Below are 115343 nucleotides of genomic sequence, written 5' to 3' on the forward strand. Positions count from 1 at the left end.
CGTGATCGCCTCGACCAGCGCGCCGTCGGGCTTGACGAACTCCACGCCGGCCAGCGGCGACAGGTTGCCCACCGTGAGGCGGACGTTCAGGTCGTCGTCCCCCTCGTCCTCGTCGACGATCCGGATGTCGTCGCCCCCGGCGCCCTCCGCCGTGAGGCTCCCCTCCGCGCCGTCGGGTGGAAGGGTCAGCGCGACCACAGTGTCGAGCGTCACCGCGCGGAAGCTCGGCGAGGTCACCAACCCGTGGTTGGCCAGGTCCGCTTCGATCTGGCTCACCTGGTCGCCCCGGTCCTCGGCTCCCCAGTACGTCAGGAGTTCACGGACGGTGACGCGTTCCGGTTCGCGCGCCTCGGCGCGCTGACGGGCCTGTCGCAGGCGCTCGTGGACGCTCGGCCGCGCGGTGTCCCGGTGGGGTCGGTCGCCTTCGCTGATCGCCTGGTCGAGCAGCTCCTGGCGTACCGCGTCCAGCAGTCGGTCCTGGTCGACGACCAACCACACCCGCCAGCCGTCGACCGCTCGCATCCCCGCTGCCACCATGGCCGCCCTGGACGGCGACCGGAACTCCTCGCCGTCGCTGTCCAGGCGGATGCGGCCCTGCTCGGTGATCGTCGCCTGGTGGATCTCCCCGATCCGGTTCCGGGTGAACCGGAGTTTCGCACCGGCCTGGACCAGACCCGCCTCCACCAGGTCCGCGACCGTGACGCGGCGCCCGTCGATGAGGTACCTGGCCCGGCCGCCGGCGCCGCCACGTCCCACTTCCACCTGAGCGGTCACTGGAGCCTCACCACTTCCTCAGTCCGGCGAACTTGCGGCGGGCACCGATCGCCTGCTTGAGCACCCTTCGCCTGAGTTCGGTCCTGGACAGGCGGTCCATTCGGGTGAGCCGCAATTCGGCGGCGACAGCCAGCAGTCCCTCCCGGTCCAGTCCCTGGGCGTCGAGATAGGCGGCTCCGTCCTCCTCCGTCTCGGTCCGGCGAAGCCGCGTCGCGATGGCCGCCGCGTCGACCTCGACCACCGGGGCCCCTCCGGTCGACGACGGGGTCGACGACCGGGGTGCGGCGGGAGCGTGGTGCTGTCCGGTCCGGGTAGCGGTGGGTTCGTCGCCGGGGGGTGTGCCCGGGTGCGCCGTGTCCGTGTCGTCCCGCTCCGGGCCACCGCTGGCGAGGAGGGTGACGAGCGCGGCACGCGTGAGCCCGCTGTAGCGGGTCAGGCCGCGCAGTTTGGCCACCGCGCGGAGTTGCTTCACGGTGAGCCGCAGCGTGTCCAGGTAGGCCCGCCGATCGTTCTCCGAGGTCAAGGCGGAAAGGGTCGACGTCACCTGCCTCGGGTCGTCGGGTGACAGGACGTCGCCCTCCGGAGGGCTGGTAGTGGGAGCTCCTCCGCGCTGTGCCGCGTCATCGCGGATTCCCTCGACGTTGGTGGTGGTGAGCCGGATCGCGCCGTCGATGAGGGCGTCGAGCGTCGCCTCGTCCTGGTTCTCCAGGAATTCGTTCCACCGGGCGTTCAGGGCGATGAGTCTCCGCAGCTCGGTCACGACTCACCAGCCGGGGACAACGCGAGCGCGCCGAACACCTCGTCGGCCAGGGCGGCGAACTCCTTGACCACGTCGTCCTCGTCCCTCGCGCCCAGCATCGCTGGAATTCCGCTCTCCCCCGCTCCACTGAAGTGACGAGGACTGTTCCGGATCTTGCTCTTCAACACCGACACCTGGGAGTTGACTTCCACTTCCTCGACATAGGTCTGCTGGGCCCCGATTACCTGTTGCGAGTAGATCTGGACCATGGTGAACACCACTCCCAGGATCGCCGGGTCGATCGGGCGATGCGCGTCCAGCCCTCGGTGGTTGACGAATTCGTTGAACTGGTCCACGAGCATGGCGCAGTTGCCGACGAGGTAGTCGAGCCCCAATGTCGACAGGTAGTCCGCTTTCGCGGGCACGAGGATGTGCTGGCTCGCGACGATGGCTGTCTTGGTGACGAGGCCGAAGTTCGGTGCGCAGTCGATGAGGACGAGGTCGTACTGGTCGAAGTGGTCGTCCTCGAGCGCGCGCCGCAGGCAGCCGTGCAGGTCGAGGAACTTCCGCTGAGCCCCGCCCAGGGTGGTGTTCCCGCCGAGGAGGGCGGCGAGCTGGAGATCGATGTCGATGAGCCCGAGGTGCGACGAGATCACGTCGAGGCGGCCGGTACCGCGCAACGCCCTGTTGACCCGTTCCGGGGTGAGCGTGAGATCCGACAGGGAGATGTCCCGCCCCGGCATGTCACCCTCGTACCACTGCTTGATCGTGCACGAATCCTTGATCGCGTCCTGCCACTCGTCGATCGAGAAGAACGAGAAGGTCAGGTTGGTCTGCGGATCAAGGTCGATGAGCAGCACCCGCATTCCCCGCCTCGCGGCGATCGCACCAAGATTGGCGGTCAGGGTCGTCTTCCCCACGCCACCCTTGTAGTTCATCACAGCCACGGTCCGCATCAGTTCTGCATGCTCCTCACGCTCGTCGGTACGGGGAACACTGTTCGAGATCGCAAGGCGATCTGGCTCGGTGACTTTTCCAGAGCCCTACTCCGAGGACAACCAACCAATCAACCTGATCGACCGAAAGGACGCCAGCCGATCGTCCGTTCGGCCGTAGTCGGACTCTGGTCCGCGCACTGCGGACAACCCCTGCCCGCATCGTTGGCGGATTCTAGTCAATCCGATTCGGTTCGACGCGGCCGGCACCGAACCGGTCGCCGCGCTGACCAGGTCACGGGATATCTCACCGCGTTGTCGTCGTCCCGAGAACTCCTCGGCCCTGGCCCCGGGAACCGCGTCGCCGTCGTTCACCGCTCATTTCGCCAAGGTGGTTGTCCCGCCAACGAGGCGGGCGGGCACTGGCCCTTCCCTCAGAACCCGCCAGGGTCACTCGCCAGGACGCGGATCGGGTTCACCCGCCGTGCGGTGCTGGGTGAACCGGCCTCCGACCCTCGGCCCGGGGTCCCCACGTCCGGGCCGAGGGTGGGACGGGCGGCGGAACGACCCACACCCACCACGCGGGACGGTCCAGTCACGACTGTGCCTGTTCTGACGTGCACCCGGAGGATGTGGGTGTCCGGGCGCCGCGCGCCGGGGCCGTTCGCCACGTACGGCTCCCACCCGGTTTCCCGCTGAATGCCGTGGTGGGATCCCAGTTCCGGCCGGCCCTGGTCACCTCCCACCTGGCTCGCGACCCCACCGGGAACCAGGGGTGAGGGGTGCCCCTGGCCGTCCTCGCTCGTGTCGGGTCCGGCTCGAGGGGAGGTGCCCGAACCGCCTCCATACCCCGGACCCATCACACGACATGCTGGAGGGCGCCACGACCACGCGATCCGCCCACCTCCGATGGGGACGGGCGTCACGTCTCCGGCGACGTCGTGCGTTGCGGCCCGAGCACGGAGAGGAGCCGCAACTTCTCGTGGCTCTCGCTGCCGGGAGCGGCGGTGTAGACGAGGAGGCGGTGGGACTGGTCGGGGTCGAGCAGGATCTGGCAGGTCAGCTCCAGGGCCCCGACCTCCGGGTGCGCGTAACGTTTGACGCCGTTGTAGTGAATGCCGATCTCGTGTTCGTCCCACACCGCCCGGAACTCCGCACTCCGGGCGAGCAGGAGTTCCATGAGGTGAGCGGCTCGTGATCCGGGTCCTCGGAGGGTGACCATCGCGCGGAGGCCCGAGGCGAAGACGCGGGAGTGCAGCGCGTGGTCGTCGGGGTGGTACAGGGACCGGGTGGCCGGGTCCGTGAACCACCGGTAGCCGATGCTGCGCGCGGGGCCGACGTAGCGGGTGGTGTCACCGGTCAGTGCGACACCGAGCGGGGTCTGCCGGAGGGTCTCGCCGAGCTCGGTGACGATCTCGGCTGGGGTGTCGTCGAGCCGGTCGATGATGCGGAGCAGACCGGGACTGACGTGCTCACTGCCGGCGCCTCGCGGGGGTGGGTTGTGCCCGGCCAGGCGGAACAGGTGGTCCCTTTCGGGGAGGGACAGGTGCAGGCCCTGCGCGATCGAGGCGATCATCTGCTCGGACGGGTGCGGGCCGCGCTCCCGCTCCAGACGGCTGTAGTAGTCGGTGGAGATGTGGCAGATCATCGCGACCTCCTCCCGGCGGAGGCCGGCGGTCCTGCGCCGTTGACCACGTGGGAGGCCGACGTCCTCGGGTTGCAGCGACTCCCGGCGGCGGCGCAGGAACTCGGCGAGCCCAACTCGATCGATCACGCCCGTGGTCCCCTTCCTCGTCCCGGTGCCGTTCAGTGTGCCCTCGGCGCCGGGTGGCTCGCCTCGGATCGTTGATCCCCCTCTCCGCGCTGGGCTGCCTGGGCCTGACCCGCCTGGGATCGGGAGGCCGTGGATACCGCTCCGGGTCAGACTCACCCTGGGGCCACAGCACTGTCGAGGGAGACCAGGAGCAGCACATGGCACGAACCCAACCGGACATCACCGTTCCTGATCTCTCCGGGAGGCTCGCCGTCGTCACCGGCGCCAGCGACGGGGTCGGACTGGGGTTGGCCGCCCGCCTGGCCGGGGCGGGCGCCGAGGTCGTCATGCCCGTTCGTAACACCCGCAAGGGCGAAGCGGCGATCGAGAGGATCACGCGGCGGCACCCGGGCGCGGCGCTGTCCCTCCGGGAGCTCGACCTCTCGTCGCTGGAGTCCGTCGCCGCGCTGGGCGCGGCGCTGCGCGGCGAGGACCGCCCGATCCACATCCTCGTCAACAACGCCGGTGTGATGACCCCGCCGGACCGGCTGACCACCACTGACGGGTTCGAGCTGCAGTTCGGCAGCAACCACCTCGGGCACTTCGCCCTCGTCGCCCACCTGCTGCCGCTGCTCCGCGCGGGTCGGGCACGCGTGACCTCGCAGATCAGCATCGCCGCGAACCAGAACGCCATCAACTGGGACGACCTGAACTGGGAGCGGTCATACCACGGGCGTCGCGCGTACAGCCAGTCGAAGATCGCCTTCGGGCTGTTCGGCCTGGAGCTGGATCGGCGCAGCCAGGCCGGTGGCTGGGGAATCACCAGCAACCTCGCCCACCCCGGTATCGCCCCCACCAGCCTGCTGGCCGCGCGCTCCGAGATCGGTCGGGACCGGGACACGCTGGGAGTGCGCCTCATCCGCGCGTTGGCCCGCCGCGGCGTGCTCGCCGGAACGGTCGAGACCGCTCTGCTGCCGGCCCTGATGGCCGCGACGTCGCCGGCCGCACGCGGGGGACGCCTGTACGGACCGAGCGGTCTCGGGCACCTGTCCGGTGCGCCCGCCGAGCAGGTCCTCTACTCACGGCTTCGGAGCGAGGACGAGGCAGACCGGATGTGGCGGGTGTCCGAAAACCTGACCGGTGCCTCGTTCCCGACCGAGGGGCGTGCCTGACCGTAGGCGGTTCGGCGTTGGCGCTCATCGTCGGCCGCGGCGGGGAACGGCAGCTGGGGCACCACAACGCCCGGCGCCGTCAGGCCCGGGCGGTTGGCCGGCTCGTTCCGTCAGCCCGGCACCGGGTCGGTCGAGACCAGGAGCGGATCGGGGCCGGGATCGAACACGCCCCCACCTCGGTGGGCCACTGTCCCCAGCGCGCGTTCCCGCTTCCGCCGCGATCGTCCTCGACGTCGGTCGTGGTTGACATGCTCCGCCGGGCCGGGGGTGGATGAGGCTCGCGGTTGGTGTCGCCGGACGGGGTGGCTGGGCTCGCGTGCCGTGACGACCGGCGGTTGCTCGACGCTGACGGCGTCTCCGGCCGGCCGGCGAGCGAGCGGCCGGCTCCCCACCGCGGGGACGGCCCCTCGCCTGGGAGTACCGGCCCGCTGGTGCGCGGTGGTGGATCGGGTCGAACGCGGGGGATGATGACGGACCGGCCGCTGGCGAGGGCGGCCGTGGTCATGACGGGCCGGGTGCGATGGTGGCCCGGTACACCGGGACGAGCTGGACGCCGTCGAGGCGGAGGGTGACGTCATTCGGACGGAGGTCATCGCGGACGTGGATCGCCGCCGTGGGGTCGAACGGCAGCAGACGCAGGACGAGCCGCCCACCGTGGCGCAACGCCTCGCGGTGCCGGCCCAGGTCGATGTCCCAGGGCGCCCCGTTCCAGAACTGGTCGGCGACCAGCGTGCCGTCGAGTTCGGCCCGCGCCGCGTCACCCACCCAGTCGAGTCGCAGCAGCAGCCGGTGGGCGCCGGCGAAGGCGTTCTCGTCGAGGTCGACGCGGTAGGCGGCGGCCGTGGCGTAGTCGTCGTCCCGGGGGGCGGCGGCTCGTCGCAGTGGCCCGCCCCGGCGTTGGGGGGCCGGTCCGGTGGCCGCCGCCAGTTCGACCAGTCCCACCTCGGGGGCGGCGGGTGGGGCGTCGACCTCGACGCGGGCGAAGGTGCCGATGGTGCCGCCCGACCGCAGCGTCAACGGCGCGGCCGTGTCCTCCCCGTCAGCCACCACCGCCGGCTGGGCGGACGCGGCGGGCGCCGGGTGGATGAGGAGCGCCCCTCCGCCGGGCCCGCACTCGAGGTGGAGGTGTTCGCCGTCGGGTACGAGGTGGACCCCGTCCCCGACCACGAGGCGACGGGCACCCCACAGCTCACCGATCGCGGTGCGACGCGCGGTGTCCTCGTCGAGCACCAGCACCCGGAGCGCGCCGAGGTCGATCAGGGCCCCGGGCCCCGGTTTGGGCACCCGGATTCGGGTGCGGCCGGCCCCGAGGTCGTCGACGGAGGCGTGCGGGCTCTCGACCCGCGTCGCGTCGATGCCGGAGACGATGAGCTCGACCGCGATCCCGGCGGTGCGGGTCAGGACCACGAGGTCGTCCAGTGTGGTCACGAGTTGGGCGGTGGCGGATTCCAGTACCGCCTCGCCGGGCAACGGCCAGCGGAACGGCCACGCGAAGTAGGCGCCGGTGGGGATGGTGACGGGTTCACTGGGGAGGTCCAGGGGGCCGTCGGGGCCGAGCAGGCGGAACTGGACGTCGTCGTGCGCGGCGAGCGTCTCGCCACCGGGTTGGTGGCTGTTGACGAAGACCATCCCGGAGGTCCCGTCCGTGCGGACGGCCCACCGCAGGGTGTCCCGGTCGTCGAGGTCACGGGGCGTCTGGTCTGGTTCGACGAACCGCATCGGCGCGAGGCGGCGGCCGGCGGCCGCCAGGAGGTGGTGTTGCAGCCGGAGGGCTCCGTAGGTGGGGCGGACCTGCCCGTGCTCGCCCAGCGGCGCCTGGAAGTCGTAGCTGACCACGGGCAGGTCGTTGGGGTATCCGGTGTCCAGCGACTCCTGCATTCCGGTCGCGGCGTCGGTGACGTGGGTGCCGCCGTGGTACATGTAGTAGCCCTGCCAGGACGACCCGGATCCGATCTTGGTCAGCGCGAGGGCGGCGATGTCGTCCGGGTCGACCAGCGGTCGACGGTGGTAGGTGGGCTGGACGCCGCCGCCGAGCTCGCAGGTGGCGAACGGGTAGCGGTCGAGGGGAGGCCCGGTTCCGGCGGTGGGCTCGAGACGCAGGTCGGCCCCCACGGTGTTGTCGTCCCGCAATTCGGTGAAGAAGAAGTGCCGCCGTGCGTGGCGGGTCCAGCCGGGGTGCGCGTCGTCCCAGGGCGCCTCCGGGTATCCGGCGTAGAGCGGGAGGAACTCGTCCGAGGGCAGTTCCGCGGGGCCCCAGGCGGTGGCGGTCCACAGCGCGGGGGTGATCCCGGCGTCGCGCGCGAGGTGTTTGAGGGTCCGCAGGTGTTCCGGTTGGTCGTGGAGTTCGTTCTCGACCTGGACGGCCACGATGGGGCCGCCCTCGGCGTGGTAGAGGCCGGTCAGCTCCTGGCCGATCCGCGTGTAGTAGGGGCGGACGAGGTCGAGGTAGGCCGGGTCGTCGGTGCGGGTGCGGGTTCCCGAGCGCACGACCCAGTCCGGGAACCCGCCGTAGCGTGCCTCGCCGTGCGCCCAGGGGCCGATGCGCACCACGGCGTCCATGCCGCACTCGCCGACCAACCGCACGAAGGCGCGCAGGTCCCGGTCGCCGTCGAACCGGAATTCCCCACGGTGCTCCTCGTGGTGGTGCCAGAACAGGTAGGTGGCCACGACGGTCACACCACCGGCGCGCATGTTGAGCAGTCGTTCCCGCCAGGTCGAGCGCGGGCACCGGGTGAAGTGGATCTCGCCCATGACGGGGAACCAGGGACGTCCACCGCGCACGAGGTGGGTGCTGGTCGCGGTGATCCGGTCCGGGGTCCCGTCGGGCTCGCCCATCCGGAGATGGCCGGTCAACGGTGTCACGACCGGGCGTAGCGACAGTGTCCGCACCTTGGCCTCCTCGCCCTGGATCCGGGCCTGGTTCCCAGGTCCGGCAGCCTGCCCTCCGGCAGATGCGGCGCACGTTAAACCATAAATTCCTAAGAGTGAAGCGATGTAGGGACGCTGGCGGCAAGTCCGGCCGACGTCGGCCATCGGGGGAGTTCGCCACCGCGAGCCCGCGCCGTGCGCCAACGCCCCGTCTCCGCACCGGTGGGTCCTCGCCCCTTGCCGGGCCGAGTGAGGCGGGGCGAGGCCAGGATCGGCCCCTTGGTTCAGCTCCGCTGAACGGGCGCGCTCGCCTCGACGTTCCCCGGTGCGGGCCCGCCCCGTCACCCCCTGGCGAGAATTCCCGCGCGACACGGCGACGCCAACGGCCGTTGCCGTCCGGCTGGGGGCGGCGGGTCGGGCCGCGAGGTCACACTGGTCTGTCGGGGACCAGGCCGAGGCTGATGATGTGGCGGGCGCGGCCGTCACCGGGAGCGGTGCGGGTGCGACGTTCGACGGCGGCCTCGATCTCCTCGACGAGTTCGGCGAACTCCTCGTCGGTGACCCAGACGACGCCCTGGCGGTAGAGCAGGTTGTCCCGGGCGGGTTCGGTGTCGTCACGGGAGAGGTACCGGTCGAAGTCCGCCAGCATCGCTCCACTGAAGACGGTGAACGCTCGGCGGTGGTCGTCCTTGGTCATGGTGCCGCGGGCGTCGTCGTCGACGAGGGCCCGGTCCTGGCGGACCCGGTAGCTGCGTTCGACGGTGCCGCGCACGGGCCTCTCCCGCACCACCTCCAGTATCTCGGCCTGGGCCAGGGCCGCGACGTGCCGGTACATGGTCGCCGCCGGGATGTCGGGTAGCCGGTCACGGAGCTGTCCGGTGGTCAGCTCGCCGGCCCCCAACAGGGTCTGCAGGATGCGCAGCCGGACGGGGTGGAGGAGAAGATCCGCGGTTGCCATGAGCTGATGGTCTCACATCTGATAACGTTATCGCCACTGAGAACAATGTGAGATGGAGTGGAACGTTGCCCGACCTCGACATGACGGTCACCGCGGATGACGGGACTCCCCTGGCCGGCACGCTGACACTGCCCGCCTGGCCCGGGCCGCACCCCGCCGTCCTGCTGTTGCACGGTTCCGGTCCGCTGGACCGCGACGGCAACACCCCGAAGCTGCCGACGAACCTCGGCCCAGCCCTGGCCTCGGCACTCGCCGCCGAGGGGATGGGGACGCTCCGCTACGACCGGCGTGGCGCCGGCGCCACGCCCGGCGTCTGGCAGGCCGCTGGGTTCACCGGCAACCGCCGGGACGCCGAGGCTGCGGTGCGGGCGCTGGCCGCGCACCCCGCCGTCCGCGCCGACGCCGTCGGAGCCCTCGGGCACAGCGAGGGCGCCCTGCACGCCATGTCCCTCGCGGCCCACGGGGACGTGCGGGCCGTGGTGCTGCTGGCCGGTTACGCCCGCCTGGGAGAGGAGGCCATGCGTTGGCAGGCCGGCTCGATCTTCGGCGGTCTGCCCGCACCCCTCCGACTGCTGCGGCGCCCGCTCGCGGCGGTGGGCGACCGCGTCCTCGACCGTCTCCGGCGGACCGACACGGACGTGGCGCGCCTCGCGGGGATCCCGGTCAACGCCCGGTGGATGCGCGAGATGCTCGTCCACGACACGCGCGACGACCTCGCCGCCGCGAAGGCCCACGTCCTGGCCGTCACCGGTGACAAGGACATCCAGGTCGACCCAGCCGACCTGGCCACCATCGCTGGGCTGGTGCCGGGCGGAGCCGAGACCCACCGCGTGCCCGACCTCACGCACGTCCTGCGCCGCGACCCCGGCCGCCACACCCTGCGCTCCTACCGGCGGCTGCTGCGGCAACCGGTCGATCCCGAGCTGCTCGCGCTGGTCACCACCTGGCTCGGGCGCCAGCTCGACGCCGTCCCCGGCGCCTGACCGCCGCTTCCCACACCCCGCACTCGACACGAGGAGTACCTGGCATGTCCACGTCACCATCGACCAGCCCGTACCGCGGCGACCTCGTCCTGTTCATGGCGATCTCCTTCGTCGTCAGCTGGGCGTCCTGGGGCGTGGCGATCGCGATGGGCGGGCCCGCGGTGAACCCGCCCGCCGTCCTGCCCCACCTGTTCGGAGCGTTCGGGCCCTCGATCGCGGCGCTCGTGATCCGCATCCGCCGAGGACGGCGGCGGGAGGCCGTCCCGGAACACGCTGCGCGGTTCCGGATCCCCCTGCTGGTCTGGGTTCCCGTCCTCCTGGCATTGGCCTCGGCGACCGTGCTGGCTGGCGCGTTCCTGGCTGGCGCGGGTGACGGGCCGACGCCGAGCTTCGACTCCGGGTTGGAGATGATGAGCGCCCAGGGGCCCGTGCTGTTCCTCGTCATGATGGTGATCTCCGGACCGCTGGCCGAGGAGCCGGGCTGGCGCGGCACCGCGTACCCGAGGATGCGCGCGTCGATGAGCCGTTTCCAGGTGGGCCTGGTGTTGGGCGCCGTCTGGGCCGTGTGGCACCTGCCGCTGTTCTTCATCGCCGGGACTGTCCAACACCAGCTCGGTCTCACGACTCCCAGCGGCGTGCTCTTCGCCGTCAGCTCCATTCCGATGGCCATGCTCTGCTGCTGCGCCTACGAACGCGCCGGCGTCGTCGGCTCGGTGGCGGCGCACTTCGCGGTCAACGCGACGATGGTCCTGCTCAACGTCCAGCACCCCGTCACCCAGGCCATGATCATGGGCATCCAGGCGCTCACCGTCACCGCCCTGCTGCTCGCCCCGATCCGTGCGGTGGGACAACGGCGGCACACGGGTGACAGCGGCGCGCCGCGCGTCGTCGAGCGCGTCTGAGCCTCACCGCGGGGCCGGGCGGTCCGGGCGGTACGACTGGTCCCGCGCGGGACCGCGGGCCGGCTCCGGTCACGCGTCGCGGGCTGGCTTCGGAGCGACCACCACGGCACGTCGTCGACGACCAGGCGCGCACCGGGACGCCGCGGGTCTGGTCGCGAGGCGCTGCCCCGAACGCGTTCCCGCCAGCGCCTCCTGGCGGAGCCGGCCCGACGACGTCCGTCACGGGGCGGCACGCCGGTCACGCGTCGGCGCCGGGTTGTCGCTACGGGCGCCGGCCCCCGCTCCCCACCCGCCCGACACGTATGGCACGCCCCCGGTCGGTGACGACGATCCCCCTGGCTGACGCGAGGTCCCGAGCAGTTCCTCGCCGCTCTCGCGGAGGTGAGCCGTGCCTCCTCGGTGGAGATCGAACGTCCTCTGCACACCGCGGACGGCGGGGACGGGAGGGGCGACGTGTTCGTCGGGTCTGGATCCCGTACCGGGCTCGTGGCGGTACTGCTCGCCGCCGACCTGCTCAACCGGGACATCGAGACCGAACTCGTACTCGACCTGCCTAAGGTGTCCTCCCCGGCCCCGCGCCCGGCCTGGCCCACCCGGTCACCTCGAAGGTCCCCATCGCCTCGGAGGAGGTGGCATCCTCACCAACGAGCGGAGAGGAGTCGAGATGACCACCATGGTGTTGCGGCCCGCCAGGCCGGAGGAGGCCGGTGCGCTGAGCGACCTGGCGCTCGCCGCGAAAGGGCACTGGGGTTACGGCCAGGAATTCCTCGCGGCCTGCCGGGACGAACTGACCTTCCGTCCCGAGGACGTGGCACGAGGACGTTTCGTGGTCGCCGACCACGACGGCCTCGTGGTGGGCTTCGCCAGCATCGGCGGCGAAGCCCCGGGCGGCGAGCTGGAGAACCTGTGGGTCACGCCGAGCAGGATCGGCACCGGTCTTGGCCGGGTCCTCTGGCTGGACGCGTTGGCCAGGGCGGCGACGGCCGGGTTCGAGTACCTGACCATCGATGCCGACCCCAACGCCGAAGGCTTCTACCGGAGGATGGGGGCCGAGCGGGTCGGCGAGGTGCCGTCATCCTCGGTTGCGGGTCGGATGCTGCCACGGATGCGGGTCAGGGTCTCGCCGGCCCCCTCGGGCGGCAACCGCTCCACGTGTCGCCCATCGCATCACGCGGAGCGGTCGTGCGATCCCGTTCGCTGATCGCTCGCGCCTACCGCCCCCCTGACCCGGTAGGCCGCGGAGCGCGCCGCGGCTCGGCGGCCGGTGTCGCGATCCCTCGCCAACCCCACCTCACTCCCGGGCTTGCCAACGGAGTTCACATCGCGTCGAAGGTAGGCGGGTAGGTCCGTTCGTTTGGTGACCTTGAGCTTGCGGAAGATCTTCGTCAGATGCTGCTCGACGGTGCTGACCGTGATGTGCAGCTTGCCGGAGATCTCGCGGTTGGTGAATCCGAGTGCGGCGAGCGCCGCGACTCGGTGTTCGGAGGTGGTGAGGGCCCCAATCACGGCCTGTTCGGAGGCGCCAGGGGCCCCGGGTCTGGCCACCGTCGGGACCGACTGCCCGTGGGTGGTGCTCAGCGGCGGGTCACGTCGCTCGCTGGTGACTGGTCCCATCTCCAGCCGGCAGGCCCGCAAGAGGCGGCCCGCGCGGTGCGACACCATCCGCGCTTTGGCCGCCTGCCCAAGCGCCTGGTGCGCCTTGCTGAGATCGAGGAGCGCGTGGGCCAGCTCCAGACGGTCACCGCTGGCCTGCAACAGCTCCACGGCGTCCTTGAGCAGGCGCAACCTGCTGCTGGCATCGAAGGTGGCCGCGACGATGCGCGTCGCCGCACCGTGCGCTCGCGCACTGGCCCGGCGGCCGAGTTCGAGCTGTTCCTCGGCGAGCGCCCGGGCTTCGGCGACGTGACCCAGCCGCAGATGGGTCTCGGCGGCATCGGTACGCCACGGGGCCAGGCCCGGGGCCTCGAACCCCCAAGTCGCCATGAGCTCACCACAGCGTTGGAAGTCCTTCAGCGCCGCGGCGGACCAGCCGTTCGCCAGGTAGTACCGTCCCCTGGCACGCAGGTAGGTCACGCCGAACCCGGTTCCGAACATCTCGTCGGGAACCGGTTGGCGGAGATGGCGCTGCACGGCGTCGTGGTCACCCACGACGGTTCCCACGGACACCAGGACTCCCAGGGGCATGCCGACTCCGACTCCCCAACCCTCGATCCCGACAGCCCGGATCGCCCGGTTCGCGTAGCTCGCGGCCCGGGGCAGCTCGCCGTAGCGCAACGCGATCTCGGCACGACATGCCGAGAACATCGCCTCCCACCAGGTCGCGCCCCGCACCTTCGACTCGGCGAGCAGTGTGTCGCACCACCGCAGGGCCACGTCGAGCTGGTCGGAATAGATCATCGCCTGGAGCGCGTACCAGGCCGCCTCCACTGTGCGGTCACCAAGCACGGTGGCTCGCAGCACTCTCTCCGCAGGGGCTACGGAGGCAGCTTCGCTGTCACCGGAGAGGACCGTGCTCAACACGACGGAGGCCATGGCTGGCCAGCTGGCCGGAGACGAGTCCTGCTGGGTCTCCCCGGTCGCCTTCGCCCAGCGCGCGGCGAATTCGGGATGGGAGTGCGCGAGCCACAGTCCGAGGTGTTTCAGCGGTTCGCTGACGTCCCCGTCGTTGGCGCGGTACTCGTGACCGAGCCGGTTGAGCACGCCCGCCGCGTCCTGGCGCCGGCCGTTCCACAGCAGGTAGTACAGCAGGCGCGCCGTGTGGGTGACGTCCAGCTCGCCCGCGCGCTCGTGCTCCAGCAGTCGGGGTAGGTGACGGACGGCGTTCGCGGGGTTACCACGCCACTCGGCGTCCAGCAACGCGAAACGCAGTTTCGCGCTCGTGCTCCCCTTGCCGCAGCCGAGGAGCGCGCGTTCGAGGAAGTCGACGGCCGCAGCGGGCTGGTCCGCGCGCAACGCGTCCTCTGCGGCCTGCCGCAACCTTTGCACCGCCCACCTGTTGGGTACGTGGTCGGTGGCCAGCAGGTGCCGGGCGACGACAATGACCCCGGCCTGGTCCTCGTGCAGTACGCGGGCGGCTGAACGGTGCAGTCCGGACAGCTCCGCTGGCGCCACGCAGTCGAGCACGGCCTGGCGGAACAGCGCGTCCTTGAAGTCGTTGTCCTCAAGGCATCCGACGAGCCGCAGCGTCTGGAAGGCCCGTTCGACCTCGACGCGCGGCTGACGTAGCAGCGCGCACACCCGTCCCACGGTCGTGTCGGTGCCGAGGACGGCGACCGCCCGGGCGACACCGAGCGCGTCGGAGCCGCTGCGTCGCAGGCAGGTCAACACGGCCTGCCGGAAGGCATCGCCGATGACTGGGCGCGCGTCAGGGGCGGCCGGGACCGACTGGGGAGCGTCCAGTTGGTCCTCGATCAGCGCACGCACCAGTAGTGGGTTTCCGCCGGTGATGAGGTGGCAGGCAGGGGCGAGCCGGTCGGCGAGGTCGGAGGCGATGTGGCGGGCGAGGATTTCCGCCACGCCGTCCGAGGACAATGGAGCGAGTCGCACACGGCGGAAGTTCGCCTGGCGGATCAACTCGATGCGGTAGGCCGGATGGGTCGCGCTGTCGTACACCACCTCGGTAACCAACAGCATGATGCGGGCCGACCGGGTGTGGTTGGCGAGGTGGAGGATGCACTCCATCGACTGGGCGTCCACGTACTGTGCGTCGTCCACGGTGATGAGCACCGTGTCCTTCTGGGACAGCTCGAGGACGAGCTCGAGGAGATCCTGGGCGACGTCGAAGGTGGTGACCTCCGCTGGTTCGTCACTGAGGGCCGGCCGCTGACCGGCGGTCAGCCGCAGGAACGCGGCCGTCCGAGCCGTGGGCACGCGCATGCTCGCGACGAGCGAGCGAACACCGCCGAACGGTCGATCGCCCTGGCCGCGCGACCCCGTCACACTGAGTACCACTGCGCCGTGCGTGGCGCGGTGGTCGGCGAACGTCCGCAGCAGTTCCGTCTTGCCGCTCGCGGCCGCACCGTCGACCAGGGCTATCCGACCCTGCCCTCCGGCGGTCTCCGCGAACAGCCTTTCCAGCAGCTCGAACTCGAACCGCCGTTCGACCAGCACAACAAGCACCTCGCCTGATCCGCCCCAGTGAGAGAGACGTTCGACAGACGGCAGGATTCCGAAGGTCCCAGTGCGATGCCCATCGCCCGTAAGCCTGTCGCCTCGTCAAACCCCCAGTCGCGCATCCCTGCAGCACGCCGAGGAACACCTGTTACTCCCCTGCGGCGAACCATATAGCCCTGCCCTCGCAGCCGCAATTATTTCAGGAAACAACGCGCGACAAATGACTACCGGGTACTACCGAGCGTGATCCAACGATCACTAATTGCTCGCCGAGTTCGTTCGGAAACACGCCCGCCACCGGATCGTTATCAGCCCAGGTCGGACAGGTCCCCATCGGGCGAACTTCGCTATCCCGCGCCAAATACGGATAACTTCCGTCGTGGAACTCGCCAACCGGCGGAACAGCGATCACACGGTAGTCGAGCGACTGCGTTCCGAGACCAAGGGGCACCCGAAGGCGCGAAAGAACCATACACCTGTCACACGGAGACTCCGTTTGATCACCGACCGTCGCGACAACACGGAGGACAATTCTCGACGGCGATCACCGAAAGTCACGGACTCGGATTTCGAGGTCCCCGCTCATACGCGGAACTCGGCCCCTGGGCGCGCCGCCAGGAGCCCACGCCGCGCATAACCACGTTTCCGCGCATGGTCGGTGAACCGGCCTCCGGCCTCCCGTCCCACCCTAACGCCAACCAGGCATCTCGCAAGAAGTACTGATCGAGCCGAGCTCGAAACCATGCGAATCGATGGGGCCATTCGGAACGCGCCAGTACGTAGACTCACAGGATTCTGACACCCAGCTCGACGGGCAGATCTCTACCTCGTTTGACATTCAACTTCCTATATACGCGGGTGAGTGCTGTTCCAACCGTACTCACCGTGATGTGCGGTTCCCCGCGATCTTCCGGTTCGGACATCCGAGCACCGCGAGCGCGGCGAGCCGGTGCTCCGAGGCGGTAAGCGCCGTGGTGTCCACCGGCCGACGCGGACCGCTGGCGACACGGCGGGTTGTTCGTCAGCACGGAGCGGCTTCCGTGACAGCGGTGCCGCGCCGGTGACCTTGGCAAGGTGCCAGGCCCGGCCGAGCACCATGCGCGCCCGGCGGTTCTCGCCGAGGAGGTGGTGGCCGTGGCTGAGATCGGTGAGCACCTGTGCCTGCTCGTAACGGTCACCGCACCGTTCGAGGAGTTCCAGTGCCTCGGTGAGCAGCTCCGGCCGTCGGGCAGCCGGAGCGTTCCCGGCGAGCATGCGCAGTGATGACGCCCGCGTGCGGGCGTGGCCCGCGTCCGACCGGGAGCGCTGCTCATCCGCGAGTCGCTGGCCTGGTCATGGTTGCCGAGGTGCACCCAGGCCTCGGCGGCGCTGCTCCGCCGCGGCACCGTCGAGGACGAGTCCACCCCCCAGCCGCGCAGCAGTTCGCCGCAGGACAGGAAGTCAGCGAATGCGCGGTGGCCCTGGTTGAGGCCAGGTGGTGATGAGCTTCACATCAAGGCAGCGGGGCCCGTGGCGACTATCGAACAGGGCCGAGGGCACGGGTTGGTGGACGTACTCGGCCGCGACCGCGTACTCGCCCTTCCTGGTCGCCACCAGCACAACGCTGCTCAGCGGGCCCCCGACCGTGACGCCCCGTGCTGTCGGCGGAAGCAGGTGGAGCGCGGCACGACCGTGAGTGACGGCACCAACGAGGTCACCGGTGCGCAGCGCGATATCCGCGAGCACCGAGCTGATCATCGCCCGCCACGTCACGTCGTCGGCGCCCACCACGGCCAGCAGCCGATGGCACCAGCGCGCAGCGGTGTCGAGCCGGTCGACGCGGCAAGGGTTTCGCAGTGCGACCGAGGCTGCCTCCTCGGACCAACAGATCCGCTGCCCGGAAGCGCAGTCCGGATACGATTCGGTTCGAGATGTTCGCCGCGACTCAGGAACGCCCCGCCGCGACCAGCTTCGACGAGCAGCCGAGAAGGCTGACCAGCTCCGCTGGTCACGCGTTCGTGTCCTCGCGGATGGTCGCGATCCAGCCGCCCCCACGAGGGCCGCGGGCCGAGGTCCGTGCATCACACATCGCTGGCCGAGCGGAGGGATCGACGCCGGTCACTGTGAGCGCGTCTGATCAGCGACGCGAGGTGCGGGGGCCCGCAACCCCAGGTCCTCCTGCCCGTGGGGAGGCTGCCCGCCGCACTCACGGCGAGCGGCCAGGGCGGTCCGAGACGGCCCCGTGTGGGGGAGTCGATGGGCACGCGCGGCGAGCGCTCGATGAGCTTCTCGCGGTCGGCACCGTTACCAACGACCACTTGCACCACGACGTTCTGCGCCGCGTGACGGAAGCGCGCCCTCGGGGGCAGGCGTGGCACCGACGGTCGTGGTCAGGGCGCGATCGCCCCCGTCCAGCGGCAGTCCTCCCGGCACAGTGGTGGCCTCGTGGCCGCCGCTCCGGACCTCGTCGAGGACGAGCATGTCCGAACGGCTGGTATCCGCCTGGCTAGCTCCTGACGCGCCACGTCCGCAGGCGACGCCCTCCGTCCCCCGCGACGCTCTGCCGGGGCCGTGAACGAGAGAACCAGTTGCGTAAGTCATACCAATGCGTCAACGGGTGGCGATGACGTCGAGGGTCAGCTGGAGCGTGCGGCCGGTCATCCCGCGTCCCGTGGTCACGTCGAAGTCGAACCGGTCGATCGTCGTCGTGGCTCGGGCTGCGAGTTCATCGCCGCCGCCAGTGACGCTGGTGACCTCGAGCCTGACGGGACGCGTGACATCCCGGACCGTTAACCACCCCTCGATCACCCCCAGGGTGCCGGTCCACTCGAAGCGCTCGCTCGCGAACAAGATCCGCGGGTGGTTGGCGACGTCGAGGTAGTCGGACGAGCGGACGTGCTCGTCCCGCTGGGCAATGCCGCTGGAGAAGCTGGCTGCCGAGACGACGGCTTCGACCGTGGACCCCGTGGTGGGTTCTCCCACCTCGACCGTGCCGCTCTCGACGGAGAACGTTCCCCGCACACCGAGCAGCCCGAACAGCGCCCTCGTGCGGAACGAGATCTCCGACCTGGCGGCATCGATCGTGTAGACGCCGGCAGCGATTCCCTGCCCGTCGTCGACGTTGCTGTCGCCGGCAGCGCTCATCGCCGTCGCCCCCCGATTCACAGTGGATGCGCGGAGCCTAGCAACCCGGAGAAGCCCGGTCGGCCCCTCCACCTCAGCCCGGAGGTTCGATGACGCGGCAAGTGGTCCGCCGGCGGGATGCGACGATCGACCCGGACGTGAGGCGGGACGCGCGCACCCTCACCACCCTCTCCCCGCACGCGGGGTGATCACGGTGTGGGCACATAGAAGTGCAGGGGTGAGTTCGGCCGGAAACCGATGCGTCGGTAGACCGGCGCGCCGGCGGCGGTGGCGTGCAGGGTGGCGCGGGTGAGCCCGGTGGCGCGAGCACCCTCGTGGAGCGCCCTGCGCGTCACGGCCTCCCCGAAGCCCTGCCGCTGAGCCTCGGGCGCGGTGGCCACGAGGGCGACGAACAGCCGGCCCGCGCACTCCATCGTCGCCGCCGCGCTCACCGGAACCCCGTCCCGGAGGGCCAGGTAGGCGTGCACACCCGCCTTCCACAGCTCGGACCCGTTCAGCCCGTCCCGGCCGTCCTCGAGGGCGAACCCGTAGGCACGGGAGTTCAGGTCCGCGTACGCCTCGAGCTGCTCGTCGGTGGTCACCCGCTCGCAGGTCAGACGCGGGTGCTCGGGTGCCGCCCCGTCCGGGACGTCGGCGCTCATCCCCATCCCGGAGAACGCGCGGGTCAGCCCGGCGCGGTCGGCCGCCTCGGGCAGCGCCCGGCGCGCGGCGTCGTCCAGCAGGTCCTCGAACAGCCACAGGTGCCCCGGACGGGACTTCCCGCGCATGATCCGCGCGGCCTCCCCCAACCGCTGGTCGAGCAACGCCGGGTCCACACCGACCTCGGTGAGGGTGAGGCAGTTCCAGAACGGGAAGCGCGACTCGGCCCACCGGACGGCCACTCCGGGGAGGTCCCGGACGTCGGCCGTCGGACTGGCGTCGAGCACCAGGCCGCGCCAGGCGGTGGCCAACTGCTCCACCGACTCCACCGTGTCCTCCAGCGTCTCGGTCATCCACCCAGATTCCCACCACGCGGCGGGCTGGCGGGCTCGCTCGTCGATCATGACCGCAATGCCCGACACGGTCCACCTGATCGGGTGAGGCGCGGGTCCCGCCAGGACGGAGCTCCGGCGGCTGGTGACCGCCGAGTCCCTGCCGACGAGGCGGCTCCTCGTATGCCGGCGCCCTCGGCCTCGACCACTCCCGTCGGGAGAACGGGCCAGACCTGCGGGCACCGTGTGCTCCCGCGACACGTGCCGGGAGGACAGCGTCCGGCCCCTGCCTGGCCGCTGCCCGCCTGGTGCTCGTTCCCCCGGCGTCGGCCCACCCGCCGATCGGGCCCCGGGGGCCGGGCGGAGCACGGGCGTTCAGGCACCGGCGCTCCCGGCGTTCGCGGGTGTCGGGCGCTCGGGTTCGTGGCCCTCGGCCGCCCGCTGGCGGACGGTGCTGTTCGGGGTGTTCGCGGGCGGCGCACCGGGCGGCGCCGTCCTGCCCGTGCGCTCCCCCAGCGCACGGCCACGCCCGCCCTGGCCGGGGCACGGGGAGCTGGCGGGTGTCATCCGAACCAGGGGCCGGCAGCGGTGGGTGGCAGCGCGCACCCAGCCGTGGCGGAGAACGGGCTGATCCGCAGGGCCGCTGCGCAGAAGCGTGGGCAGCGGGTGACGTGGTGGTCAGGCCGGGAGCGCGACCGCCGCCAACGCGGCGCGCAGCCGTTGGAGGTCGGCGGGCGTTGAGGGGAGCAACGGACGGCGCACCGTGGCGTGCGGGATCACCCCGAGCTCGACGAGCGCGGCCTTGGCCATGATCGCGCCCTGCGAGGTGCGCATCACCGCGTCCGCGAGGGGGATCAGCCCGGACTGGAGCTCCCGCGCACGGGTGAGGTCTCCGGTGTGGACGGCTCCTAGGAGCTCGGCGTTGCGGCCGGCCGCGACATTGCCCACCACGCTGACCACACCCACCGCCCCGCACGCGAGGTAGGGCAGGTTCAGTTCGTCGATGCCGCAGTAGTAGGCCAGCGACGTACCGGCCATGACGGTCATCGCCTCGAACAGGTCCCCCTTGGCGTCCTTGACCGCGCGGATCAGGGGGTGGCCGGCGAGTTCCACCAGCGTCGCGGCTTCCAGCGCGGTCCCGGTGCGCGCGGGGACGTCGTAGAGCATCACCGGGAGGCCGGTGGCCTCGGCGACCTCCGTGCAGTGGGCGACGACCCCGGCCTGCGTCGGCCTGGAGTAGTAGGGGCAGACGAGCAGCAGCGCGTCGGCTCCGGCGGCTTCTGCCTGCCGTGCCTGGCGCACGCTGGCGGCGGTGTCGTGGGTGCCGACCCCGGCGATCACCCGAGCCCGGCTCCCGGTCCGGGCGGCCGCGGTCCGCACCAGCCAGGCGGTCTCCGCGTCGGTGAGGGTGGGGGCCTCACCGGTGGTCCCGCCGACGACGATCCCGTCGCACCCGTTGTCCACCAGGTGGTCGACCAGCGTGAGGAGAGCGGGTTCGCTGATCGCCCCGTCGGGGCGCATCGGCGTCACCATCGCGACGAGGTTCGTGCCGAACACGAGGTGGGCGGGGATCGACGGGTCAGTCATGCCTCGATCCTGTCGATGCCCATACCTGCGGTCCAGCGAGGGTTTCTTGCCGGTACCGCGTAGCATCCCTTCGTGATCGACGTCGTTGGCCTGCGGGCGCTGCGGTCGGTGGCCGCTCTCGGCAGCCTGGTGCGCGCGGCCGACCAGCTCGGGTTCACGGCCTCCGCGGTTTCCCAGCAGATCAAGCGGTTGGAACGCCAGCTCGGGGTCCCCGTGCTCTCCCCGGCTGGCCGAGGGGTGGTGCTCACGCCGGCCGGGCAGGCCCTCGTCGACCGCGCACCCGAGGTGTTCCAGGCGCTGGAACGGTGCGCCGACGCCGCCCAGTCGGTGGCGGACGGCGCTCCACGCGGGGTGATCCGGGTGGTCGCCTTCTCCACCGCCGTTCGAGGACTGCTCGCCCCCGCCCTCCCCCGTCTGTCCTCGAACTGCCCCGACCTCCGGCCGAGGATCACCGAACAGGACCCCGAGGAGGCCCTGCACAGCGTCGACGCCGGTACGGCCGATCTCGCCCTGGTCCACGACGCCGACGGGTTGCCGACCGCGCTGCCGCCCTCCCTCGTCCAGCGCCACGTCCACACCGACGTCGGCGACGTCGTCATGCACCGGACGCACCCGCTCGCGCGGTGCGACGCGCCCCTCGCGGAGACCGACCTGGCGAGCCACAGCTGGGTGACGAGCCCGCCCGGCACCGTCTGCCACCAGTGGTTCCGGCGGCTGTTCGCCCAGGCACCCGAGGAGCCCGACGTGCGGCACCTGATCGACGACTTCGCCACCCAGCTGTCCCTGGTCTCATCCGGTGAGGTCATCGCGCTGGTCCCTCGCCTGGCCCGCCCTCCGCTGGGGGCGGAGCTGGTAGCCCGCCCGCTGCGGCGGCAACCGAAGCGTGAGGTCCATGCGGCGTGGCGGCGCAGCGCCGACACCAGCCCGGCGATCCGCGCGCTGCTCGCCGAACTGGGGTTTCCGGAGTCCGAGGAGCGGCGGTAGGGGCCGCACGATGCCGGCTGTAGGACGACCTCCCCCTCGGCCAGCCCGGGTCCGAGGCGACGAGGGCAACTCGTTCACGGGCCGGCACGGCAGCCGCTACCGCCTCGGTGTCCTGCCTGGGACGCCGCGCACCGGGACCCAGCCCGGGCCGCGTCACCGCTGCCTGTTCGGACGGGTCCGCGCCGGTCCGGGGACGACGACCGCACCGGTCAACAGGCCCACCTGCGATGGGTGGGTCCGCGCAGGTCACCGGCACGGCGGTACACCGGGTCCGCGACGCGCGCAAGGAGTGATCGCGGCGACGGGACCAGCAGCGCGTGTACCGACACCCCCGCCGCTCCTCCTACATGAGCGGCACCTCCGACCCGCGGGGCGGCGGACTTCCCGCGATCCGGACCACCCCGTCCTCCGCGCCGAGCGGCGGGACGGGGTTCCACCGGGTCCTGGCCGTTCGGGCGGTACGAGCCGGTTCGACCGATCGGAGGAGCAGCCGAACGAATCGTGCGACGCGAAGTACTCCATTCAGGGGGACACCCCGCGATTGGTCCTGCCAAGGCGCACCTCGGCTCTACCCTCGCTCCCGGTTCGGCACACCACCGTGACTGACGGGGAGGACGACATGGCGGCAGGGACACACGTCTACCGGGTTGCGGTGCTGGCTGGCGGGGACCCGTTACGCGAGGAGCGGTTGACCCGGTCCCTGCGCGACGACCTCACTCGTGTGGAGGGAACGTCGGTCGACTTCACGAGCGGGTCCTCCTCCGGTCTCCCGGGGAGCAAGGGCGGCAACCTGACGAATGTCGCCCTGCTCGTGGCCGCACTCGCGGCGTCGAAGCCCCTCGCGAACGTCCTCGTCACGGCGATCAGGGAGTGGTGCCAGCGCGATCGCCATCGCAAGGTCCGCGTCACCTGCGGCGAGGCCACGCTGGAGATCACCGGGAAGCCCGATCCCAGCCAACACCAGCTCGTTCGCGAGTTCCTCGAGAAGGTCGAGAACGCGGAGTGAACCGCCGCCTGCTGCGACGACACGCACTCCTCATCCACACCGAGGTCTACCAGGACCCGGCCTTCTCCGACCTGCCTTCCACCCGGGCGGACACCTGGCAGTTGCGGCAGGTCCTCGAACACCGCTCCGTCGGCGGGTTCGAGTCGGTTCGGGTGGCCGCGGACCTTCCCGCCGACGACCTCCGCGTGGAGATCGACGAGTTCCTCGACGAACGCGAGTCGAACGAGCTGGCGCTCATCTACCTCAGCGGACACGGCGTGAGAATGGTCGCGACGACGGGCGAGTTCTACTTCGTCGCGACCGACACCAAGGCCGACGAGCTCGCCGCGACCGGCATCAGCGCGGGTTTCATCAACGGGTGCCTCGAGGATTGCCGAGCGCCGCACAAGGTCGCCGTCCTCGACTGCTGCCTGAGCGGGGGGTTCACCCTCGGCTTCCGCACCACCGACTCCGCGCGCGGCACCGCGAAGTCCGGAGGATCGGTCCCTCTGAACAGCCGCGGCGTTTACGTGCTGAGCTCCTCGGGGCCCCTTGAGGAGTCGTTCTCCGGGGCGGACACCCCGGACGGGCCGGCGCCGTCGGTGTTCACCGGCGCGGTGGTCGAAGCGCTCCGCACGGGCAAGGCGGCCAAGGACGGCTCGGGGACCGTCTCCGTCGACGACCTGTTCGACCACGTCACCCGGCAGCTGCGGAGCCGGAACGGCCAGATCCCGACCAAGTCCTCCCTCGGGGTGAACGACCGCATCGTGATCGCGTCGAGCCCGGCAGTCGGACCGCCGGTGCTCGCGCCGCTCGCACCCAACCGCCCTCCGAGCCGTGCTCCCGGACCGGACCCCCTGGAGGCCGACGACCAGACCGGGAAGCGCCCCGTCTCGTGGAAGGAGCTGATCGACTACTACCGGGCGTGCGTGCTCGAGGACGAGTCGGGGATGCCGTACCTGCCGGTGTCTGAACGAGACCAGAGCTACGTCTGCCTTCCAGGCGCTGAGCGGATGATCTCCGGTGACCTCGACGAGGACGGCACCACCGACGTCCCGGAGGAAGCGGAACGGTTCCTCCGGACTCTCAGCGAGCACGATGAGCTCTGGACGGGGTACCCCGCCGTCGTCCTGCACCAGCAGCGAAGGGGGAAGCGCTGGACCGCGCCCCATTTCGCACCACTGCTCGTCCGCCGGGTCGAGGTCGTCGGCGGTGAGGGCGGCGCACCGCTCCGCTTCCGGCCCTACGGGCAGGTACTGCCACATCCGGGTTTGGCCGAGGACTTGTTGGGGCGGGAGGAGGCGGCCCACCTCATCGGGACCTACCAGCCGACCTGGCCCGGAGGACAGCACAACCTCCTCGCTACGGACGCCCGGAACCTGCTGCGACAGGACTTCGCACTGCCGTGCGTGCAGGAGCTCCGCCCGGAATCCCTCGACAAGCGCATCGACACGAACTCGCCTGGTGACGGCGCGCGCAACGCCGCTGTGCTGATCCGGGGCACCGAGGCCACCGCGGCGAGCGGAAAACTGCTCAAGGACCTCGACTACATCGCCGACCACCACCGCGAGATCAACGACACCGCGTTGGGCGCACTGCTCCAGGCTGGCGACCATGCCCCACCAGCGGCGAGCACCGTGGTCACCCTGCTGCCAACGAACGAGGCACAGCTCGCGGTCCTGCGCGCCGCGATGTCCCAGCGGTTGACCGTGGCCACCGGTCCACCCGGTACGGGGAAGAGCCAGCTCGTCGCCAACGCGGTCGCCACGGCGGTGACGAACGGGCAGTCGGTGCTGGTGGCCTCCACCAACAACCAGGCGGTGAACGAGGTCTGGCGGCGCTGCGACCGCCTCCTGCGGGACAGCGTCGTGCGCACCGGGTCGTCCTCCTCGGAGGAGGACTACCGCCAGCACGAAGCCGATGCACTGCAACGCCTGCTGAGGTGGAAGCCCTCCGACACCACTCTCGCCACGGCACGCGCCGAGCACACCAGGAGCAGCAGGCAGCTCGACCGGGTCCGCGCGGACCTGACCCGCAAGGCGGAGGTGGAGAAGGAGCTGCTCGATGTCGGTGCTCGTCGGGAAAGCGAGGCGGACCGCCTCGACCGCACCGCGCCGTCGCTCGCGGAAGCCCTGGGGCCCGCACCAGAAGCTTGGGAACGGAAGGCTCGGCGGCTGGAGAAGGCCCGCTTCTTCGGTGGTTGGCGGCGGAGCCGGCTCCTCAAGTCAGCAGGGTTGGAGACCACCGAGGACAGCCGGCGGCACTGCCGTCACCTTGCCGACTTCGCCGGTGCCGAAAGCCGGTGGCGACGTCTTCGGGCCGAAGCGGACACCGCCCCCTCGGACGAGGACCTCGGGACTTACCTGAAGTCAGCGGAAGAGGTTGTGCACCAGTCTTCTCTCGCCTTGTGGCGAGTCGCCGCCGCCGAGGCGGTCGACCGAGGTAGGAGCGCTCTCCGCGCCCTCATCCAGGCCCCGGCCGACAAATCGGACTGGCGGGCCCTCCGCGAAGTGCTACCCCACGTACGGGCCTGGGCGACGACGAGCCTGTCGGCCCGGCGGTTCCCCACGGGTGGCCGACCGTTCGACCTCGTGATCATCGACGAGGCCAGCCAGTGCTCCATCCCCCAGGTGTTGCCGCTGTTGTTCCGGGCACGACGCGCGCTGGTCATCGGTGACGTCATGCAGCTCGAGCACATCACCAAGCTCGTTCCACAACGCGAGGCCCCCATTCGACGCCGCACAGGCGTCGGATCCCCGTTCCTGGAGAAGCACAAGCTGTCCTACCTCCGGCATTCGGCTTTCCACGCCGCGGAAGCCGCTCACGGTGGCAGCTCGTTGCTGGACGAGCACTACCGGTGCCACCCGGACATCGCGGCGGTGTCGAACGAGCTGTTCTACGGGGGCGCGCTGACCGTGCTCACCGACGTGCGGAGCCGTGCGACAACCGGCCGCCCCGCGATCGCCTGGTCCAACAGCGCGGGCCGGCCGCAGCGTCCCCGGGCGGGCACATCCTGGATCAACCGGGAAGAGGCCGCGCAGGTGAGGAAGTGCGTCGAGTACCTCCTTGCGCAGCTGCCGGACGACGCGACCATCGGCGTCGTCACCCCGTTCAAGGCGCAGCAGTCCGAGCTGGACCGGCAGCTGGGCGATCACGACCGGGTGCGGGTCGGCACCGTGCACACCTTCCAGGGCGGGGAGCGGGACGCCGTGGTGTTCTCGTTGGTCGCCGGGGAGTCGATGAGCCCGGGTGCCATCAACTGGGTGAACAGCCAGCTCAATCTGTGGAACGTCGCCATCACCCGGGCCAGGTCCCACCTCGTCCTCGTCGGGGACCGGGATTTCTGGCGCCAGCGGGGTGGAACGGGTGGCGAACTGCTCCGCGCCGCCGAGAAGGACCCGGCATTCGGGCCTGGCGACTCGGCGCAGCCCGACCCGCTCGCGCAACGGCTCTACGAACTCCTGTCCGACGTGCCGGACGTGAGCCCTGAGCTGGGGAGGCGCCAGCACGGCCATCCGGTGGACGTGCTGCTCAAGTGCAGCGGCGATCCGGCGCGACCGGTGCTGCTCGACCGGGGGTGCGACGGGGGCATGGCACCCGCGCGGCACCTCCGCCTGATGCTGCACCGACGGGCCCTGGTGCGGGCGACGGAGGATGCACCCGCCGTCCGCCTCCCCGCGTGGACGGTTCACGACTCTGGCGCAGCGCTGGACCTGCTCGGCATCACCGGGTCGGAACCAGTTGGCGAAGTGGAGCAGCCGCGTTGATGTCCGGGGCTGGGGTTCCTCACCGAGCGGCCGCGAGCGCTCTGACGTGGGGGGCAGGACGGTCCGCTCTCCGCGTCGGCGGTCGGGCTCGGCGGTGCTCTGAGCACTGGGTGCGTGCTGCGTGGCCGGCTCGGCCCGGGCATCGGCGACCACCACGAGCAGCGGTGGTGGTCGGACGCTCGACAGCGTCTACCCCGGTGATCAGCTCCGGCGCCAGCTGGCTGCATGATGATGATTTCGAGGGCCTCGGGGAGAGGGGAACAGCACGTGGTGCTCGTGTCGGATGACCCGGTGGAGGCAACGGCCGTTCCGCCCGTGCCGGAGCCCGGACAGGTGGTCAACGTCCGCGGTTCCACCTGGGCGGTGTCGTCGGTACGGCAGCAGGGGCTGCCGCGCAGCCCGGCGGACGAGACCGCGGCCGGTCTGTCCCATGCGGTCAGCCTCCAGTCCCTGGAGGAGGACCGGCTCGGTCAGGAACTCACCGTGGTGTGGGAACTCGAGGTGGGGCACACCGTCGCGCCGGACCAGGGCCTGCCCGAGGAGATCGGCCCCAACGGGTTCGACGACCCGACGACGCTGGCCGCCTTCGTGGACGCGGTGCGCTGGGGAGCGGTGACGTCGGCGGACCCCGACTCCTACCAGGCGCCCTTCCGCAGCGGTGCGAACGTGGAGGCCTACCAGCTCGAACCGCTCCGTCGCGCCCTCCAGTCGTCGAGGACGAACCTGCTGCTCGCGGACGACGTGGGCCTGGGCAAGACCATCGAAGCCGGTCTCGTCGTCCAGGAGCTGCTGCTGCGGCACCGCGCCCGGACCGTGGTCATCGTCTGCCCGCCGAGCCTGGCGCTGAAGTGGCAGGACGAGATGCGGGAGAAGTTCGGCCTCGACTTCGTCATCGTCAACAGCGCGCTGATGGCCGAGGTCCGCCGCAGCCACGGGCTCGCCGCGAACCCGTTCCGCCTGTTCCCGAGGGTCATCGTCAGCATGTCGTGGTTGCCCTCGCTCCGGGCGCAGCGCCTCCTCCGGGACGTGTTCTCCGACGTCGCCGACACCGGGTCCGCCCGGCGCTTCGCCTTCGACGTCCTGGTGGTCGACGAGGCGCACCACGTGGCACCCGCCAGCCCGACCACGGCCCCCAGTGGACGGGGTTACGCCGTCGACAGCGAACGCACGAAGGCGACGACGCGGCTGGCCGAGAAGTGCGAGCACCGGCTGTTCCTGAGCGCGACCCCGCACAACGGGTACTCGGAGTCGTTCACCGCACTGCTGGAAATGATCGACAGCCGCCGGTTCACCCGGGGTGCGAACCTCGACGAGCGGGCCCTGCGGGACGTCACCGTACGCCGGTTGAAAGCCGAACTCCCGGAGAAGGGGTTCCGCGCGCGGGAGCTGAAGCAGATCTCCTTCACCCCCTCCGAGGACGAGGAGGAGCACTTCGCGCTGCTCGACCGGATCCTGACGGCGAGCGCCCGCGCCAACGGGAACGGCCCCGCCGGCCATCTGGTGTCGATGCTGCTGAAGAAACGGCTCCTGTCGAGCCCGTGGTCCTTCGCCCGCACCCTGGGGTCGTACGTGCGGGAACCCGACGCCGAGAAGGACATCCGCGTCGACGACGAGGACCAGTACTACGCCGAGGTCCTCGGGAGCGGCCAGTCCGACGAGGAGGAGGGCCACCCGGAGAACCCGGAGTTCACCGCCCTGCGACGCAGCAAACGGCCCGATTCGCTCGTGGCGGCGACCAGCGCGGAGATCGACACGCTGATCGCGTGGGGCGAGGGTTTCGAGCACCGGTCGGACTCGAAACTGGAAGCGTTGGTCCAGTTCCTCGACTCGGTGTGCCGACCGGATGGCCGGACCTGGACCCGCGAACGCGTGGTGGTCTTCACCGAGTACGCGCAGACCCTGGAGTGGATCGCCGGCATCCTGGTCCAACGCGGGTACGGCGACGTCCTCGCCACCATCCGGGGCTCGACACCCACCGACGAGCGGGAACTGGTCCGCGCCCGGTTCACCTCGGACCCCTCGAAGCACCCGGTCCGGGTGCTGGTGGCGACGGATTCCGCCGGCGAGGGCATCGACCTGCAGGACCACTGCCACCGGCTCGTCAACTTCGACATCCCCTTCAACCCGTCCCGACTCGAACAGCGGATCGGCCGCATCGACCGGTACGGGCAGCGGGAGACCCCGCAGGTCCACCAGTTCGTCCCGGCCTCCCCCACCGGCCCGTACGCCGTCGACGCCCAGTTCCTCGTTGATCGGATCGCGACCAAGATCGGAACCGTGGCCGCCGACCTCGGTTCGGTCAACCAGGTCGTGGACCTGGACGTCCGCGACCACTTCGCTCCGTCCGAGGGGCGCCGCAGGGCGCCGCGGCCGACGCCGGACGACGGCGGCACCGTCATCAACCGGGCCCTCGCGGGTGGACGGGAGCTCAACCGCAGGCTCACCGAACTGTCCAGGACCTACGAGCAGCGAAAGTCGGCGATGCACCTGACGCCGGCCAACGCCCGCCGCGTGGTGGACACGGCCCTGGCCCTCACCGCGCAGCCACCGTTGGTCCCCGACCACTCCTTCGCCCAGGACACCGAGGCACCCGTGTTCACCGTCCCGAACGTGGGCGTCGCGTGGCAGCGGGCGATGCGTGGCCTGGACACCCGTCTGGAGCCGGGGGAACCCCGGCCGATCACCTTCGACGACCAGGCCGCGCGCGGCCGGTCCGACCTGGTGCACATCCACCTCGGCCACGCGCTGATGCAACGGGCGACCAGAGTGCTGCGGAGCGCGCTGTTCAGCGTCGACTCCCCCGTGCGCCGGGTGACGGCGGTCGTCACCCCCGAGCTGCCCGAATCGTGCGCCGCCGCCATGGCCCGCCTGGTCCTGGTCGGCCGCGGCGGCCTGCGCCTCCACGAGGAGGTCTTCCTCACCGGCATCCGTTTGCACGGCAACGCGATGGCCGAGGCGAAGGTGGAGGGCGTGCTGGACACGGCCCTCGACGCGGAGGACCTGCGCCTGGCCGGGGAGGACGTGCGCACCGCGTTGAGCGAGCTGTGGAGCGCCGAGGGGTCCCGGCTGCGCGCTCGCCTGCGGAACGCGATCGCCAGGAAGGCCGAAGTCCGGAAGAACCAGGTCACCGGTGATCTGCACGTGCGACGCGACGCCGACATCACCCGGGTGCGGGAGATCTTCGAAGCGTTCCGCCTGAACCTCCGGGAATCCCGCGAACGGTTGGCGCGGGAGATCCGCGCCGAAGAGGAGATGCTGTTCACCGACGACCAGCAGGCCCAGCGGAACCGCGACCTCCAGGGGATGGAGGACAGGCTGGCGGGGTTGGACGAGGAGGAACGACGTGAGGTGTCCGCGATCGAGGACCGCTACCGGGACATCCGACCGCACGTCTCGGCGGCTGCGCTCGTGTTCGCGCTGACCCCGTCCGACGCGGCGGCATGGGAGGCGCGCGCATGAGGAGGACGAACCGCAGGGCCATCCCCACCGGAGCCGACCTCCACCGGCGGTGGCTCGAACTGGTGGACGTGGACGGTCCCTTCCTCGCCGTTCCCGCGCTGAAGCGGGTGTGGCCGCAGGGGATGCCCGCGCCCGACGCGTCGGTGTTGACGAGGATCAGGGACGCCAAGCCCGCCTTCGACAAGGTGTGGGAGGAATGGGACCTCCACCGGGACGACCCAGCCGTCCTGGACCTGTACCGCGTCGACCGCGACGCGTGGGTGGGCACCGTCCTGCGTGACGTCCTCGGATGGGGCGACTCCTACCAGGAGGGCTCCGAGGTCGAGGTCCGCTCCCCCGACCACCGGGTGTCCGTCCGGGCCTCCGGCGCGCTGGTCCACGACGACACCACGGCGGCGCTCGTCCTCGTGGTCGACCCGGTCGACTCGCTGCGCGACCTCCTCGACGACGGCTGGGCCTCCTCGCCCGTGGACCGGATGGAGGAGATGCTCCGCGCGTCCGCCGCCCCGATCGGCGTGGTCACCGACGGGCGCTGGTGGGCGGTCGTCAGCGTCCGCAGGAATTCCCTGACCGCCTCCGGCGTGGTGGACGCGCACACCTGGACCGAGGAACCGCAGACCCGGAACGCGCTGATCGAACTGCTCCAACGGCGCAGGCTGGTCGGGGGCGACCCCGAGGACCGGCTGACCGAATTGTTCCGCGAGTCGGTCGCCGCCGCCGAGGAGATCACCGAAGCCCTCGGCACCCAGGTCCGCCGCGCCGTCGAACTCCTCGTGCAGGCGTTGTCGGAGGCGGCGCTGCACACCGACCACGACCCCCTCCCCCCGGACCGGGCCGAGGTGTACGAGGCGGCCGTGACGGTGATGATGCGGGTCGTGTTCCTGCTCTTCGCCGAGGAACGCGGCCTGCTGCCCCAGGGCGCGCTGTTCTCCGCCGGCTACGGTGTCAGCGGCGAACTCGACGTCCTCGACGCGCGGTCGCAGGAGGAGGGCGCCGAAGCGCTCGACGGCACCTACCTGACCTGGCACCGGCTGCTCGCCACCTCCCGCGCCCTGTACCACGGCGCCTCGTTCGACGACGTCCGCCTGCCATCCTACGGCGGCTCGCTGTTCGACCCGAACCGCTTCCCCTTCCTCAGCGCCCGACGGCCCGGTGGGGCGCTGGCGATCACCGTGTCCGACCGGGTGATGCTGGAGGTGCTGCGCGCCGTCCAGGTGGCCAAGCTCAAGGGGCAACCCGCGCGGCGCATCTCCTTCCGGGACATCGACGTCGAACAGATCGGCTACGTCTACGAGGGCCTGCTCGGGTACTCCTGCGCCGAGGTCGACGAGGTGGTCGTCGGGCTCATCGGAAAGGAGGGCGAGGAACCCGAGATCCCCCTGGCCGTCCTGGAGTCCCTCGCCGAGACCACGACGACGGAGGCCGCCCTCGCGGACGCCATCCTGGCCTGGGTCAAGCAGAACCAGCCCGCCGCCACCCCACCCTCCCGGCCGGCGCTGGCCAAGGCGGTGCGGGTGAGCCCGGAGGTCGAGGACGCGGAACGGGCGCTGCGGTCGGTCACCTCGAACGCGCGGCTCCGCGAGCGGCTGCGGCCGTTCACGGCGTTGCTCCGCCGGGACCTGCGCAACCGGCCGCTGGTCGTCGAACCGGGTGGCGTCCTCGTGGTGGAAACGGCGTCCCGGGCCTCAGCCGGCGCGCACTACACCCCCAGATCGCTCGCCGAGGAGGTGGTGCTGCACGCACTGGAACCGCTGGTCTACAAGCCGGGGCCGCACCAGACCGCCGACCCTGGCGCGTGGGTGCCCGTGTCGTCGGACCACATCCTCCGGCTCAAGGTCGCCGACATCGCCTGCGGATCGGGCGCGTTCCTGGTCGCCGCCGCCCGCTACCTCGCCGCCCGGCTGGTCGAGGCGTGGCGCCGGGAGGACGTCGCCATCGGCACGCCGCAGGAACAGGAGGTCCGCGCGCTCCGGACGGTGGTGGCCACCTGCCTCTTCGGCGCGGACATCAACGGCATGGCCGTGGAGATGTGCAAGCTCTCGCTGTGGCTCGTGTCGCTGGACCCGAAACTGCCGTTCTCCTTCGTCGACGACAAGGTGCTGCACGGGAACTCGCTGCTCGGCGTCACCGACGTCCACCAGATCGAATCGCAGCACATCAACGCCGACCAGGCCGACCAGCTCCCCCTGTTCCAGGCCGATGTGGAGGACACCCTCGCCGAGGCGGCCGACCTGAGGAGGAGGCTCGCCAGCGAGGTCGACAACCTCGACCCCCAGCGGTCCGCGACCACCAAGCGGCGTCAGTGGCGTGACTACGGCAGGCTGGTCGCACGCCTGAACGAGATCGGCGACGCCGTGATCGCCGCCGGGCTGCGGCACGGCGGCAAGCCGGGCAAGAAGCTGAGCGCCGAGTACGAGCTCCTTCGCACACGTCTCGGCACCGCCTACGTACCAGGTGGGGACCGGACCGAACTGGAGAAGGTCCTCGAGGACGGCCTGACGCCGACCGTGGACACCGACTACGACCGCTGGAAGCCGCTGCACTGGCCCGTGATGGTCCCCGACGTGGTGGGACAACGCGGCTTCGACGCCATCATCGGCAACCCCCCGTTCCTGGGCGGCCAGAAGCTCACCGGCACGATGGGCACCAACGTCCGGGACTGGTTCGTCAACGTCCTCGCGAACGGGCGGAAGGGAAGCGCCGACCTCGTCGGCTACTTCCTCCTGCGGGCGATCTCCCTGCTCAGACCGGGCGGCAACCTCGGCCTCATCGCCACCAACACCATCGCCCAGGGGGATACCCGGGATGTCGGCCTTGACCAGGTGGTCGCCAGTGGTTTCACGATCACCCGCGCGATCCAGAGCCGCTCCTGGCCCGCCGCCAGCGCCAACCTCGAGTACGCGGCGGTGTGGGGGACGCGGCAAGCCGTCCCGGACGAGGTCCCGCGGGTGGCCGACGGGGTCGTGGTGAGCCGCATCTCCACCCTGCTGGAGCCCGCCGGCCGCGTGGAGGGACCCCCGGTCCGGCTCACGGAGAACGCGGGAATCGCCTTTCAGGGGTGCATCGTGCTGGGCATGGGATTCGTGCTGGAGCCGGAGGAAGCGGCGGCCTGGATCGAGGCCGACCCCAGGAACGCCGAGGTGCTGTTCCCCTACCTGAACGGCGAGGACCTCAACTCCCGCCCGGACACCTCCCCATCCCGCTGGGTGATCGACTTCAACGACCGCGCGGAAACGGAAGCACGCCGCTACCCCCTGCCATACCAGCGGGTGGTCGAACGAGTGCACCCGGAAAGGATTAGGAACAACCGCAAGGTCTACAGGGATTACTGGTGGCAGCACGGTGAAAAGCGACCTGCCATGCGTGGGGCGATCGCAGCTCTTGCCGACGTGCTCGTCATCGCGCGAGTCAGCAAAACCGTCATGCCCTTACGCGTAACCACAGCCTTGGTGCCAAGCGAAGCCACGGTTGTCATTGCCGATAATTCCTTCGCCAATCAAGCAGTGCTGTCCTCGAGTCCGCACCAGATGTGGGCTGTCAAGTACGGGTCCGGGATGCGCAATGATCCGCGCTACACGCCCTCGGACGTGTTCGAGACGTTCCCCCGGCCGAAGGCCACCGCTCGGCTGGAGGAGGTCGGTCGCGCGTTGGACACCGAGCGGCGGGAGATCATGCTGCGGCGCCAGCTCGGGTTGACCAAGCTCTACAACCTGGTGAACGACCCATCGATCGCTGACGCGGCCGATCCCGACGTGGCGCGGATGCGGGAGATCCACGTGGAGCTCGACCGGGCCGTGCTGGCGGCCTACGGCTGGGATGACGTGCCGCTCGAGCACGGGTTCCACACCTACCGGCAGATGACCCGCTGGACCGTCAGCCCGGCCGCGCGCGTCGAGATCCTCGACCGGTTGCTCGAGGAGAACCACCGTCGCGCCGCCGTCCAGCACGACCTGCCCGCCACCGAGGACGAGGAGGGGGACGCGTGAGCGGACCGCGCGAGGACGAGCCGGAGTACCGGCTGGCGCACGAACCCGACGGGACATCGGTGACCGTGCGGGAGAACCTGGTCGACATCCTCGAACGGGAACTCCTCGGACCGGCGCACGGTCCCGAGGAGGAGCTCGCGGCCGCTCCCGACGTCGCGTACCTGGTGGGGAGGATCGCGCCCTTCAAGCTCTCCTCCCGGGACGAAGCCCCCTCGGATTCGGACGAGGACGGGGACGGGGACGGGGACGGGGACGAGGCCGCCACCGACGTGGGCGAGGGCGAGGCGGGGAGTCGAGGAGTTCCGCTCACCGCCGTCGAGGAGAGCGGTGCCGGCGCCGACGAGGACGACGTCCAGGACCTGCCGCAGCAGCGCGGCCTGATCATCCCCTCGTCGATGGGTCTCCGCTGCCAGGTGCCCGTCGACCTGGCCGAGATCACGGTGACGGCGTCGTGGGGCCAGTACCGGCCGGTGAAGTCCGACGAGGGCCAGGTCGGGCGGTACAAGCGCACCCCCATCACCTTCGTGAAGAAGGTCCGGGTGTCCGAGCTCGACCCCGAGGACACCACGACCATCCACCTCCGCGACACCGTCGTCCTCCGCGTCGACCGGTACGACGACCCCGAGGCCGGCAGGCGGCTCATCGAGGTGGCGCTGTGCAACGACCGGGTGGCGCCGTCCAAGATCCCGGTGAGCGCCTGGCTGTACCAGACCAAGCTGGAGCTGGACGCCGCCGGCGAGGAGGCGTTCCTGCCGGTGTCGGACCGCCTGGTCGATGACCGGGCGGAACGGGACGACGAGCTCCGGAGGTTGCGGCTCCAGTACCGGGACAGGTTGGAGTTCGCCATCGGCCGCACCTGCTCGGTGGACTGGGATGTCGCCCCGGGGAGCAGGCGCGCCCGTGCGGTTTGGACCACGTGGCTGCCGACCGCGCAGACGCCGCAGACCACCGCCGAGGAGGTCGGGGCGGCGTTGCTGGACATGCGGGCGCTCAGCACCGCGACCAGGGCGGAACTTCGCACCGGCCTCGAGCCGATCGTGAACGGGTACGCGAAGTGGCTCGACGCCGAACACGCCAGGGCCCTGGCGCTTCCCGAGCACCTGCGGGAGGACGGCGTCGAACTGGTCGAGGAAGCACGGCAGGTGCGGGCCCAGCTCGCCGCCGGGCTGGAACACCTGCTCTCCGACGACGAGGCGCTGCGCTGCTTCCGGTTCATGAACCAGGTGATGGCCGATCAGCGGGTGCAGTCCCAGGTCGCGCAGCGGCGGGCGAGCGATCCTCGGGAAAGCATCGCGCAGGCGCGCGCTGCGGTGCTCGCGCGGGGACCGAAGGCGCACTCGTGGCGCACCTTCCAGCTCGCCTTCGTGCTGATGCAGCTGCCCATGCTGACCTGTCCTGAGCACGAGGGCCGTTCCGGCGCCGATCCCAGGGCGCAGCTGCTGTTCTTCCCCACCGGTGGTGGGAAGACGGAGGCGTACCTGGGACTGGCCGCGTACACCTTCGCGATCCGGCGCCGCCAGGGGGTGCTCCAGACCGCCGACGGCCCCCTCGACGGCAGCACTGGCGTGGCCGTGCTCATGCGCTACACGCTGCGACTCCTCACCGCCCAGCAGTTCCAACGGGCCACGGCGCTCGTCTGCGCGGCGGAGGTGGCCCGGCTGGCGGACGTGGAGACCTGGGGCACCGAGCCGTTCCGCATCGGGCTGTGGGTTGGGACGGACGTGAGCCCGAAGCGGTTCGACGAGGCCGAGGAACAGTTGAGGCAGGCGCGGAACAGCCAGGGCGGTCGGCACCGGCTGACCGTCCTGCAGGTCCGGCGCTGCCCGTGGTGCGGACACCGGATCACCGATCGCGACATGAAGGCGGACGCAGCGTCCCGTCGCGTGCGCGTCCACTGCGGCGACGAGCTCGCCACGTGCCCGTTCTCGGAGGGAGGTTCCGCGCGGGAGGGGCTGCCGGTGCTGACGGTCGACGAGGAGATCTACCGGCTGACACCGTCGTTCCTGATCGCCACGGTCGACAAGTTCGCCCGGTTGGCGAGGGAGGGCGAGGCCGCCTCCCTGTTCGGCCACGTGTCGCGGCGGTGCGAGCGGCACGGTTTCGTCCACCCCGACTACCGGGGCTGCTCCATCAAGGACGGCAGCAGGCACCAGGCCAAGGGCGGGCTGCCGGCCGCTGCCGTGCTCCCCGCGCGCCGCCTCCGCCCGCCGGACCTCGTCATCCAGGACGAGCTCCACCTGATCAGCGGCGCGCTCGGTACCACCGTCGGTCTCTTCGAGGTGGCCGTGGACGTGGTGAGCAGCTGGCACGCGTCCGGGGGCGAACTCGTCCGCCCGCTGCTCGTCGCCTCGACCGCCACCGCGCGCAACGCCGTCGACCAGGTGAAAGCCCTTTACGGGCGGGACGTGACGATCTTCCCCCCGCAGGTGCTCGACGCCGGCCGGACCTTCTTCTCGAAGGAGGAGGAGATCTCCGAGCGGCACCCTGGACGCCAGTACGTCGGCCTGCTGACGGCGGGGCTGCGGCTGACCACGGCCGAGATCCGGGTCGCCGAGGTGCTCATGGCCGGGGGCCAGTTGATGCTGGACCGCGCCGGGCCGGCGGCCGACCCGTACATGTCGCTCGTGGCGTACTTCAGTGCGACGCGGGAGCTCGCCGGCATGGCCCGGTACATGGACGACGACATCCAGACCGCCCTGGCCAAGCGCCGCCCCTGGTCCTCGCTGCCGCGCCGGACCGGCACGGACTTCGGCTCGTTGCATGTTGCCGAGCTGACCGCGCGGGTGGCGAGCGCGGACATCACCGACACCCTGGACCAGCTGGCCGTCAGCTTCGACCCGTCCTTCGACTCCACGGCGGCGAAGCGCCGGCTGCAGGCCCTCCGCCAGGCGAAGAAGCAGGTGCCGACGCGGGAGGTCCACCCGTTCGACGCGGTGCTGGCGACCTCCATGCTCCAGGTGGGCGTGGACGTCACCAGGCTCGGCTTGATGCTGGTGGTCGGTCAGCCGAAGAACACCGCCGAGTACATCCAGGCCTCCTCCCGGGTTGGCCGGGACCCGTCGCGCCCCGGCCTGGTCATGACGCTGGGCAACTGGGCGCGGCCCCGCGACCTCGCCCACTTCGAGCAGTTCCGCCATTACCACGAGACCTTCTACTCCCAGGTCGAGGCGTTGTCCGTCACCCCGTTCTCCGCGACCTCACTGGACCGGGGGTTGGACGGTGTCCTGGTCAGCGCCACCCGGGTCCTCGAGGCCGCCGAGGCGCGGGGGCTGTCCCCGGAGCAGTCCGCGGGCGACATCACCCGACGACGGGACGCGGTCACGGACATCATCGCCGACCTGGTGGGCCGGGTGCTGCGCGCGGCGGACGAGGACACGGCGCGCCGGACCGCGACCCTCCTCCGCAACAGGTTGGACCAGTGGGAGAAACGCCACGGCTCGCTGGCCGACCGTCGTCAGAGACTGGTCTACGAGCGGGTGACCAACGAAAAGGACCAGGCACCGCTGATGATCAGCGCCGAGGACGAGAAGTCCCGAGCTGGAACGCTGAACAGCCCGCCGTTCGTGGTGGCCAACTCGATGCGCGAAGTCCAACCAGAGATCAACATCCTGGTGAGTCCCGTCGAGGAGAACCTCTTCTACACCGCTCCGCCCGGAGCGCCGCGCTGGCAACCGCCTTCGGAGATCTGACCATGACCGACGACCGCTTCCTCTACGACCCGGACACCGCCGTCGACCCGCTGGGTGACGCGGAGGCGACGCGGGCGGCGGGGAGATCGAGCAAGCACAACTACGCGAAGGTCGGGTCTGGCCGTCCCTCCTCGCTGCTCTACAACTACGGGCCCGGGGCGATCATGGACCTGCCGCATTTCACGGTCATGTCCACCGGGCTGGACGACTGGGAACGGATGTGGCGGAAACGGGTCGACTCGCCACCGGAGATCCATGCCCCTCGGCTGCGCGAGGTGGTGGCCAAGCTGTTGCGCTCCCGGAACGTGCGGTTGCGACCGCATCCCAACCAGCCGAGGAAGACGGGCCTGTCCCGCGAGGGGAATGATCTCGGGGTGCCGGCCCGGGTCTTCCCGCAGTGGATGCGCTGCACCGGGTGTGACCTCCTGGCCCCGCTCTCCCACTTCGGCTACACCAACACCCACCCGTACCGCCCTGACCAGGCGCGGTTCGAGCACGAACGGTGCCCCGGCAGGTCGGGCAGCCGGAGCGGGAAGAACGCCTCTCGTGCCGCGGTGCCGGCCCGCTACCTGCTCGCCTGCGTCGACGGCCACCTCGACGAGTTCCCCTACGACCAGTGGGTGCACCACTGGTCCCCCTGCCCCAAGGTCGAGTTCCCCGTGCTAAGGATGGTCGACCGCACCGCCGGCAAAGGCGCGTCCGCCGTCATCCACTGCGCGACGTGCGGGGCCCGTCGACCGATGAACGAAGCCCAGGGGGATGCTGGGCGGAGCAAACTGCCGCGCTGCCGGGGCCGGCACCCGCACCTGGACGCGTTCGAGTTGAACGGGTGCGGCGACGCGACGCGCCTGATGCTGGTGGGTGCCTCGAACCTGTGGTTCCCGATGACGCAGTCCATCATCGTCATGCCCCGATCCGCGAACGAGGAGACCAGCGACCTCGCCGCCAGGATCCGCGTGGCCTTCGCCAGCAAGCCCCACCGGCTCGAGAAGTACGAGGCCACCGGTGATCTCGAAGGTCTGCGCGACGCGCTGGACGGCAAGCTGGACGGGCCCGTGGACGAGGAGGCGATCCCTGACGACCAGCTCGCGAAGGCCCTCGGGGAAGCCCTGACGTCGGGCGAGTCCGACGAGGACCTCGCCAAGTGGCGTGCGGACTGGGACCCGGTGGACCTCCTGGTCCCTGAATGGAACTACCTGCTCACGGACCCCCTCGGTCTGGGCCACGAGGACGAGGCGAGCGGTCTGACGCTGTCCCACCGCGACCGGGCACCCGGGCTCCGGAAGGAGATCGTCCGCGTGCTGGCGGTGGAACGGCTCCGGAAGGTCAACGCCCTGGTCGGCTTCACCCGGATCGACGACGTGGACCGAGTGGCGGATCTCTCGCAACGCATGGTGCCCCTCGCCCGGGCGGCGCGGCCGGCGTGGACGGTCGCCACCGAGGACCGGGGCGAGGGCATCTTCCTCCAGCTCGACGAGCCGGCCGTGGCGGCGTGGGAGGCGCAGGTCGAGCAGGACCAGCTCTGGCTCGCCCATCGCGCGGCGCACCGCCGCAACTTCGAGTCGCGCACCTCCGACACCGCCGGGCCCGTGGACGCCGAAGATCGCCTCCGACCACCACGGTACTGGCTGGTGCACACCCTGGCGCACGTCCTGATCCGCGAGATGGCGCTGGAGTGCGGTTACTCCGCCGCCAGCCTGTCCGAACGCCTGTACGCCTGGCCAGGGTCCGACGGCAGGCCGCCAGCAGCTGGTCTGCTGATCTGCACCACAGCCCCCGACAGCGACGGCACCCTCGGCGGCCTGGTCCAGCTGAGCGAGCCCGAGCGGCTGCACCGGGTGGTCTCCAGCGCCCTGTACCGCGCGGGTCGTTGTTCCTCCGATCCGGTCTGCGGGATGCGCACCCCGCAGGACACGGAGGACTTCCTCCACGGCGCTGCCTGCCACTGTTGCGCGATGGCGTCGGAGACGTCGTGCGAGCGGGCCAACCGCTTCCTCGACCGGCGCTTCCTCATCGACTTACCGGGGAGCGGCATTGGCTTCTTCGGCCTCCCCGGGTGACCAGGACGCGGCCCGTGCCCTCGGGCTGCGTCTCACGGGCACGGAGGCCGGCCAGCTCGCTGACCGCCTCACCAAGGGGTACACGCTCACCAGCGCCGTGCGAGCGGTCCCCTCCGGTCGTCGCGCGGAGGTGGGCGCCCTGCTGCGGGACACCGCCCCGGCCTCGCGGATCGCGGTATTGCGTGCGATCGAGGGGGCCAGGTCGACACCGTCCGCGGCGACACCGCTGTGGACCACGCCTGGCCACCTCGCCCGCAGCGGTCCGCTGACGACCTCGCTCCCGCACCTGGTGGACCGGGCCCGCCAGTCCGTCACCTGCTCGACCTTCAACTTCCAACGCACCTCCGGGCTGTGGAACGCCCTGCGCGGAGCCGCGCGGCGCCCCGGAGTGGCGGTGCGCGTGTACATCGACACATCCGCCGCGGAGCAGAGCGCTCCCACCGCACACGACATCGCGGCGCACCTGTCGCCCGCCGTGGTGCTCCGCACGACCGTGTTCGACGGGAGGATGACGCGGAACCACGCCAAGTTCCTGGTCGTCGACCACCGGTTCCTCCTCGTGACGAGCGCGAACCTGTCCTGGAGCGCGGAGAACGGGAACGTGGAGTTCGGGGTGCTCCTGGACGACCGCAACCTCGCCGAGGCGGTGGAACGCCAGGTGCGCGACCTCGAAGACGACCTCTTCGAGGTGGTGCGGTGACAAGCCACGCGCCTGCCACCGCACGGCCCGGCCGATCGGCGTGCGCGCAGCGGGCCGAGGGCGGTCCTCGGTCGCGCCTGACGCCCCTCACGCCTGCGCGATCCCCGAGCCGGGCCACGGGAGCGCGGCACGATGGTCTCGCTGCCCCGCTGGAGTTGACGGCGTTCCTCCGCGACCCCACCGACATCGTTCCGGCGATCAACCAGTTCCGATCCACCGAAAAGGACTCCGCCATGATCATGTCCATGCCCACCAGCGCTGCTGAGGGGATCTCACTGACGGTCATCCCGTTCCGCCCCAACGCCGTCATCGGCACGATGGGCTTACCAACCCTCCTGCAGCTCGTCCCTTCCCCGAAGACCGAGGAGAACGCTCGGGCGTTGAAGCACGCACCTGGTGTGGTCCGACGGCACGCGGAGGTGCGCGGCCTGGTGCAACGCATGCTGAAGGCGTCGCAGAAGGGGCGCAACGTCACCTCGTACGCTTCGTACATCGCGTCCGGGGTCAACGGTGATCACGGTGCGGCGTGGTCGACGCCGCCGATCACCTTGTGGCTGGACGGCGAGCCCGGCGCGCTGAGCGACGAGCTCGTGCCAGGAACCGGTATCCGCACCATCTCCGTGACCGCTGGTTCGCCGGTCGTGGCGATCGATGGGGAGACGCAGGTCACCGCGTGGCACGAGTTGTACGACGCCCCAGGGGACTTCGACTGCTCCCACCAGAGGCTGAACGGCGTACGCGTCCCGTTCGAGCTGTACTTCGGTCTGAGCGTCGAGGATGCCCGGCAGATCTTCTACGACCGCAACGTCGAGGGAGTCCCTGTCGCGAAGAACCTCGCCATGTCCATGGACCAACGCGACATAGGTACCCAACTCGCCCACCGCGTCGCGGCTGCGGTCAAGGTGGAACACGAGGGGCGGATCGTTCCCTTCAGCAAGTTCGTCCAAAGCCGCAAACGGCAGCTGACGAAGCGGGACCCCGAACTCGTCACCCTCTCCGCCCTGCGCGTGCTGGTGATCACCGCGCTGCACGGCCGAACTGGGCTCAGCCTGTCCTCCTCCACCGTCCACGAGGGCGACATGCCGCCCGGCATCTCGGTCCGCCAGGCGGAGGAGCGCCTGGTGCCCGTTCTCGCGGCTGTCCTCAGCGAGCTGTACCCGCAGTTCTCAGCCCGCAACGCCGTCTCCGCACCCGCGGTCCTCGCGGGATTGGGGATCGCCGTTCACCAAGCCACCGGTTGGTCCGCGTCGGGCCGGCCGCTCTCGGTCGAGGAACTCTCCGGACTGCTCTCGTCCGTGCGTTGGGAGCGGGAAGCGCGTTACTGGGACGGCGTCGCGGCCAGCGCCAACGCCAACGGCGTGCTCAACTTCGGTGGCGGCGCCAAAGACTCCGGTGGCCGGGTCGCTGACGCACTGCTGCACCCCGACACCGAGTACGGCCGCAAGATCCGGGGGTGGTGACCCCTCCTCCGCACGGCGACCACTCCCGTCAGGTGGGGAGCGAGTCGCACCCCGGTGCGACACACGGCGCCGAACCCGGTCCGGCATCGGCTGTGGAGCAGCGTGCCGCGCTGCTCCACAGCCGTTCGTGAGCCCTCCCGCCGCAGCGGTGGGTCAGTGGGGGCGCGCTGAGCGAGGACGTCGGGCCCCGCGGCGTTGGCGCACCAGCCGCGCGATCTCGCCAGCCGCACGGTCGAGGTCCTGGTGCTCCCAAACGCGGATGACGAGCCACCCCGCTGCCGCGAGCTCGAGGTCGGTGTCCCGATCGCGCCGGACCACGCCCTCCAGCTTGCGCCGCCACCACTGCTGGTTGGTCATCGGGAGATGACCGTGCTCCGGGCAGGCGTGCCAGAAGCAACCGTCCACGAAGACGGCGATCCGCGCCCCCCGCAACAGCACATCAACGCGGCGCCGCTTGTTCGCCCCCTCTGCCACGGCGTCCACCAGGAAACGCAGCCCGCGACGGTGCAAGGCGCTGCGCAGCCGCAACTCTGGCTGGGTGTCCCTGCGCCCCGTCCCGCGCATCACCCTCGTGACTGCCTCGGAACTCGCGTGGGGAGTGGGCCCTGGGCTGACGTACTGGTAGGCCGTGCTCGCTGAGGTGCGGATCCGCCCGTCAGGCAGTTCTCGAGGAACTGGTCCCCTCGTTGGTGCCGGGCCCTCGGGCCTCGGGCCGGTTCCGCGCGGAGCCGCGCCTGCGCTGGATCCGCCGCGGCTGTTCGCCACCGAACACCACCTCTCGTCGATTCGACGTTATCGCGGGGTTCCGACACCCCCGTCGGGAACCAGCGGATCGGACGAACAACCGCCACCAACGGCCTGGTCCGGGTTGGCCTCCGACCTGTGTGGCTGGCACGGCGCCCCACGCCTGCGGCCGGGCCGACCAGCCCGTGCTGCTCCTGGCACGTCCGAGGCAGGCCAGCGCCCTCGCACCCCTCACCGGTCCAGTGAACAGCGACCGGCAGCCAACCAACTGGCGGGCACCCGTCAGGACCGCGCACCCGCGTCACAGGGAGCAGGTGGCGCCTTCCGCTGGCACCTGGAGGTTGATCAGGTACTCGGCGGCGATCTCGTCGACGCAGGGATTCGTTCCCAGGTTGACGATGCCGTGCCCCTCCCCTTCGACGGTGAGCAGCGCGCTGCCGAGGCTGTCGGCGAGCACCTGGGCTCCGGCGTGGGGCGTGGTCGGGTCGCCGGTGATGGAGACGACGAGGGTGTCGGGCAGCCCCTCGATGTCCTGGGCGTAGGGGAACCCGAGGTTCGGTTCGGCGGGCCAGTGCTCACAGGTGTCGCGGGCTCCGCCGGTGACGTCGACGCCGGGGTCCATGAAGGGCGCGGCCTCGTGGATCGCGGTGCGCAGCCGTCCACCTTCCTCCGGGGTGAGCCGGTCCTCGTCCAGGCAGTTGATGGCGTAGTTGGCCTCGGCGAAGTTCGTCCAGCGGCCCTCCGGGTCGCGGCCGCCGAAGTCGTGGTTCATCTGGAGCAGCTCGTCGCCCCGTCCGTCCTCGATCTCGGCGATTCCCGCGATGATCCGGGGCCACGCGTCCTCGGTGTAGAGGCCGGTGATGACGCCTCCGATGGCCTCGTCGAAGCCGAGTTCCGCGTCGAGCGCGGGCACGGGGTCGTCGTACAACGGCTGGACGAGGTCCTGGAACACCTCGGTGGCTCGGTCCGGGTCGGGACCGAGCGGGCAGTCCTCCCGCTCGGCGCAGCGCGCGGCCATGCGGTCGAAGGCGGCCTGGAATCCGGCGTAGGCGCTGACCCGCCGTTCGACGGTGCCCTGTGTGGGGTCACCGGCGCCGTCCAGCAGCATGGCCCGCACGTTCTGGGGGAACTGTTCGGCGTACACCGCGCCGAGGCGGGTTCCGTAGCTCTGCCCCAGGAAGGTGAGTTCGTCGTCGCCGAGGACGGCGCGCAGCACGTCGATGTCGCGGGCCGCGTCCCGGGTGCCGACGTGGGCGAGGACGTCGAGCCCCCCGGAGCCTTCCGCGCACCGCTCGACCAGCCGTCGGGTGTCCTCCTCGGTGAACTGGGCCGTCGTGCCCTGCGCGGTGAGGGGGACCGCGCCGCGGTCGGCCTCCTCGTCGGAGTAGCAGTCGATCGCGGGGGTCGAGGCGCCCACGCCACGCGGGTCGAGGCCCACCAGGTCGAACCGTTCGGTCAACGGGCTGTCCTTGAGCGTCAGCGCCGCGAAGGCGGCGCCGAACAGTCCCGATCCGCCTGGCCCGCCGGGGTTGGTCACCAGTGAGCCCACCGCGTCGCCGGAGGCGGGCAGCCGTAGGACGGCGACGTGGATGGTCCGGCCGCCGGGTTCGTCGTAGTCCAGCGGCACCTCGAGGCGCGCGCACTCCAACCCGTCGCTGAGGGCGTAGACGCTGGACTCGGTGGAGGTCGTCGCGTACTCGTCGCACTCCTCCCAGGCGAGTTCCTGGTCGTGGAACGCCTCAAGACCGGAGGGTGTTGGCGAGGTGGGAGGGGCGGACGGTTCGGATTCCGGGGCGACGCAGCCGGCGAGTGGCACGAGTAGCGCGGTCGTCGCGACGCCGACCCTCGCGCGGGCGGAGGAGCGTGGGTGCAAGGGGATCCTTTCCTCGGTCGACGGCGCGTGGCGCGTCGAGGTGGGGTGTTCCTGGCCGTGGACGCGGGGACCGGGGGCGGCTGCCGGTGCGCTCGCGGCGGCGGACGCCTCAGCGTGCGGTGCGTGCTTCGGCCCGGTTGGACTGGCGCGGGTGGGCGCGCCACCCGCATCACGCTGGCGTGGTCGCCGTACCCGCCGCCGGGGTGGGCTGGACGGGATCAGGTCGTGGCGCGTGTGACGAGGACGACGATCTCGATGGCCTGACCGGCCCCGAAGCTGAGGGCAGCGTGCTCACCGCCTCCCGGCCCTGCCGGCCCAGGTCGTTGAGGTCACGTTCGATGCGTTCGTAGTCGAAGCCCTTCATACTGAGCGGGTAGGAGCGGGTCCGGTACGCCCGGAGCCGGGTCATCGCGTGTCCTCATCGGTTCTGGGAGCGAGCCGGCGGTGCGCGCTCCTGGTGGGTGGTGGACCGGCAGGTGAGCACGGGCGTCCTGGGCGTCGGGTCCCGTCGGACGGCCGGGCCGCCGGTGGGCGGGATGGTGCCTTGCCGCGGGGATGTCGAGGCCAGGCGTGGTGACGGGGCGAGGTCGCCGCGCTCCTCCGGTCGCCCCGGCGCGGCTGGTCAGGCCCCGGGGCTGGAGGTCGGCCCACGGGGTGGACGTCGTTGGTCCGGGCGGTCGATGGGCGTGAACGCCGGGGCCGGCCGGGGCGGCCGGTGACAAGGACTGGCCCCTTCACGGGGTTTCCGGTCCCGGGGCCGGTGCCGGACGCGTGCGACAGGTGCCCGCGTCGGCGGGCGTCACGTCCCCGCCCGCGTCGCGGGAGCGTTGTCCTGCCGTCGGGCGGGCGCGGACAACGGGGCCCGCTGGTGCGCGGCGACGGGTGTCGTGCGCCCGGGCAGCCGGTCCCACCGTCGTGGCCGACCGGTGCTCGTGGGCCGGAGGCGGCGGCTCCCCGTGGGTGGTCGCGTCGTACGGCGCGTGGTGGTGGTCATGCCCCCATCCCAGCCGTCGGGCCGCTCCCCCGGCAGTGTGGCCGCGTCATGATCTGGCCGTGACATCTCGAGGGTCGAGGCGTGACGTGATGTCACTGGTGGGTGGCACGGAGCTCGACTCGCCCCAGGCCATCAGTGTCATCCGGGCCAGCTGACCCCGTCACCGCGCGGCTGGCCACCCCGCTCCACCTCGGGTCGCGCCGCTCAGCGGTCCGGGGCGGCGCGATGCCAGCGTGCGCCAGCCAAACTCCCGGCGTCGCCGCTGCGGAACGGCGGTCGACCAACCCCGGGCCGATCACGTTGCGTGACGTCGAGCACTCGTGGTCCACCGCCGCGCCCCCGGGTGGACCAGCCCACCTCGCCGGAGGGCCCGAACCGAGCCGGGCACCGGGCGGCAGGCCACACCCGACCGGCCGTGGGATCCGGCATTCAGGCGTTTCTCCGCCTTCCCACCGTTTTCACCCTTCAGTGTGGTGTCCATTCTTTCACTACTCGCGGTGGTCCTTTTCTGGAATAGTCGTCCCCGTCGCCGAGGAGCACCAGATCCGCAATCGCGGCGAAGTTTCGGGTTTCTCGTTCCCCTTCCGCGGTGGGCGAGACCGAGGAAAGGTGACCGTTCGATGCGGAAAGAAGCGGTGAGCCGGATCAGGCTCGTCTTCGACCTGCTCGACACCAATAGTGACGGCCATGTGGAGTCCGGTGACTTCGAGCTCATGGCCGACCGGGTCGTCCAGGCCTCTCCTGACATCAGTGACGCGGCCGGTGAGACGCTGCGATCGACCTTCCACGGGTTCTGGCGCGCGCTGGTCACCGAGCTGGACAGCGACGGCGACGGCAGGGTGAGCTTCGACGAGTACGCGGCATGCGTGCTGTCACCGGACCGTTTCCACGCTCCCATCAGCGCCTTCGCGGCGGCGCTCGCCGGCCTTGGTGACCGCGACCAGGACGGGCTGGTCACACGTCCCGACTTCGTCGCGCTCATGCGGGCCATCGGATTCGAGGAGGGCAGGATCAACGCCCTCTTCGACGACCTCCAGCCCACGGCCTCGGACCGGATACCGGCGGCGACGTGGGTGGAGGCCGTCATCGATTTCTACAGCCCGACCAGGAGCGGTGTCGCGGGCGACCGCCTCGTCGGCGACTCCGCCGCGCCCTGATCCGTGGAACGGAACGGAGATATTCCCATGACTCCAGTGGTCGGACTCGCCGTCGGGCGGGGAACGGGCCCAGAACTGGCGTCCGCATTCGAGCGCGTACTCCTCACGCTCGCCGAGATGAATTCGGTTGGCGTGCGCATCGAACGGTCGCCGCGCCGCTACCATTCCTATGTCTCCCTCCGCGATGAGGGCGATGCCGAGCGGATCCGCGGGCTCACGCACGAGGACGCGGAGCACTACGAGGAGTTCTGCCGCACCCAGGCCCAGCTCGGAACCAGGGTGATCTTCCGGACGGCGATCAACGCCCAGTCGCTGTACCTGGTCCGGCAACGGTTGCACGCGGTCAAGGTCGACCTCATCGCGGACCAGGGCACCTCCCTGTTGCTGGTCCGGGACCAGACACAGGGTTTCTACAGCGGCGAGAACACCCACACCCCGGGCGCCGTCCAGCGGACGATGACCTTCAGCAAGGAGACCACGGAGACGATCATCAGGTTCGCCCTGCGGCGCGCACGCCGGCAGTGGCCCGACGAATCGGCCGATCGCATCGTCATGGCGTACAAGTTCCACCTGCTCGACGGCGCGCTCGGTGAGTGGGTCGCCGAGATCGCGGGGCGGCTCGGCGTGGACATCGGGTTGTTCCAGCCGGACACCGTGAACCGGAACCTGATCGAGCAGGGGTTGCCGGGGCGCACGCTGGTCATCGCCGGGAACGAGTGGGCAGACATCATGCACGTCGTCCTGCTGGACCGCTTCGGCTTCGAACGGCAGGAGAACCGGTGCACCGAGAACGTCTACCTGCACCCCGACGTCGAGGGGTTGGTGGAGTACCAGACGGTGCACGGTTCGGCCGATGACCTGGCTGGGCGGGACAGGGTGAATCCGGTCGCCACGATCCGGGCGGCCTCGGCGATCGCCGAGGAGCACGTCGGCTGCCAGGGCGCGGTGGCGGCGGTGGACGGGGCGCTGGCGGCGCTGCTGGACAGGGGCGTGAGCACGCCCGACCTCGGTGGTCGGCACTCGACGACGGAGGTGGTGGACGCACTGCTCGAGGAGCTCGGCGCGCGGGGGGCCGCCGGTTCGTCCCCGTTGGCGGCCGTGGCGGCCGAGGAATGACCTCCTCGGCCGGCACCGCGCTGGTCGTCATGGACATGCAGAACGACTTCTGCGTCGGCCCGGGCGTGGAGTCGCGGTTCGGTGGGAGGCTCGACGTCCTCAGCGCCGCGATCACGGGCACCGTCCGGGCGGTGGCGGCCGCGAGGGCGCGCGGAACGGAGGTCGTCTTCGTGCGCCTCCACGGCGACGTGGCGTTCCAGGGGCCGAGTTGGCGCCGGAGGAATCTGCTGCTGGACAAGCCGACCAAGTGTCGGGCAGGCTCCTGGGGAGCGGATTTCCACGCGGTCTCGCCGGAACCGGCGGACCGTGTCTTCACCAAACGAGCCTGTTTCGACGCCTTCCTCAGTGACGGGTTCGCCGACCACCTCGCGCGTCAGGGGACCGAGCACCTGGTGTTCGTCGGACTCTACGCCGACGTGTGCGTGGACTCCACCGCGCGGACGGCGTTCCAGCGCGGTCTCCACGTCACCGTGCTGACGGACTGCACCACCAGCCTGCACCTGCCGGACGAGACGACCTTCCGGTTCATGAGAACCGTCTACGGGGCGCGCACCACCTCCCACGACAGGCCGGGGGTGTGGTCGCCCCCTTGAGCGAAGTGAGGACACGTGACCAGCACCCAACAGCCGGGTACGGGCGTGGAGAGCGGAGTCGGTCTGACGGCCTTCATGGTCGCGGCGGCACGGGCGATGGAGACCCACCGCACCGACTCGTTGGCGAGTGACCCCTACGCGGAGCACTTCGTCCGGGCCGCCCCGGCCTGCGCGGACTGGCCGCTGCGCATCGAACATGCGCCCGGGGGTGACGCCAACCCGCTGTGGGGGCGGCTCGGCCGGTACTTCGGCCTGCGGACCAGGGTTCTCGACGACTTCGTCGCGCGGGCGCTCGGTTCGGGTACCCGGCAGGCGGTCCTGCTCGGCGCTGGCCTGGACTCGCGGGCGTTCCGGCTGGACTGGCCCACGGGGTGCGTGGTGTTCGAGCTCGACCAGCCGACGGTCCTGGGGTTCAAGCAGGATGTGCTGGACGGGATCGGAGCCACCCCGAGGGCGTCCAGAAGACCCCTGGGTTGTGATCTGCGGGATGACTGGGCGCCCATGCTGCTCGACGCGGGTTTCGACCCCGCCCTGCCCACGGTCTGGTTGGCCGAGGGGCTGTTGCTCTACATCCCGGCCGACGGCGAAGGGAGGCTCATCGAGACCATCGACCGGCTGAGCGCACCGGGGAGCGCCCTGGCCTTCGAGATCAAGCGGGGAACGGAGCTCCCGGAGGTCCGTGAGAGCGCCATCTACACCTCGACGAGGCACCAGATCGGTGTCGACCTGGTCGGCCTGTTCGAGATGGAACGGAAACCCGACTCGGCCGGTCACCTGCTGGCGACCGGCTGGTCGGTGGACGTCACGACCCCGTTCGACTTCACCCGCCGACTGGGTCGCGGGCCGCTGCCCGAAGCGCGGGACGCGCTGGCGAGCAACAGGTGGGTCTTCGGGAGCCGGGGCTGAGCACCGCTCCCGCCCGACTCGTCGTCCGGCCACCGGCACGGTCCGAGGTGGCGGAGGGCGGGCCGGATCCTCGGTGGCCTCGCCGTGCGGCCGCACGGCGAGGCGCGACCGTTCCCCGGGAGTCGTCGTTGCGCCGCCGCGGACCCGGGGCTTCGGCGTGCCCCTCCCGCTGCTCCACGTGACGGCGCACGTGGTCCGACCACCCGGGCTCACCGGTCGTTCCCGGTCCTGAGGTGGGTGGGTCAGGTCAGGTCCACGCCCGCCCAGGTAGCTCGGATCGGCGAGGGGTCGTCGCGCACCACCGGGTCGGCGTCGAAGCACATGGTGGTTCGACGTGCCGGTTCGTAACGTGGCCAGGGCACCTCACCCGTGGCGGCGAACCGGACCCAGGTCGAGTGCATGAGGTCCGCGAGCGGCTGGGGCGGGTTCGGGCCGGTGACCCACCGCATCACGGGGTCGTTCAGGAGGTCGAAGACGAACGGGATCTCCAGGAAGTGGCAGGCTCCGAGGTGGCCGTCGAACTGGGGCGAACGCCAGGTGAACTCGTACATGTGGGTGCGGGCGGCCGCGTCGGCTCGTGCTTCGGCGAGCCGGATCGCCGGTATCCGGTAGAACCAGTCCCCCTGGAGGATCGCGAGGAGCTCGCCGGGGGTCGCGTCGGGGTACGCGGTCCGGTAGTCGGTGGCGGCGCTGTCGGGTAGCCGGTAGAGCCGCAGCGCGTCGAGGAACGCGGCGTCGGTGACCGAGTCGAGCCCGGCGAAGGGCACCAACGAGAGGCGTCCCTCCTCGGCGTTCTGCCCGATGAGGACGTCCACGTCACTTCCCGCTCCCGACGCGATCGCCTCGAGGGGAACGCGGGGAAGGGTCGCGCCGTCGACCGTCGGCCGCCACATGTTGACCCGTGCCCCGGGTTCGGCACCCCACCGCTGGGGGTCGGGCGTGCGGGCGAGGTCCCCTGCCACGGACAGCTGGGCGGCGAGGAGGCGATCCACTCCGGCCTCGGCGACGGCTTCGCGGGTGGGGGCGACCCCGAGCATGTCGGCGACGCGGTGACCGATCTCCCGACCGGTGTCGAGGGAGTAGCAGAGGTTACCGGCTCCGCTCTGCATGATGGCGCGGCGGAACAGTCCCCTGGCGTTGGGCATCGTGAGCAGGGTGCCGACGCTCATCGCTCCGGAGGACTGCCCGAAGACGGTGACGTTGTCCGGGTCGCCGCCGAAGGCGGCGATGTTGTCGTGCACCCATTCCAGGGCGGCGATCTGGTCGAGCAGCCCGACGTTGGCGATGTCGTCGTCGAGGACGAGGAAGCCCTCCGCGCCGAGCCGGTAGTTGATGGCCACCAGCACGACTCCGTCGCGGGCGAAGCGGCTCCCGTCGTAGATGACGTTGTTGCCGGTGTCGAAGCCCCCACCGGGGATCCACACCATGACTGGTTGCCGGGCGTCCCCGGGTTGGCTGGTCCAGACGTTGACGTTGAGGTAGTCGGCGCCGGCGACGGTGGGGAGGAACGCGTCGAGGGGCGGCGGCGTCGGGAGTTGTGGAGGTGTGGGGCCGTCGGCACCAGCGTCACGCACTCCGGCCCAGGGCGGCGCCGGGTTCGGTGGCAGGAATCGGTTCGGGCCGCTGGGTGCGGCGGCGTAGGGGATCCCGAGGAAGCGGTGCACGCCGTTCTCGTTCCTGCCGCGCACCCTGCCGGCCCGCGTCGTGACCACGGCCCCCTCGGAGGAGTCCTGGTCGGTGCCGCTCGGCGGGTGGTGCCGATCTCTCACGTGCTGTCCTCTCGGTGTGGGGCGACGGCGGGGCGTGCCGTCCTGGCCCACGGCCATCGTCGCACCGCGTTGGGGACCGGTCGACCAGTGTTCTACCGGGGCCGAATGGCGGGTCGGCGCCCTCCGTTCGGACGAACGCGCGGGGTTCACCCGAGGTCGATGTCAGCTCCTCGCCCAGGGACCGATGTGTACACCGCCACGGGTCCGGGTAGCCCGGACACGGTTCGCCCGACGAACGCGTGGATGGTGTCGCGACCACGAGGCACAAACACAACCCTATGGTTGGTAAATGTCCAACAGATCTTTCTCCGCGACAACCTTGTCCTTCCAGGTGCGTCTGGATGGGTGAAGGGACACGACAGACAGGAGGACCTGCGATGATGCGACGTCCTGGTGTGCTCATTCCCGCCGTCCTCGCCTTCGGCGGGGTGTTCCTGGTCGGGTGCGGGGAGGGCTCCGGCGACCAGGAGCCGACCAGTCCCGGCGACGGCGTCGACGCGACGACCGGGTCCGGGCTGGACGAACCGACGACGGACCCGGGCCTCGGGGCGCCGACGTCGGGGTCGGCCACCTCCGGGGCGGGAACCGCCGACCCGGGGGCGGGCGGAGCGGCCGACGATGGCGCGACGTCGGCGACCGACGACCTGGAACGGGTGGACTGCGGCGAGATCGAGACCGACACCGGCGCGCACCGGCTGATCGCCATGCCCACGGTCGGCGGCCGGGTGGGCTGCACCGAGGCGTTCAACGTGATCGACGAGTTCCTCTCGCTGCCGGACGAGGAGAAGGCCGAGGCGGCCCTCGGAAACGTGGACGTCTCCCACGGCTGGTCGTGCACCGTCGACGACGGTGAGACGGCCGGGATCGCCTGCGTCAAGGGCTCGGCCGGCGACGACTACGAGTTCGCTTTCCACACCGAACCCTGATCCCCCGCCACGCCCCGTTCCCGCCCGGGTTCGACGAACGCGGCTCGGGCGCGGGCGACCGCGCGGATGGCGTGGGGCGGGTGGCCCGGCGGCGCGGGACGGAGCGTCCCCCGGGGCCACCCCAGGGCCGGGTCACCCGCCGGGTACGGGTGGTCCGGAGGTCAGCCGTTCGTCTCCTCGACGAGCCACCGGTCGGCGGCACGTCCGGAGGTCAGCCGGACGACGCGCACCCCGCTCCTCCGCAGGGCCGCGAGCCTCCCCGGCAGTTCCGCCTGGTGCGCGCGCTGGGACCGCACCGCCCACACGAGCAGGGAGTGCCGGCCGAACAACGCCGACCAGTCCTCGCGGTTGCCCGCCCACAGTTCGGTGCGGTGCCGGATCCGCCGGACGGTGCGGCGCAGGATCCTGGGGAGGATGACGGCCAGGGGCAGGTCCAGCCACACCACGAGGTCGGCCCGGGGCCAGAGGGTGTCGGCGACCCGGTCGATGTAGTTGCCGTCCACGACCCAGGCGGGCCGGTCGCGCAGCTCGGCGATGTCGGCGGCGAACTCCTCGGTGGGGCGGGGAGTCCAGTGGGGACCGTGGTGGAGCGCGTCGAGTTCGACGTGGTCGATCCCGAGTTCCCTCGCGAGCCTGGTCGCCAGGGTGCTCTTGCCGGAACCACTGGTACCGAGCACGACGATCCGCCTCGGGCGTGCCGTCTCCTCGTGCCCCCCGGTGAGTTCGGGACTCTCCGCCATCGGTCCGTTCTCCCCCTCGTCAGCGCAGCCGGCAGCCTAGCGGGTCGGCTCCCTGACCCCGATGGCTCCCACGCACGGGATCTCCGAGCACGCCGGCGGTGAACGGCGGGCCGGTGCTCGGCCCCAGCGAAGCGTCCGATCGATGCGGACACCAGCCCAAAAAATCTTGCCAGTCAGGAAATTTTTCCTATTCGGCAACTTTTGCTACGGTGTCGTCCGTGAGCACGACCGAAGGCGGGCTGCGGGAACGCAAGAAGCGGGAGACACGCCTCGCACTGAGCCAGGCGACCATTCGCCTGGCCCTGGCACACGGGCTGGAGAACGTGTCGGTGGAGGACATCGCGGCCGAGGCGAACGTCTCGGAACGCACCTTCCGCAACTACTTCTCCAACAAGGCCGAGGCCGTGGTGGCCAACCACGTCGAACGCGGTCGGCGGACCGCGGCGGCCCTGCGGGCACGGCCAGCCGACGAACCGCTCTGGGACGCGCTGGTCCACGCGGTCGTCGAACAGTTCGAGCCCCCAGGAGGGACACCGCCGAGGCCGGACGACGCCTACGCCTCGGCACTGCGCGCGCTGCTCGCCACGCCCGCGGTCCAGCACGAGGTGTTCCGCGCGCACGCCACCTCGCAGCGGGAACTCGCGGCCGCCGTGGCCGAGCGCACCGGCACCGAGCCGGAGGACCTGTACCCGGGCACCGTCGCCGCCGTCGTCGGCGCCGGGCTCGGCTCGGCGCTGACGCACTGGACCCGTGATCCTCGGCAGTCGCTCGTCGCGTTGCTCCGCGAGGTCTTCGACCAGATCCGCACAGGTATGCCGGCGCCCAGCCGGAACCCGCCAGGCCGAACCCTCGGCGCCTCCGCCGAACCCGGTCCGACGCCGCGGCGCGAGACGGAGGGAAACCCATGAACGACGTGGTCATCGTTGGCGGCGGCCCCAACGGACTGATGCTCGCCTGCGAGCTCGCCCTCGGAGGCGTCCGCCCGGTGGTGTTGGAACGCCGCACCGAACCGAATCCGGAACCCCGGTCGAACGGGCTCGTCGGGCAGGTCGTCAGGATGGTGGACCGCCGGGGGCTGTTCGAACGGCTCAGCGGCCGGCCCGGCCCGCCACGGGCCCACCGGGGGCACTACGTGTTCGGGGCGTTACCGCTCGACCTGGGCCTGGTGGAGGACAGCCCGCTCCACACCCTCCCGGTGCCGGAACGGGACCTCGTGGGCGTGCTCGAGGACCGCGCCCGCGAATTGGGCGTCGACATCCGCCGGGGGCACGAGTGCACCGGCCTCGTCCAGGACGACGACGGCGTCACCCTCGCCGTCGACGGTCCACGAGGTGCCCACGAACTGCGGGCCAGGTACCTCGTGGGGGCCGACAGCGCGCACAGCGCCGTCCGCGAGGCCGCCGGGATCGGGTTCCCGGGTGTCACCCACGACAGGACCACCACGCGCACGGCGCACGCCACGGTGCCGCCGGAGTGGGTGGACGCGGCGACCGGCGTCCTGACCGTGCCTGGTCACGGTGCCGTCCCGCCGTTCCTGCCCGCCCGCACGGCCCACGGCGGTTTCACCTACGCGCCGCTCCCGGGGCGCCCCCCGCTGATCGCCACCGTCGAGTGGGACGGGCCGGACATCGACGTCCCCATGAGCCTGGAGGAGATGCGGGCCAGCGTGCGCAGGGTGCTGGGTACCGACGTTCCCCTCCAGTCGCCGGCTGGCGAGGGGCCACACCTGCTGCGCCGGCTCCGGGGCGGCAACACCCGCGTCGCGGAGCGGTACCGGGCGGGCCGGGTGTTCCTCGTCGGCGACGCGGCGCACGTCCTCTCCGCCGGCGGCACGGGGCTGAACCTGGGCCTCCAGGACGCGATCAACCTCGGGTGGAAGCTCGCGGCTCGGCTCACGGGCGGGGTCGACGTGCTGGACACCTATGACACCGAACGCCGACCGCACGCCGACCGCGCCATCACCTTCTCGCAGGCCCAGGCGGCGTTGCTCGCGCCTGGCGACGACGTCACGGGCCTGCGCCAGGTGTTCGGCGAGCTGCTCACCCAACCTGGCGTCGTCCGGGTCCTCGCCGATCTCGTGGCCGGTTCGGACGTCCGGTACCCGGTGGCGGAAGGAGCCCACCCGTGGGCGGGGTGGGCCGCGCCGGAACTGGACCTGCGCACCTCGCGGGGAACGGTGCGGCTGTCCGAAATGGTCAGGGCAGCGCGTCCCCTGCTGCTGGACCTCACCGAGGGCGGTGAACTGGACGTCGCGGGAGTCGAGGTCGTGCGGGCCAGGGCGGACACCGACGTGACCGCTCTCCTCCTCCGACCGGATTCCTGGGTGGCGTGGGCGTCGAACGAGCCCCGGCCGGACCAGGAGGGCCCGCGGCACGCCGTCGACCAGTGGTTCGCCGCCGGCTGAGCGGGTCGGCCGCGCCGGTCGACGGTGGGCGGCCCCGCCCACGGGCCGACCGGTACCACCTCTACCGTGCTCGGTCGTGACCGACGTCGACTCCCACCTGTCCCGGACCGCCACCGCCTACGACCAGCTGGCCGTGCCCTACGCCGAGTTCGCCCGCGACGCCTTGGCCGGCCTTCCGCTGGATCGCGCGGTGCTCGCCGCCTTCGCCGAACTCGTGCGGACCACGAGCCCGGGCCCGGTGGTCGAGCTGGGTTGCGGCCCCGGGCAGCTGACCGCGCACCTGCGGGAGCTCGGCCTGGACGTCTTCGGCGTCGACCTCTCCCCAGCGATGATCGACATCGCCAGCCGGGCGTATCCCGACCTGCGGTTCGACCTCGGGTCGATGGACCGCCTCGACCTGGCCGACGGGTCGGTGTCCGGCATCGTGTCCTGGTACTCGATCATTCACGCCCCGCCGGAGAGCGTTCCCGGGTACCTGGCCGAATTCGGTCGGGTGCTCGCCACCGGTGGTCACCTCCTCCTCGGCTTCTTCGAGTCGGAGGGCGACCCGGTGACCGCGTTCGACCACAGGGTCGTCACCGCCTACCGCTGGCCGGTCGACGAACTCGCGGAGCTGCTCGACCGGGCGGGCTTCCTGGAGGTGGGTCGGATGACGCGGGAGCCTGGCGAGGGTGAGCGGTTCCGCCGTGGCCATCTCCTGGTGCGGCGTGCCGCCGGGCGGGGGTGACCACCCGGCGGCACGTGCCGGCCCGGTGGACGCCCGGGGCGCCGTCACTCCGGCCCCTCCTGGTGGCGGAACGGAGCCGGGTCGGTCACCGGTCGGCGGTCGAGGACGAGATCGGCGAGCAGGGCGGCGGAACCAGGGCCGAGGATGAAGCCCTCCCCGCCGTGCCCGCAGCAGACGTACAGGTCGTCGTCGATCTCGTCGATGATCGGTCTGCCGGTGGGCGACAGGGGTCGGACGCCGGAGCGGCGGCCGGCCACGGGGATGTCGGCGAGCGCGGGTACCAGGGTGGCGGCGCGGCGCAGGATGCGGCGGTCGAGATCGGCCGGTTCCGCCTGGTCCTCCGCCGTCCAGCTGGCGCCGACGAGAACGACACCGTCGGCGCGCTGGTGGACCAGGAGCCCGACCGCCGTCCCGGTCCTGGCTGGCCCGATGCTGACCTCGCCCAGGATGTGGCCGAGCAGTGGGGCGGTGGGAACCGTGCGCAGGAGGCGACCCCGCGACCCGGTCAGCCGCATGCGGTGCCCGAGCTGGGCGCACAGCTGTCGGGTGCCCAGTCCGGTGGTGAGGACGACGACGCGGTGGAGGCGGCCCGTGCCGTCGGTACCGCGCAACCGCCAGCGTCCGGGCTCGCGGAGGATGTCGACGACCGGGTCGTACTCCGACACGCGCACCCCGAGGGCCACCAGTTCGGCGTGCAGGGCGCGCGTGACCTCACGGGGGTCGATCCGCCTTGCCTCCGGCTGGTGCAGGGCCGCCCGGACGCCGGGGGCCAGCGCGGGTTCCAGGGCGGCGAGCTCGGGTCCGGCCAGGACGGCGCCGGGGCCGTCGAGGAGCGCGGCAGCCTCGGTCGCGGTCTCGGCGAGGACGAGCCGTCCGGTGGTCGTGCCGGGAGAGACCTCGTCGTAGGCGGTCAGGCTCGCCTTCCACAGGCCGGTCAGGGGCGCGGCCGGGGGGACGAGCTGCCCGTGGGCGGCGGCACTGGCACCGTCCCCGATCCCGGCGGCCGTGCGGAGGGTGACGGACAGGCCGGCGCGTGCCAGTTCACGGGCGGCGGAGAGACCGACCACGCCCCCGCCCACGACGACGGCCTCGGTCATGGCGCATCCCGCCGCGAGCGCGCGGATCGACGACGGCGATCCCGGTGCGGAGCCGAGCGGTGCCGGGGTTGCCCGTGCCGGTGGTCACCGCCGGGGGCGTGCCGAGCGGCCCGTGCCGCCGGGGCTCGCGTCGGCTCGCCGACCCCGTCGTCGTCCGGGCGACGCCGGGCGGCCGGTAACGGCGCGGTCGCCTTCCCGGTGACCATGACCGGTGGGGATTCCGGGACGTTGCCGTCGTGGGACGCCGACGCCGGCTGACACCGGGCCGGGAGCGGCGGCGGGAAGTGATCCGACGCGGTTTTCCTCGCCATGCCCCGCCGGAGAACTCGGAACACCGGTACACCGGCATACGGCGCCCCGATTCCCACCGCCCGCATTCGACCTCCCCGGTCGGGACCACCCAGGACTCTGCCACGAGCGGGAGAGCACCGGCAATCCCCCCATTCCCGTTGGGGAGCGGGAAGGACCGGAAATCGGACCGACGGCATTTCGCCGTGCGACGCGTTCCGTCCGCCCCTGGTGGTGGTGCCACGCTCCCCACTGGTCAGAGGTCGTGGCGCGAGGGCTTCCGCTCGACCGTCACGTGGGGATGACCAGGTGGTACGCGCGGCGCCGGGGGCGCGCTGACCACCGGCCGGGGCGGGGTTGCGGGCACCGCGTCGGCTCGGCGGGACGGTGGCAGGCGGGGCAGGGGTTGGCCCCTTTGCTCCGAACGTGGGATTGACAGCGGCGGCCGCCGAATTCCGCGGGGCCCCGATGATTCGGGTGCCCGTTCGGTTCGCCACGGCCAATGGTCAGGATGTCCGGTGGTCGCTACGATCTGCCGTTGTGCGGACTCTCGCGGCACGAAATGCGCACCGCCCTCCGACGATGACCGGGACCCGCGAACAACGGTCGTCGTCGTGGGAGGCCGTGCCGCTGGAAATCGTTCCTCGAAACCGCTCGGCGAAAGGGGCGAGGGTCGTCCACCGTTTCGTCGGCCTCCCGCCGGGCGCCGCTGGACGGGATGTCGGGGCCCCCCGTTCCACCCCGCGACGCGGGAGCGGCACGCCCGCGTCGACCTCCTCGCCGCCACCGGCCCCCGGAGGCCGCCCCCTCCCCCGCCGTGTCCCCTCGTCGGTGGGAGCGACGCCTCGGGCGCCGCTCCCCCCGCCCGCCCCCCGCCGGTTCGCCACCCCGCGTTCCCGGCGCGACCGCCGGTTCGCCCCGTGGGGCCAGCCCGGTGATCAGCGGTCCCGGTTCCCGCCGTTCCGTCGTCTCCTCGGGGGGTGTCGACACCGGGGCCCGGTGGGTGCCGACGCGGGGCCAGGACGCATCCGCGCTCTGGGGGCCCGGCGGGGGATACGGGCCGCCGCGCCGCTGGGACGGCGCTGGGCGGCGCTCGTCCCGGGGGCCGGTGGAGCCCGGTGAGTGGTGGGGCGGACGTGCTCGCGTTGGCGCGGGCCGCGCGGGAGGTCGCCGCCGAGCACGCCGAGGACGTCGACGCGGCGGGTCGTTTCCCCCACGAGGTGCTGGACGTCCTGCGGGACAACGGTCTGCTCGGTCTGCTGGTGCCCCGGGACCACGGCGGGCTCGGCGGTGACCTGCGCGACCTGGTCGCGGTGACGTCCCGGATCGCGGAGGGATGCCTGTCCAGCGCCCTGGTGTACGCCATGCACTGCCAACAGGTGGACGCGCTCGTGCGGCACGCCGGTCGTGAACTCCGCGCCCACCTGTTGCCCCGGGTCGCCTCCGGCGGGACGTACCTCGCCTCGATCACCACCGAGCTCGGCTCGTCGGGTCTGCTCACCTGCGATCAGGAACTCGTGCCGGACGGGGAGCACCACGTGGTGCGGCGGGAGGCGCCGGTGGTCACCGGTGGCCGCCACGCCGACGGTTTCCTCGTGACGATGCGCGCCGCTCCCGACGCCACCCCTCGGCAGGTCAGCCTGGTGTACGCCGACCGCGATCAGGTCGAGGTGACGGCGGGACCACCGTGGGCGTCGCTGGGGATGCGTGGAGTGGAGAACGTCGGCCTGACGGTGTCCGGTCGGGTGCCCGACGGGCAGGTCCTCGGGGTTCCCGGTGGTTTCGCCGACATCGCGGTCGAGTCCTTCGCCCCGGTCGCCCACCTGGGGTGGAGCGCGGCGTGGCTCGGGGCGGCACGGGGCGCCTTCGGGGAGCTGGTGCGCCGGATCCGCCGCACTGACGGGGTCCGGGCGGACCCGAGGTCGGAGTTGGTGCGGCACCGGGTGGCCCGCGTCCGCGTTCGGCTGGAGGCCGTCGGGGGCTACCTGTCGGGCGTGTTGGACGAGGTGCTCGGGGCCCATGAGCGGGGGTCGTCGCTGGCGGGCGCGTCCTGCCAGATCCACCTGAACACGCTCAAGGTCCTCGCGGCCGAGGAGACCTACGCGGCCGCGAACGAGATGGTCGAACTGGCGGGGTTGCGCGCGGGCTACCTGCGGGGCTCCCGTCCGCCGTTGGAGCGGCTGGTGCGCGACCTGCGCTCCGCCTCGCTCAACCACGACGACGCCGCGTTGCTGACGTCCAGTGGGGCGCTGTGCCTGCTCGAGCCCACGGTGACCACGCTCGGGCCCGATCCGAGGAGTGTGTGCCGATGACCGGCTGGCCCGCCGAGTTCGAGGCGCTGGTACGCCAGTACCTGCCGTTGTTGCCCGCCGACGACCCGCTGCTGGGGGACCGGCGTCTCATCGACCTGGGCCTGGACTCGATGTCCACGGTCGGCCTGCTCGTCGACCTGGAGCAGGAGTTCGAGGTGGAGTTCCCGGACGAGGCGTTGACGGCCGAGACGTTCGGGACGGCGGAGTCGCTGTGGGTGGTCCTCGCTGGTCTTCGGGACGGCTCGGGCTGATCCGGGGTCAACCGCTGGTGCCGGCGCCGCCGAGGTTCCGGTGACCCGGTCCCCGGGTGGGGGTCAGACCGGGTGGTGCCCCGCCGCTCACGTGGGATCACCCGGCGGGGAGCCCGCGCGCCGATCGTGACCGGTATCGCCGGCCCGGGTGAGCCGCCCGCGCTGGATGCGGTGGCGGCACGGGTGGTGGCGCGCCGGACGACCTGGCGGCGGGGAGGCAGGACACCGGTGGTGGCGTGCCCCGGTACCGGGCCGGCCCCCGGCCGGCCGCCCGGGACGGGCGTCCCGGTTCGTCGCCGTCGCGGCCAGCCCGGGACCAGGCGGCGGGGAGGCGCCGAGGGGCGGGAGACCGGAACACCGGGGTGGCACGAGCGGACCGCGCGGGGTCGGCGGTGAGGCGCGGTCCGCCCAGCACGGGCCCCGAACGATCCGAGGACGTCACGGCCGGGAGACGCGCCCGTCGGACGGCTCGTCGCACCGGACCGAGGAAGGACACGACCGTGCCCCACGCACACCGGCTGACCTCAGCGCAACTGACCTCGCTGGTGATCTTCCAGCACTCCCCGCCGAGCGAGGTGTTCGCCGACCTCCGCTGGAGCTTCACCTCCCCCGTGCGCGCCCACCACCTGGAACGGGCCGTCCGGATGCTCACCGCCCGGCACACCGCCCTGCGCGGCACCGTCGTCCCCGGCCAGGACGGGCACCTCCACCACGTCATCGCACCCCCCGACACCACCCCGACCATCCACCACCACGGCCCCCTCGACCCCGCCGACCTCGACGCCCTCGTCGAGGAACACCGCACCGCCCCCTTCGACCACGCCCGGCACTGGCCCGCGCGCTGGCTGCTCGTCGCCACCGCCGAGGGCGACATCGTGCTGATCTGCCTGCTCCACCACGTCGCCGCCGGGCGTCGTGGCCGCGCGGTGATCAGCGAGGAGCTGACCACGGCGGTGGAAGCCCTGACGGCCGGCCGGCCCCTACCCCCGGCCTGGCCGCCGGCGATCGGTCCGGACCGCCTGCGGGCCGCCGAGGACGGCGAGCGCGGCCGGCTCGCCGACCAGCGGCACCGGCGCCACGTCCGGGAGCTGCTCCTGACCCTGCCCAACACCCCCTTCACCGCCGACTTCTCCTCCCGCGTCCCGCCGGGGAGCCAGCGGCGGGGACTGCGAGGCGACCTCGACTCCCCGGAGCTGCTGGGCCACCTCGACGGGCACTCCCGGCGGTGGGGGATACCGGCCTCGGCGATCGTCCTGGCGGCGGTGACCTCGGCGTCGGGGTTCCTCCTCCCCCAGGACTCGGCGACGTTGTGGCGCCTGCTCACCGATCACGGGGGTCCGTCCGAACCGCACGGCTCGGTCGTCTGCTACCAACCCACGACCTCGTTGGTGCCCGGGTGGGGCCTGCCGGACGACCTCCGCGAGGCGGCGGCGACGTTGTGGCACCGCACGCTGGTGGCGTTGCGCAACGGCGGGCACGGCGACCAGGGCGTGGTGGAGGAGTCGCACCGGGTGTCCCGGGAACGGGGGGTCAGCATCGTCCCGACGATCAACTACAACTTCGTCGAAGGACGACCGGCCGACCGGGTGGGCCTGCCCGCGCCCGTGGCGGGGATCAGCGTGGAGGACTCCGAACACCACGCCGTCGAGTACCTGGCCGTCACCGTCTGGCGGCTCCGGGAGACCCTGCGGATCACCCTGTTGGCGCATGTGGGCCTGACCGCCGAGGGCGGCCCCCTCGTCCACCGGTTCCTGGACCACGTGGCGAGGACCCTGCGTTCCGGGCGCGCCCCCTCGCCCGTGCCCCGCCCGGCCGCGGCACCCCACCTGATCCCCCTGTCCCACCACCGCTGGGTCAACCCCCAGGTGGTCCAGGCGGGACTCGTCGCACTGGACCTCGTGCACCGGGCCACCGTCCGCGTCGCCGGCGTCGGCCCCACCGCGACCCTCATCGCGGAGGTCACCACACCCCCGGCCACCACGGAGGCCGACCTCCGCGCGGCCGCGACGTCCCAACTCGACCTGCCCGGCTTCGCCGTCCCGGACCGCTTCCACATCCACTGGGACACCACCGCCCCGCGCCACCCCCGACCGCCCTCCCCCGAGCGGGATGCCCTCGTCGAGATCCTGCGGGCCTACCTCCCACCAGGACCGGTCGATGGCACCAGCAGCTACCTGGCAGCCGGGGGCACGTTCACCTCGGTACCGGCGATCCTGCACCACGCCACCCTCGCCGGGTGGACCGGACTGACCTGGCAGGACCTCTGCTCGCACCGGCCCATCGCCGAACTCGGCGGCGCGCTCCGACGATCGGGGAGCTGAGCGGGCCACGGGTCGCCTCGGTGGTCGGACGGGATGACGAGGTGGCCGGCCACCGACCGGCCACCCCCGGCCCCCACGGGGCCGACGCGGCGACGGGGCGACCGGGCGACGCGGTGACGGGGTGACGGGGTGACGGGGAACCGTCTCGGGACCCCGCCGCCCGGAACGGCCGACCGGTTCGGACCGCGACCTCCGAGACGGGAGCGGGTCGCTGATCGACCGGTTCGCGCCCGCCCGCCCCCGACCAGCCTGGCCGGGCGGCGCGGGTCGGCCTGGCGGGCCCCGACCCGCGTTCGCCGGCGTGTGGCGGATCTCCCAGGAGTTAGGTTTGACTTACCTAGGTAAGGCTAGCCTAGGCTGCCGCCGGGTTGCCCCGCCGTCATCCGGGGAGCGACCGGCACCTGCGATCCGTTCAGGTGCGCCACAGCAGACACGGGAGTCCTCTATGCCCACCATGTTCAGCCGTCGGCCCCTGGGAGTTCTGGGGGCGGTGTCAGCGGCGGCGCTGGTCCTCGCCAGCTGCGCGGCACCGCCCGAGGAGACCTCCGATGACGTGGACGTGGTCACCGTTGTCGACAACCACGGCGAGATCGAGGTCCCGGTCAACCCCCGGCGGCTGGTCGCACTGGACAACACGACGTTCCAGACCCTCAGCGACTGGGACGTCGACGTCGCGGCGGTACCGAAGCCGCTGATGCACGACCTGTGGCCCGACCTGTCCGACGATCCGTCCGTCCTGGACGTCGGCTCCCACCGCGAGCCCAACCTGGAGGCGGTGATCGAGGCCGACCCCGACCTGGTCATCGGCGGGTACCGCTTCGCCTCGGTCTACGAGGACCTCAAGGACATCCAGCCCCGCACCGTCGAGATCAACGCGCGGGACGGCGAGGACCAGGTCGCCGAGCTGGGGCGCCAGGTCGAGATCCTCGGCCAGATCTTCGACCGCGAGGACGACGCGGCCGCGATCGTCGACGAGCTCGACACCGCGATCACCGCCGCGGCGGACGCCTACAACGGCACCGACACCGTCGTGGGCCTGATCACCTCCGGCGGTGACATCTCCTACGCCGCGCCCGGCTCGGGGCGGGGAGTCGGCCTGCTGTTCCCCACGCTCGACCTCGTCCCCGGCATCGAGCAGGCCGCGGAGGACAGCACCCACGGCGACGACATCAGCGTCGAGGCCATCGCGCAGGCGAACCCGGAGTGGCTGGTCGTCCTCGACCGCGACGCCACCTTCGACGAGGAGGGCTACGTCCCGGCCGCCGAGCTGATCGAGGGTTCCGAGGCGCTCGCGAACGTGCCGGCCGTGCGCAAGGGCCAGGTCATCTACCTCGAACCCGGCTTCTACCTCGACGAGGGCATCCAGGCGTACACGACCCTCTTCGACGCGGTCGCGACCGCGTTCGCCGACGCCGAGTAAGGGGCCGGAGCGGGTGCGCGTGGACCGTTCCGGTCCGCGCGCACCCCCGACGTCGACATCATGACTCACACCACACGACAAGGGCTCCCCGCCCGGCCGGGAGCCCGCTTCGGAGCCCTGACCCGGATCGCCGCGCTCCCCGTCGCCACCGTGCTCGTCCTGGGCCTGGTGGTGGCGTCCCTGTTCGTCGGCGTGTACGACATCGGGGGCCAGGAGTTCGGGGCCGAGATGTTCTGGATCACGCGGATACCCCGCACGTCGGCGCTCGTCCTCGCGGGCTGCGCCATGAGCGTGTCGGGGTTGATCATGCAGCTCATCACCCAGAACCGCTTCGTGGAACCCACGACCACCGGCACCACCGAATGGGCCACGCTCGGACTCCTGCTGACCGTGATCGTCGCCCCGCAGGCCACCCTGTCCACCCGGATGGCGGTGGCGAGCTGCTTCGCGTTCGTCGGCACCCTGGTGTTCCTCGCCATCCTGCGTCGGGTGGCGCTGCGTTCCTCGCTGATCGTCCCCCTCATCGGGATCATGCTCGGCGCGGTCGTCTCGGCGTTCACCACCTACCTGGCGGTCTCGACCCAGCTGCTCCAGATGCTCGGCACCTGGTTCACGGGCAGCTTCACCAGCGTGGTGCGCGGCCGGTACGAGTTCCTGTGGGTCGTGGCGATCGTCGTGGTGATCGCCTACGTGGTCGCGGACCGGTTCACGGTGGCCGGGTTGGGCAAGGATGTGGCGACCAACGTGGGGGTCAACTACAACCACGTGATGCTGGTGGGCACCACCCTCGTGGCGATCGCCAGCGGGATCACGACCGTCGTCGTCGGGTTCCTGCCCTTCCTGGGCCTCGTCGTCCCCAACCTGGTCTCGATGGTCCGGGGCGACAACCTCCGGTCCAACCTGCCCTGGGTGTGCCTCGGTGGCATCGCCATCGTCACGCTCTGCGACATCGTGGGACGGGTCATCCGGATGCCGTTCGAAATCCCCGTCTCGATGATCCTCGGCATCCTCGGTGCCGCGGTCTTCATCACGCTTCTCCTGAGGCAGCGTCGTCATGGCTGACACCAGCACATCCCTCCCCACCCGTCCCGCTCCCGCCCCCGACGTCGACCGGGACCGGCGGAGCGCACCCCGGCTCTGGCCGAGGTTCGCCGTTCTCGGCCTGGTGGCCGTCGCCGCCGTGGTCGGGGTCCTGGTGTGGAACATCCCCTCCACCCCGGGGAGCCGGGGTTTCTGGCTCGCCGTCGAGATGCGGTTCACCACCGTGGCGACCATCCTGATCGTCGCCTGCTGCCAGGCGGTCGCCACCGTGCTGTTCCACACCGCGACCAACAACCGCATCCTCACCCCCTCGATCATGGGGTTCGAGGCCGTCTACGTGGTCATCCAGACCGCGCTCGTGTTCTTCTTCGGCGGCGCCGCAGCGGCGGCCACCGACGGGCTGGCCAAGGTCGCGATCCAGAGCCTGCTCATGGTGGGTTTCGCGACCGTGCTCTACACCTGGTTGTTCTCGGGACGGCGCGGGAACCTGCACGTGATGCTGTTGGTCGGGGTCGTCCTCGGCGTCGGTTTCGGCTCGCTGTCCTCGTTCATGCAGCGGTTGCTCACGCCGAGCGAGTTCGACGTGCTCTCGGCGCGGCTGTTCGGCAACCTGAGCATGTCCAACGAGGCGTACCTGCCGTGGGCGGCGCTGGTGATCGCGATCGCGCTCGGCGTCGTCTGGCGGCGGCGCCACCACCTGGACGTGATCGCGCTGGGCCGGGACACGGCGACGAACCTCGGTCTGCGCTACAAGCGCGAGGTCACCGTGCTGCTGATCCTCACCTCGGTGCTGATCTCGATCTCCACGACCCTGGTGGGGCCGATGACGTTCTTCGGGTTCATCGTCGCCACCCTCGCCTACCAGTTGACGGGTTCGTCCCAGCACCGCCACGTGCTGCCCTTCGCGTTCCTCCTCAGCGTCGTCACCCTGCTCGGCGGCTACTTCGTGCTCCGCCACGTGTTCTACGCGGCCGGGTTGCTGTCGGTCATCATCGAGTTCGCGGGTGGGCTCTTCTTCATCGTCCACCTGCTGCGGAAGGGCGCCCTGTGATCACCCTGTCGGACGTCACCAAGACCTACGGGGACACCACTGTCCTCGGCCCGCTCACCCTGAGCGTCCCCGGCGGGGGCATCACCGCGCTCGTCGGACCGAACGGGGCGGGCAAGTCCACGATGTTGACGATCATCGGCCGGTTGACCGAACCGACCACGGGTACCGTCACCATCGGTGGGCACGACATCACCCGGACCCCGAGCCGCGAGCTCGCCAGGACGGCATCGATCCTCCGGCAGGAGAACCACTTCGTCACCCGGCTGACGGTCCGGGAACTCGTGGGTTTCGGGCGGTTCCCGCACTCCCGGGGACGCCTCACCCGCGAGGACCACCGGCACGTCGACCAGGCCATCGAGTTCCTGGACCTGGGCGAGCTGGAACACCGGTACCTCGACCAGTTGTCGGGTGGGCAGCGGCAGCGCGCCTACGTGGCGATGGTCCTCGCCCAGGACACCGACTACATCCTGTTGGACGAGCCGCTGAACAACCTGGACATGCGGCACGCCGTGGCGATGATGAAACAGCTCAGGAAGGCGGCGGACGAGCTCGGGAAGACGATCGTCATCGTCATCCACGACATCAACTTCGCCTCGGCCTACGCCGACCACATCATCGCCCTCACCCGGGGCAGGGTGGCCCAGGCGGGACCGCCGTCGGAGCTGATGACGCGGTCCACGCTGGAGGAGGTGTTCGAGACCCCCGTCGAGGTCCGCCGTGACGGCCCCCACCCCCTGGCCGTCTACTACCGGTAGCCGGGCCTGGGGGGGAGGTCCCCGGTGCGCGGCGCGGTCGCGGACCGTCGACACCGGGAGGGGCGGGTCGGAGGCTGCCGGCCCGGAGGGGTGCTCGCCGGGCGACGCCGCCACGGGGAGGGAGAACGAGGCTGGCTGGAACTCCACCGCCGGCACCGGCGGGCCCGGAGGTCCGCCGGCGGGGCTCACCGGACCGGTGGAGGTCTCACGTCATTCCCGTTCCCGCTTGGGCCCTCGACTCCGGCTCGGAGGGGGTCGCGCCCCCGGCTCTCGTCCGCCGCGACCCGAGGACGAGGAACGCCAGCGGCACCGCGAGGACACCGGTCGCGGTGCCGCCAGCGGGAGGTCGCCGGCGCTGGTGCCGGCGCCGAGGAGCGCGCTGCCGAGCGCGGACCCGGCCGACGCGCCGAGGTACATGGCGGCCATCTGGAAGGCGACGACGGAGGTGGTGCGCTCCTGGCGGGACCGGGTCAGGACGTCCTGGAGCACGGGTACTCCACCCCAACCGCAGGCGCCCCAGAGGGCGATCGCCACCAGCCAGGCGGCGGGACCGTCGAGGAGGGCCAGCGCGGCGAACGACGCCACCAGCAGGACGGCGACGCCGGGCAGCAGTCGGCGCGAGCCGAGACCGTCGATGAGCGGGCCCGCCACCATCGACCCGGCCACGCCGCCCACACCCCAGGCCCAGACGAAGGTGAACCCCCAGGACCCCACCCCTCGTTCGGCCGCCATCGGGAGCAGGTAGGTGTACAGGCCGAGACTGGCCAGGCCGAACACGAAGGCGAGTGCCACACCGATGGCCACCTGGGGGGTGAGGATCACGGCGACGCGGGCACCGCCCGCGTCCAACGGGGGCATGGCCTGGGAGCGCAGCAACACGGCGAGCATGCTGACCAGTCCGACGGCGACGACGAGGCCCATCGTCCAGCGCCACCCGACGTGGTGGCCGATGAGCATCCCGGTGGGCACGCCAGCGACCGTTCCGGCCGAGAGGCCGAAGGTGACCAGGGCCATCGCCCTCCCCCGCCGTTCGGTCGCCACCAGTGCCGCGGCGGCACTGGTGGCCAGGGCGGTGAGCACGCCGGCTCCGACGCCGGAGAGGACCCGGGATGCGAGGAACACCTCGAGGTTGGGGCGACCGCGGTGATCAGGTTGCCGGCGTTGAAGACGCCGAGCGCGACGAGCAGTCCCCGCCGGGTGGAACCCGCGACGAACCTGCCGGACAACAGGGGGCCGGCCACGGCGTAGGCACCGGTGAAGGCGGTGACCCCCAGACCGATGGCGCCGACGGTGGCGGTGAGCGAGTCGGCGATCTGGGGCAGCACCCCGGCCAGGACGTAGGCGTCGATCCCGAGCGACACGGCCGCGACGACCAGCGGCCACACCGTGCCGATCACCTGGTCCCGTCCTCGTCCTCGTGGTCGCCGGGGACGTGGTGGGGGTCGTACCCGGCGAGGACGATGCCGACCAGCCCGGGGAAGCGCTCCTCGAGATCCCGTTCCCGCAGCCGGATCATGCACTTGCGCCCTTCGGCGCGGACGTGGACCACTCCGGACTCCCGCAGCAGGCTGGTGTGGTGGGTCAGGGTCGAGCGCGGCAGGTCCGGCCCCAGTTCCACGCTGTCCACCTCGCCCTCGGCGGCGAGTTTGCGCACCATCGCCAGTCGCAGCGGCTCGCTGAGCGCGAAGAGCACGCGTGGCAGCGCGATGTCCTGGCGGTCCGGATGTTCGTAGGTCCGGGACGGGCTCACGACCACACTCCAATCGTTCGAAAATTCTCGCACCATAATAGTGCGAGAATTTTCGAACGATCAAGCTTCGGTCGGGGGATTCCTCGGTCCCGCCGAGGCGGCGCGCGGCCGGGGGACGGTCCGGGGCCCGCCCGTCACTCCGAACCAGGTTCACCGTCCACGACGATCCGACGACACGGCGTCCCGACAGCCGAGCCGCCGTCGCGCCCCGGCCGGGTCAATGGCTCCTCCGAACGGTCGCCCCAGGCCCGTGTCCACCACCGACCGCCGCCTGACCGGACCAGGCAGCGGACCGCCTCGGCTGACCGTGCGCGGCCCCAACCCCACCCCCGGTGCGCCCCCACCCGACCCGAGCGCCTCTCCGGTCACCCCACCCGTGTCCCCCGCTCCCGGCCCGGGCACCGCCTGATGGGAACGGTCAGCTCCCGCTCCGCACCCGGCTGCCTCACCCGGCGGAGGGCTCGTAGCGCAGCGCGGTGATCCCGCAGTCGAACGGCTGGGCTGTGACCAGGCGCAGCCGTTGGTACTCGGCGAGCGGCGGGAAGACGGGAAGACCCGCGCCGATCGCCACCGGGTTGACCAACAGGTGCATCTCGTCGACGAGCCCACCCCCGATCAGGCCGGACACCAGCGTCGCGCCGCCGTAGGCGATCAGGTCGCCGCCCGGCTCGTCCTTCAACCGGTGCACGACGGCCGCGAGATCGCCACCGGCGATCACCGCGTTCTCCCACGGCGACTCGGTCAGGGTGTTGGAGACGACGGTCTTGGGAGTGTCGTTCATCCAGGCGACCGTCTCCTCGGTCTCGCCATCGGGGTTGGCGGCCCAGGTGGGGATGAAGCCCTCGGCGAGGTGGCGTCCGAGCATGATGTGGTCGACGGGTGCCATGAGGGTCTTCACGTAGTCGTTCAGATCCTCGCTCCAGGGCAACGTCATCCAGTCCATCTCGCCGTTCGGACCGGCCAGGTAGCCGTCAACGGTCGTCTGCACCTGAAGCTTGAGCCTGCGCACAACGGGGTCCTCTCATGAGTGGTGGGGCGGGAGGCCGCCGGCCGCGCGGAACGAACCTCCGGGAGGGCGCGACCGCCGGAGAGCCCGCGGGATGAGCCGGCTGGCCCGGCAGGGGGGCCGCCGGAAGCGCGAACGGCGACCAACCGCAGTGAACCAGCTCCCTACGACGGTTCCAGCGACCCAGGGCATCCGCGAGCAACGCGTCCCCCTCCTTTCCCCTGTTCCGGCGAACCAACCGGGGGTCAGCCGGAGATCCGACGGCCCGGCACCACCAGGCCCGACTCGTAGGCCAGCACCACCAGGCGGGCCCGGTCCCTCACCCCGACCTTCGTCATGATCCGACTGACGTGGGTCTTCGCGGTGAGGTGGCTGATCGTCAACTCCCGGGCGATCTCCGCGTTGGACAGGCCAGCGCCCACGAGTGCCAGGACCTGTCGTTCCCGCACCGTCAACCCGTCGAGTTCGGGTGGTGGGGCCGGGGTGGGCGGCCGGGCGGCGAACTCCTCGACCAGGCGCCGGGTGACCGATGGCGCGAGCACCGCGTCGCCCCGGTCGGCCACCCGCACCGCGTGGATCAACTCGGCCGGTTCGGAGTCCTTCACCAGGAATCCGCTGACACCGGCGCGGAGCGCGGAGAAGAGGTACTCGTCCAACGCGTAGTTGGTGAGGATCACGACGCTGACCGGGGCGAGCTCCGGATCCGCGATGATCCGCCGTGCCGCGCTGATCCCGTCCAGCAGGGGCATCCGGACATCGAGCAGGACCACGGACGGGCGGTGCCGCCTGGTCAGTTCGACGGCTTCCAACCCGTTGCCCGCCTGGGCCACCACCTCGATGTCCGGTTCCCGGTCGAGCAGGACCTGGAAGGCGCCCCGGATCAGCGGTTGGTCATCGGCGACCAACACCCTGATCACGGAGCCACCGGCAGGGTCACCGCCACCTGGTAACCGCCTTCGGGGCGGTGACAGGAGGTGAAGCGGCCACCGACGCCCTCGGCCCGTTCCCGCATCCCCGCCACCCCCGTGCCGTCCCGCCCTCCATCCCCACCGCTGCCATCGTCCACGACGGACAGGCGCAGCAGGGGCGGCCGCCAGTCCAGGGTGACCTCCACGTCGGCCGGGCCCGCGTGCCGGAGGACGTTGGTCAGCGCCTCCTGCACGATGCGGTAGGCGGCGCGGTCCACCTCGCCGTCGAGGGGAACGGGACTACCGGTCACCCTGGTGGTGACGGCGAGGCCGGCCGTCCGGGCCCGGGCGACCAGCGCCGGCAGGCGCCGCAGTCCGGGGGTGTCCTGGCCTGGCTCGGTGTGCCGGAGCACCCCCAGGGTCGCGCGCAGTTCTCGCATCGCCTCCCGGCTCGCCTCCCTGACGGCGCGCAACGCGTCCCGGGTCCGCTCGGGCTCCTTGTCGAGCAGGTGGCTCGCCATCCCCGCCTGGACACCGATGACCGAGATGCTGTGGGTGAGCGTGTCGTGGAGTTCCGCCGCGATCCACAACCTCTCCTCGTCGGCCCGCCGGACGGCGGTCTCCTCCCGGGTGCGTTCGGCCTCCGCCCGCCGCAGCTCGACCTCCGCGAGGTGGGCGCGGTGGTGGCGGACAAGCTCCCCGCTGGTGATCGCGGCGAGCAGGTAGCCGGTCATCCACAGGGATCCGGTGGCTACCTGGTCGGCGACGACGACCTCCACGACGAACACGGAGCCCGCGAGGGCGGACGCCGCCGCCCACCCGACCTCGCGGTGACCGAGCCCCACCGCCGTGTGGACCGCCACGAGCACCGGAGCGGCGGCGAACAGGGGCGGGTAGCCGCCCCAGAAGTAGCCGGCGGCGCAGAGGCAGGTCACGGCGGTCACGAGGACCGGCGCCCGACGACGCCAGGCGAGGGACAGGGCGGGCACCGCCAGGAGGACGAACGCGATCAGATCCGGCCGTTCGCCCTGCGGACCGGTCCGCCACAGGATCTCGGTGCCCACCGCGACCGCGCAGGTCAGGGCGACGGCCAGCACCACGTCAGTCGTCCACCCGCTCCGGATCACCGGCCGAGCATAGGGCCGAGGTGATCCGCGGCGCGTCCCTCGGACGAGGTGCCCGCCCCTACTCCGAGGGGAGTACGGGTGACGACGCCGGACCGCGCCAACCTCCCCGGGGAGGTCCCTTGAACCGTCCCGCCGGTGGACGTCCGGTGGAACGCCGACGACGAGACTCGACTCCGCCACCACGACCACCGGAGGGGGAACGGGATGACACGGGAACCGGCGGAGACGCGGCCACGGGGGTCCGGCGCGGTGCGCGACCCCCGGCTGCGAGCCGTCACGGCGTGGGCCTGCCTGGTCTTCACCATCGGCACCGGACTGCACAACTTCGTCGTGCTCGACGTGGACCTGATGGTGCGGACGATGGTGCTGGCCGGGGCGACCCCCGAACGGGCCTCGGCGGACGCCGGGGGTTTCCTGTCCGGCCTCCAACTGGTGGGAACGCTGTTCGTCCTCGGCAACGCCGTGGGAGTGCTGGCCCACTGGCTGGACCGGACGTGGCTGTTCTGGTTCGTGGTGGTGGTGGTGAACCTGGGGCAGGCCGCCGGCGTCGTACTCGTGCCGGTCGAGTCGTTGGAAGCCGCCTTCCAACTGTACGGACCGCTGGGGCTGGTCCCGACCGTGGTCACCGACGGGGGCGCCCTCGTGCTGGTCGCCGTGCTGGCGGTCTCCTACGCCAGGACCAGGGTCCCGTGGGGCCGACGTGTCCAGCCGGCACCCGGAAGGCGCGGCGCACCGCGCCGTTGATGCCCGGGTGGGGCGGACGGAGTGGCGGCGGCCCTCGGAGGCCGGACGGCGACGCCGCGCCAGGGTGGGAGGCCTGGCGCGGTGGCGCCCCGCCACTCGCTCGGATGCTGGGGCCGGGCGCCCGCCCCACCCCGCGTGGGGCCCTGGTCAGTGGTCAGCCGGCGCGTCGTCCGACCGCGACCGGGGCCTCCCCACTGATCGTCGTCCCAGCGCGGCCCCGGTCCTCATCGCCGCGCCGCCGGTGCGACGGCGTGGGCGAGGAAGACCGCCCGAGGTCGGTCACCCCCGAAGTCCCGCCCGCGCACGCGCACCTGGTCGAAGCCGCCCCGCGCCAGGATCTCGGCCGCCTGCCCCTCGTCGGAGGGCAACACCAGGTCGGGCGGCACCAGCCTGGCGAAATCGGGTGACGGGGTGAAGGACGCCGCCGCGGGCAGGGTGACCGCCAGGCACCCGCCCGGCCGCAGGACCCGCAGCCAGTCCCGGAACGCCGCCGCCCCCAGGAACTGGTAGGACGAGGCGCAGACGACCAGGTCGACGGTGCCGTCCCCGACGGGAGCGGGCACGGCGGGCGCCACCCGCCAGTCGATCCTGCCGGCGGGGTCGAGGGTGGTCGCCCGTTCCCGGGCCCGTCCCACCATGCGCGGGGAGATGTCGACGGCGAGGAGACGGGGCGGGCGCAGCAGGCGCAGGGCGGTGAACGCCGCCGCGCCCGTGCCCGTCGCGACGTCCAGCACCAGGTCGGGCGGGGGCGCGGCGGTTCCGGGGAGGTCGGTGAGGAGCAGTTCGGCCACGTGCTGGTGGTGGCCGTCCTCGTCGTAGGTCGCGGCGATTCGGTCGAAGGTCGTCGCGGGATCGGGTGCCTTCACCAGCGAGAGACTAGCGGGGCGCCCGGGACCGCTGTCCCTTGTGGTGGGCGCGGCGGCGGCGGTCCGGCCGCTCCTCGGGGAAGGAGGGCGACGCCCTCCCGGACGCCGCCCTCCCCGTGGTCACCCTGGTGAACCGTCTCAGCAGGAGCCCTCGTCCCGCCACACACCCCATTCACCGGTCGTCCCGGGCTGTTCGCCACGCGTCCACCACTTGGCGGTCCACTCACGACCCGCGTGCGAGACGACGTCCCCGGCGAGGTAGATCTCGGTGGCGGACCAGGCCGGCGCCGAGCACGTGCCCGGCGGGTGCTCGGCGTCAGGCCACGGGATCTGCGGGGAACGGTAGAAGTTCAGGTCCAGGACCTCCCAGTGCGCCGCCTGCCCGGCCAGGCGCAACCGGAAGTCGTCCCAGTCGCGCGCCTCGGCCTGGGTCCAGCCGACCTCGGCGACCGAGGGCAGCCGGGGGAAGGCCATGTACTCCATGTCGTCGGTGGTCACGATGGTCTCGGTGAACAGCGGTGACTCGACGCCCAGGATGGAGGACTCGCTCACTCCCTCGACGTGGGTTCCCGGATCCCACTCGTAGGTGTCGCGGACCTCCACGAACCCGGCCCACTGGAGCCCGAGTTGGGTGGTCGCGTCGTACTTGTGGTCGAGGTAGGTCTTGTTCGCCGGGGACATCAACACCTTGGCGCCCCGCTCGGCCGCGGCCCGCACTCCCTCGTGGCTGGTGCTGGTGCTCCAGAACTGGGGAACCGCGTCGGTGGGGATGTCGGTGTTGGCGATCTCGTGCCACCCCATCACCTGCTTGCCGTTCTCCTCCACGATGGGGATCACGCGGGACATGAACAGCGCGTAGTCCTCGTCGGTGGTGGCGTCGGCCTCGTCCCCGCCGATGTGGATGTAGGGGCCGGGGGTCAGTTCGGCGAGCTCCCGGATCACGTCGGCGACGAACTCGTAGGTCAGCGGCAGGTCGACGCACAGCGAGCTGTAGCCGACCTCGATGTCGGTGCGCAGCGGTGGGGCGATGCCGTCGCAGTTCAGTTCGGCGTAGGAGGCGAGCGCCGCGTTGGTGTGCCCCGGCATGTCGATCTCCGGCACGACGGTGATGTGCCGTTCGGCGGCGTACTCGACGATCTCGCGGTAGTCGTCCTTGGTGAAGTACCCGCCGGGGCCGCCGCCGACCTGGGTGCTGCCGCCGTAGGTGGTCAGCCTCGGCCAGCTGTCGATCTGGATCCGCCAGCCCTGGTCGTCGGTCAGGTGCAGGTGCAGGTGGTTGACCTTGTAGCGGGCTGCCTGGTCGATGTAGTGCTTGACGTGTTCGACCGGGTGGAAGTGCCGGGCGACGTCGAGCATCACGCTGCGGTGGCCGAACCTCGGGTAGTCGGTGATGCTGACGCCGGGCACGGTCCAGTCCGCGTCGGTGACGGTCGCGCTCTCCACCTCGGGCGGCAGGAGCTGGCGCAGGGTCTGCACCCCGGAGAACAGGCCGGCCGCGTGTTCGGCGCGGATGGTGACCCCGTCCGGGCTGGTGTCGAGCTGGTAGCCCTGCTCACCGACCACCGGGTCGGCATCCGCGAGCAGGAGCTGGATGCCGGAGGTGTCGGTGGGGGAGGCGTCGGAGACCGGCACGGGGTAGCCGGTGGAGCGGCGCAGGATCTCGGCCAGGTGCTCGCCGACCCGCCGCGCCTCGGCCGATCCGGCCTCGGTCCGGACGCCGGTGTCGGCGTCCAGCACGAACTCGGCGCCGCTCCGTTCCTCGACCGAGACGGGCAGGGGCACCAGGCTCGGTAACCCCTCGCGGGCGCCGGGCCCGTCGGGCTCGGCCGCCACTCCCCCGGCGGCACCCACCATCATGCCTCCCATCAGAACGACGCTGGCCGCCACGCCACGTGCCCGTCTCCATCGAGGGTTCCGCGTTGTCCGTTGTGTCACCGTGGTTCCTCCTCATCGGTCTGCGCCACGACAGGGGACGGCGGCGGAAGGGGGTGGCGGCCCGTCGTGCTGGCCGCGCCCACCACGCCGCCGAAACGGAACAGAGGTCTATACCATTCACAGAAGAACACTGGTCCCCGTGCCGTCAAGGCGTGTATTCCGATCAGCCGAACCCGACGGGCGGCCCCTCACCGCGGGTCACCGCCCCGGTCCCCCACCAGGCGGTTCCGCGTCGTGCCTTCGGCGTCATCGCGTCCGCCCCGGCGGCTGGGGCGCGGTCCTCCCAGGACGGGCGCGCCGGCCGCGCTCCCCCGTCGAGCACCCACCGTGCCGGTCGAGTGGCGAGCGGGCGTCGCGACGCTGTTCCGGGTCGTCACCCCACCGGCCCCCGGCCGGCGCGCACCGCGCGGCTCACCCGCCCGAGGCCCTGACCTCCACCGAGTCCCGGGTCCCCCACGAGCTGATCCGCCAACAGGTGGCGAGCGCGTACAGGTACATCGGCCGGAGCACCACGACCCGCCAGACGGCGACGAGGGGCGAGAGCACGAACAACCCGACGGTGAACCGCCAGGTGTCGTCCGACCGGCGAAGCGTGAACAGCCGCAGCGCCATCAGGTAGTGCATGACCAAGGCGATCACGAGGGTGATGAGCAGGACCTCACCGAGGCGGTCCTCCCGGGCCGCTCCGACGACGAGGGCCACGGGGATCAGCACGGACAGCGCGATGTGCAGGTACTCGGCGACGGTGGTCACGAACACGACACCCATCACGGGCATGTACCGCAGCCACCAGAAGTGCCGCACCGTGGTCCCCCGCATCCAGCGCATCTGCTGCCTGATGTAGTGCCGCAACCGTTCCGGCGCCAGGGTGAAGACGATGGCGGAGGGCTGGTGGACGGTGTCGCCCTCCAGCAGGGCGTACATCGTCAACATGGAGTCGTCGTTCATCTGCATCGGCCGGCCTCGGAACGTCTCGTTCTCGTAGACGCCGGCGTGGCGGCGGATCACGTCGGCCCGGTAGAAGGCCAGGGTGCCGGAGTTGATGGTGACCCGGCGGAGAACGGACTGCGCGCTGCGCAGGCCCCGGGTGAACGGCAGGTACAGCAGGCAGATCATCCTGGTCAACACGTTTGCCCTGGTGTTGAGGACGGCGACCAGGCCGGCGACGGACTTCACCCCGGGATCGGCGAAGGGTTTGAGGCCCTCCCGGACGGCGTGCGCGTCCAGCACGGAATCACTGTCCAGGGTGACGAAGATGTCCGCGTCGTCGTGGGCGAGGACGTGCATCTGCGCCCACCGCTTCCCCCGGTTCTCGGTCCGGTCCCAGCTGGCCTCGACTCCCCGGGCGGCCGCCTCGGCGAGGAAGCTCCGCCGGACCCTGCGGTAGGTCTGGCCACGCCCGGTGGCCGGGTCCATCGACCCGTCGTCCACGACCCGGATCCGGTCGACGGGCCGGCTCTGGTCCAACACCGATCGGAGGCAGGCGCGCAGCGCCGCCTCGTCCGCGTTGTAGACGGGGATCTGGACGGTGACCGTCAACTGGTCCAACTCGTGCTGCTGGTCGGCGGTGGCCCGGAACGGACGTTCGAACCAGGCCAGCGGAACCCACCAGAGCAGGAGGAACGAGATCAGCCAGGCGAATGTCAGCTGGTTGGTGGACGCGGAGAAGGCGTTCGTCACCGACACCAGGTGCGTCGTCGTCCAGACCACGAAGAAGACCAGTGGGGCGGCCGCCAGCAGCGTCCGGGCCCGCAACCCCACGAACGTCGCCGTCGGCGGCCGCATCGTCCCTCCCCGTCACGGGTCGGAGGGTGTCTTGCCTGGGCGGAACGCGAACCGGATGACCAGTGCCCCGGTCAGGACCAGGGCGAGGGCCAGCAGTACCAGCCAGAGCTGGCCGAGGACGACGCCACCGAGCGTCACCCCGGTTCCGGTGCCCGCCAACGATCCGTAGGGCATGGCTCCCCCTCGCGGGTCGGGTGCGCTGCCTGTCACCTGTTCACGCCTCTGTATAGCCGGGGCTCGCGATGACCGCACCCGTGACCGCGGCGGACCGCCACCGCTGGTCGAGGAGTTCCCTCGGGTATCAGCGGGCGGGCGGCGCGCACCTCGCGGGTGGGGCCGAACGCCGGGGAGCAGCCGGCGGGCAGGGCGGGAGGCGCATCCGCGACGGACGACGGCGCGGGGTCGCGCCTCGCCCCGACCGACCCCCGCTGACCCAGGGTTACCCCCCTTGTGGGTGCGTGTCGGCCTGGGCCGGTTCCGGGGGACCCAGCGAACCGCCACGCCCCACAGGCCCCAGCGACATCACCCGCCGCACGAGGTGCCGCCTCGACCTACCCGGCAAGGCGCTCGGCCCGGCGGGGCGGGCCCGTCTGGTGGCCGCCCCGCCGGTGCGCGTCGCAGCGTCAGGCGCGGGCCTCCCGCCGACGGCGCTGCTCGTCCGGGTCCGGCACCGGGGCGGCGGCGAGCAGTGCCCTGGTGTACTCGTGGCTCGGCTCGGCCAGCACCGCTCCGGTCGGCCCGGACTCGACGATCTCGCCGCGCCGCATCACGGCGACGTGACTGGTCAGCATCTCCACGACCGCCAGGTCGTGGCTGATGAACAGGCAGGCGAAGCCCAATCGCCGTTGCAGGTCGACGAAGAGCCGCAGCACGTTGGCCTGCACCGACACGTCCAGCGCACTGGTGGGCTCGTCGGCGATCAGCAGCTTGGGCTCCAGTGCCAGCGCCCGCGCGATGCTGACCCGCTGCCGCTGCCCGCCGGACAGTTCGTGCGGGTACCGGACGTGCATGTCGGCGCGCAGGGACACGCTCTCCAACAGCTCGGCCACCCGGTCCCGCAGCCCGGCCCCCCGGCTCACCCGGTGCATCCGCAGGGGTTCCGCGATGGACTCGCCGATCGTCATCCGAGGGTTCAGCGACGAGGCGGGATCCTGGAACACGATGCTGAAGTCGCGGCGCAGCGGACGCAGCCGCCGCGCCGACAGGGCGGTGATGTCGTGCCCGGCGACCCGCACGGTGCCCGAGGTCGGCCGCTGCAGGCCGGCGGCGCACCGCCCGACCGTGGACTTGCCCGACCCCGACTCCCCGACGAGCCCGACCACCTCGCCGGCGCCCACGGTCACCGACACCTCGCGCACCGCCCGCACCTGGTGGTACTCGACGACCAGGTCCCGCAGTTCCAGTGCCGGCGGGACGTCCACCACGTCGGCGGTGGCGGCCCGCCCGCCGGCGCGGGGCGTGGTCACCACCGGAGCTCCGCGCCGGGTCGGCGGGGTAGCCGCGTCCTCGTGGGCCACCTCGGGCTCGCCCGTGCCGGGCTCGGCCACCCCGGGCTCGACCACCTGGGGTGAGGGCTCCGTCCCACCGCTCGCCGGCTCCGGTGCGGCCGGGGAGGGCCGCTCCGCACCGGTGGCGGTGTCCGCGCCCGCCGCCCCCGGGCCGTCCGACCTCGGTCGCCCGAGGTGGGGGACGGCGGCGAGGAGGGTGGCGGTGTACTCGTGCCGTGGTGCGGTGAGGACCTGACGGACGTCACCCCGTTCGACGACCTGCCCGTCCCGCATCACCACCACCCGGTCGGCGATGTCGGCGACGACGCCCATGTCGTGGGTGATCAGGACGATCGCGGTACCCAGCCGCCGGCACAGGTCACGCAGCAGGTCCAGGATCTCGGCCTGCACGGTGACGTCCAGGGCGGTGGTGGGTTCGTCGGCGACCAGCACCCTCGGGTCGCACGCCACCGCCATCGCGATCATGACCCGCTGCCGCTGCCCGCCGGACATCTGGTGGGGGTAGGAGTCGAGGCGACGGGCCGCCTCGGGGATGCCGACGAGTTCCAGGAGTTCCCTGGACCGTTCCCGGGCCGCCGCCCGCGACAGCCCACGGTGCTCGCGCAGCACCTCCCCCAACTGCCACCCCACGGTGAACACCGGGTTCAACGAGGTCATCGGCTCCTGGAAGATCATGGCGATCTCGTTGCCCCGGAGCGCCCGCAACCGCCGCTCGGGCATCCCGACCAGCTCCTCGCCGGCGAGGGTCGCCGAACCCGTGACGGTGGCGCTCGGCGGGAGCAGCCCCAGCAGCGACATCGCGCTGACGCTCTTGCCGGAACCCGACTCCCCCACGACGGCGAGGACCTCACCGGGGCGGACGTCGAAACCGACACCCGTGGTGGCCCGCACGGGCCCGTCCTCGGTGCGGAAACCGACGGAGAGGTCGGTCAGCCGCAGCACCGGCTCCACCTCGGCCGCCTCCTCGTGGGCGGTTCCACTGGCTGTCGTGCTCATCGGCGGTGTCCCTTCGGATCCAGTGCGTCGCGCAACCCGTCGCCGAGCAGGTTGAACGCCAGCGTGGCCGCGACGATCACCAGGCCGGGGAACAGGGCGAGCCAGGGTGCCTGCGCGAAGAACGGCTGGGCGCTGGAGAGCATCACGCCCAGCGACGGTGTCGGCGGCTGGACACCCAGGCCCAGGAACGACAGCACGGCCTCGCCGAGGATCGCCGCCGGGATGCCCACCGTCACCTGGATGAGCAGGGCGTTGACCGAGTTGGGCAGGATGTGCCGGAACAGGATCACGCCGTCGTGGGCGCCGCCCGCGACGGCGGCGTCGATGTAGTTCTCGTTGGCCAGCCGCAACGTCTCCCCCCGCATCACCCGGATGATGTTGGGAACCTGCGACACCCCGATCGCGATCGCCGCGTTCAGCAGCGAGGGTCCCAGGATCGCGGCCAGGCCGACCGCCAGCACCAGGAACGGGAAGGCCAACATCGTGTCGGTCAGCCGGGAGACCACGGGATCGACGAAGCGGCGGTAGTAGCCGGCGGCCAGTCCGAGCGGAACCGCCACGACGACGGCGAGCAGGACCGCGAGGACCCCGACGAACAGGGAGGACCGCAGTCCGAACAGGACGCGGGACAGCTGGTCCCGGCCGAACTCGTCGGTGCCCAACCAGGCCGCCGCCGACGGCTGCTCCCGGAGGCGGTCGAAGTCGACCGCGGCCGGGTCGGCCGGTGCGAGCAGCGGAGCGAGGGCCGCGGCGAGCACCAGCAGGACCACCAGGACCAGGCCGACCATGCCGGCGGGGTTCCGGCGCAGCCTGCGCAGCGCACGGCGACGCTGGCTCCTGCCGGCTCCGGCGCCGGAGGTCGGGGTCCCGGCGTGGACGTCGGTCGTCATCGTGCGCCTCCCTGCACCCGGATCCGCGGGTCGACCACCGAATACAGCAGGTCGACGACGAGGTTCACCAGGATGTATCCGACGGCGGTGACCATCACGGTCGCCTGGATCACCGGGAAGTCCCGGGTGAAGACGGACTCGACCATGAGCCGCCCGAAGCCGGGCAACACGAAGATCTGCTCGGTCACCACTGTTCCCGAGATCAGCGCGCCGAGTTGCAGGCCGAGGATCGTGAGCACGGTGATCAGGCTGTTCCGCAGCGCGTGGGCCACCACGCGGCGCGGGGTCATGCCCTTGGCCCGCGCGGTGCGGACGTAGTCCGAACTCAACGCCTCGATCATCGACGACCTGGTCTGCCGGAGGATGATCGCCGCGAGCCCGGTGCCGAGGACGATCGCGGGCATCACCATGCTGGCGAGGTTGCCGGCCGGGGACTCGAAGAACGGCACGTACCCGGAGGCCGGCAGCCACCCGAGTGCCACGGCGAAGACGAGGATTCCCATCAGACCCAACCAGAAGTTGGGCACCGAGAGCCCCAGCAGCGCGACCCCGTTGGCGAGCCAGTCGGTGGGCCGGCCCTGCCGCACGGCGGCGGCCACTCCGGCGAGCACCCCCACGAGCGCGGCGACGAGCAGGCTCAGCGCGGCCAGTTCGAGGGTCGCCGGCAGCCGGGTGAGGATGGTCTCCGACACCGGCATGCCGGTCCGGATCGACTCACCGAAGTCCCACCGCAGCATCTGACCGATCCAGGTGAGGTACTGCAGCGGCCAGGCCCGGTCGAAACCGTACTGCTCGTTGATGGCGGCCACGGTCTCCGGGGAGGGGTCGTCACCGGCCAGGAGCAGGGCCGGGTCACCCGGCATCGCCCGGACTCCGGCGAAGATCACCACGGAGACCAGGAACAGCGTCACCAGGGACTGGAGCAGCCGGTTCAGCAGGTAGCGTCCCATGTCACCCCTCACCGCCCTCGGCGACGAAACCGGCCTCCCGGAAACGCATCAACCCGTCCGGGTACACGCGGACACCGGCGAGGTCGGTGCTGTGCGCGGCGTAGAGCCGTTCCCGGTACAGGTAGATGATGTTGTTGAAGTCGCGCAGCCGAGGCACGAGTTCGGAGTACAGGTCCCGACGCCGCTCCGGATCGGTCTCCTCGGCGGCCTCGCGGATCAGCTCGTCGGTCTCCGGCGTGAAGTGGCCGCTGTAGTTGTTCGCGCCGCTGCGCACGTGGAACGACCCGATGTTGCCGTCGGGGTCGGGTCGACCGGACCAGCCGGAGATGTAGGTCTGGAAGTTCCCGGACTGGGCTTCGGCGATGCTGGCGGCGAACTCGGTGGGGCGGAGCCGGACCTGGAACCCGGCCTCGGCGGCCATCGCCTGGATGACCTGCCCGAGCCGCAGGGTGAGCGGTTCGTTGCTGATCATCAGTTCGACGGGGACGGGGGTCTGGACCCCCGCCTCGGCGAGCAGTTCCCTGGCCCGGTCCGGGTCGTGCTCCGGGCAGGCCTGCGTCTCCTCCGTGGCGAACTCGCTGGAGGGCGGGATGGGTCCGCAGGCGGGTTGGTGGAGCCCGCTGAACACGACCTCGTTGATGGTGTCGCGGTCCAACGACAGCGCCAGCGCCTGCCTCACCCTGGGGTCCTCGGCGAGCGGGCCCTCGACCTGGCCGGGTTCGGCGGTGTTGCCGTCGGTGTTCATCACGTTCACGCTCATGCCCATGTACTGGATGGAGGGCTGGTTGAGCAGTGTGAGGCCGTCCTCGTTGGACACCGCGGGCAGGTCGTCCGGGGAGACCTTCCACATCGCGTCGAGCTGGCCGGACCGCAGGTTCGCCAACCTGATGGTCGGGTCCGGGATGGGCCGGTAGACGATCCGGTCGAGGTTGACCAGGTCGGCGTCGTAGTAGTGCTCGCTGCGCTCCACGACGATCCGGTCCTGCGCCACCCGTTCGACGAAGTGGAAGGGTCCGACGCAGACGGGGGCCTGCCCGAAGTCCTCGCCGAGTTCGTCGAGGGCGGTCGGGGACAGGATCATGCCGGCGCGGTCGGCGAGCATCGAGGTGAGGGGCGCGTAGGGCCGGTGGAGCCGCAGCCGGACGGTGTCGGCGTCGACGACCTCGACGGAGCGGACGCTCTCCAGCTCGGTGGCCCGGCGGGACGCGGGCATCTCCCGGTGCCGGTCCAGGCTCCGCTTCACCGCGTGGGCGTCGAGTGCGGTGCCGTCGTTGAACAGCAGGTCGCGCCGCAGCGGGATGGTGACGTCGAGCCCGTCGTCGGAGATCTCGGGCAGGTCGGCCGCCAGTTGCGGGACGATCTCCAGGTTCTCCCCGACGTCGTAGAGCTTCTCGCAAACGCTCGTGTAGACCTGGCGACCGACGAGGGTGCTGGACAACGTGGGGTCGAGTGCGTCGGGGTCGGCGTCGAGCGCCACCGAGATCTCCCCGCCCTTCCGGACGGGCAGGTCGACTCCGCTGCGCTCCTCGTTGACGACCGTCTGCGGCTCGACCAGCGGAGCGCAGCCGCCGAGCACGAGTCCGGCCGTGGTGACGACCCCCAGGGTCCGCCATCGGCCGGGACGCCCGTTCGGGCTTGACCAGGGCACGCGCCCCTCACCTCACTTTCCGTTCCGTCGTTCGGCCCGTACCACCGGGGCGCCGGGGGCCACGGGCCGAACGTCCTGTCTGCCTGTTCTCCGGCGGTCAGCGCCCCACCGCGTAGCCCTGCATCCCCCGGGGGTTGCCACCGGCGAGCAGCACGCCGGTCTCCGGGTCCCGGGCCACGGCGCACAGCCGGCCCTCGGACCAGGGGCCGCCGACGGTGACGTCGTGGCCCCGTCGGCGGAGCTCGGCGATGGCCGCCTCACCGAGGCGGGACTCGACGGTGACGCTGCCGGGCCGCATCCCCCGGGGGTAGAAGGAGCTGGGGAAGCTGTCGGTGTGCCAGTTCGGGGCGTCGATGGCGCCCTGCAGGTCCAGCCCGCCCCGCACCGGCCGCCGCAGCGCGACGGCGAGGAAGAAGTGCAGGCTCCACTGGTCCTGCTGGTCGCCACCCGGCGTGCCGAAGGCCATGACCGGCACGTCGTCCCGCAGCGCGAGGGAGGGGGTGAGGGTGGTACGGGGGCGCCGCCCGGGGGTCAGGGAGTTGGGCAGCCCGGGTTCGAGCCACGCCATCTGGAGCCGGGTCCCGAGTGGGAACCCGAGGCTGGGGACGACCGGGTTGGACTGGAGCCAGCCGCCGCTCGGCGTCGCGGCGACCATGTTGCCCCACCGGTCGACGACGTCGAGGTGGCAGGTGTCGCCCCTGGTGACGCCGGTGTCGGCGACGGTGGGTTCCCCCACGCCCGCTCCGGCGTCGCCGGCGGCGACGTCGGGCACCCCGGCGGCGACCTTGCGCACGTGTTCGCCGAGGACCGGGCGTCGGCCGCCCGGGCTGCCGGGCCGCAGCTCGAACGAGGCGGTGTCCCCGACGAGGGCGCGGCGTTCGGCGTTGTACCCGGGCGAGAGGAGCTCGGCCAGGGGCACCTCCGCGGCATCCCCGTACCAGGCCTCGCGGTCGGCCATCGCGAGTTTGGTGCCCTCGACGAGCACGTGGTGGTAGTCGGGACCGTCATAGGTGAGGTCCTCGGGCAGCAGTGCCAGCTGCTGGAGGAAGGCGGGGCCCTGGCTCCAGGGACCGGCCTTGCACACGGTCCACCCGTTCCACTCGTGGGCGACGGGGTCCTCGTAGCCGACCTCGAAGGCGGCGAGGTCGGAGCCGGTCAGCGTCCCGCCGTGCCGTTCTCCGGAGCTGTCCATGGTGGGGGTGGCGGCCTGTTCGGCCAGCGCCTCGGCGATGAAGCCCTCCCGCCACACGCGGCGCGCCGCCTCGATCTGGGTTTCCCGCCCGGTGCCCGCCGCCTCCGATTCGGCCACCAGACGCCGCCAGGTCGACGCGAGGGCGGGGTTGCGCAGCAGTTCCCCGGGGCGGGGCGACCGTCCGCCCCGCAGGTAGACCTCCGCGGACGTCGTCCACTCGGTCTCGAAGAGCTCGCGGACCGTCTCGACGGTGGCGCCCACCCGGTCGACCGCGGGGTGGCCGTGCTCGGCGTAGCCGATCGCGTACTTCAGGACGTCGGCGAGGCTTCGGGTGCCGTGGTCCCGCAGCAGCACCATCCAGGCGTCGAAGGCGGCGGGCACGGCGGCCGCCAGGGGGCCCGTTCCCGGCACCAGGTCCAGCCCGAGGGACGTGTAGTGCTCGATGGTCGCGCCCTGGGGAGCGGGGCCCTGACCGGCGAGGACCTGAGGGCGCCCTCCGGCGGGCGCGAGGATGATCGGCACCTCACCCGCGGGGCCGTTGAGGTGTGGTTCGACGACGTGGAGCACGAAACCCGCCGCCACGGCGGCGTCGAAGGCGTTCCCGCCGTCCTCGAGCACGGCCATCGCGGAGGCCGAGGCGAGCCAGTGGGTCGAGGACACCATGCCGTGCGTGCCCTGCAGCGTCGGTCTCGTCGTGAACACCTGGTCGGCTCCTTCGTGGTGCGGGGGTGGGGGACGGCTGGTCCACCGGGTCGCGCGAACCCGTCCGGTCGGGGGCGGGGTCCGCGTCGTCGAGCATCGCCGGAACACCCCCGCCAAGAACAGGGGTGGGTTCGGGTGCCGCGGACGCTGGCGCCGGTGCCCGTCGGGTCGCGACGGCGTTGGTGCGCTGACGGCTCGGGTGGGGTGGCACCCGTCAGACGTCGTCGTCCGCCGTGTCGGACACCGTTCGCCTCCGGGTGGGCGGCGGGCGCGCCGTCCGGTCGGCGTCGCGGGCCACCGGAACCGTGCGCGGGGTCTCCGATCACGTGTTCCCACATCCCGTAGCGGACTCGACACCGACTGGATTGGTACATTGGTAGGACCAGTTGGCGAGCGAGCGTACTCCACTTCGGGGCGGTTCCGAAGAGCCAACAGCAGACGGATTACCGACCTGTCAGCGCCCTGTTACGGCGAGGTTGCGCCGCGCCGGGGGACGGTAGCGTCCGGCGCACCGGTCAACTCTGGGGGAGCGTGAGGATGGACTGGCACCGCCTGCGGCGCCCGAGCCTGTCGAGGCCGGACACCCTGGCCATCGACATCGAACGCCTGATCCTGACCGGAAGCCTCCGGCCGGGTGACCGGGTGCCGGCGGAGCGCGAACTGGCCGAGGCCCTGGGGGTGTCCCGGGGCTCGGTCCGCGAGGCGCTGCGGGACCTGGCCTCGCGGGGTCTGGTCGCGCGCCGGCCCGGTTCCGGCACCGTGGTCCTCGACCCGACGGCGAGCCGCTTCGGGGAGCTGCTGGCCTCGGGCCTGGACGCCGACCGGATCGAGCTGCTCCAGGTCATGGAGGTGCGGGCGTGCGTGGAGCCGCCGGTGGCGGCGCGGGCGGCGCTGCGGGCCACCCCGGCCAACGTCGCCCAGCTCGCGGGTCTGGTGGACGAGATGACCCGGGACCCCACGCCCGCGGGGTTCGCCGATCTCGACCGCACCTTCCACCGGGCGATCGCCCAGTACACGCACAACCCGCTGCTGGTGCGACTGCTGGACCGCGTCCACGAGATCACCGAGGCGAGCAGGGACGAGTCCCTCGTGTCGGCGGCGCGGCGCCGGTCCTCCATCGAGGAGCACCGGGAGATCCTGCGGGCGATCGAACGGCACGATCCGGAGGGCGCGAGCGCCGCCACCGCCGCCCACATCGACTCGGTGCTGCGCCGGATCACCGCCAACGCCGGGGATGCCGACCCGGTGCCGTCCGGCTCCTGACCGGCGAGGAGGTCGCACGGGGACGCGGGCGCCCTGCGCACCGCGCGGGTCCGACCGGTGACCGGTGTGGGTCACCGGCCCGTTCGTCGTCGGGACGCGTCACCGCCGCTGCGGTGGGGCGGACGCTCCGCCGCCTGCCCGGAAGACCCCGGGCGAGCGGGTGACCGTCCGCCGGCGGAACGGCGGCCGGATGTGGGTGGTGGGCCGGTGCGCCGTGGCCGGGTGGTGGTCGGAGCGCCCCGCACCGGTAGCGTTAGTTTCATTTGCCACTGAAGCGGCGAATTAGATTGATGGTTTCGGACCCCCTCCCCTGGGACGGCCCGCTCCAGCGCGTCCGGCCAGCGCGAACCGACCACCGCGTCCCGGCGCCCGGAACGCGCCGCGCGCGAGCCGCCCTGGGCGGGCAGCGGCGGCGGCGACGCCCTCGGTGGAGCGGCGCCGGGGAGCCGGTCAGCGCGGAGGGTGCTCGGCGAAGAACGAGACCAACTCGGCGTTGACCGCCTCCGGTCGCTCCAGGTACCCGTAGTGGCCGGAGTCGGCCAACTCGACGTACCGGGCGGCCGGAATGGCGTCGGCGACCTCCCGGCACAGGTGCGGCGGGAGGACGAGGTCGTCGGCGAAACCGATCACCAGCGTGGGCGTAATGATCGACCGGTAGGCGGCCAGCCGATCCGGGATGATGTCGAGGTCCAACTGCGCCCGGTAGCCCTTGGAGTGTTCGGCGGGCACCATCTCGAAGATGTCCAGCCAGTCCTGGCACTTCTGGTCGTCGTTCAGGGTTGCCGGTGAGAGCACCTGCATGGCGCGGATCGAGGCCGCGTAGCGGGCCGGCAGCTCGGCTCCGCTGTCGACCTGCTCCCGCTCGGCCAGGGCGGCGAACCGCCGCATGGCATCGGTGCGTCCTCGCGTCGCCATCAGCACCGCCTGGCTCGCCAGGTCGGCCCGGGTCACGAGGAGTTCCTGCACGACATGGGCTCCCATCGAGGTCCCCACCAGCCGGCAGGGCCCGAGCCGCAGGTGCTCGACGAGCCCGACGGTGTCGGCCACCAGGTCTTCGACGGTGAACCCGACCAGGTCCCGGGTGCTGGGCGAACTCCCCCGGTTGTCGAAGGTGATGACCCGGTAACCCGCCGCCACCAGGGCGGGCACCTGGTGCAGGTGCCACGCTCGCCCGCTGGAACCGGACCCCATGACGAGCACGACGGGCTCACCGTGGCCCACATCCTCGTACGGGACGCTGATGCCGTTGATGTCCGCGGTCGGCATGTCCTACCCCTGTCTGTCGTGATCTCGTCGGCGGGCGTGGGCTCGGTGGCGGCGGGTCGACGTGGCTGCGTCGACCGCTCGGTCGGTCGGGAGGTCAGCTCGTCAGGGCGTCGGTGACCGCGAGGGCGTCGTCGAGGGCCTTGAGCCCCAGCGCCAGCTCCTCCTCGCTGATCACCAGCGGCGGCGCGATGTGCAGCCTGTTCATGTTCACGAACGGCCAGACCCCGTTCTCCCGCACCGCCGCCGCCAGCTGGTTCATCGGGGCCGCGGCGACCCCGCTGGCGTTGAACGGCACGAGGGGCTCCCGCGTCTCCCTGTCCCGCACCAACTCCACCGCCCAGAACAGGCCTCGCCCGCGCACGTGCCCGACGGAGGGGTGGCGCTCGGCGAGCTCCCGCAGCGCCGGTTCGACGACCTCCGAGCCCAGGCGCCGCACCCGGCGCAGCAGGTCGGTCTCCTCGAACACCTCGATGGAGGCGACCCCGGCGGCGCAGGCGAGTGGATGACCCGAGTAGGTCAGTCCTCCCGGGTAGGCCCGGTCGGTGAACGTGCCGGCGATCCGCCGGGAGATGACCACGCCGCCCAGCGGGACGTAACCGGAGTTCACCCCCTTCGCGAAGGTGATCAGGTCGGGGACGACGTCCCAGGCGTCCACCGCGAACCACTCCCCGACCCGGCCGAACCCCACCATCACCTCGTCCGAGATGAGCAGGATGCCGTGCCGGTCGCAGAGTTCCCGCACTCCCGCCAGGTACCCCGGCGGGGGGACGAGCACGCCGTTGGTACCCACGACCGGTTCGAGCAGGACGGCGGCGACCGTGTCCGGCCCCTCGAACTGGATGACCTCGGCGAGGTGGCGGAGCGCGCGGTCGCTCTCCTCCTCCTCCGTGGTGGCGTGGAAGGCGGACCGGTAGAGGTGCGGGCCGAAGAAGCGGGCCACGCCGGGCACACCCGGCTCGTTCGCCCACCGCCTCGGGTCGCCGGTCAGCGTGATGGAACCGGCCGTCGCCCCGTGGTAGGAGCGGTAGGCGGAGAGGATTTTGTGGCGGCCGGTGTGCAGCCTGGCCATCCGCACCGCGTGCTCGACGGCCTCCGTGCCCCCGTTGGTGAAGAACACGGCGTCGAGGTCGCCCGGCGCGCGTTCCGCGATCAGGCGGGCCAGGGTGGACCGCGTCTCGTTGCCGAACTGCGGTGCCACGGTGCAGAGCCGCTCGGCCTGGTCCCGGATGGCGGCCACGAGCCGGGGGTGCCGGTGGCCGAGGTTCAGGTTGACCAGTTGGGAGGCGAAGTCCAGGTACCGGTTCCCGTCGTGGTCCCAGAACCAGCACCCCTCGCCCCCGGCGATGGACAGCGGGTTCACCGCCCCTTGCGCCGACCAGGAGTGGAAGACGTGGTCGCGCTCGGTGGCGAGGGTCTCGGCGGCGTCGCTCATGCCCTTGCGGCCCCTATCTCTCGGTGTCGTGGACGTCGGTGTCCGGCGTGAGGTGGTCCGGTCACGCCGGATACCGCTCCCAGTGTGCCCCGAAGATCATCCGCTCGTCCGGGACGGCCGGGGCGATGGGCCTGGAGACCGTCGTGTGGTTGAGGAAGTGGCGCCAGGTGACGTTGCCGGACACACTTCCGCCACCCCAGCTCCCGCTGGACAACGTCGTCGTGAACGGTACTCCGTTGTCGAAGCTGCCGGTGTTGGACATCGTGGACTGGTTCACCGCGACCCGGCAGGTTTCGATCTGCTCGGCGAGTCTGCGGACGCGGTCGTCACGGGAGCTGTGGATGCCGCAGCTGTGCCCCCGACCGCACCGGTGGAGGATGCTCCCGACGAGCCGGACCGCTTCGTCGAAGTCGCGGTAGGTCGCCACGGTGAGCAGCGGCGAGATCTTCTCGCGCAACACCGGACTGTCCCGCTCGGGGTCAGCGCAGGGCAGGACGAGCACGGTCACCTTGTCCGGCTCCTCGAGCCGGATCCCGGCCTCGCGGGCCAGCTCGGCCGGGGTTCGCCCGATCGCATCCCTGTTGAGGGTGTGGTCGTCCGGCCACAACAGGGTGCGGAGCGCACGGGCCTCGCCGTCGTCACACAGGTGGGCTCCACGTCCGGCGAGTTCGGCCCGGAACCGGTCGGCGACCTCGTGGTGGACGAGGACGTTGCTCTCGGAGGAGCAGGAGGTGCCGTTGTTGAACCCAGCCCCGCTGGCGATCAGCTCCGCCGCCGACGCCAGGTCCGCCGTCTCGTCGACGATCACCGTGGCGTTGCCCACTCCCGCGCCGATGGCGGGCGTGCCGCTCAGGTACGCGCGGCGAACCGTGCCGGCGCCGCCGACGGCCACGACGTAGTCCGCCGCTGCCATCAACTCCTCGGCCTGGGCGCGTCCCGGCTCCTCCAGGCACTGGACGAGGTCGACCGGGGCTCCGACCGCGGCGAGGGCGGCGCGCATGATCCCGACCGTCGCGAGGGAGGCGGAGCGCGCCCTCGGGTTGGGGCTGAAGACCACCGCGTTGCGGGTCTTGAGCATGGGGAGGGCGTTGCAGACGATGCCGGGGCTCGGGGCGGTGGCCGGGCTCGCCGCCGCGATGACGCCCAGCGGTTTGGCGATGCGCTGGAGCCCGAGTTCCGGCAGGTCCTCGACGAGCCCAACCGTGCGGACGCCGTGCAGGTCCCTCAGCACGCCGAGGACGCGCCGCCGCTGCATCAGGTACAGGTGTTCCGGATCGCCGAGCCGTGTCTCCTCGTGGCCGAGGGTGGCCAGTTGCCGGGCGTTGTCCTCGCGGTAGCAGTGCCAGCCCACGGCGACGACCGCCTCGTCCACGCGTTCCTGGCTCCAGAACGCGACCTCCGACTGGGCGGCTCGGGCGCGCCGGACGGTTTCCTGTACCACCTCGCTGATCATGTGCCTGATCTCCTACCCCTGCCGCGGGATCGCGATTTCCGGTGAACGCACACCCTTGCGTGGTTCCAGGGCGGTTCCGGCAACGCAACCTCCCGGCCAGGGGTGTCCAGTCAACGGTGGTCCAACCTATGCACGCGGGCGGGCGGGGAAAACCACCTTTGCCCTGATTGAAAAATCAGCTGGCGAGGGGTACCAGGAGAGCGGCGCGCCGCGCGTCGAACCGGACTGGTCCCACCGCGGCCGGGGAAGCCGTCGGCGGCGGTGGGCCTGGCGCCGGGGGCATCGGAGGTTCCTGCCTCCGGGTCCGGCGATCGGCGTGAGCAGCCGGTTCCAGTCGGAACCGGCGCGGTGGGGCATCCCGCCCCGGTCGCCGCTGACGCACGTCGGCGCGCTTGTGGTCGGGACTGGTCTCGTCGGCGGTTCCTCTCCCCGACGAGGATGCGACCAGGACGCGGCACCTCAACTTCGACTGTCGTCAAACCGGCTTGTCGACGGCGGTACCGGCCCCGTACGTTCCCGGGAAATCGCCTCGGTGGATGCCATTCCACCACACGGAATTTCTGCGGCCGGCCGGGGAAGTGCTTCTCCTGCCGACGGGTCCGCGGGACCGGAGGAGAGTCCGTGCACCACGAGCGCGCAGTCGCGCCTCACAGACGGCCAAGGGGATTCAGCAGGTGAAGGCACTTATCTACGCGTTCGGATCGCGGGGCGACATCCAGCCCTACCTGGCGCTGGCGCACGCCCTGACGCGGGCGGGACACGAGGCGGTCCTGTGCGCGAGCGCGAATTGCGAGTCCTACGCGGCGGACTACGGGATCGAGTTCATCCCGCGTGACGACTGGATCGTGAAACTCCAGCTGGAGGACCCGGTGGTCCAGCAGGTGGTGATGACGACCGGTGACGATCTGGCGCAGGTTCCCAAGGACGTGCGCAAGGCAGCGATCCAGAAGCTCAAGCAGGTCCAGGACGAGGTGTTCCCGCGCCTCCTCAAGGACATGTCGGACGGTGCCGCCGCGGCGGGAGACGTGGACGTGGTGATCCACCCGCACAACCCGTTGGATCACGGTCACCAGATCGCGGAGAAACTCGGTGTTCCCTCGGTGATCGCGGCGTTGCACCCCCACTTCGTCCCCTCGGGTGACTACAACAGCCAGTTGCTCAAGCCAGGCCGCACGCGGTCGCCGTGGGTGAACCGCCTCAGCCACCGGCTCGTGCCGTTCTTCCAGCAGAAGAAGAAGGACATCGAAGCCTGGCGGCGGGAGACCCTGGGGCTCCCACCTCGGAAGGGACAGCACAACCGCCTCGTGCGGGCGGATGGGCAACCCGTGACCGTGCTGCACGGCTTCAGCCCGCACGTGATCACTCCGTCGGCCGACTGGCCGGAGACCGTACACAACACCGGGTTCTGGTTCCTCCCCGCGAAGCCCGACTGGTCGCCGCCCGCCGAACTCGTGGACTTCCTGGAGGCCGGGGAGAAGCCGGTGTTCGTCGGCTTCGGGAGCCTGCGGAAGGGCGAACCGGCCGACCGGGGCAAGATCGTGATGGACGCGATCCGCGCCAGCGGTCACCGCGCGATCGTGGGCACGGGATGGGGTGGGTTGGAGATCACCGATCCTCCGGAGAACGTGCTGGTCCTCGACGAGGTGCCCTACGACTGGCTGTTCCCCAGGGTACGAGCCGCGGTGCACGCGGGCGGTACCGGCACCATGAACGCGGCTCTGGTCGCCGGCGTACCCCAGGTCGCCTGCCCGTTCCACCTGGAACAGTTGTACTGGGCCGACCTGGCCCATTCCCACGGCGTGTCGACTCCTCCGATCCGGCAGAGCAAGTTGGACGTTCCCACCCTGGCGGCCGCGATCCGGCAGGCCACGTCGGACGCGTCCCTGGCGGAGAACGCCAGCAGGCTCGCGGAGAAGCTGCGGGGTGAGGACGGGACGGCGACGGCCGTGCGCGTCCTCGAGCAGGTGCACGCGCGCCACCGGGCGGCGTCCGCCCTCTGATCGTCACGCCTGGACCAGCGATGGTCCAGGCGTTTCTCTCTTCTCCGCCCAGCCGGGTCGAGACCGGAGATGGCTCCCCGCTCCGCTGGGTCGAGATGATCCCACCCGCCTGAGGAGACCTCGCGGGCTCACCGCGACGGCGCCGCCCGCGATCGCCGCATCGAACCTCCGCCGCCATCGCACCTCACCGCGTCACCGCCACGGTCGGTGTGGGTCCCGCCTTCTCACGGCCCTCGGGGTGGATGTCGTGGCCACGAGCGCACCGCGACCGGTACTCCTCCTCCCCTCGAGCGGACCCGCCCGCCCTGATGTCCGTCGTGTCCGGGCGGGGCTTCCGGTCCTCGGGCCAGGGCGCCACGCGCTCGCGACGGCGCCTCCGCCGTTCCGGGGGACCCGCACGAGGGTGACCAGGTGAGGAACGGGCGGCGTGCGGTGCCCCCGCCGCTCGCCCGCTCCTGAACCTCCCGGGGGTGGTCCAGCCGCGCGGTTGGGCGTGCCACCACCGGTACTCGCGGTCACGCCCGAGCAGCCTGCGGGCCTCCCCCATCACTCACCCGATCGAAGGGTTTTCCCGGTCAGAACACGGGTCTGTTTCGTCCGAACGAGACAGTTGTGGGCACCGGAAGCATGAGGGCTGGAGGCCACCGCCGCACCCATACCCTCCTCCCCGGCTTGCGACAAGGATGTACTTTGATCTATAACTACTACAACAAACAGCACGGACCGAGCACACGCAACCCAGCTCGCGGATGTGACGAAGCCCGCGTCGACGTCGGCGCGCGAACCCGAGGAGCGGAACATGTCGTCTGCCCGTGTCACCCGAACCACCCGCCTGGACGCCGCGATCCCCCACCCGTCGGTGGCAGCCGACGCCCTCACCCGCCCGGACTGGGCGGGAGTTCCTCCGACGGAAACGCCCCGGTCCTGGGGCGACCGCAACGCCCTCCTGGAGAACGCCGCCGACGACCTGCACCACTCGGGCGTCCCGGCCGTCCTCATCCACCACCGGGTCGGGGACAACACGGTCAAGGCCCGCAACCGGGGGACGGACACCGCTCCCGCGATCCCCTTCAACGCGCGCTTCCGCATCGGCGGGGCCACCCGGGCGTTCGTCGCCGTCGTCGTCCTCCAGTTGGTGGCGGAACGTCGCCTGACCCTCGACGCGCCGGTGGCGCGTTGGTTGCCCGGCGTCCTGGACGGCACAGACCACGCGGCCGACATCACCGTGCGGCACCTGCTCCAGGAGACCAGCGGTCTCGCGGACTTCCGCCAGGACCTCGACCAACTCCACGACGCCGCCCAGTTCGCCGCCCGCCGTTTCCGCTCCTACCGGCCGGAGCAGTTGGTGGATCTCGCCCTGCGGCACGACGCGGAGTGCGCACCGGGAACCAGGTGGCGGTACCGCGACATCAACTACGTCCTGCTGGGGATGCTCGTGCGCAGGGTGACCGGGAACTCCTGGGACGCCGAGGTCCGGCAGCGGATCATCCGGCGACTGGAACTGACCGGGACCGCCGCCCCCGGCGACTTCCCCTTCGTGATGGGCCCGCACACCGAGAGCTACGACCGGTTCCCCGGTGCGGGAAGCCCGGTGAACACCACGCTGTTCAACCCGTCGTGGGCGGACGCGGCTGGCTCGTTGATCAGCACCACCGACGATCTGGGAAGGTTCTTCCGCGCCCTGCTGGGTGGACGACTGCTCGGGCCGGCGGAGCTGGCGGAAATGCTGCGAACCGTCCCGGCCCGCGCCCCGGGAAGCACCGCCGAGGCCCACTACGGCCTGGGGATCTTCTGGCGGCCGATGGCCCAGGGCGGGGGGTGTTGGGGACACGACGGGAACATTCTCGGCTTCCACCACCACACGGCGGTCACGGAGAACGGTGACAGCGAAGTCGTGATCGCGATGAACGGAGTCGGGGAGCACTCGGAGCGGCTCGCCACCCTCCTCGTGGACACCGTTCTCACATCCCCTGCGCCCCGCTGCTGAGCCGAGCGCCATGACCAGGGCGGTTCCACCGGGGTGTTCCCGGCGGACCCCCTCCGAAATGGCGGCTCCCGCTCATGCTCGGGCACGGGACCTCGTCGTGATCGGCAACGGGTGGATATCGCGCTGGTGCGAGAACGGCGATCCGAACACCTCCACCGGCCCGAGGTGGGGAATTCCCGCTGGTACCGCCATCCCGCCCGCCGGATCAGGCACCGGCACATCGCTTCGGCTGACACCAAAACCCGCTCGAGTTCCGCACCGCGACGTTGCCCGTGCGACTCGGCCGACCGTAGCATCGAAAACCTGCCGCGCGATCGAAGCAACAGATAGGCACTCCCCTTGTTCACCAACCTGCTGGAGCAGATCGGCGTCCCGCTCGCGCTGGGTGCGGTCCTGCTTGTGGCTCCCACTCCCATTCTGTCCCGGAAGACGGTGCCCTTCTCCGTTCGAGTCCCACCGGACAGGGTGGACGATCCGGTGATCGTGGAACAACGACGTCTTTACCGAAACCGGCTTTCCGCCGTCGTACTGGTCGTTGTCATCTCCTCGATGGCGCTCGGCCAGGTGGTGGACCCCCGGATCGTGTACGGGCTGACCGGTGTCGCCCTGTTGATGGCGACCGGAGTGGTGTGGCACCAGGCGAGTCGCGCGATCACCACCGCCAAGCGCCGGGATGGCTGGTACGAGGGCCGACGACAGGGCGTGGCGGCGGACACCACACTGCGCACGGACCCGGTCCCCTTCCCGTGGCTCTGGACGTCACCCGCACTGGCTGTCCTTCTCGCGACCACCGTGGTGGGTGTCCTGACGTACCCGACGCTGCCCGACACCTTGGTGATGCCCGCGTCTGGCGGCGTGGACGCGACGACCGAGGTCGGAACCTCGGCCCTGACGGCCTTCGCCCTGGTGCTCCTCCAGGCGGCGCAGACGGGCCTCGTGCTGGGGTTGACCGCCGGGATCCTGCGCTCACGCGGTGACATCGACCCCGCACAGCCGGACACCAGTGCTCGGCGATACCGGCGTTACCTCACCCAGACCAGTCGGGGTCTCGTCCTGGTGCTCGCCGCGCTGAACCTCGTCCTGGGCGGGCTCTCGTGGGTGATGTGGACCGGCAGGCACGACCAGACCACCGTCGTACTGCTCGTCACGGTGGCACCGGCCCTCCTCGCGGTCGCCGTCGTGGGTTTCCTGCTGGTCCGGGTCGGACCGGCCGGCAGCAGGGTTGCCGTCCCCGACCAGCCGGAGGAGGACAGCGGCCTGGTGCAACGGGACGACGACCGCTTCTGGCGAGGGGACATGATGTACTCCAACCGCGAGGACCCGGCGATCCTGGTACCCAGGAGGATGGGTTTCGGCTGGACGTTCAACCTCGCCAACCCGATCACCCGCATCCTGTTCGGCACGGCCATCCTCGGCACGCTCGTCCTGATGGCCTTCGGGGTGATCACGCCCGAGTGGAGGTGACCTCCCCTCCGCGCGAGGTCCACGGCGTCCCCCGTGACCCCTGCCGGGGGCGGCTCCCCATCACGCGGAGCAGCCCCCGGCCACGCGCCGAGGAGCCAGCAGGGGCTCAGCCCTCGCGCCGTTCGGTGGCGCAGGTCTCGACGAGGGACAGCAACCAGCCGTTCATCTCCTCCGCCAACGAGCGGATGGTCTCCGTGCGGTGCAGTTCACCGGAGTAGCCCCAGGTGAACACCAGCCTTCCCTCCTCGACGGCACCCACCACGTCGATCAGGTGAGCCCGCTGCTCGTCCGGGTGGTGGTCGTCCCCGGGGCACTCGATCCGTTGCCGCAGCAGATTGGACGCCGGCTTCCCCTGCCCCTCCACGGCGAACTGCCCGTGGTAGTTGAAGCTGATCCTCGGGCTGTCGTGGGTGGGCAACGTGCCCGGTGACCCGGTGAGGTGGCGCAGGGCACCGTAGCCGACCCCTCGGTCGGGTACCGCGCGGAGTTGGGACTTCACCGCCCGGAGGGTCGCCGACCATCCCTCGTCCTCCGGGAGGCGGAGGGCGACCGGGTGGATCGAGGTGAACCAGCCGACCGTGCGGGAGAGATCGACGTCCTCGAACAGCTCCTCCCGCCCGTGGCTCTCCAGGTTCACCGCCACGCGGTCCCGGCCCGTCCAGCCGCGCAATGTCCGGGCCAGCCCCGCCAACAGCACATCGTTGATCTGGGTGCGGTAGCGACCCGGGACCCGCTGCAACAGCACCGCGGTGTCCCGCTCCGACAGCGACACCGACAGCATCCGCATGGAGCCGGCCGTGTTGTTCCCGCCGGGGTCGTCGACGGGAAGGTCGAGGCAAACCCCGGGGCCGGTCGCTGCCGTCCAGTAGTCCCGCTGGTCGTCGAACCCGCCCCGCCTGGTGTGGTCCGACAGCCGGGCGGCCCACTGCTGGAAGGACGTCGTCTTCGGCCCCAGGTCCACGGGCTTCCCGGCGACCGCCGCGTCGTAGGCTGCGACGAGGTCACCCAGCAGGATGCGCCAGGAGACCCCGTCGACCACCAGGTGGTGCGCGACGACCGCCAGTCGCGCACCGGCATCGTGGTGCACCACCACGACCCGGAACAGCGGCCCGGAGTCCAGGTCGAGAGTGGACTTCGCCGTCGCGACCCGCTCCCGCCACACCTGGTCGAAGTCCTCCCCGACCCCGGGCCGGACGGCCAGCAGCACCTGCTCGACATCCACCTCGGGCAGCACCCGCAGCTGGTGACCGCCGTTCCCGTCCCGCACGGCGACCATGCGCAGCCCGTCGTGCTGGGACAGCAGGGCGCACACCGCGGTGCGCAGCACCGCTAGGTCCACGTCGCCGTCGAGGTCGTAGGCCATCGACATCGTGAAGTGTTCCGGGGACACCGGGTGCCTCTCGAAGAACCAGTCGATCACCGGCGTGGTGTCCACGGGACCGGACACCACGGCCTGGTCCGCGTGGACCCTCAGCGAACCGGGTTCGGGAAGCGCGCTGGCGAGCGCTGCCACCGTCTGGTGCAGGAACATGTCCTTCGAGGACAGCTCCAGGCCGGCCCGCCGAGCCCGGGACACCACCTGGATGCTCAGGATGGAGTCACCCCCCAGCGCGAAGAAGTTGTCCTCCACCCCGACCCGGTCGACACCGAGCACCTCCGACCAGATCTGGCAGAGCGTCCGCTCGGTCTCACCGCTGGGGGCCCGGAAATCCTCGCCGCCCTGGAACTCCGGTGCGGGCAGTGCGGCCCGGTCCGGTTTCCCGTTGGGAGTCAGGGGAAGCGCGTCCAGGACCACCACGGCCGCGGGCACCAGGTACTCGGGCAGTTCGGCGCGGACCGCGTCGCGCAACTCGGCCCCCAGCGTCTCGGTACCGGTTCCCCCGGTCGCTGACGGGACCGCGTAACCCACCAGCCTGCGGACCCCCGGGGTGTCCTCCCGGACCACCACCGCCGCCACGGCCACGGCTGGATGCCGGGCGAGCACCGCTTCCACCTCGCCCGGCTCGATCCGGAAGCCCCTCAGCTTCACCTGGTCGTCGGCTCGGCCGAGGAACTCCAGTTGGCCGTCACGCCTCCAGCGGGCCCGATCGCCAGTTCGGTAGAGGCGACCACCCCGAGCATCGAACGGGTCGGCCACGAACCGGCCCGCCGTCAGGCCAGGACGATCGACGTAGCCCCTGGCCACGCCCGTGCCCGCCGTGTACAGCTCGCCGGGGACACCCGGGGGGACCGGCCGCATCCACCGATCCAGCACGTACACGCGGGTCCCCGCGACAGGTGTGCCGATCGGCAACGGTCTGCCGTCCGACGCCGCGGCGACGTCCACGTCGGCCGTGGTGCTGAACACCGTGTTCTCCGTGGGGCCGTAGGCGTGCAGCAGTCGCAGACCCGGGAACCGGCGAAGCACCCGCAGGCAGTGGTCAGGAGAGACCACGTCGCCGCCCGTGGAGACCTGCCGCAGTCCGGCGAGGATGGACAGGTCGCCGTCGACGACCTCGTGGAACAGGCCGGTGGTCAGCCACAGCGCGGTCACCCCGCGCGCCGCGACGTACTCGCCGAGCTCGGGAAGGGACAGCGGCCCCGGCGGCGGGACCGCCAGCGCAGCCCCGTTGAGCAACGCCCCCCACACCTCCAGGGTCGCCGCGTCGAACGACAGCGGAGCGACCTGGGACACCACGTCCCCGGGCCCGACCGGAAGGTGCTCCGGACGCCAGCACACACGGGCCACCGCCTCATGCGTGGCGAGCGCCCCCTTGGGCCGGCCCGTCGACCCGGAGGTGTAGATCACGTACGCGGCGCGGGACGAGCTGATCGGGGGGACCGACGGCGGTTCGGAGGGTCGCCCCCGCACGGACGCCGCCGTCGCCGGGTCGTCGAGAACGGTCGCCGAAACCCCACCCGGCACCCGGTCCCGGAGGTCGGCTGTCGTGAGCACGAGTGCGGCGCCGCTGTCGGACACCAGGAACTCCACGCGGGATGGCGGGTAGGTCGGGTCCACCGGGACGTAGTAGCCGCCGGCGCGCAGAACGGCGAGCATCGCCACCACGGCGAGCGGTCCACGGGGAAGCAGCACCGCCACCGGGGTCTCCGCCGCCACCCCCCGGTCCACCAGCGCGTGGGCCAACTGGTTCGCACGTGCGTCCAGCTCTCCGTAGGACCAGGCCACTCCCTCCCCGACGACCGCGAGCGCCGAGGGGTCCGACGCGACGGACGCCGCGAACAGGTCGACCAACGACCCCGACGGCAGGGAACGGGTGGTCTGGTTCCACCGGTCGAGGACCCGGACCAGGTCCTCGCGATCCCCGGAGTCGACGCCGACCAGCGGAACATCCGGCGTGTCCGTCACGGCCTCGGCCAGGCGCACCCAGTCCCTCGCCCAACCCCGCACCGTCTCCCCGTCGAACAGGTCGGTGCTGTGCTCGAGGGCGGCGACCAGCCCGGACGGGGTCTCGACGAACTCGAGGGTGATGTCGAACTGGGCGGCAGTCCTGGGCAGCGGGTGGTCCTCGACCACGAGGTCCGGGAGGTCGAGATCGGACAGGGGAGCGTTCTGGAGCACCACCATCGCCTGGACCAGCGGCGTCCGGCTGGTGTCCCGTTCCGGTGCCAGCTCGTCGATCAACCGGCTGAAGGGTACGTCCTGGTGGGCGAAGGCCCCCAGCACGGTCTCCCGCACCTCGGCGAGGAACTCCGTGAAGGACAGCCGTTCCCGAACACGGGTCCTCAGCACGACGGTGTTGACGAAGAACCCGACGAGGCCCTCCAGCTCCGCCCGGTCCCGGCCCGAGGTGGCGGTGCCGACGGCGATGTCGGTCTGTCCGCTGTGCCTGGAGAACACCAGGGCGGTGATCGCGGTCAGGCTCATGAACAGGGTCGCGTCGTCCCGGACCGAGCGGAGCTTGTCGGTGAGCGCGGCCGGCACGGAGAAGGTGTGGACCGCACCCGATGTGGTCCGCACCGCCGGGCGGGGACGATCGGTGGGCAGGTCGAGCGGGGAGATGTCCGCGAGCCGCTCCCGCCAGTAGGCCAGCTGCCCGGCGAGCGAGTCGCGGGAGAGCCGGTCCCGTTGCCACTGGGCGAAGTCGCCGTACTGGATCGGGAGCACGGGCAGCTCGTCCTCGGTCCCCTGGTGGACCGCACGGTAGGAGGCGGCGAGCTCCCGCAGGAACACCCCCATCGACCAGCCGTCGGTGACGATGTGGTGCATGGCCAGGACCAGCACCCACTCCCGGCTTCCGACCCGCAGCGCGGTGGGCCGCAGCAGGGGCCCGCTGGCGAGGTCGAACGGCGCGGTGGCCAGCTCGCGGACGGCCTTGTCGACCACGTCCGGGGAGGCGCCGCACAGGTCGACCTCGTCGAGGACCACCTCTCGGGCCGGGCCGACGACCTGCGTCCCCTCGCCGTCCTGGGTGACGAACGTGGTCCGCAGGATCTCGTGGCGCTCCACCAGCCTGGTGAGCGCGGCGCGCAAGGCCGACAGGTCGAGTTCGCCGAGGAGGCGCAGACCGATGCCGGTGTTGTGCTCCACGGACCCCGGAGCGAACTCGTCGAGGAACCACAACCGCTGCTGGGCCGGCGACAACGGCAGCGGACCGGAGCGGTCGACCCGTTCGATGCGTTCCTCCACCGGTTCCTCGGCAGGCTGCTCCAAGATCCGTGCCAGGCCGCGCACGGTCGGGTGGTCGAACATCGCACGGGGCGACAGCCTGAGGTTGAGCGCGTCCTGGATGCGGGAGACCGCGCGCAGGGTGGAGATGGAATCGCCACCGAGGGCGAAGAAGTTGTCGGTGGCACCCACCTCCTCGAGCCCGAGGACCTCCGACCAGATCCCGCAGAGGACACGTTCGACCTCAGTCGTCGGAGCGACCGAGCCCGTCGCCTCCGAGAAGGTCGGCGCGGGCAGCGCACCCCGGTCCACCTTCCCGGTCGGGAGCAGTGGGAGTTCGTCGAGCACGACGACCGCCGAGGGAACCAAGTGGTCGGGCAACCGCTCCGCGAGGTACCCGCGCAGGCCCGGCCCTGAGGGGCACGCCGCCGCGGAGGGCACGGCGTACCCAACGAGCTGTCGGTGGCCGGGCTGGTCCTCGCGCACCACCACCGACGCGGCCGACACGTCGGGGTGGCCGGCCAACGCGTGTTCGACCTCGCCGGGTTCGATGCGGAAACCGCGCAACTTCACCTGGTTGTCAGCCCGCCCCACGAACTCGAGCCGGCCGTCGGCTCGCCACCGCACGATGTCGCCGGTTCGGTAGAGCCGAGTGCCGGACGTGCCGAAGGGGTTGGCCACGAAGCGGTCGGCGGTCAGGGCCGGCCTGTTCAGGTAGCCACGCGCGACCCCGTCGCCCGAGACGTACAGCTCGGCGGGAACGCCAACGGGAGCCAGCCGCAGCGCGGAGTCCAGCAGGTAGACGCGCGTGTTCGGGGTTGGTGCCCCCATGTCCGGGACGCCGTCCGGCTCGTGCGGCAGGAGTCCTATGCTCGCCGACACCGTCGTCTCCGTGGGGCCGTAGCAGTTCACGAAGGACACGCCGGCGGCCTGCCACCGGCGCACGAGGTCAGCGCCGACCGCCTCGCCGCCCGTCGCGACGACCCGCAGCGCACCGGCACCATCAGGATCCACGGTCGCCAGCGCCGTAACGGGAATCATCGCGTGAGTGATGGACCGGTCCCCCAGGAGCGTGGTCAGCTCGGCGCCCAGCGGCGGGTTTGGCGGGGCCAGCACCAGGGCGGCCCCGGAGGTCAGGGTCATCAGCAGGTCAGCGACGGACACGTCAAAGCTGGGAGCGACGAACTGAAGGACTCGGGACGTGCCGTCCAGGCGCAGGGTCTCCACATGCGCGGCCGCCAAGCTCGCCAGCCCCTGGTGGGTGACGACGACGCCCTTGGGCTGGCCGGTGGAACCGGAGGTGTAGGTCACGTACGCCGAGGTCCGGAACGACAAGGGCGTCTCCGGAACGGTGTTCGGTACCTCGGTGCCGGGCTCGGACCGGATCGCGTCGACGGTCACCACGCGATCGGCCACCGCCGACGGCACGTCCAGGTCGGGGGACGTCCCGGTGATCACGAGGCGTGGTGCGCTGTCCGTGAGGAGGAAGTCGATCCGTTCCCGAGGCTGGGTGGGGTCGACGGGCACGAACGCGCCTCCGGCGTGCCACACCGCCAGCGATGCGAGCACCAGGTCCACCGACCGGGGAAGCAGGAGCGCCACCCGACACTCGGGTCCGACGCCGCGGGCCCGGAGGTGGTGCGCCAGTCGACGGGAACGGCTGTCGAGTTCCGCGTACGTGAGGGTGAGGTCTCCGTCGTGCACGGCGGTCGCTTCCGGGGTTCGCCTGGCCTGCTCGGAGATCATCGCCACGACCGGGAGCCCGGTCAGCGCGGGTCGGTCCGTTCCGCTCCACTCCGCGAGCCGTCGACGGTCCACCTCGGAGTGGACGTCCAGCTCGGACACCCGCCCCTCTGGAGTGGCCGTGAGGTTGGTGAGCGCCCGGACGAGCCGCTCGGCCAGCCGTCGCGCGGTGGCAGCCCGGAAGAGCGCGGAGTCGTACGCGAGAAGGAGCTGGACGTCATCCGGTTTCGCCGAGGCGACCAGGGTGAGGGGGTAGTTCGTCGTCTCGACGGTGCTGACCTGGTCGATGCTCAGCCCGTGCCGCGACGCGGTCCGCTCGTCCAGCGGGTAGTTCTCGAAAATGATCAGACTGTCGAACAGCGACACCCCCGCCGGCACCTCGGTGGGGATCTCGGTCAACGCCACGTGGTCATGCGCCCGCGCCTCGGCCTGCCCGGCCTGCACCGACCGCACCCACGACCCCACCGACCGGTCCTCGTCCACGCGGATGCGCACCGGCAGCGTGTTGATGAACAACCCGAGGATGTCCTCCGCCCCGGGCAGGTCCGCCGGCCGACCCGACACCGTCGCCCCGAACACGACCTCCGAGGTGCCCGCGTGCCGGGACAGCAGCAGGGCCCACGCGGCCTGCACCACCGCGTTCACCGTGACCTGGTGGGAACGGGCGAAGGACAGCACCCGCTCCGATTCCCGGGGTGTCAGTTCCACCGGAATCCGGGCCACCGACTGGGATCGGTGCGCCCGCTCGGGTGCCCGGTCGTAGGGCAGGGGGGTGGGCTCGTCGAACCCAGCCAGTGTCCGACGCCAGAAGTCCAGCGACTCGCCCCGGTCCCGGGCCACCAGCCACTCCACGTAGTCCCGGTAGGGCCGGCGCGGCCGGCCGGTGGGAGCGCCCGGCGTCGCGTCCGGTGCGGCCCCGGGGGTTCCCTGGGTGCCTGGGGTGGCCGCGGATCCGCTGCCCGCCAGGTCGTGCGCCGTACGGTCCGCGTGCAGCCGGCTGTGCTCCGCGAACACGTCTGCCAGGAACTGGAACATGCTCCATCCGTCGAGGAGCAGGTGGTGGAAAGTCCACACCACCCGCACCCGACCCGCACCCTCCCGAGCCAGGAACAACCGCATCAACGGAGCCACCCCCACATCCAGGCCCCGCTCCCGGTCCACCACCAGGAACTCCGCCAACACCTCCGCCCGCCGCTCCTCAGCCAACCCCGACCAATCCACCACCGTCACCGGCACCCGCACCACCCGATGCACCACCTGCACCGGCTCAGCCACCCCCTCCCACACCACCGACACCCGCAACGCATCCGACCCCGCCACCACCCGCTGCCATGCCCGACCCAACACCTCCGGATCAGCCACCCCCTCCACCACACAACTGAACTGCTCCACATACGCCCCCGACCCCGGATCCGCCACCGCGTGGAACACCATCCCCGCCTGCAACGGCGTCAACGGATACACATCCGCCACCCCACCACCACGCCCAACACCCGCGACCACCTCAGAGGTCTCCACGGTATCGAGCAGGTGATCCACCCCCGCCTGGTCCAACGCCACCAACGGGAAGTCCGACGGACTGGCACCCCCCACCCCCGGCCGCCGGCAGTGCCCCACGAACTCCCGCAACCCCTCCACCACCGCCCGGGCCAACCCCACCACCGTGGCCCGCTCGAACACCCCCGTGGAATACCACCAACTGAACCGCAACCGGCCCTGCACCACCCCACCCACCACATCCAGCAGATACGCCCGTTCCTCACCCGGGGCGTGCTCCCGACCCCCCACCTCCACCGGAACCCCGAACAAGGAACCACCGTCCTGATCGGTATCGAGGTGGAACACCCCGTGGTAGTTCACGCTCACCCCCGGCACCGGCTGCCCCACCAGCTCCGCCGCCCCACCGGTGTACCGCAACGCCTGATAACCCACGCCCCGGTCCGGGACCGCCCGCAACGCCTCCTTCACACCCAACACCGTGGCTGCCCAGCCCTGCCCGGTCTCCTGGAGCACCACCGGGTAGACCGAGGTGAACCAGCCCACCGTCCGGGACAGGTCCACCCCCTCGAACAACTCCTCCCGACCATGCCCCTCCAGGGCCACCGCTACCCGGTCCCGACCCGCCCACCGGGTCAGTACCCGACCCACCACGGCCAGCAGCACGTCGTTGACCTGGGTCCGGTACACCGCGGGGACCTCCGAGAGCACCGCCCGGGTGGTCTCGGTGTCCAGTTCCACCTCGACCCGGTCCTGGTGTTCCACGGTGTTGGGACCCCCGGGGTGGTCCACCGGGATCTCCACCACACCCGGGTCCGACAGCAGGGTGGTCCAGTAGTCGAGTTGGTCGGTGAACCCCCCGGACCGAGTGTGTTCGGCCAGCCGGGCCGTCCACTGGCCCATCGAGGAGGTCCGTTCCCCCAGGTCCACCGGGTTCCCGGTGCGGGCCTGGTGGTAGGCGGTGTCGAGGTCGGAGAGCAGGACCCGCCAGGACACCCCGTCCACCACCGCGTGATGCGCTACCAGCGCTACCCGCCAGCCCCGCGGGGTCCGGGCCAGTACGACCCGCAGCAGTGGGCCGGTGGCCAGGTCCATTCCCGACTGGGCGGTGGTCACCGTGTCCTGCCATGCCTGTTCGGGATCGGTCACCCCGACGGTGTTCACGACCTCGAGGACGGAGGCGGCCTCGAGGTCGGGGAGGATCCGCGGGGCCCAGGCCCCCTGGGGGTCCCGGTCGATCACCAGGCGCAGCGCGTCGTGCTGGGTCAACACCGCGGTCACCGCTGTCTGGAACGCGGCCAGGTCCAGGCTCTCGGGCAGGTCGAACGCGGTCGACATCGCGAAGTGGTGCGGGGCCACCGGGTGGGTTTGCAGGAACCAGGACAGCACCGGGGTTGGTTCCACCGGGCCCGACACCGGACCCCGCGGCACCGGTGTGGTGTCCTCCTCGGGTGCCAGGTCCAGGCCGGCCGCGAGGTCGGTGATGGTCTGGCGTTGGAACATGTCCCGGGTGGAGAGGGTGGACAGGCCGGCGCGACGGGCCCTGGAGACGACCTGGATGCTCAGGATCGAGTCGCCACCCAGCTCGAAGAAGTTGTCGGTCACCCCGACCCGGTCCAACCGCAGTACCTCAGCCCACACCTCGCACAGCACCTGCTCCACCTCGGTGCGGGGTGCCACGTAGCCCTGGGAGGGCTGGAACTCCGGGGCTGGTAACGCCGCCCGGTCGACCTTGCCGTTACCCGTCAGGGGCAAGGCCTCGAGCACCACCACCGCCGCCGGCACCAGGTACTCCGGCAGGAACCGGCGCAGAGCGTCCCGCAACACCTCCGGAGCGGGCACGGCCCCGTCCTCCGGCACCACGTAACCCACCAGGCGCCGCGCTCCCGGGGTGTCCTCCCGGACCACCACCACCGCCCGCGCCACACCCGGCTGCCCCACCAACGCGGCCTCGACCTCACCCGGCTCGATGCGGAACCCCCGCACCTTCACCTGATCGTCGGACCGCCCCACGAACTCGAGGACCCCGTCCGGCAACCACCGGACCAAGTCGCCGGTCCGGTACGCGCGTGTCCCTTCGGGCCCGAAGGGGTCCGCGACGAACCGGGAGCTGGTCAGTGCGGCCCGACCGGAATAGCCCCGGGCCACCCCGGCTCCCCCCAGGTAGAGCTCTCCCACCGCGCCCACCGGAACGGGACGAAGAGCGTTGTCCAGCACCACCACTCGGACCCCGTCCATACCGGTGCCCAGGGGGACCCTGCCTTCGGAGACCTCGGCCCCGGGCTCGCCGCAGACGGCGAACGTCGTCGTCTCGGTCGGGCCGTACACGTGCACGAAGCGGGTCTCCGGGCAAACCTGGCGCACCCGGGACCAGACGGAGGGGACGGCGGCTTCGCCACCGGTCCACACCTGTCCCAGCCCGGCCCACACCGCCGGGTCCTGGGTGGACAGCAGGGTGAACAGGGCGGTGGTGACGAAGACCGCTGACACGCCGTGGTCCTCGACCATTCGCCGCAGCAGCGCGGCGTCGAGGTCGTCGGGCGGTGCGGCCACAACGCTGCCGCCACCCAACAGCGGAACCCAGATCTCGTACACGGCGGCGTCGAAGGAGTGCGGGGAATGGAACAACACCCGCTCGTGCGCGGGATCCCACCACCGGTGGTCCGCCGCCAGGGTGAGGATGTCGGCGTGGGTGACCACCACGCCCTTCGGCGTCCCGGTGGAACCCGAGGTGTACATGACGTAGGCCGCGGCGGCCGCTGGCACGGAGACCTGGTGAGGACCGCCATCGCCGGTGACGTCCACCGGATCGGTGTCGACCAGCGCGAGTTCGGCCGGCAGCCGATCGTGGTGGGACGGCTCGGCCACCGCGTGCCGGACGCCGAGGTCCGCGCACATCCAGGCCACCCGCTCCGGAGGAGTCGCGGGGTGCACGGGCACGAAGGCCGCTCCGGCGCGTAGGACTCCGAGCCACACCGCGACCACAGCCGGTCCCCTGTCGACCGCGACGAGGACCGGTGTCTCCGGCCCTGCTCCGGTCCGGGCCAGGGCGGCCGCGACTCTCCCGGACCACTCCCAGATCCGGGCGTAGCTGTGGTCACCGCTGTCGTCCCGCACGGCCAGCGCGTCAGGATGGCGCTCGACGCGAGCCGCGAACCTGTCCACCACCGACCCGACGACCTCCTCGGTGGTGGTCTGCTTCGGTGGCAGGAGCAGCCGCCGGTCCGCCGCGTCGAGCAGGTCGACGCGGCGCAGCGGCGCGGCGGGGTCCGCCGTGACCTGGTCGGCCACTCTCAGCCACAGCCGACCCAGTCGGGCGACGGTCGTCTCGTCGAACAGGTTCGCGTCGTACTCCACGGAGACGACCAGTCCCCCGTCGTGCTCGACGAAGCTGAGGGTCAGGTCGAACGGGCTGGCCTCCCTGATGACGGGCACCTCGTCGACGCGCAGGCCCGGTAGCTCGAATGGCTCGGCCGGAGCGTTCTGCAGTGCGATCACCACGCGGACGACCGAGGTGTCGTCCGCAGCCCGGTCGAAACCGAGTTCGTCGACGAGCCGGCCGAAGGGCACCTCCTGGTGGGCGAACGCCCCCAGCACCGTCTCCCGCACCTCGGCCAGGAACTCGACGAACGACCGCCGCTCATCGATCCGCGACCGCAGCACCAGGGTGTTGACGAAGAACCCCACCAGGTCCTCCACCTCGGCCCGGTCCCGACCCGAGGTCACCGTCCCCACCGCCACGTCATCCTGACCGGCGTACCGCCCGAACAACACCTGCGACACCGCCGTCAACGCCATGAACAGGCTCGCGCCGTTGCGGCGCCCGTGCGTCCGCAACGCGTCGGTGAGCGCGGCCGGTACCTCGAAGGTGTGCAGTGAACCGGCGGAGGTGTCAGCGGCGCCGCGCGGCCGGTCCGTCGGTAGTTCCAACGGGGTCATGCCAGCGAGTTGGGAACGCCAGTAGGTGATCTGCGGTTCGAGCACTGAGCTCGTCAGCGCCTCGCGCTGCCAGCGGGCGAAGTCGGCGTACTGGATCCGGGGTGCCGGCAGCACGACCGCCCTCCCCTCGACACCGGCCGTGTAGGCGGCGGCGAGTTCCCGGGTGATGACGCCCATGGACCAGCCGTCCGTGACGATGTGGTGCAGGGAGAGCACGAGCAGGTGGCTGTCCGCTGCCTCCCTGATCAGGAGAGCTCGCACCAGCGGACCCGTCGCCAGGTCGAACGGCGCCGTGCCCTCCTGCCGGAGCAGTCGGGCGACCTCACCGGTCCGGTCGTCCGTGGTCGCGCCCGAGACGTCGACGAAGCGACGCGGCAACGTCATCTCCGTGGCGGGGAGCTGGACCCCGTGTCCGTCCACCGCGTGGAAGGTGGTGCGCAGCGACTCGTGACGCTCCACGACGAGGTCGAAGGCACCCCACAGCGCCTCCGAGTCCAGTGAGCCGGTGAGGCGGAGTGCTCCGGTGACCGTGTACTCGGCTCCTCCTGGCGACAGCTGGTCCAGGAACCACAGCCGTTCCTGGGCGAAGGAGAGCGGCAGGGGCTCGGAACGGTCGGCCGGCGCGATGGCGTCGGCTACCGGGAGCTGGGGCAGGTGTCCGTCAACAGCTCGGGCCAGTTCCGCGACGGTGGGGCCGTCGAACAGCACGCGCGGTGACAGGTCGGCCCCCAAACGAGATCGCACGCGGCTGAGGACTCGGAGACTGGAGATCGAGTCACCGCCGAGGTCGAAGAAGTCGTCGGTCACGCCGATCTCGCCGGTGTCGAGGATGTCGCTCCAGATCTCGCACAGCACGCGCTCGACTTCGGTGCTGGGGGCGACCCGGGTCCGGTCGTCCTCCTGGGTCGGGCGGGGAAGGGCCGCGCGGTCGAGCTTGCCGTTCCCGGTGATGGGTAGGGCGTCGAGGGGGACGAGGGCGGAGGGCACCATGTGCTCCGGCAGCGAACCGCGCAGCTGGTCGCGGAGCTCGGCGGACGTGGGGCAGACACCGGTGGTGGGGACGAAGTAGGCGACAAGGCGAGGGTGCCCGGGGGTGTCCTCCCGGACGACCACCACCGCCTGCGCCACTCCCGGGTGCTCTCCCAACCGGGCGGCGACCTCCCCCGGCTCGATCCGGAACCCCCGCACCTTCACCTGCTCATCCGCCCGACCCACGTACGACAGGCGCCCCTGACCATCCACCCGGGCCAAGTCCCCAGTCCGGTACATCCGCCGGCCATCCCCAGCGAACGGATCGGCCACGAACCGCGACGCCGTCAACCCCGCACGACCCGCATACCCCTGCGCCACCCCCGCACCCGCCACGTACATCTCCCCCACCACCCCCGGAGGAACCGGACGCAACCCACCGGCACGGTCCAGCACGTACACCCGCCACCCCGGCACCGCGTGCCCGATCACCCCAGCCGACCCCTCGACCAGATCGACCTCCGCACCGTTCTCCCCCTTCCCGGTCGGGTTGAGGGGGTGCGCGGTGACATGCACCGTGGTCTCGGTGATCCCGTACATGTTCACCAACACCGGTGTGTCCGGGTGCCGGGCCAACCACGGCCGCACCCGGGACACCTCCAACGCCTCCCCACCAAAGACCACCCACCGCAGGCACAACTCCCGCCCCAACCCGGGGTTCTCCGCCTCGGCCCGCACGAACTGCTCGAACGCCGAGGGTGTCTGGTTGAGCACCGTCACCCGCTGGGCCACCACCAGCTCCAGGAACTCCCCCGGACTGCGGGACACCTCCCAGGGCACCACCACCAACCGGCCCCCGAACGCCAACGCGCCCCACATCTCCCACACCGAGAAGTCGAAGGCCACCGAGTGGAACAACGTCCACACGTCCCCGGCGTCGAAGCCGTACCGGTCCTGGGTCCCGGTCAGCAGTGACACCACGCCGCGGTGCGGTACCGCCACGCCCTTCGGCCGTCCGGTCGACCCGGACGTGTAGATCACGTAGGCCACCGCCTCGGCGGGCACCACCACCTCCGGTCGCCCGGGTTCGTACCCCGAGAAGTCCGTGCGGTCCAGTTCCACCACCGGCACCCCGGACACCGCCCCCGGGAGAGCACCAGCGGTCTCCGAGACGGTCACCACCGTGGAGGCCCCGCTGTCGGTCAGGGTGTAGGCGATCCGCTCCGCCGGGTAGTTCGGGTCCACCGGCACGTACGCCGCCCCGGCCGCGAGCACACCCAGCACCCCTACCACCAGGTCGGTGGTGCGGGGCAGCAGCAACGCCACCCGCGCTCCCGGGGTCACGCCCCTGGCCCGCAGGTGCGCCGCCAGGCGGTAGGCCCGCCCGGCCAGTTCCCCGTAGGTCACCGTCGTGTCCTGGAAGGACACCGCCACCGCCTCGGGACGCTCCCGGACCTGACGATCGAACAACTCCACCAACGAGCCGCCGGGAACCTCCCGCGCCGCCCGATCGACGTCCGACTCCCAAGCCTGGCTCAGCCGGTTCCGCTCCTCGTCACTGATCAGGGGGATGTCGCGGAGGGGGCGGTCAGCGGCCCCGACCACCCGCTCGGCCAACTCCCCCCACCACCGCCCGAACCGCTCCACCGTGCCCGCATCGAACAACGCCGTCCCGTACTCCACCGTCCCCACCAGACCACCACCCGCCTCCACCGAACGCTCCCGGAAATGCACCGCCAGATCGAACTGCGCCGCCTGCCGGGGCACCACCCGATCCGACACCACCACCCCCGGCACCCCCGCATCCCACTCCCCCACCGCGTTCTGCAACACCACCACCACCTGCACCACCGGCGTCCGCGAGGCATCCCGCACCGGAGCCACCGCCTCGATCACCCGATCGAACGGCACCCAGTCCCACGCGAACGCCTCCACCACCCCATCCCGCACCCCCGCCAGGAACTCCACGAACGATTCCCGCTCATCCACCCGCGACCGCAACGCCACGGTGTTCACGAAGAACCCGACCAGATCCGCCACCTCGGCCCGGTCCCGACCCGAGGTCACCGTGCCCACCACCACATCGTCCTGCCCCGACCACCGGGACAACACCACCTGCGTCACCGCCGTCAACACCATGAACACCGTCGCCGAACACTCCCGGCCCACCGCCCGCAACCCCGCCACCACCGGCTCGGGCACCACGAACTCGGTCACCGCCCCAGCGGTGTCCCGCACCGGCGGCCGGGGACGGTCGGTGGGCAACTCCACCGGCGCCACCCCCGCCAACCGCTCCCGCCAGTAGTCCACCCCGGCCTCCACCCGAACCGGGCTCAACCACTCCCGCTGCCACAACACCCAGTCCGGGTACTGCACCGGCAACACCGGCAACACCGGCTCCTCACCAGCGAGCAGGGCCGTGTAGGCGGTCAGGACCTCCCGGACCAGCACCCCCATCGACCAGGCATCCCCGATGATGTGGTGCATCGAGACCATCAACACGTGCTCGTCGGGACCGGTATGGACCAACAGGACCCGCCACAACGGCCCGGTGGTCAACTCCCACGGGGCGCTGGTCTCGGCCCGCAGCACCTGGTCGACCTCCCCACCGGTGGCGGTGACCTCCCGCACGCCCACCGGCAGGTGGGGGTGGATCCGGGTCTGCCCGGCGCCGTCGCCGGGTTCGAGGGTGCCCCGCAGCACCTCATGCCGCTGGCTGACCACACCGAACGCGGCACGCAGGACGCTGGTGTCGAGGGGGCCTCGCAGGTGCAGACCGGTGGCCAGGACGTACTCGACGCTGTCGGGGGTGAACCCGGCCACGAACCACAGGCGCTGCTGGGCCGGGGACAAGGGCACCACCGCCTCGGAGTCGGCACGGGGCAGCAGTGGGGGTTGGGCTACCTCCCCGAGACCGGCCACGACCTCGGCCAACCCGGCCACGGTGGGGTGCTCGAACACCGCCCGCACCGGCAACTCCACCGACAACACCGACCGCACCCGACTGGTCAGACGGGTCGCCAACAACGAATGCCCACCCAGGGCGAAGAAGTCTTGCCCCCGTCCCACCTCCAGCACGCCGAGCACCTCGGTGAAGACCTCGGCCAGGGCCCGTTCCACAGCACCGCGAGGAGGTTCGCCCTCCCCTTCCCCGGTGAACTCCGGTGCCGGTAACGCCCGCCGGTCCACCTTGCCGTTCCCGGTCACCGGCAACGACTCCACCACCACCACAACCGAGGGCACCATGTACTCCGGCAACACCCGCCCCACCGACGCACGCACCCCCACCACGTCCACCTCCGCCCCACCAGCGGGCACCACATAAGCCACCAACCGGTCCACACCACCCCCGTCAGCCCGCACCACCACCACCGCCGAGGCCACCCCCGCGACCCCGGCCAGCACCGCCTCGATCTCCGCCGGCTCGATCCGATGCCCCCGCACCTTCACCTGGTCATCAGCCCGGCCCACGAACTCCAACACACCCGACCGGGACCACCGCACCACGTCCCCGGTCCGGTACACCCGCCCACCCACCAGCGAGAACGGATCGGCCACGAACCGGGACGCGGTCAACCCCGCACGCCCCGCATATCCCCGAGCCACCCCGGCACCAGCGATGTAGAGCTCCCCGGGCACCCCCGGCGGTACCGGGCGCAACCCGGCGTCCAGGACATACACCCGGGTGCCGCCCACCGGTGTGCCGATCACCACCGGCCCGGCACCGTCCACCACCGCGGTGGTGGACCACACCGTGGTCTCGGTCGGCCCGTACAGGTTGAGCACCCCAGCCGGGCCGGCGACCCCGGTCATCGTGGCCGCCACCTCGACGGGCAGGGCCTCGCCCCCCACGAGCATCCGCACCCCGGACAGGGCGGTACCGGTCTCGGCCAGCACCGACCGCCACCAGGTCGGGGTGGCCTGCAGCAGGGTGATCCCGTGGTCGGTGACCAGGCGGGTGACCGCGGCGGGGTCGGTGACCTCCTCCCGGGTGGCCAGGACCACCCGGGCGCCGTGCAGCAGGGGGAGGAACAGTTCCAGGCCGGCGATGTCGAAGGAGATCGTGGTCACCGCCAACCACCGGTCGGACGGGGTGATCCCGACCCGGGTGGTCATGGTGGTCAGGAAGGTGACCAGGTTGCCGTGGGAGACGACCACGCCTTTGGGGCGGCCGGTGGACCCGGAGGTGTAGAGCACGTACAACGCCTGCTCGGGGCAGGTGAACACCACCGGAGCCGGGTCGCAGCGTTCGATGACCTCCTGGATCGCCGGGTCGTCCACGCACACCGCGGGAACCGAATCGGGAACGTGGCGTGCCAGGCCCTGCTCGGTGATGGTCAGGGCAGCTCCGCTGTCGGTCAGCACGTAGGCGATGCGCTCGGTCGGGTGTTCGGGGTCGACCGGGACGTACACGCCACCGGCACGCGCCACCGCTATCAACGCCACCACCAGCTCCACCGACCGGGACAGGCAGATCCCGACCCGGGACTCCACACCCACACCCCGTGCCGCCAGGTACCCGGCCAACCGCGCTGACCGTTCCTCCAGCTCCGCGTAGGTCACCGCGCCCTCGGTGTCGACCACCGCCACCGCTTCCGGTGTCCGTGCCGCCTGCGCGGAGACCAACCCGGCCACCGACACCGGGGGCACCGCCAGCTCGGTGTCGTTCCACCCCCGCACCACCAACTCCCGCTCCGGAGAATCCAGCAGCTCAACGGAGCGGAGTGGACGCTCGGGGTGGCTCGCCATCCGCTGGGCCAGCACCAGCCAGTGCCGAACCAGCCGTTCGACCGTCTCGGGCTGGAAGAGGTCGGTGCTGTACTCGACGGCGCCCTGGAGACCGCTGTCCGCCTCCTGGAAGTACAGCGTCAGGTCGAACTGGGCGGTGTCCCGGGGCAGGGGGTAGTCGCCTACCTCGAGGCCGGGAAGCCGCGCGGGTTCGGCGGGCGTGTTCTGGAGGATGAGCATGGCCTGCACCAGCGGGGTGCGGCTGGTGTCCCGCGCCGGGGACAGCTCGTCGATCAGGCGGCTGAACGGAACGTCCTGGTTCTCCAGAGCCCCCAGAACTGTTTCCCGGACGTCCTCGAGGTACTGGGCGACCGACGCCGTCGGCTCGATCCGGGTGCGGAGGACGAGGGTGTTCACGAAGAACCCGACCAGGTCCTCCACCTGCGCGCTCTGCTCCCGCCCCGACACCGCCGTGCCCAGCACGACATCGTCCTGACCGCTGTACCGGGACAACAACAGCTGCGTCACCGCCGTCAACGCCATGAACAGCGTGGCGTTCGTCTCCCGACCGGTGTCACGCAGCCGAGCGGCCAGGCCAGCGGGAACGGTGAAGGTGCGGGTCGCGCCGGCTCCCGTTCGCACGGGGGGTCGTGGGTGGTCGGTGGGCAACTCCAACACCGGAACACCAGCCAACCGCTCCCGCCAGTACCCCACCTGCCCCGCCAACACCTCACCCGAGAACAACTCCCGCTGCCACACCGCGAAATCCGCATACCCCACCGGCAACTCCGACCACGACCCCGCGCCACCCGCGACCGCCGCCGCGTACCCCTCCCCGAACTCCCGCACCACCACACCCATCGACCACCCATCCGTCACCAGGTGGTGCATCACCCACACCAGCACATGCGACTCCGGTGACTCCCGCACCACCACCACCCGCACCACCGGACCCGACCGCAGATCGAACGGTTGCCCCACCACATCCGCGACCACCCGATCCCGCTCCGCCCCCGGATCCACCGCACCCGAGACATCCACCCACCCCACCACGACCGGCGCCTCCTCCACCGGCACCACCCGCTGCACTCCCTGCCCGTCCACGGTGTCGAACACCGACCGCAACACCCCGTGCCGGGTCACCACCCCGGCCACCGCCGCCCGCACCGCCCCCAGATCCACCGGCCCGACCAACCGCAACCCGAACCCGGTGTGGTACTCCACCCCGGTCGGGTCGAACTCGTGCAGGAACCACAACCGCTGCTGGGCCGAGGACAACGGCACCCACTGCCCCTCCCGCACCACGGGGGTGATCGGCGGGAGCCGCCGCTGCCGGGCCCGTACCACCCGCACGGCCAGACCAGCCACTGTCGGGGCGGTGAACACCTCCCGCACCGAGACCACCACGCCCAGCACCGCCCGGATCCGGGCGACCAGGCGGGTAGCGATCAGCGAGTGCCCACCCAGGGTGAAGAAGTCGTCGTGGACCCCGACCCGGTCCAGTCCCAGCACCTCCTGCCACACCTGGCACAACCGGGCCTCGACCACCGACCGGGGACCCACATACCCCACCCCCGACTCCCACACCGGTTCGGGCAACCCCGCCCGATCCACCTTCCCCGACGCCGTCACCGGCCACACCGGCACCACCATCACCACCGAAGGCACCATGTACTCCGGTACCCGACCCCCGACGAACTCCCGCACCCCGGCACCGGTGACCGCACCGGTCACATACCCCACGATCCGATCCGTCCCCGTGGTATCGGTGTGCACCACCACCACCGCCTGCTCCACCCCGGGGCAGGACCGCAACACCGCCTCGATCTCCCCCAACTCGATCCGGAAACCCCGCAGCACCACCTGCGCGTCCGACCGCCCCAGGTGCTCCACCCGCCCCCACCGGTCCCACCGGGCCACGTCCCCGGTCCGGTACAACCGGTCCCCTGCCCGGGAGAACGGATCGGCCACGAACCGGTGCGCGGTCACCCCCGGCCGGTCGATATAGCCCCGGGCCAGACCAGCACCGGCCACGTACACCTCACCAGGGACCCCCACCGGCACCGGACGCAGACCGGCATCGAGGATGTGGACCCGGGTCCCGCTGATCGGGGTACCCACCAGCACCGGAAGCCCGGTGACCTCCTGGGCCAGGCTGTCCGCGGCCACCTCGGACGCCCCGTAGAGGTTGAGCAACCGGGCACCGGGCAGCAGGGCAGCGAAACGAGTGGCCACGGTAGCGGGCAGGGGTTCCCCGCTGGAGACCCAACAGGACACCGACGCGACGGCTTCCGGGTCAGCGGCGATGACGTCCAGCACCACCGCGAGCAGGCTGGGCACCATCGTGACCCGTTCCACCCGGTGGGCCCGGACCAACCCGACCAACCCGACCGGGTCCTTCATCTCGGTCTCATCGGCCAGCACGACCTGACCACCCTCGAGCAGGGTGCCCAGGATCTCGGTGGCCGAGTCCAGGAATGACACCGATCCCCGCGCGAGCACGGGCACACCCCGCTGCTCGGGGTAGGCCTGTGTG

Annotated in this window: 69 protein-coding genes (2 of these 69 cut by a window edge); 34 read left to right on the top strand and 35 right to left on the bottom strand. The window is 71.5% G+C overall.

The window, feature by feature from the left end; translation table 11 throughout:
* The 4 genes from C1701_RS25130 to C1701_RS25150 form a co-directional block, all read right to left on the bottom strand.
* A protein-coding gene (locus C1701_RS25130) for a CBS domain-containing protein (RefSeq protein ID WP_103056743.1) crosses the window boundary here: on the bottom strand, positions 1-774 show its 5' portion. Its footprint begins 624 nt before the window's first position; the window shows 774 of its 1398 coding nt (coding positions 1-774); the start codon lies at positions 772-774; its stop codon lies beyond the left edge, outside the window.
* Between the two features lie 7 nt (positions 775-781).
* On the bottom strand, positions 782-1534 hold the full coding sequence (locus C1701_RS25135; protein WP_030104943.1) for a hypothetical protein: 753 nt from the start codon (positions 1532-1534) through the stop codon (positions 782-784).
* Entirely contained in the window at positions 1531-2469 is a 939-nt protein-coding gene (locus C1701_RS25140; protein ID WP_026417952.1) for a ParA family protein, read from the bottom strand. Before C1701_RS25140 ends, C1701_RS25135 begins: the two co-directional genes overlap by 4 nt.
* Positions 2470-3370: 901 nt before the next feature.
* Entirely contained in the window at positions 3371-4222 is an 852-nt protein-coding gene (locus C1701_RS25150) for a helix-turn-helix transcriptional regulator (RefSeq protein WP_026417951.1), read from the bottom strand.
* Positions 4223-4419: 197 nt separating this feature from the next.
* Between C1701_RS25150 and C1701_RS25155 the strand changes: the two genes are divergently transcribed.
* Positions 4420-5373 carry an SDR family oxidoreductase gene (locus C1701_RS25155; RefSeq protein WP_026417950.1) on the top strand — a complete coding sequence of 318 codons (954 nt, stop codon included), beginning with the start codon at positions 4420-4422 and terminating at the stop codon, positions 5371-5373.
* A 501-nt stretch (positions 5374-5874) separates the two neighbouring features.
* Here the strand turns inward: C1701_RS25155 and C1701_RS25160 are convergent.
* Together C1701_RS25160 and C1701_RS25165 are read right to left on the bottom strand one after the other, a co-directional pair.
* Entirely contained in the window at positions 5875-8262 is a 2388-nt protein-coding gene (locus C1701_RS25160) for a beta-galactosidase (protein WP_337661950.1), read from the bottom strand.
* Positions 8263-8668: 406 nt separating this feature from the next.
* A complete protein-coding gene (locus tag C1701_RS25165; protein ID WP_026417943.1) occupies positions 8669-9199 on the bottom strand; it encodes a helix-turn-helix domain-containing protein in 531 nt (176 codons plus the stop codon).
* Positions 9200-9264: 65 nt separating this feature from the next.
* On the opposite strand from C1701_RS25165, the gene C1701_RS25170 reads away from it, so the two are divergent.
* From C1701_RS25170 to C1701_RS25180, 3 genes are all read left to right on the top strand, one after another.
* On the top strand, positions 9265-10182 hold the full coding sequence (locus C1701_RS25170) for an alpha/beta hydrolase family protein (protein ID WP_103056745.1): 918 nt from the start codon (positions 9265-9267) through the stop codon (positions 10180-10182).
* Positions 10183-10226: 44 nt separating this feature from the next.
* The gene (locus C1701_RS25175; RefSeq protein WP_103056746.1) at positions 10227-11084 is read left to right on the top strand and encodes a CPBP family intramembrane glutamic endopeptidase; all 858 of its coding nucleotides are present in this window, start codon (positions 10227-10229) and stop codon (positions 11082-11084) included.
* 664 nt (positions 11085-11748) lie between these two features.
* Positions 11749-12285, top strand: a complete 537-nt coding sequence (locus C1701_RS25180) for a GNAT family N-acetyltransferase (protein WP_337661951.1) — start codon at positions 11749-11751, stop codon at positions 12283-12285.
* Here C1701_RS25180 and C1701_RS25185 read toward each other — a convergent pair.
* Entirely contained in the window at positions 12252-15203 is a 2952-nt protein-coding gene (locus C1701_RS25185; RefSeq protein ID WP_103056747.1) for a helix-turn-helix transcriptional regulator, read from the bottom strand. The two genes, C1701_RS25180 and C1701_RS25185, sit on opposite strands and share 34 nt — an antisense overlap.
* A gap of 1068 nt (positions 15204-16271) precedes the next feature.
* Between C1701_RS25185 and C1701_RS27885 the strand changes: the two genes are divergently transcribed.
* Positions 16272-16460: a hypothetical protein gene (locus C1701_RS27885; RefSeq protein WP_337661952.1), complete on the top strand. Its 189-nt coding sequence runs from the start codon at positions 16272-16274 to the stop codon at positions 16458-16460.
* Positions 16461-16637: 177 nt separating this feature from the next.
* Here the strand turns inward: C1701_RS27885 and C1701_RS25190 are convergent, their stop codons facing one another.
* From C1701_RS25190 to dapA, 4 genes are all read right to left on the bottom strand, one after another.
* Entirely contained in the window at positions 16638-16967 is a 330-nt protein-coding gene (locus C1701_RS25190) for a hypothetical protein (RefSeq protein WP_103056748.1), read from the bottom strand.
* 819 nt (positions 16968-17786) lie between these two features.
* Positions 17787-18320 (bottom strand): YceI family protein, encoded by a 534-nt coding sequence (locus C1701_RS25195; protein WP_103056749.1) that lies wholly within the window; start codon positions 18318-18320, stop codon positions 17787-17789.
* 188 nt (positions 18321-18508) lie between these two features.
* Positions 18509-19312, bottom strand: coding sequence for a GNAT family N-acetyltransferase (locus C1701_RS25200; protein WP_103056750.1), 804 nt, complete (start codon positions 19310-19312; stop codon positions 18509-18511).
* A gap of 657 nt (positions 19313-19969) precedes the next feature.
* Positions 19970-20878: a 4-hydroxy-tetrahydrodipicolinate synthase gene (dapA, locus tag C1701_RS25205; protein WP_103056751.1), complete on the bottom strand. Its 909-nt coding sequence runs from the start codon at positions 20876-20878 to the stop codon at positions 19970-19972.
* Between the two features lie 72 nt (positions 20879-20950).
* On the opposite strand from dapA, the gene C1701_RS25210 reads away from it, so the two are divergent.
* The 9 genes from C1701_RS25210 to C1701_RS25250 all read left to right on the top strand — a co-directional run bounded on the left by C1701_RS25210 (position 20951) and on the right by C1701_RS25250 (position 41968).
* Positions 20951-21862, top strand: a complete 912-nt coding sequence (locus C1701_RS25210) for a LysR family transcriptional regulator (RefSeq protein ID WP_103056752.1) — start codon at positions 20951-20953, stop codon at positions 21860-21862.
* Positions 21863-22481: 619 nt separating this feature from the next.
* Positions 22482-22868, top strand: coding sequence for an effector-associated constant component EACC1 (locus C1701_RS25215; protein ID WP_016697305.1), 387 nt, complete (start codon positions 22482-22484; stop codon positions 22866-22868).
* On the top strand, positions 22865-26614 hold the full coding sequence (locus C1701_RS25220) for a caspase, EACC1-associated type (RefSeq protein WP_103056753.1): 3750 nt from the start codon (positions 22865-22867) through the stop codon (positions 26612-26614). The genes C1701_RS25215 and C1701_RS25220 overlap by 4 nt, the downstream gene beginning before the upstream one ends.
* 267 nt (positions 26615-26881) lie before the next feature.
* Entirely contained in the window at positions 26882-30073 is a 3192-nt protein-coding gene (gene drmD / locus C1701_RS25225) for a DISARM system SNF2-like helicase DrmD (protein ID WP_103056754.1), read from the top strand.
* Complete coding sequence (locus tag C1701_RS25230) at positions 30070-34059, top strand: Eco57I restriction-modification methylase domain-containing protein (RefSeq protein ID WP_337661953.1); 3990 nt, start codon at positions 30070-30072, stop codon at positions 34057-34059. Before drmD ends, C1701_RS25230 begins: the two co-directional genes overlap by 4 nt.
* Positions 34056-37748 (top strand): DISARM system helicase DrmA, encoded by a 3693-nt coding sequence (gene drmA, locus C1701_RS25235; RefSeq protein WP_103056756.1) that lies wholly within the window; start codon positions 34056-34058, stop codon positions 37746-37748. Before C1701_RS25230 ends, drmA begins: the two co-directional genes overlap by 4 nt.
* A gap of 2 nt (positions 37749-37750) precedes the next feature.
* Complete coding sequence (drmB, locus tag C1701_RS25240) at positions 37751-39808, top strand: DUF1998 domain-containing protein (RefSeq protein WP_103056757.1); 2058 nt, start codon at positions 37751-37753, stop codon at positions 39806-39808.
* A complete protein-coding gene (gene drmC, locus C1701_RS25245; RefSeq protein ID WP_016697312.1) occupies positions 39783-40508 on the top strand; it encodes a DISARM system phospholipase D-like protein DrmC in 726 nt (241 codons plus the stop codon). The genes drmB and drmC overlap by 26 nt, the downstream gene beginning before the upstream one ends.
* 233 nt (positions 40509-40741) lie before the next feature.
* Positions 40742-41968, top strand: coding sequence for a DNA sulfur modification protein DndB (locus C1701_RS25250; protein WP_026065735.1), 1227 nt, complete (start codon positions 40742-40744; stop codon positions 41966-41968).
* A 153-nt stretch (positions 41969-42121) separates the two neighbouring features.
* On the opposite strand, the gene C1701_RS25255 is transcribed toward C1701_RS25250, so the two are convergent.
* The 3 genes from C1701_RS25255 to C1701_RS25265 form a co-directional block, all read right to left on the bottom strand.
* On the bottom strand, positions 42122-42532 hold the full coding sequence (locus C1701_RS25255; RefSeq protein ID WP_016697314.1) for a hypothetical protein: 411 nt from the start codon (positions 42530-42532) through the stop codon (positions 42122-42124).
* Positions 42533-43013: 481 nt separating this feature from the next.
* Positions 43014-44585, bottom strand: coding sequence for an alpha/beta hydrolase (locus tag C1701_RS25260; protein ID WP_337661954.1), 1572 nt, complete (start codon positions 44583-44585; stop codon positions 43014-43016).
* Between the two features lie 169 nt (positions 44586-44754).
* Positions 44755-44994 (bottom strand): hypothetical protein, encoded by a 240-nt coding sequence (locus C1701_RS25265; protein WP_337661955.1) that lies wholly within the window; start codon positions 44992-44994, stop codon positions 44755-44757.
* A 1205-nt stretch (positions 44995-46199) separates the two neighbouring features.
* On the opposite strand from C1701_RS25265, the gene C1701_RS25270 reads away from it, so the two are divergent.
* The 4 genes from C1701_RS25270 (at position 46200) to C1701_RS25285 (ending at position 49351) form a co-directional block, all read left to right on the top strand.
* Positions 46200-46736 carry an EF-hand domain-containing protein gene (locus C1701_RS25270; RefSeq protein WP_103056758.1) on the top strand — a complete coding sequence of 179 codons (537 nt, stop codon included), beginning with the start codon at positions 46200-46202 and terminating at the stop codon, positions 46734-46736.
* Between the two features lie 117 nt (positions 46737-46853).
* The gene (locus C1701_RS25275) at positions 46854-47852 is read left to right on the top strand and encodes an isocitrate/isopropylmalate family dehydrogenase (protein ID WP_211215373.1); all 999 of its coding nucleotides are present in this window, start codon (positions 46854-46856) and stop codon (positions 47850-47852) included.
* Entirely contained in the window at positions 47849-48445 is a 597-nt protein-coding gene (locus tag C1701_RS25280) for an isochorismatase family cysteine hydrolase (RefSeq protein WP_103056759.1), read from the top strand. Before C1701_RS25275 ends, C1701_RS25280 begins: the two co-directional genes overlap by 4 nt.
* 15 nt (positions 48446-48460) lie before the next feature.
* Complete coding sequence (locus C1701_RS25285) at positions 48461-49351, top strand: class I SAM-dependent methyltransferase (RefSeq protein ID WP_103056760.1); 891 nt, start codon at positions 48461-48463, stop codon at positions 49349-49351.
* Between the two features lie 242 nt (positions 49352-49593).
* Here the strand turns inward: C1701_RS25285 and C1701_RS25290 are convergent, their stop codons facing one another.
* Positions 49594-51120, bottom strand: coding sequence for a carboxylesterase/lipase family protein (locus tag C1701_RS25290; RefSeq protein ID WP_103056761.1), 1527 nt, complete (start codon positions 51118-51120; stop codon positions 49594-49596).
* A gap of 377 nt (positions 51121-51497) precedes the next feature.
* On the opposite strand from C1701_RS25290, the gene C1701_RS25295 reads away from it, so the two are divergent.
* Positions 51498-52046, top strand: coding sequence for a hypothetical protein (locus C1701_RS25295; RefSeq protein ID WP_157163196.1), 549 nt, complete (start codon positions 51498-51500; stop codon positions 52044-52046).
* A 161-nt stretch (positions 52047-52207) separates the two neighbouring features.
* Here the strand turns inward: C1701_RS25295 and C1701_RS25300 are convergent, their stop codons facing one another.
* On the bottom strand, positions 52208-52786 hold the full coding sequence (locus C1701_RS25300; protein ID WP_103056762.1) for an AAA family ATPase: 579 nt from the start codon (positions 52784-52786) through the stop codon (positions 52208-52210).
* Between the two features lie 218 nt (positions 52787-53004).
* Here C1701_RS25300 and C1701_RS25305 point away from each other — a divergent pair, with 218 nt between their 5' ends.
* The 3 genes from C1701_RS25305 to C1701_RS25315 all read left to right on the top strand — a co-directional run bounded on the left by C1701_RS25305 (position 53005) and on the right by C1701_RS25315 (position 55917).
* The gene (locus C1701_RS25305; RefSeq protein ID WP_308208830.1) at positions 53005-53694 is read left to right on the top strand and encodes an acyl-CoA-like ligand-binding transcription factor; all 690 of its coding nucleotides are present in this window, start codon (positions 53005-53007) and stop codon (positions 53692-53694) included.
* Complete coding sequence (locus C1701_RS25310) at positions 53691-55190, top strand: FAD-dependent monooxygenase (RefSeq protein ID WP_103056763.1); 1500 nt, start codon at positions 53691-53693, stop codon at positions 55188-55190. Before C1701_RS25305 ends, C1701_RS25310 begins: the two co-directional genes overlap by 4 nt.
* Before the next feature lie 76 nt (positions 55191-55266).
* Complete coding sequence (locus tag C1701_RS25315) at positions 55267-55917, top strand: class I SAM-dependent methyltransferase (protein ID WP_016700827.1); 651 nt, start codon at positions 55267-55269, stop codon at positions 55915-55917.
* A 44-nt stretch (positions 55918-55961) separates the two neighbouring features.
* On the opposite strand, the gene C1701_RS25320 is transcribed toward C1701_RS25315, so the two are convergent.
* Positions 55962-57014, bottom strand: coding sequence for an NAD(P)/FAD-dependent oxidoreductase (locus C1701_RS25320; protein WP_103056764.1), 1053 nt, complete (start codon positions 57012-57014; stop codon positions 55962-55964).
* Between the two features lie 1406 nt (positions 57015-58420).
* Here C1701_RS25320 and C1701_RS25325 point away from each other — a divergent pair.
* The 7 genes from C1701_RS25325 (at position 58421) to C1701_RS25355 (ending at position 66453) form a co-directional block, all read left to right on the top strand.
* Positions 58421-59614: an acyl-CoA dehydrogenase family protein gene (locus C1701_RS25325; protein WP_051314315.1), complete on the top strand. Its 1194-nt coding sequence runs from the start codon at positions 58421-58423 to the stop codon at positions 59612-59614.
* Positions 59611-59865, top strand: coding sequence for a phosphopantetheine-binding protein (locus C1701_RS25330; protein ID WP_030106720.1), 255 nt, complete (start codon positions 59611-59613; stop codon positions 59863-59865). The genes C1701_RS25325 and C1701_RS25330 overlap by 4 nt, the downstream gene beginning before the upstream one ends.
* Positions 59866-60365: 500 nt before the next feature.
* A complete protein-coding gene (locus C1701_RS25335; protein ID WP_103056765.1) occupies positions 60366-62186 on the top strand; it encodes a hypothetical protein in 1821 nt (606 codons plus the stop codon).
* Positions 62187-62631: 445 nt separating this feature from the next.
* Positions 62632-63606, top strand: a complete 975-nt coding sequence (locus C1701_RS25340; RefSeq protein WP_103056766.1) for a siderophore ABC transporter substrate-binding protein — start codon at positions 62632-62634, stop codon at positions 63604-63606.
* A 60-nt stretch (positions 63607-63666) separates the two neighbouring features.
* Positions 63667-64668, top strand: coding sequence for an ABC transporter permease (locus C1701_RS25345; protein ID WP_103056767.1), 1002 nt, complete (start codon positions 63667-63669; stop codon positions 64666-64668).
* Positions 64661-65698, top strand: a complete 1038-nt coding sequence (locus C1701_RS25350; RefSeq protein WP_026420338.1) for an iron chelate uptake ABC transporter family permease subunit — start codon at positions 64661-64663, stop codon at positions 65696-65698. The genes C1701_RS25345 and C1701_RS25350 overlap by 8 nt, the downstream gene beginning before the upstream one ends.
* Positions 65695-66453, top strand: a complete 759-nt coding sequence (locus C1701_RS25355; protein ID WP_016698134.1) for an iron ABC transporter ATP-binding protein — start codon at positions 65695-65697, stop codon at positions 66451-66453. The genes C1701_RS25350 and C1701_RS25355 overlap by 4 nt, the downstream gene beginning before the upstream one ends.
* Positions 66454-66663: 210 nt before the next feature.
* On the opposite strand, the gene C1701_RS25360 is transcribed toward C1701_RS25355, so the two are convergent.
* The 5 genes from C1701_RS25360 to C1701_RS25380 form a co-directional block, all read right to left on the bottom strand.
* Complete coding sequence (locus tag C1701_RS25360) at positions 66664-67575, bottom strand: MFS transporter (RefSeq protein ID WP_337661956.1); 912 nt, start codon at positions 67573-67575, stop codon at positions 66664-66666.
* A gap of 271 nt (positions 67576-67846) precedes the next feature.
* A complete protein-coding gene (locus C1701_RS25365; RefSeq protein ID WP_035292986.1) occupies positions 67847-68203 on the bottom strand; it encodes an ArsR/SmtB family transcription factor in 357 nt (118 codons plus the stop codon).
* A gap of 445 nt (positions 68204-68648) precedes the next feature.
* Positions 68649-69212: a dihydrofolate reductase family protein gene (locus tag C1701_RS25370; RefSeq protein WP_016700876.1), complete on the bottom strand. Its 564-nt coding sequence runs from the start codon at positions 69210-69212 to the stop codon at positions 68649-68651.
* Between the two features lie 242 nt (positions 69213-69454).
* Entirely contained in the window at positions 69455-70126 is a 672-nt protein-coding gene (locus C1701_RS25375; protein ID WP_016700877.1) for a response regulator, read from the bottom strand.
* Entirely contained in the window at positions 70123-71244 is a 1122-nt protein-coding gene (locus C1701_RS25380) for a sensor histidine kinase (protein ID WP_337661957.1), read from the bottom strand. Before C1701_RS25380 ends, C1701_RS25375 begins: the two co-directional genes overlap by 4 nt.
* A gap of 204 nt (positions 71245-71448) precedes the next feature.
* Between C1701_RS25380 and C1701_RS25385 the strand changes: the two genes are divergently transcribed.
* Positions 71449-71988, top strand: a complete 540-nt coding sequence (locus C1701_RS25385) for a hypothetical protein (protein WP_337661958.1) — start codon at positions 71449-71451, stop codon at positions 71986-71988.
* A 224-nt stretch (positions 71989-72212) separates the two neighbouring features.
* Here C1701_RS25385 and C1701_RS25390 read toward each other — a convergent pair whose 3' ends face one another.
* From C1701_RS25390 to C1701_RS25425, 9 genes are all read right to left on the bottom strand, one after another.
* Complete coding sequence (locus C1701_RS25390; RefSeq protein ID WP_103056770.1) at positions 72213-72854, bottom strand: class I SAM-dependent methyltransferase; 642 nt, start codon at positions 72852-72854, stop codon at positions 72213-72215.
* Between the two features lie 138 nt (positions 72855-72992).
* The gene (locus C1701_RS25395; protein ID WP_417853704.1) at positions 72993-74720 is read right to left on the bottom strand and encodes a family 20 glycosylhydrolase; all 1728 of its coding nucleotides are present in this window, start codon (positions 74718-74720) and stop codon (positions 72993-72995) included.
* Between the two features lie 480 nt (positions 74721-75200).
* Positions 75201-76574 (bottom strand): glycosyltransferase family 2 protein, encoded by a 1374-nt coding sequence (locus tag C1701_RS25400; protein ID WP_337661959.1) that lies wholly within the window; start codon positions 76572-76574, stop codon positions 75201-75203.
* 12 nt (positions 76575-76586) lie between these two features.
* Positions 76587-76784 (bottom strand): hypothetical protein, encoded by a 198-nt coding sequence (locus tag C1701_RS27890; protein WP_156038844.1) that lies wholly within the window; start codon positions 76782-76784, stop codon positions 76587-76589.
* Positions 76785-77197: 413 nt separating this feature from the next.
* Positions 77198-79078, bottom strand: coding sequence for an ABC transporter ATP-binding protein (locus tag C1701_RS25405; protein ID WP_103056771.1), 1881 nt, complete (start codon positions 79076-79078; stop codon positions 77198-77200).
* Entirely contained in the window at positions 79075-79968 is an 894-nt protein-coding gene (locus C1701_RS25410; protein WP_026420330.1) for an ABC transporter permease, read from the bottom strand. Before C1701_RS25410 ends, C1701_RS25405 begins: the two co-directional genes overlap by 4 nt.
* On the bottom strand, positions 79965-80918 hold the full coding sequence (locus tag C1701_RS25415) for an ABC transporter permease (protein WP_026420329.1): 954 nt from the start codon (positions 80916-80918) through the stop codon (positions 79965-79967). Before C1701_RS25415 ends, C1701_RS25410 begins: the two co-directional genes overlap by 4 nt.
* 1 nt (position 80919) lies before the next feature.
* Positions 80920-82566, bottom strand: a complete 1647-nt coding sequence (locus C1701_RS25420) for an ABC transporter substrate-binding protein (protein WP_026420328.1) — start codon at positions 82564-82566, stop codon at positions 80920-80922.
* A 97-nt stretch (positions 82567-82663) separates the two neighbouring features.
* Positions 82664-84460, bottom strand: coding sequence for a gamma-glutamyltransferase family protein (locus C1701_RS25425; protein ID WP_103056772.1), 1797 nt, complete (start codon positions 84458-84460; stop codon positions 82664-82666).
* A 537-nt stretch (positions 84461-84997) separates the two neighbouring features.
* Between C1701_RS25425 and C1701_RS25430 the strand changes: the two genes are divergently transcribed.
* On the top strand, positions 84998-85723 hold the full coding sequence (locus tag C1701_RS25430; RefSeq protein ID WP_103056773.1) for a FadR/GntR family transcriptional regulator: 726 nt from the start codon (positions 84998-85000) through the stop codon (positions 85721-85723).
* Between the two features lie 450 nt (positions 85724-86173).
* On the opposite strand, the gene C1701_RS25435 is transcribed toward C1701_RS25430, so the two are convergent.
* From C1701_RS25435 to C1701_RS25445, 3 genes are all read right to left on the bottom strand, one after another.
* Positions 86174-86989, bottom strand: coding sequence for an alpha/beta fold hydrolase (locus C1701_RS25435; protein ID WP_103056774.1), 816 nt, complete (start codon positions 86987-86989; stop codon positions 86174-86176).
* 94 nt (positions 86990-87083) lie between these two features.
* Positions 87084-88421 carry an aspartate aminotransferase family protein gene (locus C1701_RS25440; protein ID WP_103056775.1) on the bottom strand — a complete coding sequence of 446 codons (1338 nt, stop codon included), beginning with the start codon at positions 88419-88421 and terminating at the stop codon, positions 87084-87086.
* A 61-nt stretch (positions 88422-88482) separates the two neighbouring features.
* The gene (locus tag C1701_RS25445) at positions 88483-89874 is read right to left on the bottom strand and encodes an aldehyde dehydrogenase family protein (RefSeq protein ID WP_103056776.1); all 1392 of its coding nucleotides are present in this window, start codon (positions 89872-89874) and stop codon (positions 88483-88485) included.
* Between the two features lie 674 nt (positions 89875-90548).
* Between C1701_RS25445 and C1701_RS25450 the strand changes: the two genes are divergently transcribed.
* The 3 genes from C1701_RS25450 to C1701_RS25460 all read left to right on the top strand — a co-directional run bounded on the left by C1701_RS25450 (position 90549) and on the right by C1701_RS25460 (position 95325).
* Positions 90549-91874 (top strand): glycosyltransferase, encoded by a 1326-nt coding sequence (locus C1701_RS25450; protein WP_016697185.1) that lies wholly within the window; start codon positions 90549-90551, stop codon positions 91872-91874.
* Positions 91875-92673: 799 nt separating this feature from the next.
* Complete coding sequence (locus tag C1701_RS25455; protein WP_103056777.1) at positions 92674-93861, top strand: serine hydrolase domain-containing protein; 1188 nt, start codon at positions 92674-92676, stop codon at positions 93859-93861.
* A gap of 339 nt (positions 93862-94200) precedes the next feature.
* Positions 94201-95325 carry a DUF1648 domain-containing protein gene (locus C1701_RS25460; RefSeq protein WP_016697183.1) on the top strand — a complete coding sequence of 375 codons (1125 nt, stop codon included), beginning with the start codon at positions 94201-94203 and terminating at the stop codon, positions 95323-95325.
* Between the two features lie 106 nt (positions 95326-95431).
* On the opposite strand, the gene C1701_RS25465 is transcribed toward C1701_RS25460, so the two are convergent.
* Positions 95432-115343: the 3' portion of a non-ribosomal peptide synthetase gene (locus tag C1701_RS25465; protein ID WP_103056778.1), read on the bottom strand. Its footprint extends 2045 nt past the window's final position; 19912 of the gene's 21957 nt are visible here — the last part of the coding sequence; its start codon lies off the right edge, out of view; its stop codon occupies positions 95432-95434.

The organism is Actinoalloteichus sp. AHMU CJ021 (assembly GCF_002895405.1).
Classification (GTDB): Bacteria; Actinomycetota; Actinomycetes; order Mycobacteriales; family Pseudonocardiaceae; genus Actinoalloteichus_B; species Actinoalloteichus_B caeruleus.

What these genes read in the sequence shown, in the direction of transcription:
- C1701_RS25400 (WP_337661959.1), bottom strand. Translation starts at nt 76,574, where the DNA reads ATGCGGCCGCCGACGGCGACGTTCGTGGGGTTGCGGGCCCGGACGCTG.
- C1701_RS25255 (WP_016697314.1), bottom strand. Translation starts at nt 42,532, where the DNA reads ATGCGCGGGACGGGGCGCAGGGACACCCAGCCAGAGTTGCGGCTGCGC.
- C1701_RS25155 (WP_026417950.1), top strand. Translation starts at nt 4,420, where the DNA reads ATGGCACGAACCCAACCGGACATCACCGTTCCTGATCTCTCCGGGAGG.
- C1701_RS25345 (WP_103056767.1), top strand. Translation starts at nt 63,667, where the DNA reads ATGACTCACACCACACGACAAGGGCTCCCCGCCCGGCCGGGAGCCCGC.
- C1701_RS25215 (WP_016697305.1), top strand. Translation starts at nt 22,482, where the DNA reads ATGGCGGCAGGGACACACGTCTACCGGGTTGCGGTGCTGGCTGGCGGG.
- C1701_RS25430 (WP_103056773.1), top strand. Translation starts at nt 84,998, where the DNA reads ATGGACTGGCACCGCCTGCGGCGCCCGAGCCTGTCGAGGCCGGACACC.
- C1701_RS25435 (WP_103056774.1), bottom strand. Translation starts at nt 86,989, where the DNA reads ATGCCGACCGCGGACATCAACGGCATCAGCGTCCCGTACGAGGATGTG.
- C1701_RS25250 (WP_026065735.1), top strand. Translation starts at nt 40,742, where the DNA reads ATGATCATGTCCATGCCCACCAGCGCTGCTGAGGGGATCTCACTGACG.
- C1701_RS25165 (WP_026417943.1), bottom strand. Translation starts at nt 9,199, where the DNA reads ATGGCAACCGCGGATCTTCTCCTCCACCCCGTCCGGCTGCGCATCCTG.
- C1701_RS25340 (WP_103056766.1), top strand. Translation starts at nt 62,632, where the DNA reads ATGCCCACCATGTTCAGCCGTCGGCCCCTGGGAGTTCTGGGGGCGGTG.
- C1701_RS25330 (WP_030106720.1), top strand. Translation starts at nt 59,611, where the DNA reads ATGACCGGCTGGCCCGCCGAGTTCGAGGCGCTGGTACGCCAGTACCTG.
- C1701_RS25415 (WP_026420329.1), bottom strand. Translation starts at nt 80,918, where the DNA reads ATGGGACGCTACCTGCTGAACCGGCTGCTCCAGTCCCTGGTGACGCTG.
- drmB (WP_103056757.1), top strand. Translation starts at nt 37,751, where the DNA reads ATGACCGACGACCGCTTCCTCTACGACCCGGACACCGCCGTCGACCCG.
- C1701_RS25140 (WP_026417952.1), bottom strand. Translation starts at nt 2,469, where the DNA reads ATGCGGACCGTGGCTGTGATGAACTACAAGGGTGGCGTGGGGAAGACG.
- C1701_RS25180 (WP_337661951.1), top strand. Translation starts at nt 11,749, where the DNA reads ATGACCACCATGGTGTTGCGGCCCGCCAGGCCGGAGGAGGCCGGTGCG.
- C1701_RS25440 (WP_103056775.1), bottom strand. Translation starts at nt 88,421, where the DNA reads ATGAGCGACGCCGCCGAGACCCTCGCCACCGAGCGCGACCACGTCTTC.
- C1701_RS25310 (WP_103056763.1), top strand. Translation starts at nt 53,691, where the DNA reads ATGAACGACGTGGTCATCGTTGGCGGCGGCCCCAACGGACTGATGCTC.
- C1701_RS25395 (WP_417853704.1), bottom strand. Translation starts at nt 74,720, where the DNA reads ATGGGAGGCATGATGGTGGGTGCCGCCGGGGGAGTGGCGGCCGAGCCC.
- C1701_RS25200 (WP_103056750.1), bottom strand. Translation starts at nt 19,312, where the DNA reads ATGACCGAGACGCTGGAGGACACGGTGGAGTCGGTGGAGCAGTTGGCC.
- C1701_RS25275 (WP_211215373.1), top strand. Translation starts at nt 46,854, where the DNA reads ATGAATTCGGTTGGCGTGCGCATCGAACGGTCGCCGCGCCGCTACCAT.
- C1701_RS25295 (WP_157163196.1), top strand. Translation starts at nt 51,498, where the DNA reads ATGATGCGACGTCCTGGTGTGCTCATTCCCGCCGTCCTCGCCTTCGGC.
- C1701_RS25265 (WP_337661955.1), bottom strand. Translation starts at nt 44,994, where the DNA reads ATGACCCGGCTCCGGGCGTACCGGACCCGCTCCTACCCGCTCAGTATG.
- C1701_RS25195 (WP_103056749.1), bottom strand. Translation starts at nt 18,320, where the DNA reads ATGAGCGCTGCCGGCGACAGCAACGTCGACGACGGGCAGGGAATCGCT.
- C1701_RS25405 (WP_103056771.1), bottom strand. Translation starts at nt 79,078, where the DNA reads ATGAGCACGACAGCCAGTGGAACCGCCCACGAGGAGGCGGCCGAGGTG.
- C1701_RS25270 (WP_103056758.1), top strand. Translation starts at nt 46,200, where the DNA reads ATGCGGAAAGAAGCGGTGAGCCGGATCAGGCTCGTCTTCGACCTGCTC.
- C1701_RS25410 (WP_026420330.1), bottom strand. Translation starts at nt 79,968, where the DNA reads ATGACGACCGACGTCCACGCCGGGACCCCGACCTCCGGCGCCGGAGCC.
- C1701_RS25175 (WP_103056746.1), top strand. Translation starts at nt 10,227, where the DNA reads ATGTCCACGTCACCATCGACCAGCCCGTACCGCGGCGACCTCGTCCTG.
- C1701_RS25385 (WP_337661958.1), top strand. Translation starts at nt 71,449, where the DNA reads ATGACACGGGAACCGGCGGAGACGCGGCCACGGGGGTCCGGCGCGGTG.
- C1701_RS25230 (WP_337661953.1), top strand. Translation starts at nt 30,070, where the DNA reads ATGAGGAGGACGAACCGCAGGGCCATCCCCACCGGAGCCGACCTCCAC.
- C1701_RS25445 (WP_103056776.1), bottom strand. Translation starts at nt 89,874, where the DNA reads ATGATCAGCGAGGTGGTACAGGAAACCGTCCGGCGCGCCCGAGCCGCC.
- C1701_RS25280 (WP_103056759.1), top strand. Translation starts at nt 47,849, where the DNA reads ATGACCTCCTCGGCCGGCACCGCGCTGGTCGTCATGGACATGCAGAAC.
- C1701_RS25300 (WP_103056762.1), bottom strand. Translation starts at nt 52,786, where the DNA reads ATGGCGGAGAGTCCCGAACTCACCGGGGGGCACGAGGAGACGGCACGC.
- C1701_RS25350 (WP_026420338.1), top strand. Translation starts at nt 64,661, where the DNA reads ATGGCTGACACCAGCACATCCCTCCCCACCCGTCCCGCTCCCGCCCCC.
- C1701_RS25455 (WP_103056777.1), top strand. Translation starts at nt 92,674, where the DNA reads ATGTCGTCTGCCCGTGTCACCCGAACCACCCGCCTGGACGCCGCGATC.
- C1701_RS25320 (WP_103056764.1), bottom strand. Translation starts at nt 57,014, where the DNA reads ATGACCGAGGCCGTCGTCGTGGGCGGGGGCGTGGTCGGTCTCTCCGCC.
- dapA (WP_103056751.1), bottom strand. Translation starts at nt 20,878, where the DNA reads ATGACTGACCCGTCGATCCCCGCCCACCTCGTGTTCGGCACGAACCTC.